This is a genomic window from Peribacillus sp. 05N428, from assembly GCF_056397085.1.
Genome location: NZ_JBFTMS010000020.1, coordinates 1 through 102,352 on the forward strand (window position 1 = coordinate 1; position 102,352 = coordinate 102,352).

The 102,352-nt window shown below is 41.5% G+C and carries 104 protein-coding genes, 2 pseudogenes and 4 other annotated features; of the genes and pseudogenes, 74 read left to right on the forward strand and 32 right to left on the reverse strand.

Translation table 11 applies throughout. From position 1 onward, the window contains the following. The 4 genes from AC1DIV_RS17840 to AC1DIV_RS17855 form a co-directional block, all read left to right on the forward strand. A partial coding sequence (locus AC1DIV_RS17840) for an IS3 family transposase (RefSeq protein WP_477577101.1) occupies positions 1-117 on the forward strand: 117 nt, incomplete at its 5' end. Between the two features lie 575 nt (positions 118-692). Beyond that, positions 693-2,078: a GntP family permease gene (locus AC1DIV_RS17845; protein WP_340877384.1), complete on the forward strand. Its 1,386-nt coding sequence runs from the start codon at positions 693-695 to the stop codon at positions 2,076-2,078. Between the two features lie 32 nt (positions 2,079-2,110). After that, entirely contained in the window at positions 2,111-2,806 is a 696-nt protein-coding gene (locus tag AC1DIV_RS17850; protein WP_340877383.1) for a CoA transferase subunit A, read from the forward strand. A gap of 16 nt (positions 2,807-2,822) precedes the next feature. Beyond that, positions 2,823-3,470: a 3-oxoacid CoA-transferase subunit B gene (locus tag AC1DIV_RS17855; protein ID WP_057276918.1), complete on the forward strand. Its 648-nt coding sequence runs from the start codon at positions 2,823-2,825 to the stop codon at positions 3,468-3,470. A gap of 69 nt (positions 3,471-3,539) precedes the next feature. On the opposite strand, the gene AC1DIV_RS17860 is transcribed toward AC1DIV_RS17855, so the two are convergent. Continuing rightward, positions 3,540-3,782, reverse strand: a complete 243-nt coding sequence (locus AC1DIV_RS17860; protein ID WP_323599386.1) for a hypothetical protein — start codon at positions 3,780-3,782, stop codon at positions 3,540-3,542. A gap of 55 nt (positions 3,783-3,837) precedes the next feature. After that, positions 3,838-4,412 (reverse strand): annotated as a pseudogene (locus AC1DIV_RS17865) (DUF6434 domain-containing protein). 610 nt (positions 4,413-5,022) lie between these two features. Here AC1DIV_RS17865 and AC1DIV_RS17870 point away from each other — a divergent pair. After that, the gene (locus AC1DIV_RS17870) at positions 5,023-5,946 is read left to right on the forward strand and encodes a M15 family metallopeptidase (RefSeq protein ID WP_477577006.1); all 924 of its coding nucleotides are present in this window, start codon (positions 5,023-5,025) and stop codon (positions 5,944-5,946) included. 81 nt (positions 5,947-6,027) lie between these two features. On the opposite strand, the gene AC1DIV_RS17875 is transcribed toward AC1DIV_RS17870, so the two are convergent. Next, a complete protein-coding gene (locus tag AC1DIV_RS17875; RefSeq protein WP_477577008.1) occupies positions 6,028-6,876 on the reverse strand; it encodes an HAD-IIB family hydrolase in 849 nt (282 codons plus the stop codon). A 137-nt stretch (positions 6,877-7,013) separates the two neighbouring features. On the opposite strand from AC1DIV_RS17875, the gene AC1DIV_RS17880 reads away from it, so the two are divergent. Next, the gene (locus AC1DIV_RS17880; RefSeq protein WP_340877377.1) at positions 7,014-8,003 is read left to right on the forward strand and encodes a LacI family DNA-binding transcriptional regulator; all 990 of its coding nucleotides are present in this window, start codon (positions 7,014-7,016) and stop codon (positions 8,001-8,003) included. A 228-nt stretch (positions 8,004-8,231) separates the two neighbouring features. Here AC1DIV_RS17880 and AC1DIV_RS17885 read toward each other — a convergent pair whose 3' ends face one another. After that, the gene (locus AC1DIV_RS17885; protein ID WP_340877376.1) at positions 8,232-8,717 is read right to left on the reverse strand and encodes a GNAT family N-acetyltransferase; all 486 of its coding nucleotides are present in this window, start codon (positions 8,715-8,717) and stop codon (positions 8,232-8,234) included. Between the two features lie 186 nt (positions 8,718-8,903). Here AC1DIV_RS17885 and AC1DIV_RS17890 point away from each other — a divergent pair, with 186 nt between their 5' ends. The 12 genes from AC1DIV_RS17890 to AC1DIV_RS17945 all read left to right on the forward strand — a co-directional run bounded on the left by AC1DIV_RS17890 (position 8,904) and on the right by AC1DIV_RS17945 (position 21,628). Continuing rightward, complete coding sequence (locus AC1DIV_RS17890; protein ID WP_477577010.1) at positions 8,904-10,385, forward strand: sigma-54 interaction domain-containing protein; 1,482 nt, start codon at positions 8,904-8,906, stop codon at positions 10,383-10,385. Between the two features lie 505 nt (positions 10,386-10,890). Continuing rightward, a complete protein-coding gene (gene kamA, locus AC1DIV_RS17895; protein WP_048688615.1) occupies positions 10,891-12,327 on the forward strand; it encodes a lysine 2,3-aminomutase in 1,437 nt (478 codons plus the stop codon). Positions 12,328-12,329: 2 nt separating this feature from the next. After that, complete coding sequence (locus AC1DIV_RS17900) at positions 12,330-12,596, forward strand: YokU family protein (protein ID WP_477577012.1); 267 nt, start codon at positions 12,330-12,332, stop codon at positions 12,594-12,596. A 65-nt stretch (positions 12,597-12,661) separates the two neighbouring features. Next, positions 12,662-13,525, forward strand: a complete 864-nt coding sequence (gene ablB / locus AC1DIV_RS17905; protein ID WP_477577014.1) for a putative beta-lysine N-acetyltransferase — start codon at positions 12,662-12,664, stop codon at positions 13,523-13,525. 12 nt (positions 13,526-13,537) lie between these two features. Next, positions 13,538-13,777, forward strand: coding sequence for a ferredoxin (locus tag AC1DIV_RS17910; RefSeq protein WP_063594590.1), 240 nt, complete (start codon positions 13,538-13,540; stop codon positions 13,775-13,777). Between the two features lie 44 nt (positions 13,778-13,821). After that, complete coding sequence (locus AC1DIV_RS17915; RefSeq protein ID WP_048688598.1) at positions 13,822-15,189, forward strand: aspartate aminotransferase family protein; 1,368 nt, start codon at positions 13,822-13,824, stop codon at positions 15,187-15,189. A 10-nt stretch (positions 15,190-15,199) separates the two neighbouring features. After that, positions 15,200-15,898: a CoA transferase subunit A gene (locus tag AC1DIV_RS17920; protein ID WP_034309697.1), complete on the forward strand. Its 699-nt coding sequence runs from the start codon at positions 15,200-15,202 to the stop codon at positions 15,896-15,898. Further along, complete coding sequence (locus AC1DIV_RS17925; RefSeq protein WP_048688600.1) at positions 15,883-16,545, forward strand: 3-oxoacid CoA-transferase subunit B; 663 nt, start codon at positions 15,883-15,885, stop codon at positions 16,543-16,545. Before AC1DIV_RS17920 ends, AC1DIV_RS17925 begins: the two co-directional genes overlap by 16 nt. Positions 16,546-16,564: 19 nt before the next feature. Further along, complete coding sequence (locus AC1DIV_RS17930) at positions 16,565-17,746, forward strand: thiolase family protein (protein ID WP_328129807.1); 1,182 nt, start codon at positions 16,565-16,567, stop codon at positions 17,744-17,746. Between the two features lie 11 nt (positions 17,747-17,757). Further along, entirely contained in the window at positions 17,758-19,083 is a 1,326-nt protein-coding gene (locus AC1DIV_RS17935; protein ID WP_477577016.1) for a peptidase, read from the forward strand. Positions 19,084-19,204: 121 nt separating this feature from the next. Beyond that, positions 19,205-20,698, forward strand: a complete 1,494-nt coding sequence (locus AC1DIV_RS17940; RefSeq protein WP_082162912.1) for an amino acid permease — start codon at positions 19,205-19,207, stop codon at positions 20,696-20,698. A 294-nt stretch (positions 20,699-20,992) separates the two neighbouring features. Then, on the forward strand, positions 20,993-21,628 hold the full coding sequence (locus tag AC1DIV_RS17945; RefSeq protein ID WP_477577018.1) for a DUF7010 family protein: 636 nt from the start codon (positions 20,993-20,995) through the stop codon (positions 21,626-21,628). A 40-nt stretch (positions 21,629-21,668) separates the two neighbouring features. Here the strand turns inward: AC1DIV_RS17945 and AC1DIV_RS17950 are convergent, their stop codons facing one another. Further along, positions 21,669-21,944: a hypothetical protein gene (locus AC1DIV_RS17950; protein WP_477577020.1), complete on the reverse strand. Its 276-nt coding sequence runs from the start codon at positions 21,942-21,944 to the stop codon at positions 21,669-21,671. 110 nt (positions 21,945-22,054) lie between these two features. Further along, positions 22,055-22,275: a binding site (T-box leader), on the forward strand. 30 nt (positions 22,276-22,305) lie between these two features. Next, positions 22,306-22,527 (forward strand) — a binding site (T-box leader). Positions 22,528-22,558: 31 nt separating this feature from the next. After that, positions 22,559-22,781, forward strand: a binding site (T-box leader). Positions 22,782-22,825: 44 nt separating this feature from the next. Between AC1DIV_RS17950 and thrS the strand changes: the two genes are divergently transcribed. Both thrS and AC1DIV_RS17960 read left to right on the forward strand, forming a co-directional pair. After that, positions 22,826-24,733 (forward strand): threonine--tRNA ligase, encoded by a 1,908-nt coding sequence (gene thrS, locus AC1DIV_RS17955; RefSeq protein WP_445670171.1) that lies wholly within the window; start codon positions 22,826-22,828, stop codon positions 24,731-24,733. Between the two features lie 17 nt (positions 24,734-24,750). After that, positions 24,751-24,990, forward strand: coding sequence for a hypothetical protein (locus AC1DIV_RS17960; RefSeq protein WP_477577022.1), 240 nt, complete (start codon positions 24,751-24,753; stop codon positions 24,988-24,990). 429 nt (positions 24,991-25,419) lie between these two features. Here the strand turns inward: AC1DIV_RS17960 and AC1DIV_RS17965 are convergent, their stop codons facing one another. Further along, a complete protein-coding gene (locus tag AC1DIV_RS17965) occupies positions 25,420-26,046 on the reverse strand; it encodes a LysE family transporter (RefSeq protein ID WP_477577024.1) in 627 nt (208 codons plus the stop codon). A 233-nt stretch (positions 26,047-26,279) separates the two neighbouring features. Here AC1DIV_RS17965 and asnA point away from each other — a divergent pair, with 233 nt between their 5' ends. From asnA to AC1DIV_RS17985, 4 genes are all read left to right on the forward strand, one after another. Then, positions 26,280-27,275, forward strand: coding sequence for an aspartate--ammonia ligase (gene asnA / locus AC1DIV_RS17970; RefSeq protein WP_477577102.1), 996 nt, complete (start codon positions 26,280-26,282; stop codon positions 27,273-27,275). 212 nt (positions 27,276-27,487) lie between these two features. Further along, complete coding sequence (locus AC1DIV_RS17975; RefSeq protein WP_034309678.1) at positions 27,488-28,720, forward strand: MFS transporter; 1,233 nt, start codon at positions 27,488-27,490, stop codon at positions 28,718-28,720. 149 nt (positions 28,721-28,869) lie between these two features. Then, on the forward strand, positions 28,870-29,502 hold the full coding sequence (locus AC1DIV_RS17980; protein ID WP_053536115.1) for a LysE family transporter: 633 nt from the start codon (positions 28,870-28,872) through the stop codon (positions 29,500-29,502). Positions 29,503-29,685: 183 nt separating this feature from the next. Continuing rightward, a complete protein-coding gene (locus AC1DIV_RS17985; protein WP_323599401.1) occupies positions 29,686-31,023 on the forward strand; it encodes an amino acid permease in 1,338 nt (445 codons plus the stop codon). Between the two features lie 46 nt (positions 31,024-31,069). Here the strand turns inward: AC1DIV_RS17985 and AC1DIV_RS17990 are convergent, their stop codons facing one another. Both AC1DIV_RS17990 and AC1DIV_RS17995 read right to left on the reverse strand, forming a co-directional pair. Then, a complete protein-coding gene (locus tag AC1DIV_RS17990) occupies positions 31,070-32,743 on the reverse strand; it encodes a ribonuclease J (RefSeq protein WP_477577025.1) in 1,674 nt (557 codons plus the stop codon). A 142-nt stretch (positions 32,744-32,885) separates the two neighbouring features. Beyond that, a complete protein-coding gene (locus AC1DIV_RS17995) occupies positions 32,886-33,785 on the reverse strand; it encodes a TetR/AcrR family transcriptional regulator (RefSeq protein WP_252267534.1) in 900 nt (299 codons plus the stop codon). A 254-nt stretch (positions 33,786-34,039) separates the two neighbouring features. Here AC1DIV_RS17995 and AC1DIV_RS18000 point away from each other — a divergent pair, with 254 nt between their 5' ends. Beyond that, positions 34,040-35,488, forward strand: coding sequence for a DHA2 family efflux MFS transporter permease subunit (locus AC1DIV_RS18000; RefSeq protein WP_477577104.1), 1,449 nt, complete (start codon positions 34,040-34,042; stop codon positions 35,486-35,488). Between the two features lie 308 nt (positions 35,489-35,796). Further along, positions 35,797-36,498 (forward strand): alpha/beta fold hydrolase, encoded by a 702-nt coding sequence (locus AC1DIV_RS18005; RefSeq protein WP_477577027.1) that lies wholly within the window; start codon positions 35,797-35,799, stop codon positions 36,496-36,498. Positions 36,499-36,528: 30 nt separating this feature from the next. On the opposite strand, the gene AC1DIV_RS18010 is transcribed toward AC1DIV_RS18005, so the two are convergent. Next, positions 36,529-37,143, reverse strand: a complete 615-nt coding sequence (locus AC1DIV_RS18010; protein WP_048683368.1) for a TetR/AcrR family transcriptional regulator — start codon at positions 37,141-37,143, stop codon at positions 36,529-36,531. A 190-nt stretch (positions 37,144-37,333) separates the two neighbouring features. Between AC1DIV_RS18010 and AC1DIV_RS18015 the strand changes: the two genes are divergently transcribed. After that, on the forward strand, positions 37,334-38,092 hold the full coding sequence (locus tag AC1DIV_RS18015) for an SDR family oxidoreductase (RefSeq protein ID WP_477577029.1): 759 nt from the start codon (positions 37,334-37,336) through the stop codon (positions 38,090-38,092). Between the two features lie 381 nt (positions 38,093-38,473). On the opposite strand, the gene AC1DIV_RS18020 is transcribed toward AC1DIV_RS18015, so the two are convergent. From AC1DIV_RS18020 to AC1DIV_RS18030, 3 genes are all read right to left on the reverse strand, one after another. After that, a complete protein-coding gene (locus tag AC1DIV_RS18020; RefSeq protein ID WP_034309657.1) occupies positions 38,474-39,175 on the reverse strand; it encodes a FadR/GntR family transcriptional regulator in 702 nt (233 codons plus the stop codon). 151 nt (positions 39,176-39,326) lie between these two features. Then, positions 39,327-40,685: a glucarate dehydratase gene (gudD, locus tag AC1DIV_RS18025; protein ID WP_477577031.1), complete on the reverse strand. Its 1,359-nt coding sequence runs from the start codon at positions 40,683-40,685 to the stop codon at positions 39,327-39,329. 32 nt (positions 40,686-40,717) lie between these two features. Next, complete coding sequence (locus AC1DIV_RS18030) at positions 40,718-42,079, reverse strand: MFS transporter (RefSeq protein WP_161922241.1); 1,362 nt, start codon at positions 42,077-42,079, stop codon at positions 40,718-40,720. Between the two features lie 320 nt (positions 42,080-42,399). Between AC1DIV_RS18030 and kdgD the strand changes: the two genes are divergently transcribed. The 15 genes from kdgD to AC1DIV_RS18105 all read left to right on the forward strand — a co-directional run bounded on the left by kdgD (position 42,400) and on the right by AC1DIV_RS18105 (position 56,587). Continuing rightward, complete coding sequence (gene kdgD, locus AC1DIV_RS18035; RefSeq protein WP_323599362.1) at positions 42,400-43,332, forward strand: 5-dehydro-4-deoxyglucarate dehydratase; 933 nt, start codon at positions 42,400-42,402, stop codon at positions 43,330-43,332. Positions 43,333-43,350: 18 nt separating this feature from the next. Then, positions 43,351-44,814 (forward strand): alpha-ketoglutaric semialdehyde dehydrogenase GucD, encoded by a 1,464-nt coding sequence (gucD, locus tag AC1DIV_RS18040; protein WP_477577033.1) that lies wholly within the window; start codon positions 43,351-43,353, stop codon positions 44,812-44,814. Positions 44,815-44,903: 89 nt separating this feature from the next. Beyond that, complete coding sequence (gene garD / locus AC1DIV_RS18045; protein ID WP_477577035.1) at positions 44,904-46,439, forward strand: galactarate dehydratase; 1,536 nt, start codon at positions 44,904-44,906, stop codon at positions 46,437-46,439. Positions 46,440-46,614: 175 nt separating this feature from the next. Next, on the forward strand, positions 46,615-47,067 hold the full coding sequence (locus tag AC1DIV_RS18050; protein ID WP_323599359.1) for a GNAT family N-acetyltransferase: 453 nt from the start codon (positions 46,615-46,617) through the stop codon (positions 47,065-47,067). A gap of 122 nt (positions 47,068-47,189) precedes the next feature. Continuing rightward, the gene (locus tag AC1DIV_RS18055) at positions 47,190-47,513 is read left to right on the forward strand and encodes a hypothetical protein (RefSeq protein WP_048683423.1); all 324 of its coding nucleotides are present in this window, start codon (positions 47,190-47,192) and stop codon (positions 47,511-47,513) included. Positions 47,514-47,565: 52 nt separating this feature from the next. After that, complete coding sequence (locus AC1DIV_RS18060; protein WP_477577037.1) at positions 47,566-48,042, forward strand: VOC family protein; 477 nt, start codon at positions 47,566-47,568, stop codon at positions 48,040-48,042. Between the two features lie 74 nt (positions 48,043-48,116). After that, positions 48,117-48,563 (forward strand): ASCH domain-containing protein, encoded by a 447-nt coding sequence (locus tag AC1DIV_RS18065; RefSeq protein WP_477577039.1) that lies wholly within the window; start codon positions 48,117-48,119, stop codon positions 48,561-48,563. Between the two features lie 101 nt (positions 48,564-48,664). After that, positions 48,665-49,363, forward strand: a complete 699-nt coding sequence (locus tag AC1DIV_RS18070) for a polysaccharide deacetylase family protein (protein ID WP_048683395.1) — start codon at positions 48,665-48,667, stop codon at positions 49,361-49,363. A 539-nt stretch (positions 49,364-49,902) separates the two neighbouring features. Further along, entirely contained in the window at positions 49,903-52,938 is a 3,036-nt protein-coding gene (locus AC1DIV_RS18075; RefSeq protein ID WP_477577041.1) for an efflux RND transporter permease subunit, read from the forward strand. A 248-nt stretch (positions 52,939-53,186) separates the two neighbouring features. Then, entirely contained in the window at positions 53,187-53,837 is a 651-nt protein-coding gene (locus AC1DIV_RS18080) for a DsbA family oxidoreductase (protein WP_477577106.1), read from the forward strand. Between the two features lie 51 nt (positions 53,838-53,888). Continuing rightward, on the forward strand, positions 53,889-54,491 hold the full coding sequence (locus AC1DIV_RS18085; RefSeq protein WP_477577043.1) for a nitroreductase family protein: 603 nt from the start codon (positions 53,889-53,891) through the stop codon (positions 54,489-54,491). A 250-nt stretch (positions 54,492-54,741) separates the two neighbouring features. Further along, the gene (locus tag AC1DIV_RS18090; protein WP_477577045.1) at positions 54,742-55,353 is read left to right on the forward strand and encodes a flavodoxin domain-containing protein; all 612 of its coding nucleotides are present in this window, start codon (positions 54,742-54,744) and stop codon (positions 55,351-55,353) included. After that, positions 55,274-55,441, forward strand: a complete 168-nt coding sequence (locus tag AC1DIV_RS18095) for a Fur-regulated basic protein FbpA (RefSeq protein ID WP_340877345.1) — start codon at positions 55,274-55,276, stop codon at positions 55,439-55,441. Before AC1DIV_RS18090 ends, AC1DIV_RS18095 begins: the two co-directional genes overlap by 80 nt. After that, positions 55,434-55,583, forward strand: coding sequence for an FbpB family small basic protein (locus AC1DIV_RS18100; RefSeq protein ID WP_095679135.1), 150 nt, complete (start codon positions 55,434-55,436; stop codon positions 55,581-55,583). Before AC1DIV_RS18095 ends, AC1DIV_RS18100 begins: the two co-directional genes overlap by 8 nt. A 548-nt stretch (positions 55,584-56,131) precedes the next feature. Beyond that, positions 56,132-56,587, forward strand: coding sequence for a DinB family protein (locus AC1DIV_RS18105; RefSeq protein WP_477577047.1), 456 nt, complete (start codon positions 56,132-56,134; stop codon positions 56,585-56,587). A gap of 25 nt (positions 56,588-56,612) precedes the next feature. On the opposite strand, the gene AC1DIV_RS18110 is transcribed toward AC1DIV_RS18105, so the two are convergent. Together AC1DIV_RS18110 and AC1DIV_RS18115 are read right to left on the reverse strand one after the other, a co-directional pair. Then, positions 56,613-57,245 (reverse strand): DUF2238 domain-containing protein, encoded by a 633-nt coding sequence (locus AC1DIV_RS18110; protein ID WP_373567496.1) that lies wholly within the window; start codon positions 57,243-57,245, stop codon positions 56,613-56,615. A gap of 55 nt (positions 57,246-57,300) precedes the next feature. Further along, positions 57,301-58,074, reverse strand: coding sequence for an alpha/beta fold hydrolase (locus AC1DIV_RS18115; protein WP_063594561.1), 774 nt, complete (start codon positions 58,072-58,074; stop codon positions 57,301-57,303). Between the two features lie 180 nt (positions 58,075-58,254). Here AC1DIV_RS18115 and AC1DIV_RS18120 point away from each other — a divergent pair, with 180 nt between their 5' ends. After that, positions 58,255-58,437, forward strand: a complete 183-nt coding sequence (locus tag AC1DIV_RS18120) for a hypothetical protein (RefSeq protein ID WP_034309625.1) — start codon at positions 58,255-58,257, stop codon at positions 58,435-58,437. Positions 58,438-58,629: 192 nt separating this feature from the next. Here the strand turns inward: AC1DIV_RS18120 and AC1DIV_RS18125 are convergent, their stop codons facing one another. Together AC1DIV_RS18125 and AC1DIV_RS18130 are read right to left on the reverse strand one after the other, a co-directional pair. After that, positions 58,630-60,354: a sensor histidine kinase gene (locus AC1DIV_RS18125; protein WP_477577048.1), complete on the reverse strand. Its 1,725-nt coding sequence runs from the start codon at positions 60,352-60,354 to the stop codon at positions 58,630-58,632. Further along, on the reverse strand, positions 60,341-61,057 hold the full coding sequence (locus AC1DIV_RS18130; RefSeq protein WP_477577050.1) for a response regulator transcription factor: 717 nt from the start codon (positions 61,055-61,057) through the stop codon (positions 60,341-60,343). The genes AC1DIV_RS18125 and AC1DIV_RS18130 overlap by 14 nt, the downstream gene beginning before the upstream one ends. 157 nt (positions 61,058-61,214) lie before the next feature. Here AC1DIV_RS18130 and AC1DIV_RS18135 point away from each other — a divergent pair, with 157 nt between their 5' ends. The 5 genes from AC1DIV_RS18135 to AC1DIV_RS18155 all read left to right on the forward strand — a co-directional run bounded on the left by AC1DIV_RS18135 (position 61,215) and on the right by AC1DIV_RS18155 (position 65,697). Beyond that, the gene (locus AC1DIV_RS18135; protein WP_034309620.1) at positions 61,215-61,904 is read left to right on the forward strand and encodes an ABC-2 transporter permease; all 690 of its coding nucleotides are present in this window, start codon (positions 61,215-61,217) and stop codon (positions 61,902-61,904) included. After that, the gene (locus AC1DIV_RS18140; RefSeq protein ID WP_336865526.1) at positions 61,904-62,809 is read left to right on the forward strand and encodes an ABC transporter ATP-binding protein; all 906 of its coding nucleotides are present in this window, start codon (positions 61,904-61,906) and stop codon (positions 62,807-62,809) included. The genes AC1DIV_RS18135 and AC1DIV_RS18140 overlap by 1 nt, the downstream gene beginning before the upstream one ends. Before the next feature lie 117 nt (positions 62,810-62,926). Then, positions 62,927-63,361 (forward strand): PH domain-containing protein, encoded by a 435-nt coding sequence (locus AC1DIV_RS18145; protein WP_419721607.1) that lies wholly within the window; start codon positions 62,927-62,929, stop codon positions 63,359-63,361. Beyond that, positions 63,358-64,869, forward strand: a complete 1,512-nt coding sequence (locus AC1DIV_RS18150) for a PH domain-containing protein (RefSeq protein WP_477577052.1) — start codon at positions 63,358-63,360, stop codon at positions 64,867-64,869. The genes AC1DIV_RS18145 and AC1DIV_RS18150 overlap by 4 nt, the downstream gene beginning before the upstream one ends. A 267-nt stretch (positions 64,870-65,136) precedes the next feature. Next, positions 65,137-65,697 carry a peptidoglycan-binding domain-containing protein gene (locus AC1DIV_RS18155; RefSeq protein ID WP_477577054.1) on the forward strand — a complete coding sequence of 187 codons (561 nt, stop codon included), beginning with the start codon at positions 65,137-65,139 and terminating at the stop codon, positions 65,695-65,697. 492 nt (positions 65,698-66,189) lie between these two features. Here the strand turns inward: AC1DIV_RS18155 and AC1DIV_RS18160 are convergent, their stop codons facing one another. After that, on the reverse strand, positions 66,190-66,636 hold the full coding sequence (locus AC1DIV_RS18160) for a hypothetical protein (RefSeq protein WP_477577056.1): 447 nt from the start codon (positions 66,634-66,636) through the stop codon (positions 66,190-66,192). A 166-nt stretch (positions 66,637-66,802) separates the two neighbouring features. Here AC1DIV_RS18160 and AC1DIV_RS18165 point away from each other — a divergent pair, with 166 nt between their 5' ends. Together AC1DIV_RS18165 and AC1DIV_RS18170 are read left to right on the forward strand one after the other, a co-directional pair. After that, positions 66,803-68,230 (forward strand): phospholipase D-like domain-containing protein, encoded by a 1,428-nt coding sequence (locus tag AC1DIV_RS18165; protein WP_477577058.1) that lies wholly within the window; start codon positions 66,803-66,805, stop codon positions 68,228-68,230. A 133-nt stretch (positions 68,231-68,363) separates the two neighbouring features. Continuing rightward, positions 68,364-69,215 (forward strand): MBL fold metallo-hydrolase, encoded by an 852-nt coding sequence (locus AC1DIV_RS18170; protein WP_477577060.1) that lies wholly within the window; start codon positions 68,364-68,366, stop codon positions 69,213-69,215. Between the two features lie 40 nt (positions 69,216-69,255). Here the strand turns inward: AC1DIV_RS18170 and AC1DIV_RS18175 are convergent, their stop codons facing one another. From AC1DIV_RS18175 to kynU, 6 genes are all read right to left on the reverse strand, one after another. Further along, entirely contained in the window at positions 69,256-69,600 is a 345-nt protein-coding gene (locus AC1DIV_RS18175; protein ID WP_477577062.1) for a hypothetical protein, read from the reverse strand. A gap of 145 nt (positions 69,601-69,745) precedes the next feature. Continuing rightward, positions 69,746-70,378, reverse strand: a complete 633-nt coding sequence (locus tag AC1DIV_RS18180; protein WP_249595478.1) for a LysE family translocator — start codon at positions 70,376-70,378, stop codon at positions 69,746-69,748. A 147-nt stretch (positions 70,379-70,525) separates the two neighbouring features. Next, positions 70,526-71,152, reverse strand: coding sequence for an arylformamidase (gene kynB, locus AC1DIV_RS18185; RefSeq protein ID WP_477577064.1), 627 nt, complete (start codon positions 71,150-71,152; stop codon positions 70,526-70,528). 39 nt (positions 71,153-71,191) lie between these two features. Further along, entirely contained in the window at positions 71,192-72,046 is an 855-nt protein-coding gene (gene kynA, locus AC1DIV_RS18190) for a tryptophan 2,3-dioxygenase (protein WP_048679521.1), read from the reverse strand. A gap of 46 nt (positions 72,047-72,092) precedes the next feature. Continuing rightward, a complete protein-coding gene (locus tag AC1DIV_RS18195; RefSeq protein WP_477577066.1) occupies positions 72,093-73,514 on the reverse strand; it encodes an amino acid permease in 1,422 nt (473 codons plus the stop codon). A gap of 88 nt (positions 73,515-73,602) precedes the next feature. Continuing rightward, the gene (gene kynU, locus AC1DIV_RS18200) at positions 73,603-74,880 is read right to left on the reverse strand and encodes a kynureninase (protein WP_477577068.1); all 1,278 of its coding nucleotides are present in this window, start codon (positions 74,878-74,880) and stop codon (positions 73,603-73,605) included. Positions 74,881-75,051: 171 nt separating this feature from the next. On the opposite strand from kynU, the gene AC1DIV_RS18205 reads away from it, so the two are divergent. From AC1DIV_RS18205 to AC1DIV_RS18230, 6 genes are all read left to right on the forward strand, one after another. Continuing rightward, entirely contained in the window at positions 75,052-75,666 is a 615-nt protein-coding gene (locus AC1DIV_RS18205) for a TetR/AcrR family transcriptional regulator (RefSeq protein WP_063594548.1), read from the forward strand. A gap of 787 nt (positions 75,667-76,453) precedes the next feature. After that, complete coding sequence (locus AC1DIV_RS18210) at positions 76,454-76,801, forward strand: lmo0954 family membrane protein (protein ID WP_034309581.1); 348 nt, start codon at positions 76,454-76,456, stop codon at positions 76,799-76,801. A gap of 19 nt (positions 76,802-76,820) precedes the next feature. Next, entirely contained in the window at positions 76,821-77,456 is a 636-nt protein-coding gene (locus tag AC1DIV_RS18215) for a PspA/IM30 family protein (RefSeq protein ID WP_034309579.1), read from the forward strand. A 156-nt stretch (positions 77,457-77,612) separates the two neighbouring features. Then, a complete protein-coding gene (gene liaF / locus AC1DIV_RS18220; protein ID WP_034309576.1) occupies positions 77,613-78,359 on the forward strand; it encodes a cell wall-active antibiotics response protein LiaF in 747 nt (248 codons plus the stop codon). Next, positions 78,356-79,402 (forward strand): sensor histidine kinase, encoded by a 1,047-nt coding sequence (locus AC1DIV_RS18225; protein ID WP_477577070.1) that lies wholly within the window; start codon positions 78,356-78,358, stop codon positions 79,400-79,402. The genes liaF and AC1DIV_RS18225 overlap by 4 nt, the downstream gene beginning before the upstream one ends. After that, complete coding sequence (locus tag AC1DIV_RS18230; protein ID WP_477577108.1) at positions 79,395-80,036, forward strand: response regulator; 642 nt, start codon at positions 79,395-79,397, stop codon at positions 80,034-80,036. Before AC1DIV_RS18225 ends, AC1DIV_RS18230 begins: the two co-directional genes overlap by 8 nt. A gap of 486 nt (positions 80,037-80,522) precedes the next feature. On the opposite strand, the gene AC1DIV_RS18235 is transcribed toward AC1DIV_RS18230, so the two are convergent. Continuing rightward, positions 80,523-81,686: an MFS transporter gene (locus tag AC1DIV_RS18235; RefSeq protein ID WP_048679493.1), complete on the reverse strand. Its 1,164-nt coding sequence runs from the start codon at positions 81,684-81,686 to the stop codon at positions 80,523-80,525. Positions 81,687-81,874: 188 nt separating this feature from the next. Here AC1DIV_RS18235 and AC1DIV_RS18240 point away from each other — a divergent pair, with 188 nt between their 5' ends. The 4 genes from AC1DIV_RS18240 to AC1DIV_RS18255 all read left to right on the forward strand — a co-directional run bounded on the left by AC1DIV_RS18240 (position 81,875) and on the right by AC1DIV_RS18255 (position 85,629). Continuing rightward, positions 81,875-82,108, forward strand: coding sequence for a hypothetical protein (locus AC1DIV_RS18240; RefSeq protein WP_063594544.1), 234 nt, complete (start codon positions 81,875-81,877; stop codon positions 82,106-82,108). 157 nt (positions 82,109-82,265) lie between these two features. Further along, positions 82,266-82,754 (forward strand): hypothetical protein, encoded by a 489-nt coding sequence (locus AC1DIV_RS18245; RefSeq protein WP_477577071.1) that lies wholly within the window; start codon positions 82,266-82,268, stop codon positions 82,752-82,754. A 347-nt stretch (positions 82,755-83,101) separates the two neighbouring features. Further along, positions 83,102-83,338, forward strand: a binding site (T-box leader). A 59-nt stretch (positions 83,339-83,397) separates the two neighbouring features. Next, complete coding sequence (locus AC1DIV_RS18250; RefSeq protein ID WP_477577073.1) at positions 83,398-84,747, forward strand: amino acid permease; 1,350 nt, start codon at positions 83,398-83,400, stop codon at positions 84,745-84,747. 225 nt (positions 84,748-84,972) lie between these two features. Continuing rightward, positions 84,973-85,629, forward strand: coding sequence for a phosphatase PAP2 family protein (locus AC1DIV_RS18255; protein ID WP_477577075.1), 657 nt, complete (start codon positions 84,973-84,975; stop codon positions 85,627-85,629). A 56-nt stretch (positions 85,630-85,685) separates the two neighbouring features. On the opposite strand, the gene AC1DIV_RS18260 is transcribed toward AC1DIV_RS18255, so the two are convergent. The 3 genes from AC1DIV_RS18260 to AC1DIV_RS18270 form a co-directional block, all read right to left on the reverse strand. Continuing rightward, positions 85,686-87,074, reverse strand: coding sequence for an L-cystine transporter (locus tag AC1DIV_RS18260; protein WP_072273439.1), 1,389 nt, complete (start codon positions 87,072-87,074; stop codon positions 85,686-85,688). Between the two features lie 231 nt (positions 87,075-87,305). Next, positions 87,306-88,442, reverse strand: a complete 1,137-nt coding sequence (locus AC1DIV_RS18265) for a DUF4179 domain-containing protein (protein ID WP_477577077.1) — start codon at positions 88,440-88,442, stop codon at positions 87,306-87,308. After that, on the reverse strand, positions 88,439-89,005 hold the full coding sequence (locus AC1DIV_RS18270; protein WP_477577079.1) for a sigma-70 family RNA polymerase sigma factor: 567 nt from the start codon (positions 89,003-89,005) through the stop codon (positions 88,439-88,441). The genes AC1DIV_RS18265 and AC1DIV_RS18270 overlap by 4 nt, the downstream gene beginning before the upstream one ends. 361 nt (positions 89,006-89,366) lie before the next feature. Here AC1DIV_RS18270 and AC1DIV_RS18275 point away from each other — a divergent pair, with 361 nt between their 5' ends. The 4 genes from AC1DIV_RS18275 (at position 89,367) to AC1DIV_RS18290 (ending at position 92,600) form a co-directional block, all read left to right on the forward strand. Then, the gene (locus tag AC1DIV_RS18275) at positions 89,367-89,876 is read left to right on the forward strand and encodes a GNAT family N-acetyltransferase (protein WP_477577081.1); all 510 of its coding nucleotides are present in this window, start codon (positions 89,367-89,369) and stop codon (positions 89,874-89,876) included. A 201-nt stretch (positions 89,877-90,077) separates the two neighbouring features. Next, positions 90,078-90,539: a VOC family protein gene (locus tag AC1DIV_RS18280; protein WP_477577083.1), complete on the forward strand. Its 462-nt coding sequence runs from the start codon at positions 90,078-90,080 to the stop codon at positions 90,537-90,539. A 75-nt stretch (positions 90,540-90,614) separates the two neighbouring features. After that, on the forward strand, positions 90,615-91,457 hold the full coding sequence (locus AC1DIV_RS18285; RefSeq protein WP_477577085.1) for a pentapeptide repeat-containing protein: 843 nt from the start codon (positions 90,615-90,617) through the stop codon (positions 91,455-91,457). A gap of 405 nt (positions 91,458-91,862) precedes the next feature. Continuing rightward, on the forward strand, positions 91,863-92,600 hold the full coding sequence (locus AC1DIV_RS18290) for a MerR family transcriptional regulator (RefSeq protein ID WP_477577087.1): 738 nt from the start codon (positions 91,863-91,865) through the stop codon (positions 92,598-92,600). Positions 92,601-92,684: 84 nt separating this feature from the next. Here the strand turns inward: AC1DIV_RS18290 and AC1DIV_RS18295 are convergent, their stop codons facing one another. Beyond that, positions 92,685-93,086 carry a hypothetical protein gene (locus AC1DIV_RS18295; RefSeq protein ID WP_477577089.1) on the reverse strand — a complete coding sequence of 134 codons (402 nt, stop codon included), beginning with the start codon at positions 93,084-93,086 and terminating at the stop codon, positions 92,685-92,687. Positions 93,087-93,171: 85 nt separating this feature from the next. On the opposite strand from AC1DIV_RS18295, the gene AC1DIV_RS18300 reads away from it, so the two are divergent. Beyond that, positions 93,172-93,594 carry a UPF0715 family protein gene (locus AC1DIV_RS18300; RefSeq protein WP_477577091.1) on the forward strand — a complete coding sequence of 141 codons (423 nt, stop codon included), beginning with the start codon at positions 93,172-93,174 and terminating at the stop codon, positions 93,592-93,594. Between the two features lie 31 nt (positions 93,595-93,625). Here AC1DIV_RS18300 and AC1DIV_RS18305 read toward each other — a convergent pair whose 3' ends face one another. Further along, positions 93,626-94,306, reverse strand: coding sequence for a copper homeostasis protein CutC (locus AC1DIV_RS18305; protein ID WP_202186343.1), 681 nt, complete (start codon positions 94,304-94,306; stop codon positions 93,626-93,628). 218 nt (positions 94,307-94,524) lie between these two features. On the opposite strand from AC1DIV_RS18305, the gene AC1DIV_RS18310 reads away from it, so the two are divergent. The 4 genes from AC1DIV_RS18310 (at position 94,525) to AC1DIV_RS18325 (ending at position 96,818) form a co-directional block, all read left to right on the forward strand. Beyond that, positions 94,525-94,791, forward strand: coding sequence for a transporter suffix domain-containing protein (locus AC1DIV_RS18310; RefSeq protein ID WP_034309540.1), 267 nt, complete (start codon positions 94,525-94,527; stop codon positions 94,789-94,791). A gap of 39 nt (positions 94,792-94,830) precedes the next feature. Continuing rightward, positions 94,831-95,457 carry an NUDIX hydrolase gene (locus tag AC1DIV_RS18315; protein ID WP_476109479.1) on the forward strand — a complete coding sequence of 209 codons (627 nt, stop codon included), beginning with the start codon at positions 94,831-94,833 and terminating at the stop codon, positions 95,455-95,457. 371 nt (positions 95,458-95,828) lie between these two features. Continuing rightward, positions 95,829-96,290 (forward strand): YjfA family protein, encoded by a 462-nt coding sequence (locus tag AC1DIV_RS18320; protein WP_477577092.1) that lies wholly within the window; start codon positions 95,829-95,831, stop codon positions 96,288-96,290. Between the two features lie 84 nt (positions 96,291-96,374). Next, positions 96,375-96,818 carry a DUF2690 domain-containing protein gene (locus tag AC1DIV_RS18325; RefSeq protein ID WP_170946930.1) on the forward strand — a complete coding sequence of 148 codons (444 nt, stop codon included), beginning with the start codon at positions 96,375-96,377 and terminating at the stop codon, positions 96,816-96,818. 25 nt (positions 96,819-96,843) lie between these two features. Here AC1DIV_RS18325 and AC1DIV_RS18330 read toward each other — a convergent pair whose 3' ends face one another. Both AC1DIV_RS18330 and AC1DIV_RS18335 read right to left on the reverse strand, forming a co-directional pair. Further along, positions 96,844-97,386, reverse strand: a complete 543-nt coding sequence (locus AC1DIV_RS18330) for a methylated-DNA--[protein]-cysteine S-methyltransferase (RefSeq protein ID WP_251541917.1) — start codon at positions 97,384-97,386, stop codon at positions 96,844-96,846. After that, a complete protein-coding gene (locus tag AC1DIV_RS18335; RefSeq protein ID WP_477577094.1) occupies positions 97,376-97,972 on the reverse strand; it encodes a bifunctional transcriptional activator/DNA repair enzyme AdaA in 597 nt (198 codons plus the stop codon). Before AC1DIV_RS18335 ends, AC1DIV_RS18330 begins: the two co-directional genes overlap by 11 nt. Before the next feature lie 181 nt (positions 97,973-98,153). Between AC1DIV_RS18335 and AC1DIV_RS18340 the strand changes: the two genes are divergently transcribed. The 5 genes and pseudogenes from AC1DIV_RS18340 to AC1DIV_RS18360 all read left to right on the forward strand — a co-directional run bounded on the left by AC1DIV_RS18340 (position 98,154) and on the right by AC1DIV_RS18360 (position 102,161). After that, entirely contained in the window at positions 98,154-99,080 is a 927-nt protein-coding gene (locus AC1DIV_RS18340; protein ID WP_477577095.1) for a DNA-3-methyladenine glycosylase family protein, read from the forward strand. A gap of 310 nt (positions 99,081-99,390) precedes the next feature. Then, positions 99,391-99,600: pseudogene (locus tag AC1DIV_RS18345) on the forward strand (collagen-like protein); the annotation flags it as partial. After that, a complete protein-coding gene (locus AC1DIV_RS18350; RefSeq protein ID WP_477577097.1) occupies positions 99,536-99,766 on the forward strand; it encodes a hypothetical protein in 231 nt (76 codons plus the stop codon). The pseudogene AC1DIV_RS18345 and the gene AC1DIV_RS18350, both read left to right, overlap by 65 nt. 116 nt (positions 99,767-99,882) lie before the next feature. After that, positions 99,883-101,460, forward strand: coding sequence for an ATP-binding protein (locus AC1DIV_RS18355; protein WP_072273434.1), 1,578 nt, complete (start codon positions 99,883-99,885; stop codon positions 101,458-101,460). Positions 101,461-101,471: 11 nt separating this feature from the next. Continuing rightward, entirely contained in the window at positions 101,472-102,161 is a 690-nt protein-coding gene (locus tag AC1DIV_RS18360; RefSeq protein ID WP_048683166.1) for a response regulator, read from the forward strand. A 2-nt stretch (positions 102,162-102,163) separates the two neighbouring features. Here the strand turns inward: AC1DIV_RS18360 and AC1DIV_RS18365 are convergent. Further along, positions 102,164-102,352 (reverse strand): hypothetical protein (locus AC1DIV_RS18365; protein WP_477577099.1); only part of this gene is annotated, 189 nt, incomplete at its 5' end.

Here is a 102,352-nt window from a genome sequence, read left to right on the forward strand (position 1 = left end):
CACTTTGAAAAGGAATTAGATGATTATATTCATTACTATAACCACAAACGAATGAAGGTAAAATTAAAAGACCTGAGTCCGATAGAATACCGAACTCAGGTCTTAGAAGCTGCTTAAATTATATGTCTAACTTTATTGGGTCAGATCAAGTTTGCCTGCAGTTTTTTTTTAAAAACGTGCAAGGTGCTTTCAGAAGTCCGCTCCCTTTCCGCCGAATGTAAGCGAATGCCTGAATCCTCTCCCCAAGCTTTTACTAGCAAATATTTGCGTGTGTTAGGAAATCCGTACATAAAACGAAAGGGAATTTAAAAGTTGTAAGAAAAGTCTTACACTTTTTTGGAGTTTATCTTTGTGTGTACTGAAACCTTTACAGTTTTAAGTGAATTTAGAGAAGGAAATGTTTGAAAAAGCTTTAAAAGATGAGATTTTTCCATGTATTTAAGTTGGCACAATAATTGCATAATTACTTAGTGAATGGCCCATCTGTCATTTTATATTAAGTTTCCACGTAAAATGAAAAGGGATTATTGAAAGCGTTATCAACATTTAGGGGGATCATTCAGCTTGACTTGGGGAAGGCAGGCTTGAATGGTAAAAGCGGAAAAATTAAAAATATGGAATTTAGGAGATTACTAGTTCTATTTAACGGCTTCCGAATTATTTGGGGGCAAGGGAGAAAAGGGGGAATTGAATTGGTGATTCAAATTTTAGCCATTGTGGTGGCGCTGGGACTTTTAATCTTTTTAGCCTACCGGGGCTATCCGGTCATTATCATAGCGCCGGTTGTTACTTTACTGGCGGTCATTTTATCCGGCGGACATTTACTGCCGAGTTATACAGAGACATATATGACGTTTGCGGCTAACTATATAAAAGCGTTCTTTCCAATATTTTTATTAGGGGCCGTATTTGGAAAAGTCATGGAGATGAGCGGTGCAGCTGCATCCATCGCCAAGACCATCGTAAAATCACTAGGCTCCAAGCAGGCCATTCTTGCTGTAGTGCTGGCGTGCTCGGCGCTGACATATGGCGGGGTTTCATTGTTTGTAGTGGCATTCGCCGTTTATCCATTTGCAGCGGCAATTTTTAAAGAAGCAGACATTCCAAAAAGATTATTGCCGGGAACGATTGCACTAGGCGCCTTCACATATACGATGGATGCCCTTCCTGGAACACCTCAGATTCAAAATATTATTCCAACGAATTATTTCGGAACAGATACGTATGCAGCTCCCATCATGGGGATCATTGGCGCGATCATGGTATTCACTGGAGGAATGATCTGGTTAGAGCGTCGTCGTAAACAAGCGTTGGCTAATGGTGAAGGATACGGGGAAGGACATATTAATGAGCCAGAAAGTGCAGAGCAGCAAAACCTGCCTAACTTTTGGCTGTCCATCGTACCGCTCATCCTTGTCGTAGCATTTAATTTTGCTTTCAGCCGAAGTGCCATTTCGGTTAAGCACTGGTATGATGCTTCGATGCTGAAGGAAACTTTCAACATTGCCGATGTAAGCACAGTCACTTCATCCTGGTCTTTGATTGTTGCATTGGCCATCGGTATCATTGCAGCGATGCTTCTGAATGTTGGACGCATCAAGGTCAAATTGGCAAGTGGATTAACAGCTGCGGCAATGGGATCATTGCTTGCCATATTCAATACTGCATCTGAAGTTGGTTTTGGGAATGTGGTGAAAACACTTCCTGGATTCTCGGTCATTCAAAACTGGGTGTTCAATGCAAGCGGAAATCCGCTCGTATCCGAAGCTATTGCCGTCAATGTGCTGGCAGGGATTACCGGATCCGCATCAGGTGGACTTTCAATTGCGCTGGAAGTGATGGGAAGTCACTATTTGCAGGTGGCCCAAAGTGTCGGAATCACCCCGGAAATGCTTCATCGAATAGCATCCATGGCATCTGGCGGAATGGATACGCTGCCGCATAATGGTGCCGTCATTACCTTGCTTGCCATTACTGGACTGACACATCGTCAATCTTACAAGGATATTTTTGCGATTACGATTTTAAAAACAGTGACCGTGTTCATCATAGCTTTTGCAACATCACTGTTTATTTAATAGAATAGTATTAAGAATGGAGATGATGGAAAATGAGTAAATTATTAACATCTTTTGATAGCGCTATTCAACAAATCGAGGATGGAGCAACCATTATCGTAGGCGGGTTCGGATTAAGCGGAATACCAGAGAAACTAATCATTGCTTTGCGTAACAAAGGTGTAAAGGATTTGACGATTGTCAGCAACAATTGCGGTGTCGATGACTGGGGTCTGGGTCTATTGCTTGAAAATAAACAAATCAAAAAAATGATCGCTTCTTATGTTGGGGAAAATAAGTTATTTGAACAGCAATTTTTAAGTGGCGAGCTGGAGGTCGAACTAGTTCCCCAAGGAACGCTGGCTGAGCGTTTAAGAGCGGGCGGCGCGGGAATTCCTGCCTTTTATACAGCTACAGGTGTAGGGACGGAAGTCGCAAAAGGTAAAGAACATAAAGAGTTTGATGGCCGCACATTCATTATGGAAAAAGGAATAGTCGGAGATTTTGCCTTTGTAAAAGCCTGGAAAGCAGACCATTTCGGTAATCTTGTATATCGGAAAACGGCAAGGAATTTTAACCCTGTCGTTGCCACCGCAGGGAAAGTCACGCTTGTCGAAGTGGAGGAGCTTGTGGGTACAGGGGAGCTTGATCCAGATGAAATTCATACTTCAGGGGTTTATGTTCAGAAAGTGCTTGTAGGAAATGACTATGAAAAACGAATTGAAAGACTTACAACTGCTAACGCATAAAAAGGAGGAGTATCGAATGACTAGACAACTAATTTTAGAACGCGCCGTTAAAGAAATCAAAGATGGTATGTGTGTGAATTTAGGGATTGGAATGCCGACCTTGATTGCCAACATGATTCCAAATGACTTTAATGTCATGCTTCAATCGGAAAATGGCTTACTCGGAATCGGGCCTTATCCCCAAAAGGATGAAGTTGATCCGGATTTGATCAATGCAGGAAAAGAAACGGTAACGGCAAAAGCGGGGGCATCATTTTTTGATAGCGCTGAATCATTCGCAATGATTCGCGGCGGCCACATCGATCTAGCCATTTTAGGCGGGATGGAAGTTTCCGAGAATGGGGACTTGGCAAACTGGATGATTCCAGGGAAGATGGTAAAAGGGATGGGAGGAGCGATGGACCTCGTTCAAGGCGCAAAACGAATTGTTGTCATCATGGACCATGTGAACAAGCACGGGGAATCCAAAGTGAAAAAAAGCTGTACATTGCCATTGACGGGAGAAAAAGTCGTCCATTGCCTGATTACCGAACTGGCCGTTTTTCAATTTACAGACGCTGGCATGGAATTGATTGAATTGCAAAATGGCGTAACACTTGATGAAGTGAAAAGTAAAACAGAGGCTGACTTTACAATAAGCCCCTCTATTGAAATCAAAGCGTAAGATTAAGAGATTAATAAAATAATACATGATTAGACGGCTTTCATTCGCAAACGGGCGAACGGAAGCCGTCTAATTTTTTTGGGGAAATTCCATTTCTATTAATGAAGGAACGACAGGCCTTTTCACCTCAGTTATCAATACTTGGCAGGCAGTCGGCGGAAAGGGAGCGGATTTCTGAAGGCGGGGATGTGTAAGGATTTCCACTCCAGGCACTCGCTTTCCGCGGGCGGTCTGGGAGCCTCCTCGGCTCTCGCCTGCGGGGTCTCCCTTGGCCACGCTTTTCCCGCAGGAGTCTCGTACCTTCCGTTCCAATCAACTGGAACTTCTAATATTCAAATCACTTTACAGTATAAATGTTAAGGTGACCTTATATTTCATTATTAGGTTCATATTTGTTGCTTCCAGGAAGTTTTTTGATCTTATTCCAGGCTTCAATTGCTTCTGCACGACTTTTACCTTGATTTTCCGGATCAGCAAAGAAGTCACTAGTGAATTGATTGTATTCAAATTGAGGTGCAATCTTTTTCTTGAATGTGGGGTCTTTCTTTCGTTCTTCTTCCTCATACCAAGCATCTACAACATCACGATACGTTTTCCCTGCGTTACTTTTAAAGTAGTTTTGAATATATGTTGAAAAATGAAATTTAGGGATAACAGTCTTGAAAAAGGCTCTCACATCTTGACTACAACGATGGTTTTCTGTAATGACTGTATCAAGGCTTAAATGTACTTGAGGCTCAACCGTCCTATTGATTTTTGTTTTTCTAATAGGATTTTTTATCTCTCCTGACCGAAGAAATGTTTCAATTCTATCGGAAATTTCTATCTTTGAACCAGTAGAACTTATCCCGTTTTCCCTGCAAAACATTTGCAATTCCTCTTTCAACCATAGAAATCTTTGAAACTTTCAATGCTAATATCTTTTGATAGATTAGGTCTCAAACAAAACACTTCCTTAAATTCTATTATATACCATTATAGAACGAATGTTCTTGTTATTCAAAACAACAATTTACGAAAACAGCCTTTAGAAAAAAACACAGTCGGCTCATCTTGAAACATGTTGAAGACTAGATTATTCTTCATGTTTTTATACTGTAACCCTTAATGGATGGAAGAAATATGCGACACTCCTGCCGAGTAACTGGCTAGCCGAGACCCCGGAGACGTTTACGTCGAGGAGGCTTGGCAGACAGTCGGCGGAAAGGGAGCAGATTTCTGGAATCGACTGGAACGTTTATTAAGATAAAACTGTAGGCTACTCTGGACTGCCCGTAAATGTTAGACACAAACTAACATTTACGGGGTGTTTTTTATGGCTAATTTTTCAGCCGAAAAACTGGCTAGCCGAGACCCCACAGACGCTTGCGTCGAGGAGGCTTGGCAGGCAGCCGGCGGAAAGGGAGCGGATTTCTGAAATCAGCAGGAACATTGGTTTAATAAATAAAACATATCACTTCTATTCTCTATTAAATAAGAACAAACTTTTCAACTCTGCTACTTTTCCGTTAAAAAGTCTTATATAAACTTTGATGGGAACTTAAAAGGAGGGATGACAGTGAAAGTAGCATTACGGACATTATTGGAGCGATCAGTGAAAAAGATGGGCAAAGGGATGAATCCTGTTGTGAAGGCATCAGCCTTGGAAATGATTGAACGTGCTTATAATGAAGGAATCACGGTACAGATAAGTGCAGGTTATCGCTCTTTGGAAGAACAAGCCAACCTTTATGGTCAAGGACGAGTTTACAGCTACAAAGGAAAAAACTATAGTAATCTAGCTAAACCGATTGTGACGAACGCTAAGCCAGGGCAATCCTATCATAATTATGGACTGGCTATTGACTTCTTCATTGTGAGTGATGATGGCAGGAGAGCGATATGGACAGTTAATTCAAAATGGCAGCGAGTGGCTGCCATAGGTAAGGGTTTAGGATTTAAATGGGGCGGGGATTGGAGTTCATTCAAGGATTACCCCCACTTGGAGATGACAGGCGGGTTATCTCATACACAGTTACAAGCAGGAAAAGAACCCCGCCTACCCTTCAAATTAGAAAAAAGGGAAATGCAGAAAACCGGCAAAGGAGATAATCCTATCATTTCGATTCAAAAAACGTTAAATGGCCGATATGAAGCGAATATTGAGTGTGATGGGTTTTATGGTCCCAAAACTCGAACGGCCCTTATAATAGGTTTACAAACGGAATTGAATAAGCAATTCAGTAAAAAGCTTGTTGTCGATGGAAAATGGGGGCCTAAAACGAAGAATGCCACCGTCACAATAAAAAAAGGCGCTAGCTGCAATATCACATGGATCCTGCAAGCAGCGTTATATATGGAAGGGTTTAACCCCGGTACTCTTGACGGAGTATTCGGGGAAAAAACTGAGGCGGCATTATTCAAATTCCAGAAAGCAAGTAAGATTTCCGCTGATAAGCTTGCAGGCAAAGTAACATGGAATGAATTGCTTGCCTGATGGAAAATCCATACCGTTAGCAGAAAGTAAAGCTGTGCAAGAGCGCATCAACTACCTTTTCCTCATTACTTATACTTCCACTCAAATAGTAATGATGGATTGCAAAGTTCTTAATATTCCTTTGGAGTACGTACCTGTCGCTATTTTAGTATGAGCTTCCTTTGCTTCTTGAGTTGCATTCCCAACAAGGTAACCATGTTTAACACTTTTTAACATGAGCAGATCATTGCCGCTATCCCCGAAAGCAAAGGCATGCTCCCGACTCAGCCTGAATTTGTCTAGCATAAAACGGACAATCTCTTTTTTTCCAGTGCCTAATGGAATGAAGTCTATATCATAACTATCTTCAGGATCGCCGGCAAGGGGATTGCATCGATTGATATTTACCCCTATCCCGTACTCTTTGGCCACCCTCTGGATGGTAGCTAAATTCTTCTTATCGACGGATTCATGTTGTATTTGATAATAATAATTTCTTTTGTAGCGTGAACTTCCCATTTGAGTCTGAGGAATCAATGGTATATTGCCGTTAAGTAGAACATTATAAATTTCATCGACTTTCCCCTTATTAAATTCTTCGATATTAATCTGCGAATGCCAATCTGGATCACTTTCCAAAAAGTTATTTTCCGAGAAATAGGTGATTTCGGTGCCTAAGTCGCTGGCAATAAAATGCGGGAAAAACCTGAATCCACCTTGTTCCATTTTATGTAATATTGATTCGATACTACTCCCAGTGACCCAGCCAAAGACAAGTTCTTCATCCATGCTTTTTGCTTCTAAGTAATTTTCAAGCTCATATACATCTTCCTGTCTCTCGTGACTCATGGAGTGAGGATAATAGGTCTCATCGAAATCACAGAATACAATGTATTTTGGGTCTTCAACCTTTGGCAATAACTGAAACCCGCCCTTTTTATTCAAAAACATAACAATCCCTCCATTCGCTAAAATATAACTTTTTAAAAATACAACTCAGAGAAATTTTGTTAATATATTAGGAACGGTTTAATCATAACTTCTGAAATCGATAACATGTCAACCACTTATTACAAGGATGGGATTAAATGACGAGAATTAGCGAGATAGCCAAGATATGTAATGTCTCTAAAACAACGGTATCCAGAGTCTTAAATAATCATCCATATGTATCGAAAGAAAAAAGGGAACAAATCTTAAAGGTCATGGAAGAGCTTGATTATGCACCGAGTTCACTAGCCCGGAATTTTAGGACAAATAAAACCCAAACCATTGCAATATCAGTCCCAAGTTTCGATCATCCATTCTTTGCCCAATTGGTTAAAGGAGTATCTCTAGCAGCATTGGAAAATGATTATAAGGTTCTTATTTTTCAAACCTTTTATGATTCGAAAAATGAATTGGATGTTATGGGGAAATTAAAGAATAGAGAAGTAGATGGGGTTATTTTAGGAGCGTTAGAAAATGAATGGAATGTAATCAAGCCTTATTTGAAATACGGCCCAATTTTACTGTGTAATGAATACCATCATTCCGCTTCTATACCGATTATTGGATATGACGAATTCGAAGCGACATACAAAGCTGTTAATCATTTAATAGAAAAAGGCCATAGGAAAATAGGTTTCTGCTACGATACTTCTTATAGTCAGGCCCAGGGTCAAAGAAAAGAGGGGTTTTTAAAAGCGTTAGCGGATCATGATTTACTGCATAATGACGATTGGATATTTGGACATGGATTTAGTATTGAAGATGGATTCCGCATTTGTGATGAAATAGTAAAATTAAAAGAAAAACCTACTGCCTTATTTACTGGAAATGACCAGGTAGCAGCAGGAATTATTAAAAAGGCAACTGCGTTGGGCTACAAAATACCGGAATGCCTAGCCATAGTTGGTTATGATAATCAATCTATTTGCCAAGTCACAACCCCTACCATAACCACAATCGATATACCGATTATGGAACTAGGACAACGCACTGTAATAGAATTGATAAAATATTTAAATGAAGATTTGAAATTAAAGCGCGACATTATTAAATTGCCTACAGAACTTAAAATCAGAGAATCGACCTAACCTTCATAAAGATATAAAAGCTCCATATTCAGTTCATTATCCTTTCAGACAGACACTAAAGAAATTCTAAGGGATGCAATCGGACCTGCCTCGGGAATAATTCTTCCTACCCCGGGAATAATCTGACCAACCCCCAGAATGATTCGACTTTCCCGGGAAATAATTCACCTAAACCCAACATAATTCGACTTACCACGGTATGATCCTTCCTGTACAAAAATCCGCTATTCATTCTAGTTCCAGGCACCAATCATTGCATTTCATAAAGCTCCCTGGCGGGTATTCGAATTCACATTCGGAGATGAGATTGAAGCCGAGCTTGCGGCAAATTGCGTTAGATGCAGGATTAGTGATCGAAGGGAATGCGTGAATGTATTGGTAATTTCGTTCGGCTTTGATTTTCTCTATCAGTGCCTTCACGGCATGAGATGCGATTCCTTTTCCTTGAAAGGAAGGGAGGACGCTCCAACCGATTTCGTACACGAATTCATCGTTCCGCACTTTTTGCCAGTAGCCAACGGAACCGGCTGCCTTTGCCTCTGGAAACGGGATGATGCTAAACATGCATCCCTTATCACCAATCTGTAGATACCGCTGATGACGCTTCAGGATTTGTTCATTACTTTCTGGTCCGCCAAGATGTTCCATCATTTCTGGGGCATTTAGTTGAAATAGTAATGGAAGGTCTTTATCTTCCCACGGTTTAATTTCCAATCTAGTTTCCGAAATCCGACTCACCCCTGAATTTTATATTTTCTCTTATAATCTTCTTGGCTTAATGCGAGATTCCTTTATTTGACCTGATTATTCTATTACCTTTGTACTGAAGTTTGATTTAATTAAGAATAAAGTGATGAATGTTTCCCATTAAATGCTATAATTTACAGGTGATTCTATCAAATGACAGAGAACGGAGATGAAGAAATGAAATCTTCAGTAAATCAGTTTTCCACTCAATTTGAATGGATATTGAATGTGATCAATGTGGGTGTCCATATTGTGAATAAAGATGGGGATACGGTTTTTTACAATGAAATGATGGCGCATATCGACGGGCTGGATCGGGAGCAGGTGCTGGGGGAGAATATTTTTCAGCTTTATCCTTCATTGACTGATGAATCCAGTACGCTGCATGTGGCCTTGGAAAAAGGCAATGAAACGATTGAGTCGATTCAAACATATGTCAATTTAAAGGAGAAAAAAATAACGTCGATCAATAGTACGTATCCTTTGTATGAGGATGGTGAAATTATTGGGGCAGTGGAAATCGCAAAGGATATTACGAAGGTCATGAATATGTATGACCAAATTGTCGATTTGCGTTCCCAGCTGGCCGAGACGTATAGGAAAAATAAGTTCTCTGAAGGGACGGCGACCTATCATTTTAGTGATTTGATCGGCAATAGCCCTGCTTTTAAGCAAGCGATTTCCTTGGCTAAAAAAGCGGCCCGTACACATTCCCCAGTCATGATTTATGGACCAACAGGGACAGGGAAGGAACTGATCGCGCAAAGCATACATAATGTAAGTGCTCAGCGAAATCAGCCTTTCATCGCGCAAAACTGTGCGGCCGTTCCAAAGGAATTGATGGAGGGGCTGCTGTTCGGCACGACGAAAGGGGCTTTTACCGGAGCGATGGATCGCATGGGCATTTTTGAGCAGGCAAATGGCGGTACTCTTTTCCTTGATGAGCTGAATAGCCTCGACCTCGGTCTGCAGGCAAAATTGCTGCGGGTGCTTCAGGAAGGTGAAGTGCGCCGTGTTGGAGGTTCGAAGGAGCAAAAGATTAATGTGAAAATCATTGCTGCGATGAACATTTCTCCGGAAGAGGCGTTGGAGCGGGGAATCATTCGTTCGGATTTATTTTTTCGCCTCAATGTCGTAACGATCCAGATGCCTTCTCTTTCCGAGCGTAAAACGGATATTCCGGAAATCGTCAATCACTTTATTCAAAAATTCAACAAATCATTTTTTACGGAAGTGCGCGGAATCAGTCAAAAGGCGATGCAGCGGCTTCTTCAATATCCATGGCCCGGGAACATTCGTGAACTGGGACATGCCATCGAGTTAACCTTTAACGTCATGGACGCTGGGGAAGATATGATTGATGAACATCATCTTCCTGCTTATCTTTTCCCTTCAGGAAATTATGCTGCAGCAAATGCACAGAGCCAGCCTTCCCCATTGAAAAACAGGATTGATTTACCTGTCGTTCTTGAAGAAATGGAAAGGGAAATGATCATCAATATGTTCGAGAAATATAACGGGAATATCAGCAAAACGGCAGAAGCCCTCAATATTAAAAGGCAGGGACTGCAATATAAGTTAAACAAGTACGGCATTGAAAAAGTATATACGGCAGGGTCGAAGGAAACCAAGTGAATTCAGTTTTTTTTGGAAACGCTGTCATTGTCGTATCATGATGTAATCTAAAGAGACTTTCAGAATGTAGACAAGCTCGATGAAAATCGAGTTCGTCTACATTTTTTTGCTTGTACAAATTTGGACGTTGATTGGAACGTAGGGCACTCGCTTTCCGCGGGCGGTCCGCCATCGGCACACTCACGCCTGTGGGTCTCCCTTGGACTCGCTATTCCCGCAGGAGTCTCGAACACCCGCTCCAATCAACTATGTTTAAAAATTTGGATAGAACTCCTTTTGTCTACAAACTGGAGGGCTCTTGTGTAAAGAGAGCCTTCTTTTTTATTGCTGGCGCAAAGAATCTGGCTGCAAAAAATTATGCATAATGAAAAATATCTTGCGATTTTAAGCTCGGTTTACCCCCAATTGCTTATGATTTCCTTGTTATCAATGTTGGCATCATTCTTGCGAGAGTATATAGATAAGTTCTAATAATAAGGGGGCATTATTAATGAATTTGATGGGAATGGATGTAAAACATAAAGAATACCTAGGTGGACGCAGGCATTATAATGATATCGAATTATGGAAGGATGTAACGGAAGAGCAGTGGAATGATTGGATCTGGCAATTGACCAATACGATTAAATCACTGGATGATCTGAAAAAGGTCGTCAACTTGACACCGGAAGAAGAGGAAGGAGTCCGGATTTCGACTCAAACGATTCCGTTGAACATTACGCCTTATTATGCTTCTTTGATGAATCCCGATGACCCTCGCTGTCCGATTCGTTTACAGTCTGTACCGCTTTCGGCAGAAATGAACAAGACTAGATATGATTTGGAGGATCCGCTGCATGAGGATGAGGATTCCCCTGTTCCAGGATTGACGCATCGTTATCCGGATCGCGTTCTATTCCTTGTAACGAACCAATGCTCCATGTACTGCAGATATTGTACGCGACGCCGTTTTTCGGGTCAGGTTGGCATGGGTGTTCCCAAGAAACAGCTTGACGGGGCGATTGAATATATCCGGAACACTCCGGAAGTGAGGGACGTCCTGATCTCTGGCGGTGACGGCCTGTTGATCAATGATAAGATCCTTGAATACGTATTGAGTAACTTACGCGCCATCCCGCATGTGGAAATCATCCGGATCGGCACACGTGCACCGGTCGTTTTCCCGCAGAGGATTACAGAAAATTTATGTAATATTCTGAAAAAATACCATCCGGTTTGGTTGAATACGCATTTCAATCATTCACTTGAACTGACGGATGAAGCGAAAAAAGCATGTGATATGCTCTCGATGGCAGGTGTGCCGCTTGGTAATCAGGCAGTCATCCTCGCTGGTATCAACGATAGTGTCCATATCATGAAAAAGCTTATGCATGACTGTGTTAAAGCAAGGGTAAGACCTTATTACATTTATCAATGTGATCTATCTGAAGGGATTGGCCATTTCCGGGCGCCGGTTTCAAAAGGACTGGAAATCATTGAAGCACTGCGCGGCCATACATCAGGATATGCAGTGCCAACCTTTGTGGTGGATGCTCCTGGCGGTGGCGGAAAGATTGCCTTGACTCCGAATTACCTCCTTTCGCAAAGTCCGGATAAAGTCGTTTTACGGAACTTTGAAGGAGTAATCACAAGCTATCCGGAGCCGAAGAACTATGTTGCCGGCAGTGCGGATGCTTACTTCGATGAAGTGTATGGTACTGCGGATAGGAAAGAAGCCGTCGGGATCTCCGCGCTCATGACGGATGAGAAATTCAACTTGGTGCCAGAGGGCCTTCGTCGTCTTGACAAGAGAAAAGCGTATGAAAGCACTGATGAACATGCTTCCTTGAAGGATCGCCGTGATAAACGGGATGAAATGAAGGAAAAATTAAGGTTGGCCCAAGAAAAAAAGAATGCCTTGGCCGCTAGTGGCTCGGTGAAATCTGATGGCAAGGAGGAATGAAGATGGACTGCTTATGGTGCAATACCCCAAACGTGGAAGAAAGCGAAAAGAAGGATTGTTACTGGATCATGCCTGACGGGAAACGCTCAATAAAAGTCCTTCAAGTTCCGGCCATAAACTGTCCTGAATGCGGAATCTATGTGTCTGATTCGATGAATCAAAAGGTTGATGAAGCCTTATCCATATATGATGTGAGTGAATATCCTGATGAGTTTACGTATGAACAGCTTCTTCAGGCACCTGTCAAGCAATTATTCAATTGGAAATAGAATGCCGGGAGAAGCGGATGATAGGCATCTCTTCTCCCGAATTCTTTAAATAAGGGGGATACATGATGCCTGTTCAAAAGCTGCCTTTTTTTACCCAAATGGAGACCGGGGGTTGTTATACGATGGAACTCTATCATGATCATGCCAATCAGCGCTTGCGCATGGATGATTATCGGGGAAATATCAAAAAAGCGATCGATCGGGCCCTTGCCATCGCAAAGGAGCAGGGCTTTACAAAAGTGATACTTAAAGCAAGGAATGAAGATTTATCAGCAGCGTTGGGTCAGGGATTCATGCTGGAAGGAATATTGAGCAAGTATTTCAAAGGGAATGATGCCTATTGCATGGCCTTCTATTTAACGGATGAAAGGCGGACTAGCGACTTTTGGGTCAAGGAAGATATGGTCATCCAAGATGTAACCACAGTTCCTAGACCGATTGCATCCCAGCAAATCCCTGACGGTTATATCCTCCGGTCTGCTACGGAGAAAGATGCACAAGAGCTGGCGAAGCTATATGGTGCCATTTTTGAAACCTACCCTACACCGATGAATGATGAACGATATATCAAGAAAGTGATGGAGGAAGGGACGATCTTTAGTGTTATCGAATATGAAGGAACCATCGTGAGTGCTGCATCCGCTGAAGTGAATGAGATGTATCATAATGCTGAAATAACGGACTGTGCAACAATTCCCCAGCATCGAAAGCATGGTTTCATGAAGGTGCTCATCTCCGCATTGGAACAAGAATTGTACAGGAAAAACATTTATTGCTCCTATTCATTGGCCCGTTCATTGTCAATGGGCATGAACGCCGTCTTTCATCAGCTGGGATATGAATATGGCGGCAGATTAACGAAGAACTGTAATATTTGGGATAAGTATGAGGACATGAATATTTGGGGTAAAGATTTATCCCTCAAGTAGGAGGATTTTTCTATGGCTAAATACACATGGGTTGATAAAGAAACGTGCATTGCGTGCGGGGCGTGCGGTTCAACAGGTCCTGAGATTTATGACTATGACGATCAAGGGATCGCTTTCGTCATCCTGGACGATAATCAGGGAATTGCCGAAGTTCCTGAAATCCTGCATGATGACATGCAAGATGCCATGGAAGGCTGCCCTACGGAATCCATCCTGATTCAGGATGAGCCTTTCAGTCTTTTAAGAACGTAATAGATTAATAGATAATGTGTACGAATGTTAAAAGGAGAGATGAAATGGAACGAAATCATTTGATTAAGCCTACTTTAGATCAGGACTATCCCACTATCTCTCATGGGAATGGAATTTATCTTTATGATACAGATGGAAAACAGTATATAGACGGCTCATCAGGAGCGGTCACGGCAAGTATTGGACATGGTGTATTGGATATTGTCGAGGCCATGACGGAGCAGGCCCGCAAGGTTTCTTTTGCATATAGGTCTCATTTTACGAGTGGAGCCGCAGAGGCATTGGCCAAAAAGCTAAGTGAGCTGGCTCCAGGGGATTTGAATTGGTCATTTTTTGTGAACAGTGGATCGGAAGCGACCGAAACGGCAATGAAGATCGCGATTCAACATTGGCAAGAAAAAGGGTTTGAGCGAAAAAATCGCATAATCTCCAGGTGGACCAGTTATCACGGGATCACGATGGGCGCTTTATCGATGTCAGGCCATGTACCAAGAAGGAAACGTTTTGTGCCGCTATTGGAGGATTTTCCTAGCATATCTGCTCCCTACTGCTATCGCTGTCCTCATAATAATGAAACTTCAGGATGCAAGCTTAAGTGTGCAGATGAACTGGAGACAGCCATTCAAAGGGTCGGCTCCGAGAATATCGCAGCCTTCATCGCAGAACCGATAATCGGGGCATCCGCTGGTGCTGTAACACCGCCGGATGGCTACTATCAAAGGATTAAGGAAATCTGCGAAACCTATGACATTCTTTTTATCGCCGATGAGGTAATGACGGGAATCGGCAGGACAGGAAAAATGTTCGCAATGGAACACTGGGGAGTCACCCCGGATATCATCGCATTGGGTAAAGGAATGAGCGCCGGGTATACTCCAATCGCAGCCACGATGATTACTGACCGTGTCATGGAGCCGATTTTAAAAGGCTCGAAATCTATCATGGCTGGACACACATATAGTGCAAACCCTCTATCGGCAGCCATTTCATTGGAAGTGCTTTCCTACATTGAGCGCAATGACCTGGTTCGGGCAGCGGAAGAGAAAGGTCAATATCTGTTTAAGAAGCTGCAAGGCTTGGCTGAGAAATTCGACATCATCGGTGATGTTAGAGGGAAAGGGCTTCTCCTTGGACTTGAGTTTGTCTCAGATCGGGTGTCAAAAACGCCATTCGACTTGCAAATCGGCCTGACTCCAAGGCTTGTCAACAAGGCTTTTGCGAAGGGGTTGATAATCTATCCTGCTGCAGGTGCGATTGAAGGAATCGCTGGTGATGCGGTTATCATATCTCCGCCATTAATCATTACGAATGAAGAAATCGATCGCCTCGTCAAGATACTGGAAGCTTCCCTCGAAGAGTTGCAGCAAGAATTGCACGCGGAAGGTTTGATTGAAGACATGCAGGCTATTTAGGAGGAACAGTATGAAGCAGGTCATTACGAAGAAAAACAAAATTGTGACCATGGAAGAAGCGCTGGAGCATATTTCCGATGGATGCACACTCATGTATGGCGGATTTGGCGGAGTGGGAACTCCTCCGACGCTTGTACAGGGTATCCTTGACAAGGGTGTTAAGGAATTGACCTTGATTGGCAATGATACTGGATTCCCTGATATCGGCATTGGCCGGCTTGTGACTGCTGAAAGGGCAAAGAAAGTGATCGCCTCGCATATCGGATCCAATCCTAATGCCGGCAAGCTCATGACTGAAGGAAAGCTGCAAGTCGAATTTTCACCGCAGGGGACATTAGCCGAACGGATTCGTGCCGGCGGTGTAGGCTTAGGCGGGATTTTTGTCGATGTCGGGATTGGTACGATAGCCGAAGAAGGCAAGGACAAGATTGTGATAGAAGGAAAAGAATATTTGGTGGAAACCGCTTTGACGGCTGAGGTCAGCATCGTCCATGCCAAAAAGGCCGATTCACTTGGGAATTTAGTGTACGACAAGACTGCATGTAATTTCAATCCGCTGGTAGCGATGGCAGGGGCCTTCACGATTGCGGAAGTGGAGGAAATCGTTCCTGCAGGCGAATTGGATCCGGAATGTATTGCCACACCAGGCATTTATGTAGATATGGTGATTCCGACAAAAGGGGTGAATTGGAAATGGGCATGGCAGTAGATGTACGAAATCGCATCGCGAAACGCGCCGCCAAGGAAATCCATGACGGTTTGATCGTCAATTTAGGCATCGGTATCCCTACCTTGGTGGCAGATCATATTCCTCAAGATATCCATGTGCTGTTCCATGCGGAAAATGGAGTTCTCGGTACGGGTCCAAGTCCTGATCCCGGAAAAGAAGATCCTGCCCTCTGTAATGCGGGAGGTTTCCCGATCACCACTGTAATGGGAGCTTCTTACTTTGACAGTGCAACGGCATTTGGGATGATCAGGAAAGGATACATCGACATCACCATCCTTGGGGCCCTGGAAGTCAGTGAAAAAGGGGATTTGGCGAATTGGATCGTCCCAGGAAAGCGGGTGCCGGGTATGGGCGGGGCAATGGAACTTGCCCAGAAAGCCAAAAAGGTGATCGTCCTGATGAATCACGTGAATAAGCAGGGTGAATCTAAGATCTTGAAGACATGTACGCTGCCATTGACGGCAAGAAAGAGTGTGGATTTAATCATTACGGATATGGCTGTAATGGAAGTTACAGAAGAGGGATTGGTGCTTAAGGAAGTCATGGCGCCATATACCGTGGATGATGTGATAAGGAATACAGAGGCATCATTGAAAATCCATGCTGCCGTCAACACCATTGAATAGGTAAGAGGAGGAAAAAAGCTTGAATGAAGTTGTCATCGTTGCTGGGGCGCGAACTGCAGTTGGATCCTTTGGAAAATCACTCAGGAATGTTAAAGCTACCGAATTGGGCCGTCAAGTATTGGAAGGTTTAATGGAGAATTCCGGTTTGGGTAAAGAAAAAGTCAATGAAGTGATTTTCGGACACGGCTATGTCCACGGAGGCGGACTTAACTCGGCACGAATTTCGTCGCAGCTGGCATGTTTCCCGCACAGTGTCCCAGGACACGTTGTAATCAAAGCATGTGGATCAGGTTTAAAGGCCATTACCAACGCCGCTTTAACTATCGCTGCTGGTCAAGAAGACGTCATTATTGCCGGCGGAGTGGAGAGCATGAGCAATGTGCCTTATATCGTGAAAAATAGATGGGGCGGTAAATTTGGAAACGTAACGATGGAGGATGCTCTGCTGGCAGATGGATTAATATGTTCCTTGGAAAATGATCATATGGGAATCACTGCCGAGCGCTTGGCTGAAAAATATGGTATCCGTCGTGAAGAACAGGATCAATTTGCTTATCAAAGCCACAAGAAGGCTTGGAAAGCTATAGAAGAGGGTCGCTTTAATAGAGAAATTATTTCACTTAAAATCAAGGATCGAAAAGGTCTTCAAATCTTCAACCATGACGAAGGGGTACGCGAAGACATTCATCTAGATCAACTAGCCAATCTTCAGGCAGTATTCAAAAATGAAGGAACCATTACGGCAGGAAATGCCTGTCCTATGAATGATGGGGCTGCAGCTGTACTTTTAATGTCCAAGCAACAAGCAGAAGAAAAGGGATTAAAACCGCTCTTGAAAATAAAGGCTTTTGCCAGTGCAGGAGTGGAACCTGGAGTTATGGGGATTGGACCAGTACCCGCTACTCGAAAGGCATTGGAAAAAGCAGGTCTATCTTTACGGGATATCGGACTGATTGAACTTAATGAAGCCTTTGCTGCCCAAGCACTTGCAGTGATCAAGGAGTTAGATTTGAATCCGGATATTGTCAATGTCAATGGGGGGGCAATTGCACTTGGTCACCCTGTAGGAGCAACAGGTGCAAAATTGACAGTCACACTGATGCATGAAATGTTGCGTTCACAAGTTAAGTACGGAATGGTAACGTTGTGTATGGCAGGAGGAATGGGACTTTCAGTAATCTATGAGAATATGTGTAATTAAGGAGGATAATCGTGCCGGATATACAAAAACGGATAAACCAATGGATCAAGGATCATCGGGAAGAAGGAACGAACCTATTGCAAAAAATGGTACAAGCCCCGAGTACACAAGGAAATGAAGCGGGGGCACAGGCCATCGTCGCCCAAAAGCTGCAGGAAATGGGTTTGCAGATCGATAGTTGGGAACCAAACGGCAGCGAGCTGAAAAAGCATTCTTATTTCTATTCTCCGCGCAGTGAATTTTCCAACAGCCCCAATGTGGTGGGTATCATGAAAGGGACTGGGGGCGGACGTTCCATCATCTTGAACGGACACATCGATGTCGTTCCGGACGGTGACCGAGATCAGTGGGACGACGACCCATATAGCGGAGCGATTAAGAATGGAAGAATGTTTGGACGCGGCGTAACCGATATGAAGGGTGGAAATGTATCGCTGATCCTGGCGATGCAGGCTTTGAAGGAAAATGGCATCCAATTAAAAGGAGATGTCATATTTCAAAGTGTAATTGAAGAAGAAAGTGGCGGTGCCGGAACATTAGCGGCTGTCCTTAGAGGGTATAAAGCCGATGCCGCCCTGATCCCTGAACCGACGAATATGAGGATCTTCCCGAAACAGCAGGGTTCGATGTGGTTCCGAATCCATGTTAAAGGCAGGTCAGCCCATGGCGGAACAAGGTATGAAGGCGTTAGTGCGATTGAAAAAAGCATGACCGTCATCAATCATATTCGTGCCTTGGAAGAAAAGCGAAATGCACGTATCAGTGATCCGCTTTATCAGAACACGCCCATTCCGATTCCAATCAATCTAGGCGTCATTAAAGGCGGTAATTGGCCGTCATCCGTTCCCGACCTTGTGAAAGTCGAAGGAAGGATGGGTGTTGCGCCAGAAGAAACGATGGAGCAGGCGAAAGACGAAATGGCTGCCTGGTTATTGCAGCTCGGGGAAGTGGACCAATGGTTCAAGGAAAACCCACCCGTATTGGAATGGTTCGGGGCACGCTGGGTTCCAGGGTCAATTGATGTCGAGCACGAACTGATGAATGCACTTGTTCATCAATATCGGCAAGTTGCCGGACAGGACCCGGTCATTGAAGCCTCCCCATGGGGAACGGATGGGGGATTGCTGACACATGTCGGTGAAACGCCAGCAATCGTTTTCGGACCAGGAGTAACCGAGGTTGCCCACTATCCAAATGAATACATCCTTCTTGACAATGTGTTCTCCACAGCCGAAATCATTGCGCTTACTCTAATTCAATGGTGTGGAATGGAGACTGAGCAGGATGGGGTCACCCAATCCGGGACTAGAGAGACGATACTAGGAAATGGCAATTAAACCGGATGGCATCCCAGCAAGTGAAGCGAACGATAAAGTCTTTCACAAAGCGGTTGTTAAAAAACTCTTTAATTCTTGAACTTTTAACTTTAAAAGAAAATGAGGTAGGAACCTTATGGACATGAATCTCATTGATAATGAAGAACCGACAGTTAAAAGGAATCCCATTGATAATCAAGAACCGACAGTTAAAAGGCAACTAAAAGCAAGACATATGACCATGATTGCCATCGGCGGTTCAATAGGAACCGGATTATTCCTGGCGAGCGGGGCAACCATCCAGAGCGCAGGGCCCGGCGGTGCCCTCGCTGCCTATGCCTGCATTGGGATCATGGTTTATTTCCTGATGACGAGCTTAGGGGAAATGGCGACATATATGCCTGTGTCGGGATCCTTTTCCACCTATGCCACACGCTTTGTTGATCCCGCATTCGGCTTTGCACTTGGCTGGAATTATTGGTTTAACTGGGCAGTCACCCTTGCCGTGGAAATAGCTGCAGCAGCCATCATCATGAAATTCTGGCTACCTGATGTACCCAGCCTGATATGGAGTGCCTTATTTCTTGGAATCGTCTTCACCCTCAACGCCCTATCCATTAAAAGCTATGGTGAATCTGAATATTGGTTTGCACTAATAAAAGTCATTGCCATCATTTGCTTCATCATTATTGGTTTATTGACCATATTGGGGATTTTTGGCGGAAAGGTGATCGGATTTGAAAACTTCACCATGGATGAGGCACCATTCAAGGGAGGATTTTTATCGATCATCTCAATCTTTCTAATCGCGGGATTTTCTTTTCAAGGCACAGAACTGGTTGGTATTGCTGCCGGGGAAAGTGAAGAACCCGAAAAAAACGTTCCGAATGCAATCCGCCAAGTATTTTGGCGCATCCTATTATTTTACATCGGGGCCATCCTGATACTTGGTCTCTTAATACCGTATACGAGTCCAAGCTTGTTGAACGGAAATGTCGAAAACATTTCTGTAAGCCCTTTCACGCTTGTCTTTGAACGGGCAGGGCTGGCATTCGCTGCATCCGTCATGAATGCAGTCGTGTTAACCTCCTTACTGTCCGCCGGAAACTCAGGGCTATATGCATCAACGCGGATGTTATGGTCGATGGCAAAAGATCATCAAGCTCCCAAATTCCTGGCCAAAGTCAACCGCAGGGGGATCCCGATGAATGCCTTGATCATGACATCCTTAATTGGAGGATTCGCCTTCTTGACCTCCATTTTCGGAGACCATGTATTTACATGGCTATTGAACGCATCCGGGCTGACTGGCTTCATCGCCTGGATTGGAATCGCCATAAGCCATTATCGCTTTAGACGTGCCTATGTTGCGCAGGGTGGTGACCTAAACGAACTGAAATATAAAGCAAAATGGTTTCCATTCGGTCCGATTCTTTCATTCACCCTGTGCATGCTCGTCATAGCAGGACAGAACTATGGAGCATTCCTAAGCGGCAGCATCGACTGGTATGGTGTCGCAGTCTCCTATATCGGATTACCGATATTCCTGGCAGTCTGGTTAGGATACAAGATTTATCACAAGACCAAATTAATAGCATTAAAAGATTGTCAATTCGATAAATCAGATGTGGCTTGATACCACTGGAAAAAACCTGAGCTCCCCTTTGGGGACTCAGGTTTTTTTATGAAGATTTGTATCGAAATCGAAATATATCTTCGAAAATCGGAATATATCTGCGAAAAACGGAATATATCTGCGAAAAACGGAATATATCTGCGAAAATAGAAATATATCTGCGGAAAACCAATTATATCTGCGAAAAACGGAATATATCTGCGGAAATCGAATTATATCTGCGAAACGGCATTTATCTCATCTTAAATCATTTTTTAAAGCTGAATAATTCGGGAAGTGGTGCAATATTATGCTATGTACGATTATACTGTGGATGAAAGGAAACTGATGATGAAAGAGGCGTTTCGCGGTTCTGGAATTGGAGTCATTTTCATGGCGGTCTTCGGAACACTGTGGGCGGGTACCGGTGTAATGGGATTGCAGGGGTGGGGGTTTCCCTACGTGGAACTCGCAGTCATATTCGTGGGAATCATCATGGTTATCGTTGGCATTTCATTAATACATGCATCACAAAAAATGTCCAATCAAGTTTCAGATGATGGGGCAAGACGTCTTAAGCGTATCGGATTTTTGTTTAATATGGTCTTCATTGCCGAAGGTTTGCTGATCGGGATTGCCATTGCCATCTGTAACTTGATCAATCAGACCGATCTTATACCGGGAGTCATTGCCATTATTGTAGGGATTCATTTTTTACCATTGGCGTCACTTTTCCAAATCAAGGTTTATTATGCAACAGGTGTGCTTCTCTGTTTATTGGCGCTTATTACATGGCTGATAGTGCCAGACACCGTCATGCTTGGGGAGCATCAAATCCTTGCACCGTTATCATTGCTCGGCTTTGGATGCGCGCTAATACTCTGGACCACTGGACTTACGCTATGGCTTGGAATAAAGAATTCAAGTCGAACGATAGCCGATGAAGAATGAATCAATGAAAAAACCCGTCATGGCGAACGGGTTTTTTCATTTAATTTTTCATCCAGGTCAAGAGCCTGACAATTTGAAATGGTTCATTCCAAACGAGAATGAAACTTAAAAGAAAGAATGCAGCCACAGCCAAAAATTTCGACATTCCTCTTTCATTTTTATACATGGCCCCTAAGCTGCATAACATACCAATTAGCAACGCACCGAATCCTGAAATCATAAGCAGCTCGGAGGATTTTGAAAAAGCGAGGGAACAGCAAAATGATAGGATACCAATCACTGCAAATGCGATTGACCAATTGCTTAAACGTTTCATAGAGACTCCTTTTTTACTAATTATACCAATTTGGTGTTAGTAATGGAATGAAAAAAATTGAGGTTGTCACTTATGGGAATATATTGTAATATATATAACAATATAAAATATTAGAAGCATTGATAAGGACATGAATCATTTTTACGGTCTGCAGAGAGGGAAGGGCAGCTGCGAACTTCCTGGCTTAGGAAACTGATTTACCGCCTTTGAGCCATATCGGTGAACAAGAGTAACTGATATCGTCTAAGCTGCGTTACAGCTCCAGAGCCATGAGTATTTTTTGCTTATGGGAAATTGGGTGGAATCACGGGTAAACGCACTCGTCCCTTACATAGGGATGGGTGCGTTTTTTATTATTATAATTATTGCCATGATAAGGACATGAATCATTTTTACGGTCTGCAGAGAGGGAAGGATAGCTGCGAACTTCCTGGCTTAGGAAATTGATTTACCGCCTTTGAGCTATATCAATGAACAAGAGTAACTGATATCGTCTAAGCTGCGTTACAAGCTCCAGAGCCATGAGTGTTTTTTGCTTATGGGAAATTGGGTGGAACCACGGGTAAGCGCACTCGTCCCTTGCATAGGGATGTGTGCGTTTTTTTCTATATAAAAATATGGCGATGATAAGGACATGAATCATTTTTACGGTCTGCAGAGAGGGAAGGGCAGCTGCGAACTTCCTGGCTTAGGAAACTGATTTACCGCCTTTGAGCTATATCGGTGAACAAAAAGTAACTGATATCGTCTAAGCTGCGTTACAAGCTCCAGAGCCATGAGTGTTTTTTGCTTATGGGAAATTGGGTGGAACCACGGGTAAACGCACTCGTCCCTTGCATAGGGATGTGTGCGTTTTTTTATTATTAAAAAGGGGTGTTAAAATGATTAAAGTACAATTCCCGGATGGGCAGCAAAAGGAGTATCCGCAAGGGATCACAGTGGAAAGTGTGGCAAGCTCAATCAGCTCAAGTTTAAGGAAAAAGGCAGTAGCTGGAAAACTGGATAAGCAACTGGTTGATCTAAGTCACATGCTTAATAAAGATGGCGAACTGTCGATCTTGACTCTCGATTCGGATGAAGGATTACAAGTATTACGGCATACAGCGGCGCATGTTTTGGCACAGGCTGTAAAAAGATTATACAAAAATGTGGAATTAGGGATGGGACCAGTCGTGGAAGACGGTTTTTACTATGACTTTAAGTTAGACCATCCTTTGAGCTCAGAAGATCTGCAAGCCATTGAAAAAGAGATGGAACATATCATAAGTGAAAATCTGGAAATTAAAAGGATCGAAGTGACATATGAAGAAGCTGTGAAGTTATTCGAGGGCAGAGGGGAGTCATTCAAGTTGGATATAGCCAAGAACATCCCCAATGGTGAAAAATTAACGCTCTATCAACAGGGGGAATTCATCGATCTTTGCAGAGGGCCGCACCTTCCATCCACATCATTTGTAAAATCATTCAGATTGACTCGTGTATCTGGTGCCTATTGGCGGGGAGACAATCAAAATGAAGTTCTCCAAAGGGTGTATGGCGTGGCTTTTCGAAAGAATAAGGATTTACAGGATCATTTTAAATTCCTGGAAGAAGCGGCCAAACGCGATCACCGTAAATTAGGGAAGCAGTTGGAGTTATTCATGTTTTCGGAGGAAGCCCCTGGAATGCCATTTTATTTACCGAAAGGACAAATCGTTAGAAATGAATTGGAGAAGTTCTCGCGGGAGCTTCAGACTGAAGCTGATTACGACGAAGTTCGGACTCCTTTCATGATGAACCAGCGGTTATGGGAACAATCGGGCCACTGGGATCATTATCACGAGAATATGTACTTCACTGAGGTGGATCAAACAAAATTCGCGATGAAGCCAATGAACTGTCCGGGTCATATGCTTATATTCAAAAACAGTCTTTATTCTTACAGGGATTTACCCATCCGGATGGCCGAATTCGGTCAAGTCCACCGGCATGAATATAGCGGTGCATTGAACGGGATGCTGCGTGTCCGTACATTTTGTCAGGATGATGCCCACATCTATGTACGGCAGGATCAAATCGAAAGTGAAATTAAACAAGTGTTTCATCTGATCGATAAGGTGTATCGCACTTTTGGATTCGAGTATTCCGTGGAGCTCTCGACTCGTCCGGAGGATTCAATGGGCGATGAATCCCTTTGGGAAGCTTCTGAAACAGCCCTGAAAAATGTTCTGGAAAGCATCGGGATACAATATCAAGTAAATGAAGGGGACGGGGCATTTTATGGACCGAAAATTGATTTTCATATTAAAGATGCATTAAAACGAAGCCACCAATGTGCAACAATCCAACTTGATTTTCAAATGCCCGACAAATTTGATCTGACTTACATCGATGAAAATAATGAAAAAGTCCGTCCGGTCGTCATTCATCGTGCCATCTTTGGATCGATCGATCGATTTTTTGGAATCCTGATAGAACATTTTGCCGGTGCTTTTCCAGTATGGCTCGCCCCGGTGCAAGTACAGATCATCCCTGTCTCACAAGTTCATCTGGATTATTGTTTACAGGTTCAAAAAGCACTGAAGAATCAAGGCATAAGAGTGAAAATCGATGATCGGAATGAAAAGCTGGGGTATAAAGTCAGGGAAGCACAGATGGGGAAAATCCCATATATGCTGGTCCTTGGAGATAAAGAAGAAAAAGAAAATGAAGTAAATGTCCGTAAATACGGGGAACAAGAATTTGAAAATGTCACAATAGAAACGTTCATCAAGAATATGGTCCAGCAAATAAAAGAACGCAGCATCTAACAGGAAAGCAGCTTAAATTGGAATTCACGAGTAAAAGCGAGAAACTCACGAGTAAAAGCGAGAAATTCACGAGTAAAAGCGAGAAACTCACGAGTAAAAGCGAGAAATTCACGAGTAAATGGAATAAGAAAAGACAGCCGAATAAATCGGCTGTTTTTTTATCTACAAATCCATACCCAGCCAACACCAGGAATGAACTGCTGAAAACAGTTACCCCCCGGGCCGCCTTGACCGCCGCCACCGACAGGGCAGGTTAACCTTATTGTAATCCAACTATATCTATATGATGTACCTCATTTGGTATGCCGCCTTCGAGTATCTGTACCATTCCAGTTAGTATTATTTATCCCCATTAAAATAAAGGTGTGCTGGGTGTTACCCCAAAAACCTCTGAAGCAATGACCTTGCCGGCCTGCGTTTAAATGGCTCTAAATAGTGGCTACTGGAACCAGTGTTTGTACTGGCAGTCTGTCATCATAATAAGGCAAATTAGCATAAGAATTATCGTAATAATATGGAGCAGTATAATATGGAACATTATAAGAGTAATAGCCGTAATTATACATTCAAGAAATCCTCCCTTTGTGTTTACCCTTTCAGGACATGAACAATGAGGGATAATAAAATAGGCGGCCTATTTTATATAAAAGAAATTTATTCGAATTCACGAGTTAATGCTCAACTTCTTATGTAAATAAAACCTTGGCTGCCTGGATGGCAAAGTATAGGCCGATTCCTATAAGGGATAGCCCCGAAATGATCGAGATGCCCATTAGAATGGGTTTGGATAAAAAGCGTCTGAAGCTGCTGGCGATGATGGCCATTACGAAATCCCAGGTTAAGAGGCCGACAAGGATTCCTGAGCTGTATAAAAGTAAATCATCCATATCATATTTTGAAGCGGAGTTTGCGAGAATGGAGCCGTAAATCCCCAGCCAAAACAAAATGGATAAAGGATTCGAAAGGGACATGATGAATCCTGTCAGGAATGAAGAAAAAAGGGAATCTTTCGCTTTTCGTGCATTCACTTCAATCTTCCCTGCACTTAGCAGGCTTTCGATTCCGGTATAGGTCAGGACGAAAAATCCAAAAAGCCATAAAAATGTCTTCATGAAGGAGTTGTCCAAAAAGTGGACGACACCGAAAAAGACGAGGGCTATAAAAACAAAATCCGCTAAAATGGCACCCCAGCCAAATACCCAGGCATGCCAAAAACCCTTCTTGATTCCTTTGTCCAATTGAGCAGCGTTTATGGGACCGATAGGAGCCGCCAGTGATAAACCTAATAATACAAAGCTGAAAAAAACACCCAATTCATCACCTCATCGTTTATACATCTTCGCTTATTTGAATGTATTCAAACATTTGGACTTGTACCACCTTTTTAGTCCTATTTTTTAAGTTTAGTCCGCCTTGTCTGACCTGGTGTTTTTGTAACAACATAGAAAACTCCTTCATAATGTAATTTAGTCAAATGGAAAGAAGCCAATTTTAGTGCATGCGCTATTCAAAGCGGAATTGGAGGAGAATTATGCCTGAATTATCAATGCCGAATAAATATAAAACAATTCTTGATATCATGCATACTGATATTGCAATAAATGAAATGAAGGATCATTTTGAAGAAGGACTTTCAAATGCGTTAAACCTTATTAAAGTATCAGCCCCTTTCGTTTTACATGAAGGTAATGGCATCAATGACAATTTAAATGGTGTGGAGCGGATTCTTACCTTTGATGCTCTGGATATTAAGAATAAACATATAGAAGTGGTTCAATCTTTGGCAAAGTGGAAAAGAATCACTCTTTCAAGGTATGGTTTGGCTTGTGATGAAGGCATTTACACAAATATGAATGCAATAAGACGTGATGAAAAACTGGATCATTTACACTCGTTATTTGTGGATCAATGGGACTGGGAGAAAGTCATAACGAAAGAACAGCGTAACGTGGATACATTAATATCCGAAGTGAAAAAAATATATGGTGCCATTAAATCGACCGAACGTTATATGTTTGAATTCCATCATCTGCTTACGCCTGTGTTACCTGAGGACATTCACTTCATTACGACCCAGGAGTTGGAGGATTTATACCCGGATCTTACTCCGAAGGAAAGAGAGAACGTGGCAGCGAAGAAATATGGTGCAATTTTCATTATGAAAATTGGCGGAGCGTTACAATCGGGGGAAAAGCATGATGGACGTTCACCGGATTATGATGATTGGGATCTAAATGGAGATATCGTTTTATGGAACCCACTCTTGGAATGTGCTTTTGAGGTTTCTTCAATGGGCATTCGAGTAGATGAAAAGTCATTGTTAAAACAATTAAGATTATCCAAAAACGAAAATCGTAAGGTGCTGGATTATCATAAGGCCGTATTGGAAGGAAAGCTTCCGTATTCAATAGGCGGGGGAATAGGGCAATCCAGATTATGCATGTTTTTGTTGAAGAAAGCACATATTGGCGAGGTTCAGGTTTCGGTATGGAATGACCAAATAATAGAGGAATGTGAAAAAAGGAATATTATTCTTTTATAAAGACGAAAGAACTCAAACCATTCTTAAACAGAATGGTTTTTTTGTTTTAAAGGGAATAGGGGTAATTTTGGGAGAAGCGCAACTGAATAAATGTTTCTGCACTATAACATAATAATTTAAGACATCTAATATAGGATGCAAAACAAATTGGTTTCACAAATGGTTACCTTTTATGCAATAAGTTGCTTTTATAATGGATGAGGAGTGTAAGTATGGAAGGTCATGAGAAGCAAAATAAAGATGTAAGCGTGTGGTGCTTGATCAGTATGGCATCGATTCCATTGGTGATGACACTTGGAAATTCAATGCTTATCCCGGTTTTGCCCATTTTCGAGGAAAAGGTGGGGATATCTTCATTTCAATCAAGTATGGTGATAACAAGCTATTCCGTTGCATCCATCTTTTTAATTCCCATTGCTGGTTATTTATCAGATCGATTCGGACGGAAAATGGTCATTCTGCCAAGCTTGATCCTAGCCCTTATCGGTGGTTTGATAGCTGGTTATGCGTCATGGAAAATGGAAAATCCCTATACATGGATCATCATTGGAAGGGTATTGCAAGGGATTGGGGCGTCTGGGGCCTCGCCCATCATTTTGCCTTTGGTGGGGGATTTATACAAAGATGATGATGAAAAAACGAGTTCTTGTTTGGGAATCATAGAAACCTCGAATACGTTTGGGAAAGTGCTTAGTCCAATATTAGGTTCCCTGTTTGCTGCATTTATCTGGTTTTTACCATTCTTCTCGATTTCATTCTTCAGTTTAATATCTATTGTTTTGGTCTTTTTCTTTATAAAGGTACCAAAGGAGAAGGATGAGCCGAAGAAATTCAAGGATTTCTGGCATGATACGAAAAAAATATTCAAGAAGGAAGGAAAATGGTTATATACGGTTTTCCTCATTGGTGTCTTTGTCATGTTGGTTTTGTTCGGTGTTCTTTTCTTTTTGTCTGATAATCTGGAAAAAATCCATGATTTGCATGGAATCAAAAAAGGTTTAGTGATAGCGATCCCGCTATTTTTTCTTTGCGTATCTTCTTATGTTGCAGGGAAAAAAATCAAGGGGGAATTACCAATCATGAAAAAGATCATCATGATCAGTTTAGCTGTCCTTTCAATCAGCCTTGTATTTGTCGGTTTTACTAAAAACAGGGTCGTCCTTCTATTGGTAATAACAAGCTTGGTGGGCATAGCAATTGGTGCTTTATTGCCGACACTCGACGCAATCATCACTCAAAATATAGAAAAGGAACAGCGGGGGACGATAACCTCCTTCTACATGTCATCAAGGTTCATCGGCGTTGCGGCAGGCCCTCCGGTCATGTCCCTTGTCATGAAAAATCATATCAATATGACCTATATCATTTCTGGGATCATTGGTATAGGCATCGTATTGATTGTTATGAAATTCATTAGTTCAGACAAAAAAGAAGCTGCTGCCTAATCGGCTTCAATACATCTCAAAAAAGCCGGGCTTTCCTTTCCCACGGCTTTTTTTAGTGAATTGGGAAATTTTTTTGGCATGTGGTTATAGGCAGAGGGTTGTCACATAAAATGTACAAGTCATGAACTAGCTCGAAGGAGTGATGCTTTTTGAGTGTACATTTACTGCTAAGTTACTTTTTCTTAGGACTTACCCTTGCAGCACCGATCGGCCCGGTGAACTCCGCTCGTATCGATAAAGGAATCAAGAACGGGTTTTGGCATGCCTGGATCGTTGGGGCAGGGTCGATGATCGCAGATGCCTTGTTCATGATTTTAGTATATGTAGGAATGGTGCGGTTTTTAGAAATCCCGATCGTCCAGATATTTCTTTGGCTTTTTGGCGGCTTTGTGCTTATTTATTCCGGGGTCGAAAGTATATTACGGGTTAATACGATATTATTAAACGAATACAGGAATAGAGATTCTTTAATTTCCTGTTTTTTGACTGGGTTCATCATGTCCGTGACCAGTCCATTATCCATTTTATTTTGGTTGGGGATATATGGATCTGTTTTAGCTAAAACGGCTTCAAGTTATGGGACATCCCAACTTTTCATTTATAGCGGGATGATCTTTCTTGGTCTTACCTGCTGGGATTTTTTTGTAGCGGCATTAACGAATGGATTTCGCAGGTTCTTAAATGAAAAAAGCTTAATGGCCATTTCGATCATCTCTGGATTATCATTGGTCGGCTTTGGGGTTTATTTTGCTTATCAAGGCATTTCTGCCATCCTATCTTAAAGGGAAAGCTTCAGGTTATTACATAGGGTATTTGAAAACTTCTTCCTTGCATAATTCATTGTGGCATTATCAACACTATGAATGATGGAAGGGGGTAATGTTATGACAACAAAAGCCAATTGCAGTTCAGCGAAAGGAAAGGCTGGTCAGGATTCCAATGCATCCGGTGAACAACAGGGCGACATGAAATGGTGGCAGCTATCATTGGTCGGGGTAGGCTGTACGATCGGGACAGGGTATTTCCTCGGATCGACCATAGGGATTAAAACGACTGGGCCATCCATTGTATTTTCATTTGTATTGGCTGCACTGGGTACCTATATCGTTTATAATCTGCTTGCCAAGATGACGGCTGCCGATCCTCAAGAAGGTTCTTTTTGTTATTATGCCAATAAAGCATTTGGACGATGGGCGGGCTTTAGCTGTGGCTGGAATTATTGGTCCTCCAATATATTGATCATGGGAAGCCAGCTTACTGCGCTTTCGCTATTATCTCAATTTTGGTTCCCGAAAGTGCCGCTTTGGCTATTTGCATCCGGTTTTGCCATTGTTTCAATCGTGGTGGTATTGCTGGGAACAAAAGGGTTCGACAGGGTGGAAAACATCCTTGCTGTAATTAAGACAGCAGCAATCGTAATGTTTATCATCATTGCAATATGTGCCGTTTGCGGCTGGTTCGGTCTTGCTGGAGCGAAACCGCCATCATTTCCGAATACGTACAATGAATTATTCCCAAAAGGGCTAAAGGGGTTTTGGACATCCCTTATCTATGCCTTTTATGCGTTTGGCGGCATTGAGGTCATTGGATTGATGGCGATGCAGCTTAAAAAGAAAGAAGATGCACCAAAGGCAGGGACGATCATGCTCTTGGTCCTTACCATTATATATGTGGTTTCGTTGGGATTAGCCGTAACCATGATTTCGTTAGGGGCATTCAGTGAAAAAGAAAGCCCATTCGTTTCGGCATTGGACAGTTATCACCTGACATTTTTCCCGCACGTTTTTAATGGTGCGATCATCATTGCCGGTTTCTCGACGATGACCGCTTCACTATTCGGTGTAACCAATTTATTGGTAACGCTATCCAATGATGGGAATGCACCCGCATTATTCATGCAAAAGATCAAGAAATTCAAAGATCTTCCGCTGCCGTCACTGGGGCTTGGAGCCTTAGGTCTTTTAGGATCGATCATCACTGCCTTGCTCCTGCCAGGAAAGATTTATGAATACATTACAACATCTGCTGGTATATTGCTTTTGTATAACTGGGCATTCATCATTCTTTCTTCATTCAAAATCTTGGAAAATAAGATGTGGAGTAAGATTACGGCGGTTTTCGGACTGCTTTTAATTTTAGCGGCAGTAAGTGGAACACTTCTTGAAAAAGAGATACGTCCAGGATTTTTCATCAGCCTTTTATTCATCGTGATCATCGGTCTTGCAGCCGTTTTCATGAAGTTCAAGGTATGGAATAAGAACAAGGCAATGGCCGCAAAAGCGAGTAAATCAGGACTCGATTAAAAAAGGAACTCGACTATTTCAAAGTCGAGTTCCTTTCGATTTGGCGCTAAATTTCAATGATTATTGGAAGGATCATTGGTTTTTTCTTCGTTTGATTAAAGAGATATTGCCCCAGTTCCTTCTTAATGGTTTGTTTAATGATGTTCCACCGGTATATTTTTTCACTTTGTAAGTCGTTGACCGTTTTCGTGACAAGACGATTCACATTTTTAAGGAGGTCCTCGGAATTTTGAACATATACAAATCCACGGGAAATGGTATCAGGTCCTGATACTATTTTTCTTTCCGTCTTGCTTAGTGTTATGACGATCACGAGCATTCCATCTTCGGAAAGCTGCTTACGGTCCCGCAGAACGATTTCTCCAACATCCCCAACGCCAACACCGTCGACAAAGGTATTGCCGGCAGCCACCTTTCTTGTTTGACGGGCAACGGAGTTTTCAATATCCACCACATCACCATTATTGATGATGAAAGTGTGGTCCTTCTCCACCCCGACAGACTCAGCTAACAATCGATGCTGGTGCAGCATCCGATACTCACCGTGAATCGGGATGAAATACTTAGGTTTCATCAGGGTTAGCATGAGCTTTAACTCTTCCTGATAAGCATGTCCTGATACATGCATGCCCGTTACAGTCCCAGAACCGTAAATGACCTTGGCACCCAGTTGAAACAGGTTGTCGATGATACGTGAAACATCCCGTTCATTTCCGGGTATTGGTGTGGAGGCAAGAATCACTGTATCATCGGGCAATATGCTCATATCCCGATAATTCGAACTGGAAAGGCGGGAAAGGGCGGCAAACGGCTCTCCTTGACTTCCTGTACATAAAACCGCGACCCTTTCCGGAGCATAACTATCGACTTCTTGTGGTTGGATAAGCATCCCATCAGGAACCTCGAGATAGCCGCGTTCAATAGCAACGGTTACGACGTTCACCATGCTTCGTCCAATCAGGGCTAGTTTCCGGTTTGTCTTCTGTGCAGCGTTCACAACTTGTTGAACACGATTGACATTTGAAGCGAATGTCGAAAGGATGACTTTCTGTTTTGCCTGCATGAAGGCCTCTTCAATATGGCTGCCAACCAGATGCTCCGAGGGACTGGAGCCGGGACGCTCTGCGTTCGTGCTTTCCGATAGTAAAACGAGGACACCTTCACTCCCGATTTTGGCCATTTTATGAATATCGGGATACTGATCATTCATCGGGGTCAAGTCAAACTTGAAGTCCCCTGTATGAACGACCGTGCCTTCCGGCGTATGCATGGTGACTCCGAGGCAATCGGGAATACTATGATTCGTTTTGAAAAAGTCCAGAGCCATTTCCCCGAATTCCAGCTTTGAATCCGAATCGATCTGGATTAATTCCGTATCACCCAAAAGGTTATGTTCTTTTAACTTCAATTCAATCAAACCAAGTGTTAAACGTGTGGCATAAATGGGCACATTCAATTTTTTCAAGAAATAAGGGATACCGCCGATATGATCTTCATGCCCATGAGTCACAATTAAAGCGCGGATCTTCTCCTTATTCTCCTGAAGAAAGGAAATATCAGGAATGATCAAATCGACTCCTAATAAACTTTCATCAGGAAACTTTGCACCACAATCAATAATGACGATATCGTTAGAATATTGAATCACATACATGTTTTTACCGATTTCATTCACTCCGCCCAGAGCCAATATGGACAAAGCATTCTCTTTCACACTCAAGTAGATAGACCTCCCTTTATTATGATAAGGATAGTGTTTCCTTAGGTCGCTTTTATAAAACCAACTCTTTTTTAAAATCAGGGCAATTCAAAAAGCCATAAAAAAAACACCTGCCGCTTTCGGTAGGTGCGTATCTTCAATTTTATCGGCTCAAGCAAGAATGGATGCTTTCTTCAAAAGTCTCCATGTATGCTTGGATCTGTGAAGCATATCCAGTTTTCAATGTGGCCAGAAGACTTTCTATCAAGAATTCTCGCGGTTTGTCTGACTGCATAAGCTCATCTTGGATGAAATCGACCAATTCAATGGCTCTTCTTCGATCTTCATCGCAAGGAATAGCTTTGTTTATCGCTTTTTTCAATTCCGTGGTGGAATGAAGCAAATCATTATGGCAAGCATCAAGCTGGTTTGTGAATTTTGGAAACCACGTATCCATTAATTCCGGATCAATGATCTGTTCCCCGCTTTCAGCCACTTCATTGACTAAATGGACAATGCGATTCATGCAATAGCGGATAATTTGTATGTCCGGTGTACCGGCGGGATTAGCACGGTAACTAAAATGGCTCATGTGGGTCATCATCGAATGAAAGATAATGACGCTATCTAAAAGATAGGGTTTTTTACTTTCACCGAAGATATCGATAAAACGGTTATACATCCAGCGTAAGCTCAACAATAGCGTCTTATTGATGAATTGTTTTAATTCTTCATCATTGGAAACACGGACTTCTTCGATCAGGATAAGCAATTTGCTTTGCTTGTTCACCATCAATTGCAGTTCGAGCTGCCGGATGAAAATTTCAATATCGGCGGAATCTTGACCAATCAACAGTTTTTCCCGTTCATGGCGGATCTTTGTATAAAAGGAGCGGAAAATGGCTATAAATAATTCACCCTTCGAAGGGAAATAATTATAAAATGTACCTTTTGATATACCGCTGCCGTCTAAAATGTCCTGAATGGACGTCGCTTGGTAGCCTTTGTCAATAAACAGCTTATGAGCCGTATCGATGACATTCTGCCTTCGGTTGTTCATCATATCACCTGATTTTCATTATACTGCTTGTATAAATTTAATCGTACTCTATTTTTCATCACAGCACAAACCCTTATTTAAACCAGTAAATTTTTATTGCAAAAAATGAACTAGGGGTATATTATTGATTTTGTGAGATTGAAATATACCGCTCGTATAATTAAATGAACCAATAGTTTGAATGGAGGAATAGATAAAAAGTGAGTACTGCACAAATAAATGAGAAAAAGGGTTCGTATGGCATTTTGGCCATACTGATGGTCGGTGCGTTCATATCGATACTGAATTCAACCCTTTTAAATATTGCACTGCCATCAATCCAAATAGACCTGGGAATCGAGACTGCCACAGTCCAATGGCTGACAACGGGCTACATGCTCGTGAACGGAATCATGATTCCGACAACTGCCTTCTTAATAAGAAAATATTCGGTGCGTAATCTGTTCCTGACAGCCATGCTTCTATTCTCAATCGGGACGATCGTGGCAGGTGTAGCGCATGTATTCCCGCTATTATTGGGCGCACGTATGGTTCAGGCTGCCGGTTCGGCAATCATGATGCCATTATTAATGAACGTACTTTTAACTTCTTTCCCTGTTGAAAAACGGGGCTCGGCAATGGGACTATTCGGTTTGGTCATGATGTTTGCCCCTGCAATCGGGCCGACGCTTTCAGGCTGGATCATCGAACATTATGATTGGAGAATGCTATTCCATTTCATTACTCCGCTAGCTTTACTAGTGCTTATTTTCGGCTTCTTTAAACTTAAAGACCACAAGGAAAAAGTCGATATCTCAATTGATAAAATATCGGTCATCCTTTCAAGCTTAGGCTTCGGCGGTTTGCTTTACGGATTCAGTTCGGCAGGCAGCAAGGGTTGGGATAGCCTAGAGGTATACGGAACACTGATTGTCGGTGCGATCTCCCTGATCCTTTTCATAACACGCCAGCTTAAAATGGAAACACCAATGCTTGAGTTCAAGATCTTCAAGCACCCGATGTTCGCTTTATCCGCAACGATCTCAATCGTACTGAACATGGCGATGTTCTCGGGGATGATCTTAATTCCGATGTACACACAAACAGTACGTGGCATTTCACCATTCGATTCTGGATTACTGATGCTTCCAGGTGCGTTATTAATGGCCCTCATGTCACCGGTTACCGGTAAGCTTTTCGATAAGTTCGGTGCCCGCATCCTTGCTTCAATCGGTTTGCTTATCACCGTGGTAACTACGTATTTGCTAAGTAAATTATCAATGGAAACTACGTATACAGAAATTGTAATCCTGTTTTCCGTTCGTTCCTTCGGGATGTCAATGTCCATGATGCCGATCATGACAAATGGTTTGAACTCGCTGCCAGCCCGCATGAACCCGCACGGTACAGCCATGAATAACACACTGAACCAAATTTCCGGGGCGATCGGTACGGCATTGCTCGTTACGGTCATGTCTAACCGTGCAGCTTCTACTGCCGAAGATTTAATGACGAAAGCGATGAGCAAATTAACAAGCCAGCCCACCGCTGAGATGATGGGCCAAATGAAAGCCCAAATCGGGATGCAGGCAATGCTGGATGGAATTAACTTCTCCTTCTTTGTATCTACCTTCATTGCCGGTGTGGCGCTGATTCTGGCATTATTCATTAAGCGTGCTTGGCCGGCTGAAGAAAAACCAGCTGTGAAAAAAGATCAAACCGCTTAAATGAAACATAAAAGGCCCTATGCCACCTGAATCGTTCAGGCAGCATAGGGCTTTTTCTATTCTGCCTTTTATTTAAGGCCCGTAACGGAATGTAATGCAGGCTGCTGCGGAATGAAGCCAAAGGATGAATAAATGGATGAAGGCAGGAATAAAAGGTGTGAAGGCAGAAATGATCAGATGCAGGATGAAAAAATGGGTGAAGGCATAAAACGTATAATTTACTTATAGTCAACATAGTATTTTAGAGGTTTTTTTTTAAAATAGATCGGGGTTCAAAATGACGAATCCGATCCTGGGAGTGAACGGAGATGGAAATTCGGGTTAATCAAATTGAGTTGAATGGACTCACGTTTCAATATCGGGAGTGCGGGGATGTTTCTGCACCACCGCTTGTTGTTCTTCATGCGCTGGGAAAAAGTTCGGAATCATGGGACCAAGCGGCTGCCGCATTAGGAGAAAGTTATCGTGTTTTAGCTTTAGATCAACGGGGCCACGGTGGGAGTGCGAGAACGAATACATATACTTTTGAATCGATGCGTGATGATTTGCTTCATTTTGCGGATGCGCTTGATTTAGGAAGGTTTTCGCTAATGGGGCATTCCATGGGGGGGACGGTTTCCTATCTTTTCTCGCAAACTTTTCCTTCGAGGATAGAAAGGTTGATTGTCGAAGACACACCGCCTCCTTTCTCGGATAAACAAATGGAGGTTCCTTCCAGGCCTTCTGTTCCACTGCCGTTTGATTGGCAGGTAGTGCCTTCGATTCTACAGCAGCTTAATGAACCCGATCCCGAATGGTGGGCACGCCTCACCGATATTATGATGCCGACGCTTGTTATCGGGGGCGGGGCCAGCCATATTCCCCAAAATAAATTGCAGGAGGTTTCCGAGCTTATCCCCAATTGCGAATTGGTGACGATAGAGGATGCCGGACACTTTGTCCATGAAGATGATTTACCTGCTTTCTTGTCTGTCGTAAAAAGGTTTCTTTCCAAAGGGCAGGCGCTTTAAGGCGATAGGAGGGTTGCCGGTGCAGCCCTCTTATTTCTGCTTAAAATGGTTTATTTTAAAGACAGCATTTACCGATTTATTATTAAGGATTTCCAGCAGCTGTTCAGCCATATAGTCAGCGCTATATTTAAAGCCAGTGTTGACCCATTCGATGATCATGCCCAATATCGCATATGCTTGGTAACTGGAGGCAAGTTCTTTATTGATCTTAGGGTTCGGCCGGTAATCTTCCAGGTCCTCCACTGGAAGTTTCTTCAACTCATTACAAATCCGTTCCAGTAATGTAGGCCATGCATTCGACTTTAGGATGAGGGTATAAATGTTTGCATGGTTAGCAACATGTTCAAATATTTTGATGACCGAAGCCGTTAGTTCATTGATGGTGAAAGTTTCGGCGTTCTTATAAGGTTCCCGGTAAGATATGATCAAATCGGCAATCACATCCTCCATGACCTCTTCAAGCAGTTCCTCTTTGTACTGATAGTGTTTATAAAATGTACCCCGATTAAGGTCGGCGAGTTCTACAATATCAGTAATCGATATCTCCCTGAAATCCTTACTTTGCATTAAAGAAATGAGGGATTCTTTCAAAGCCATTTTGGATTTCCTGATCCTTCTATCAATCCCAGTATTATTATCAGTCATTTTCTTCATCCTTTGTTCGTTATTGTGCTTTTAATAAACATAGTTACTACTTTCTGTTCATTATTCAACATGGAGGACAGCATTTGCTGATTGTATAAGCCTACTGAAACTAATTATACTATAAAGGAAGGTAGATAATGAACATCTGTACAATAAGTAACGCTTCACTAGAATGAATGGGGGAGTTCAAATGAAATTACAAGACAAAGTTGCCGTTGTGACAGGAGCAGCATCAGGCATGGGGAAACAAATTGCCCTAGATTATGCTCGAGAAGGAGCTAAAGTCGTCGTATCGGATTTAAATCTTGATGGTGCGAACGATACGGTGGAAGAAATAAAAGCGAGTGGCGGAATGGCCTTTGCCATCAAAACGAACGTAGCGGTGGAGGAAGATATTCAACATTTGATCGATACCACGGTCAGTACGTATGGAACGGTGGATATTTTGGTGAATAACGCGGGTATCATGGATGGCATGGAACCTGCTGGAGACATTGAAGATTCTAAATGGGATCGGATTTTTGCCATTAACACGACAAGCGTCATGCGTTCGACTAGAAAGGTGATGCCGATCTTTTTAGAAAAACAAAAAGGGGTCATCATCAATATTGCTTCTGCTGGCGGTTTGTACGGTGCCCGGGCTGGTGCGGCTTACACTGCCTCTAAACATGCAGTCGTTGGTTTCACGAAAAACACGGGCTACATGTATGCCAATAACGGGATTCGCTGCAATGCTATAGCACCAGGCGGAGTAGAAACCAATATTGGTTCCAGCATGACGAATATCAATGAGTTTGGCTTCTCTCGCCAACAACTGGGTATGGCGATCAATCCACGAAACGGCAAACCTGAGGAAATCGCTAAAGTGGCATTATTCCTTGCTTCAGACGATTCCAGTTTTGTTAATGGTACTGTCATTACGGCAGATGCTGGTTGGAGTGCATATTAAGCCATGAATTAAAAAGGTAATGGTCAAGTACTTGGTGACTGATGATCCATGCATTCCTGCCAGTAAGCAGGGATGCATGTTTTTTTGAGTGGAGCCTTGGCAGGGTATTTGGAGGGGGATTGTGGTTAGCCAGCAATTTCCATGAGGAAGGTTTTGACTTCATCGGGTGATTTCAATCGAAAGTGGATTAGTGGGGGCTGGATAGTTCCGCTACTATCCAGTTTTTCTCAAAAAGAATTATGCTATCAATTGGATTTAAAAGATAAGTTGAACTCTGAAATCTCGGAAGCAAAATAGGTTCCCTGAAAAAATCCACTTTCCTTATGAAATAGAATCATTGAGTAATCCATTAGTTTGCTGCGGTACCTCGCAAACAATCTATTAATGTTCGTGAGAATATTGAAGGACTTTCTGACGGACGTAATCAAGGTGCTTGTACATTTGGCTGAATGCTTCATGTGGATCATGTGCTGCAAGTGCAGCATAGATAGCTTTATGATACTTCACAGTCAGTTCCCGTTCCCTGAATTGAATCAAGCTATTTATTTTATTATGAGTGATCAATAAGGAATCGATCATGCCTTCAATGATGGGATTGTTCGCACTTAAAGCGATGATCTTATGGAATTCTTTATCGGCCTCTCCATAATCGTTGTCTTCACTATTGGCAATCGTGTCAATCGTAACTTGCAGTTTCTCCAGTTGCTCGTCTGTGATCTTCTCGGCAGCCATTGTTACCAATCCCAACTCCAAAGCCATTCGCGCTTCGATGATCGCTGGTAAATTATCGGTAGCCAACGCAAGCATCACAGAGAATGGATGTGTACCGATTTTATCGTTAAAAAAGGTTCCTTCACGCGTTTTCCGTGTAATGACCCCTAGTGTATCAAGGGCACTGAGCGCCTCACGTAAAACAGGCCGGCTTACTTCAAGTTCTTTCATAAGCTCCATTTCAGGAGGCAGTTTGTCGCCCGCTTTCATTTGGCCAGTAACGAGCAGATGCACGATTTGATCCACGACTTGTTGTGAAAGAGTATTGCGATGTACCGATTGTACGCCTAATTTCTTTGACGATTCTTCCATTATGTAACCCCTTTTCTGTTAAATCCTATATGTATTCCTACTGTAAGACTAATTATATAATATAATACACTTATTTGCATGTAGACCTATGTCCAAAAAAAGTAAAATGCGCCGCTCTAAAGAGAGAGACGCACGCATTGTTGGTAAAAAATCATCTGACAAGGCAAGGTGATTTTGGATTGAACTTCCATCCGGAAACCAAGTATTTCATAGCCATCGAATCATCACGGGCACCAAGTCCTTTTTGTTTATAAAGCTGATGTGCCTTCTCGATTTGTTCCATATCCACTTCAATTCCAAGTCCGGGTTTGGAAGGGACATCGACCATTCCGCCGACAATTTTAAAAGGTTCTTTCGTCAAACGCTGCCCATCCTGCCAAATCCAGTGGGTATCGATCGCAGTGATTTTTCCAGGTGCGGCTGCAGCAACGTGTGTAAACATGGCAAGTGAAATATCAAAGTGATTATTCGAGTGTGATCCCCAAGTCAAGCCCCAGTCGTTACACATTTGAGCGACACGGACTGAGCCTTGCATCGTCCAAAAATGCGGATCGGCAAGAGGAATGTCCACGGATTGAAGTTGAATGGAGTGCCCCATTTGCCTCCAGTCCGTTGCAATCATATTCGTAGCGGTTGGAAGGCCCGTTGCGCGCCTGAATTCCGTCATGATTTCCCGGGCGGAAAAACCATTTTCCGCTCCGCATGGATCTTCCGCATAAGCCAAAACATGATGTTGATCCCGGCAAAGTTTAATCGCATCCTCAAGCAGCCAGCCGCCATTTGGGTCAAGGGTGATCCTGGCTTCAGGGAAGCGTTCCGCAAGTGCCGTCACCGCTTCGATTTCTTCTTCCCCGCGCAAAACCCCGCCTTTCAATTTAAAATCATTGAAACCATAGCGAGAGTGGGCGGCTTCTGCCAAGCGGACAATCGATTCGGGTGTCAGCGCTTCCTCATGACGGAGGCGAAGCCAGTCATCTTCCGCTTCCGGTTCGCTTAAATAACCAAGATCTGTTTTATTGCGGTCACCTACATAAAATAAGTAGCCCAGCATTTCCACTTTATCACGCTGCTGTCCTTCGCCGAGAAGGGCTGCGACTGGAACACCTAAATGTTGGCCAACTAAATCAAGAAGTGCCGCTTCCAATGCTGTTACGGCATGAATGGCAATACGAAGATCGAACGTCTGAAGGCCGCGCCCTCCAGCATCCCGGTCCGCAAACTGCTTGCGGATGGCATTTAGAATGTTGTTGTATGTCCCGATGGACTGGCCGACAACCAATTCTTTAGCATCTTCGAGTGTCTGGCGGATTTTTTCGCCTCCAGGAACTTCACCGACACCCGTATTACCCGCATTGTCTTTTAGAATGACGATGTTCCGGGTGAAATAAGGAGCATGGGCACCACTCAAGTTCAAAAGCATGCCGTCATGGCCCGCAACTGGAATGACGCTCATTTCTGAAATTACCGGTGTGCCGATTTTTACATTATCCTTTAGCAATTGATTGTTCATGATTTTTTCCCCCTGCCAGAATATTTAGTTTACTATGACTTTAACTCTACACGTTTAATTTCACCAACTAGGAATAAATAACTTAAAATCGCGACAAGAGCATTAGCACAAACGAAGACTAGCGCACCATTGAACGACCCTGTCGTGGCAATGATATATCCGATGATAATCGGTGTTGTAATGCCGGCAATGTTACCGAATGTGTTGAAAAGCCCGCCGCTGACACCTGACATTTCCTTTGGAGAGGTATCGGCCACTACCGCCCAGCCGAGTGCCCCGAATCCTTTACCGAAAAACGCAAGGGCCATAACGAAAATGACAACCCATTCCGTATCTACATAATTTGCTGCCACCAAGCTCATCGATAGAATCATCCCAACAACAATTGGCAACTTTCTGGCGACAGTCAATGAGAATCCCTTCCGTAACAAGAAATCCGAGAATGTCCCTCCGAGAATGCCGCCAAAAAACCCACAAATGGCCGGAAGGGAAGCGACGAATCCAACTTCAAGAATGGTCATGCCCCTTTCTTGTACTAGGTACACAGGAAACCATGTCAGGAAAAAGTACGTTAACGTCGTAATGCAATATTGTCCGAGATAAACACCTAACAGCATGCGATTTGATAATAGCTGCTTTATATGATTCCAGTTGACGCCTTTCTTTTCCTCCTTATTTGTACTGGTTTGATCCATATTGATCAAAGCGCCGCCCGCTTCGATATATTCAAGCTCAGCTTGGTTGATGCGTGGATGTTCCTTTGGGCCATAAATCGTTTTCAGCCAGATGAAAGCAACGATGATTCCTAAAGCCCCCATAAAGAAGAAGACGTATTCCCAACCGAATTTATACGTAATGTAACCCATGATCGGTGCAAAGAGAACGGTTGCAAAATACTGGGCCGAATTGAAAGTGGCAGCCGCGGTTCCGCGTTCATGGCTTGGGAACCAGGTGGCAACGATGCGGCTGTTGGCCGGAAAGGAAGGGGCTTCCGCCAATCCAACTAAGAAGCGCAGTCCGAACAATACCATGACAGCCGTTCCCGCAGAACCGAAAAAACCGAGAAACCCTTGTAAAAGCGTAAAGGTAGACCATAACGTGATACTCCAAAAATAAACTTTTTTCGAGCCAAAACGGTCTAAAAGCCATCCGCCTGGAATTTGTCCAGCTACATAAGACCAAGCGAAAGCGGAGAAAACATAGCCCATCATGACTGAATCGAGACCAAGCTGACCAGACATGTCCGTACCCGCAATGGATAGCGTCGCACGATCCGCATAATTCAGGGCTGTAACCAAAAAGAGCATAAAGACAATGAACCATCGTGTGCGTGTTTTTTTCTGGGCACTTGGCAGTTTAGGAGATGGTTGAAAAACTTTTTCTTCAGCGTTCATATACTCACTTCCTTAATCGTATTTTATTATATTTTCTAATTGATACCGCTTACAATGTTAACTGTTTCCTCCTTCGTGAAAATTCTTAATATTTAGTTTTGTCCAATGGTAAGACAAATAAAATTGTTTGTCAATGGCTTTTTTTCTTAAAAGTTTTTTCATTTTAGCTCCTTCATTATCGTGTTTTTTTGTATATATTAGAAGCGAAATTATCGAGGGATGAAGTAGTGCTTCATTTTTCAGAAAATAAAAAAAATACGATTGACCAGATGGTGTATTTGTCTTACAATAAAACAATAATACGCAAGGGGGAATAAAAAATGAATAAGATCCGCAAGGCACCTAAAGGAATTCTCGGATTTCCCGTGGCACCATTCACAACGAGTAATAAGCTTGATGAACAAGCACTCGCCCAAAATATCCAATTTTTATTAGATGAGGGACTAGAAGCTATTTTCGTGGCATGTGCAGCAGCGGAATATCCATCATTAAGTAAAGAGGAATATGAAGCGATGGTCGAGGTAGCCGTATCCGTCACCGCTGGAAAAGTACCTGTATACACAGGGGTAGGCGGGAATATTCAAACTTCCCTCGAACTTGCCAGAATATCTGCGGAAAAAGGGGCAGATGGTTATTTAATATTACCTCCATATCTCGTTACTGGAGAACAGGCTGGTCTGTCGGCTTATTTCAAAGCCATCGCAGAGAGTACAGACTTGAATTCCATCGTATATCAGCGTGATAATGTAGCATTTTCACTTTCAACTTTGGAAGCGCTTGCTGAGGTCCCGCAGGTAGTCGGCGTCAAAGACGGTCTGGGCAATATGGAGTTGAATGGACTCCTTACACAAACCTTCGGAAAACGTTTCGGCTGGCTGAACGGAATGCCGCTTGCGGAAGTTACCATGTCGGCCTACGTTCCACTTGGCTTTGATTCCTATTCATCGGCGATATCCAATTACATCCCGCATATCTCACGAAAGTTCTATAATGGCATTTTGAGCGGAGATCAAGAAACGGTCAATGAAATTTACCAGCAGGTCATCATGCCGATCAACAACATTCGCCGTCAGCGAAAAGGGTATGCCGTTTCTCTCATTAAAGCAGGTATGGAGATTATGGGAATGCCGGTTGGGCAAACAGTCAGATTACCGATTCTTCCGGTGGAAAAAGAACATTATGCAGAAATGCAAACAATATTAGAGAATGCTTTAGATCGTTTTCCAAAAGAAACACCAATTCAATCAATCTAATAAGGGTGGGGATTATATATGATAACTACAGTTCAAACAAAAACGTATCTTAACTATATTAATGGTGAATGGGTTGCTTCCATTTCAAATGAAGTTGAAAAAAGTTTAAACCCGGCAGATAAACAGGCAATTGTCGGTTATGTACAAAAATCCACCAAGGATGACTTGAACCTGGCAGTGGAAGCAGCGAAAAAGGCGAAAGGTAAATGGCGCAAATTAGCTGGTTCAGAGCGCGGGGAGTATCTATATAAAGCAGCGCAAATTCTTGAAAAGCGGATTGATGAAATCGCAGAATGTGCAACACGGGAAATGGGCAAGACATTTGCTGAAACAAAAGGGGAAACGGCACGCGGTATTGCGATCCTGAAATACTATGCAGGAGAAGGAATGCGTAAGGTGGGGGATGTCATTCCATCCACCGACAGTTCAGCGCTTATGTTCACGACGCGCGTTCCGCTTGGTGTAGTCGGTGTCATTACACCTTGGAATTTCCCGATCGCCATCCCAATCTGGAAGATGGCTCCTGCCCTCGTATATGGGAATACGATTGTGGTGAAGCCAGCCACCGAGACGGCCATCACCTGTGCGAAAATCATGGAGTGTTTTGAAGAAGCCGGTTTCCCGGCGGGTGTTGTCAATATGGTTACAGGGCCGGGCAGTGTCATAGGGCAGGGCATCGCCGATCACGAAGATATAAACGGGATTACCTTTACCGGCTCAAACGGAGTCGGAAAAAGGATTGGACAAGCGGCGTTAGCGCGCGGAGCGAAATACCAGCTTGAAATGGGCGGGAAAAACCCGGTAATCGTTGCAGCGGATGCGGATCTTAACTTGGCTGTAGAAGCAGTCATCACAGGTGCGTTCCGTTCAACGGGGCAAAAATGTACCGCGACAAGCCGTGTCATCGTTGCAGCTGAAGTTTATGAAGAGTTCAAGCAGCTGCTGGTGAAAGGAACGAAAGGCATTTCCATCGGGGATGGATTGGACAGCGGGACATGGATGGGACCATGTGCCAGCGAAAGTCAATTGAATACGGTTCTTTCCTATATCGAAAAAGGAGTGGAAGAAGGTGCTGCACTTCTAATTGGCGGGAAGCGTGCTGAAGAAGGCCCTCAGGCGAATGGCTTTTATGTAGAACCTACGATTTTTGATAATTGTACGTCAGATATGACAATTGTACAGGAAGAAATTTTTGGTCCGGTGATTGCCTTATTGAAAGCTGATTCAGTTGAAGAAGCCCTGCACCTTGCGAACAGCGTGGAATATGGCCTTAGTGCTTCAATTTTCACAGCCAATATCAAACATCTGCTTTCATTTGTTAATGATATGGAAGCGGGATTGATCAGGGTCAACGCCGAGAGCGCAGGTGTTGAATTACAGGCGCCATTTGGCGGCATGAAAAACTCCAGCTCCCACTCCAGGGAACAAGGAGAAGCCGCAAAAGAGTTTTTTACTTCCATTAAAACGGTGTTTGTCAAATAAGGGAAAAAAACAGTATTTTAACTGAAAATTACCGGCACGTGTATGTTTAGTGATGTCTGTTTGCTTTTTTAGAATGAAGGAGTGGTGAAGTGGATACGAAAACGCAACTGACGGAGGTACCGCTTTATATTAAGGTGAATGGGATCGACAATGTCGCCATCGTGGTTAATACGGGAGGCCTGGATCAAGGAACCGTATTCCCTTGTGGGCTTGAATTGAAAGAAAGAGTGCCACAAGGCCACAAAGTGGCTTTAATGGACATAGTCGAGAATGAAGCCATCGTACGCTATGGGGAAGTTATCGGTTATGCTGCTAAATCAATCAGTAAGGGCTGTTGGATTGACGAATCACTGGTGATACTTCCGTCTTCTCCGGATTTAAAGGAATTGCCGGTAGCAAATGATATTCCGAAAACTTTACCCCCGCTTGAAGGGTATACATTCCAAGGGTTCCGCAATGAAGATGGCAGTGTTGGAACCAAGAATATATTGGGCATTACAACAAGCGTCCAATGTGTAGTGGGCGTGCTGGATTTCGTCGTGAACCGGATAAAAAAAGAGCTACTCCCGAAGTATCCCAATGTTGATGATGTTTTCGCCATAAATCACAACTATGGGTGCGGAGTCGCTATCAATGCACCGGAAGCGGTCATTCCCATTCGCACGATACAGAACCTTGCGAAACACCCGAATTTCGGCGGGGAAGCCTTGGTAGTTGGACTGGGGTGTGAAAAACTGTCTCCAATGAGAATAAATCCAAGCGGGGACGATTCAGATATCATATCGCTTCAGGACCAGCAGGGATTTGCGGGAATGGTCCAATCCATTATGGAAATGGCCGAGGAACGTTTAATCAAGTTGAACCGCCGGCAGCGGGAGACATTTCCGGTTTCCGAATTAGTCATCGGCACCCAGTGCGGTGGAAGTGATGCATTCTCTGGTGTCACAGCTAACCCTGCCGTAGGATATGCTACAGATCTGTTAGTCAGGGCAGGGGCAACCGTTCTATTTTCTGAAGTCACAGAAGTACGGGATGCGATTCATCTATTAACGCCTCGTGCAGTGAATGAAGAAGTGGGGAGAGCTTTAATAAAGGAAATGGATTGGTATGATAACTATCTTGCATTGGGTAATTCCGATCGAAGTGCCAATCCGTCGCCTGGAAACAAAAAGGGCGGGTTGGCCAATGTAGTGGAAAAATCATTAGGCTCCATTGCCAAATCCGGAGGCAGCCCCATTTCAGGCGTTTTGGCTCCAGGTGAAAAAGCAACGGAAAAAGGGCTGATTTTTGCAGCTACACCAGCTAGTGACTTTGTTTGCGGAACACTGCAGCTTGCTTCCGGCATGCACCTTCAAGTTTTTTCAACTGGAAGAGGCACACCTTATAATCTCGCAATGGCTTCCGTCATCAAAGTATCTACACGAAATACATTAACCGAGCAATGGAAAGATCTGATCGATATAAATGCTGGAACGATCGCTACTGGTGAAGCAACCATAGAGGAAGTCGGGTGGGAAATATTTCACCTTATTCTGGAAGTGGCCAGCGGTAAAAAGAAAACCTGGGCAGAGCATTGGGGCCTGCAAAATGATTTGGCACTGTTCAATCCTGCGCCAATTACCTAATAATGAATGAATTGAAGGACTTCCTTTAGAGGGGGTCCTTTTCTTGTTGGTCCAAATTTTACAGTTGCATTATTTTTCCTCCAGAAAAGAGGACCGCCGGACTATTGGCAGAAGTTATTAATGAAGGAATGATTTACATCAGGTTGATACTGAAGTAAATATGAGGAGGGATCGCATGGTCACATTCAGGAATGCGACGGCAGAAGACTTAAGTGAAATCGTACGGATGCTTGCGGATGATGCATTGGGGAGGGAAAGGGAGCGGTATGAAAACCCGCTTCCTGACAGCTATCTAAAAGCATTTGAATCCATTGATGGAGATGAAAATAATGAATTGATCGTTGCATGTCTTGGTGAGGAAATCATCGGGGTGCAGCAAATCACGTTCACGCCTCATATTACCCATCAAGGCGGCTGGAGAGCTACGATCGAAGGGGTTCGGACGGCATCTGCAGAACGGGGGAAAGGCATTGGCAGCAAGTTGATTCAATATGCGATTGACCGTGCAAAGAAGCGGGGCTGCCATATCATTCAGCTGACGACCGATAAAAAGCGGGAAGAAGCGCTGCGATTTTATGAACGGTTAGGATTCAAAGCCACTCATGAAGGCATGAAAATGAAGCTTTAATTCACGGTCTTTTGTCCCCTTTTTTTGTGCACGATAATTAAACTGGCATTATATGTTAAAATCATTGGTGAGATAGTAATAGGTGTATATAGGAGTTAAAAACTGATGAAAGGGTGAGCTCGATGGAAAACGAAGCATGTATTCAGAAGAGGTACGGTGTAATTAGTTTTACTTCATTCATCATTGGAATCATTTGCTTTTTTACTGTTTTTATTACACCAATCAGAATGGCCAATATCGGGGGCATGACTGGTGGTTATATCACATTTTTCCTTACGATTGCCGGCATCGTCCTTTCTGTCATAGGAATTTTGAAGAAAACGGAGAAAAAAATGATTTCCATCATATCATTGGTTTTCTCTTCATCATTCTTTATATTTTGGGTAATCATCATCACTTTGTTGTTAACTGGTGAAATAGAATGGCCACGCAGAATAATAAGATAAAGGGATTGAATCAGGATGGTGGATATAGTTCTGACTAAAAGGGGATTATTCAATGATAAGAGGTTTATATGAAGCACATTTACCGGTTAGTGATTTGAATCGTTCCATTGAATTCTATGAAGGGCTTGGTTTGCAGTTGGATCATAAGGTTGAAGACAACCTGGCTTTTCTATGGATTGATAAGGATAAAAGCTGGCTGGGGCTTTGGGAAACGGAAAAAGTAGAGGTTGAGTATCATCCCTCCCTACGGCATATCGCTTTTCAAGTATCATTGGCAGATCTAAAGAGCTCAGTCGCATGGCTTGAAGATAGAGGCTATGCGCCAAGAGAGGCTTTTGGATTTTTACCAGTTGAACCTTTCGTGATGCCTCACGGGGAATATGCCCACGCTAAAATTCACTTTAATGATCCTGACGGAAACAGTTTGGAGTTTATTAGTAAACTAGTGAATCCAAAAAAAATCAAGAATCGTATGTATTTAAGTGAATGGGAACAGCTAAATGAATGCAGAAGTGAAAATAGTAAATGACAGATGAACGAAAATTTTAAGAATAATAATCATTCAAATATGCCTTATGTCAGAACAGAATGGAGAATCATAGAATGAATGTCAAAGCGGAATTATATTGGAATGAATATTGGCAAGGGAAAGAAGATAAAGCCCAGTCAGTCAGTGCATGGCAATTCGGGGCCGATCCCGATGATTTGGCTCAGTTAGTGATGGATGGGATAAAAACGGCTACATGCTCTGGGCATGTTTTTTACGGAGTGGAAAATGAACCATTACCATCCGTGGGCGATTACAGCATTATCTTAAGCAGTGAGGATTTGCCCTTAGCCATCATACAAACAGTGAAAGTCGAAGTATTGCCCATGAACGAAGTGAGTGAAGAGTTTGCGATTGCAGAAGGGGAAGGAGATCGAACCTATACTTACTGGTGGGATGCTCATGAGAAATTTTTTAAAGAAGAACTGATCAAAATCGGTCACACCTTTAAAGAAGATATGCTGCTGGTGTGTGAGCGTTTTGAGTTGATACATGTAAAGTGAGTGTAGACGGCTCTGTCTGAGAGAGCAATAAGTGTTTTTGTTCAGTGATTTGCTATAATAGGTCATTGAATTAAAAAACTTATAGAAAGATAGGTATTTGCATGAAAAAGAAACTGATATTCATTGGATTGGGAATCCTGGTTGTTTTCCTGCTGATGCTTGGTACGTATAAATTAATGAATTCGAGAACCTATCAGGTGTTCGGTGGATTAACGGATAATGTCGAGACGAATGAAAAAGTGGTCGCTTTGACTTTTGATGATGGCCCATCGAAGAATGTAAATGAGATCCTGCCGTTGTTGGATAAATACGATGTGAAAGCTACGTTCTTCCTGATCGGAAATGAAATCGAAAAGTACCCGGAGGAAGCTGGGAAAATAGCGGAAGCGGGACATCAGATTGGGAATCATACGTATTCCCACAGGCGGATGGTGTTTAAATCGCCTTCTTATATCAAGGCGGAAATCGAGAAAACGGATAAATTGATTCAGAACGCCGGATATAAGGGTGAAATTGATGTCCGGCCTCCAAACGGGAAAAAAATCATAGGTTTGCCTTATTATTTAAATAAAAATGATAGAGAGACCATTACCTGGGATCTGGAACCAGATAGCTATTACACTACCGCTTCTGACAAAGTGAAGTATGTGAAGGAAAATATAAAACCAGGTTCGATCATTCTGATGCATCCGATGTATGATGATACGGGTAAAGAGCTTCAAGCGATTGAAGGGATCTTACGAGAGTTAACGAACGAAGGGTATACGTTTGTGACGGTCAATGAACTTCAGGAAATGTAGTTTTTGGTCCAGACGATTTTCGAAGAATCGGGTTGCTTGCGCAGCCCTTTTTTATTTGATATAAAGAATAGTACAAAACATGGGCTGCATATTGTTTCTTAACGGAAGGTTGTTGTTAGGGCTAGGATTCGCATGAATTTTTCCTTAGTGGAAATAAAGCTATTAAAATGGGGCTGGTTACTTGTATCGGAATAAAAACACCGCTCTGATCATGATTTTGTGTTTCCTGTTATTCCTATTTCTTGTGGTGCTCATTTTTCGCCACATCACGGTATACTTCGTGTATAGCTCGGGCATCGGCCCGTTATTACTTATTGGGGTAATGGTTTTGGCTATCGTTATGCTTTTTATCAAAGGGTATAAATAATCGAGTCTGTTTCTTTGAGGCTGCTGCGCAGCCTTTTTTTTGTTTCTTTGAATCAAGGGACATAAAAAAATATAAAAATCAATAAAAAATTAACACTCCAACATTAGTAATATATGGTAATATTTGAAATGGAATTATTTTCTTCTAAATTTTATTCAGGGGTGATTAGTGCGTGGAGTTTTTTACTAAGTGGTCGTTCAAGAACAAGGCTGCCGTTTCATTGGTAACCATATTTATTTTGATGATAGGAGTTGTCAGTTATTTTAAACTGCCGATGGAATTTTTACCATCTGCTGATAATCCACAAGTTACGATTATCACAATGGGGCAGGGCACCGATTCGAAAACGATGGAAGCACAAGTTACAGATCCGATTGAAAGGGCAGTTACGGGCGTTAAAGGAAAGAGTTCCATATACTCCACCACTGGAGATGGTTTTTCAAAAGTAGATCTATTCTTTGAAGCCGGATCGGATATGAAACAAGCGAAACTGGATGTTCAGGAAGCATTAGGCAGTGTAGCATTGCCGCAAAGCATGGCAAAGCCTACTGTTACACAGTTAAATACGTCAATGATTCCCATTTCATTTGTATCAGTTACTTTTAAGGATGGGTTAACAGCTGAAAATATAGACTTTGCCAAGAAAGAATTAGAGCCTATGTATAAAGATATTAAAGGCGTTTCGGATGTACAGACATTTGGGGTTTCGCAATCCATTCTTTCAGTCAAAGTGGATAATGAAGAATTGGCTAAAAAGAAAGTCTCCATTCAAGATGTCATGAGCGTCCTTAACGGTCAGAATGCAGCTCTGGCCGTAGGCGAAAAAGTAATTGATGGGAAGGCAAGTAACATCAAGGTCATTGGTGATTTAACAAGTATTGAAAAATTAGAAGCGCTGAAGGTCACTCCGAATGTCGCACTTGGAGAGATAGCAAAAGTTGAAGAAGCGAATGATGGCAACCTCATCAGTCGTTTTAATGGAAAGGAAAGCATTGATTTAAGCATTATCAAGGACAGTCAATCAAATGCTGTCACAATCAGTAAAGAGGTTGAAAAAGTAGCAAAAGAAATTAATGAAAAGTATAGTGACCAGAAATCGACCATTTATTTATCTACAGCTGATATGGTGGAGACTTCCGTTCAGACGATGGTAAAAGAAGTTCTGTTAGGTGCGCTATTCGCTACGATTGTAATCATGGTCTTTTTACGGAATGTACGATCTACATTCATTACAATCGTATCCATACCGCTATCTCTTGGCTTTACGTTATTTTTGCTGTCATTGTCGGGAGTGACGCTGAATATTTTGACGCTGGGCGGTGTCGCTGTAGCGATCGGGCGCTTGGTGGACGATAGTATTGTCGTTATTGAAAACATTTTCCGGAAAATGCAGCAGGAGAAGATTTCAGTCGAATTGGTGATGGATGCAACGAAAGAAGTGGGAGTGGCAATCACAGCTTCAACCCTTACGACTGTGGCCGTTTTCTTGCCGGTTGCTTTATTGAATGGAGGGCTTCAGGAGTTTCTTCTTCCTTTCGCTTTGACTGTCACTTATTCTTTGCTGGCTTCATTAATTGTGGCATTGACGGTTGTTCCGTTAATGAGCGCAGGATTGCTGAAAAGGACGGAGCTGCCAAAACATCGACCGGCCAAGCGTTTTACGAAGCTGGTTACTTGGTCACTAAACCATAAATGGGTTGTCCTGATTGTTGCGATGCTGTTGTTTGTCGGTTCCATTGGTACATATTTTGCCATGCCAAAAGGGGCGATTGATAATTCTTCAGCAGACTATGTCTCTGTGACATTAACTTATCCAAATGATCAGCCCTATGAGAAAGTAAAGGAAAAAGCGATTGAACTCGAAGAAACGATGCAGGGTATGAGTGAAGTGGATAATATTTTCATGCAATTAGGAAACTCGCCCGAGACAGCACAATATGGCGAAGTCGCATCACCTACAGAAGCGATTTTCGGCATCCTGGTAAAGGATAAAGCAAATGTAGATGCAATCCTGAAAAAAATGGAAAAGGAACAAGAAAACTATCCGGATGCGAAGCTTACGGCCCAAGCCTCTTCCTTTATGATGGGAGCATCAAAGACGAACATTACAATAGATGTGATCGGCAGTAATGTTGAAGATTTGGAACGGACGGCCAATAATGTCAAAGAAAGAATTCAGGATATTAAAGGAATCGAAGAAATTACAACGAACCAGGATGAAAAGAAAACCATTTATTCATTCACGGTAGATCCAGCTAAAGGCAATACAGAACAAATAGGTCAACAATTGGGTATCATGCTTAATAAAACGCCTATCGGCCATATAACTTTACAGGATAAGCAAACACCTGTCGTCCTTGAACCAATCTTGGATCCTAAAAAACCAGAGGATTTAAAAAGCATTCCGATCATGACAGACGGGGGTCTAGCCCCAGTTTCAAAAGTTGCTTCTTTAAAGAGCGAAGAGAGCGCAACAACGCAGTTCCATAAAGATGGAGAAACATATCTCCAATTAACGGCAACGGTCGATCCGGCTAAGCTTTCCGATATTGCAAGCAAAATAAATCTTGAGGTATTTGGAGATAAAGAGAACAAAGGCCTTGATATTCCGGATGATGTAGAGATTTTAGTCGGCGGAGCCAGTGCTCAGCAGACAGATGATTTTTCCGATTTATTCCTTACGATGTTAATATCGATCGGCATTGTCTTTTTAATCATGGTTATAACCTTTAAATCGATCAAAGCACCGATTGCCATTCTATTTTCCTTGCCATTCGCTGCCATTGGAGCGGTATTAGGATTGGTTATCAGTCGAATTCCAGTTGATATTACAGCACTGCTTGGTGCTCTCATGTTAATAGGAATTGTTGTGACAAACGCGATTGTGCTTCTGGATCGAGTCAAACAAAACGAAGAAAAAATGATCATCCGTGATGCGATCGTCGAAGCGACAGCCACAAGATTCCGTCCAATCATAATGACGGCTGTAGCAACGATTTGTGCCATGCTGCCGCTTTTATATAAAAAGGCGGAAACAGGAAGCTTGGTTTCACAAAGCTTGGCGATCGTTGTCATTGGAGGGCTAGCTGTTTCCACACTGCTCACACTGATCGTCATTCCATGTATATACGAATTGCTGTATTATAAAAAATCGAAAAAACAGAGAAGGAAAAAGAGAGAACCCGTTAACGAACAAATCGAGATGTAAGGAAGTTTTAATAAAAAAGTTTGTAGAGAAAAGCAACATTTTCTTTACAAACTTTTTTTTATTTAAAATAATGGTTGACTTCCCTCTAACCTGTAACTAAAATGATTACAGTGGGCGATGAACAATCGCAGGGAGCAATCGACTGTACAGGTACTGAATGCCATGTAATTATATTGATTTTTTTTGCTCTATATTGTAACTGGTTTGGTTACAAGTTTAGCTGATATTGAAAAGTGAGGGAATATATGATGACAGTGAAAATTAAAGCGTATTCTGATTTTATTTGTCCATTTTGTTTTTTAGGTAAAGGGCCTTTGGACGAAATCGTGAAGGAAAAGGATGTAGAAGTGGAATGGATGCCATTTGAATTGCGTCCGAGTCCATATACGAAAATTGATCCATGGAAGGAACCCGATAAGCTGAATTCATGGGATTCTTACATTCTTCCTGCTGCGAAAAAGCTAGGGGTTGATATGCGTTTACCCCGTGTCTCCCCGCATCCATATACACATTTGGCATTCGAAGGCTGCCATTTTGCAAAGGAGCACGGAAAAGGGAACGAATTCCACAACAGAGTATTTACAGCATTTTTTCAAGAGGAACAAAATATTGAAGATATAGAAGTGTTGACAAAATTAGCGGGTGAAGTTGAGCTTCCTGTTGATGCCTTTAGAGAAGCGTTAGTGTCACGAAAGTATCGGGAAGTGCACCAGCAAGCACTCAAGCATGCTTATGAAGAAGCAGATATCAGGGCTGTCCCGACGTTTATTATTGGTGATGAAGTCATTCAAGGACTAGCCAGCAAAGAAAGGTTAGCGCAAGTCATTGAGAAGGAAGAAGCAAAAAATAAACAGAATGAATTTGATGGCTTGCAATGTGATGGTAAGGGGAGTTGCTAAAAGCCTTCTATTAAATAAAATGAAATGAAACATAAAATTGGAGGACTCAAAATGTCAGCAACTACAACAAATGTAAAAGAAGCAATCATCAATCGCCGTTCCATCCGTAAGGTGAAAAAGAACGATAATATTACGAAGGAAAGAATGAATGAACTGTTAAAAATCGCTTTACATGCACCAACTTCATTTAATATGCAAAGCGGACGAGTGGTGGTAGTGATGGATGACCAGCATGAAAGGTTCTGGGATATTGTAAAAGAAACACTTCGTTCCCGTGTCCCGGAAGAGAGCTTTGCGGCTACATTGGAACGACTGCAAGGATTTCGTGATGGAGTGGGCACCATTCTATTCTTTGAAAATCAAGAAACGATAGAACAAATGCAAGAAAAAGCCCCCTCCTATAAAGAACAGTTTCCTTATTGGTCCCATCAAGGAAGTGCTATGCTGCAGTATGCAATATGGATGACTTTAACAGCGGAAGGCATAGGGGCATCTTTACAGCATTATAATCCGATCATTGATGAAGAAGTGATGAAGACTTGGGATCTTCCAGGGAAATGGTCTTTGATAGCTCAAATGCCATTTGGTGAGCCGAATGAACAACCAGGAGAAAAAACGTTCCTGCCTTTCGAAGATATTGTAAAATTTTATTAATTATAAAATTTAATGTTTAGGATAATAGATTAATCAAAAGCCCTTTACTCTATGAGTAAAAGGGCTTTTTTTGAGGAATGAGTTTGAACGTCCAAGCAGCATTACTGATACAGGGAAAGTGAAGCTAAAATATCGGTTCCTGATATTCATCAGCATATAATAGCGGAGGTAAATAATTGACAATGAGAATCATTTTCATTTATAGTGAGATGTGTAATGAAATTAATTCTCAATTAGGAAGGTGATATAGATGAAGGTATTCATTGGTTATGTCAGTTTATCCGGTAATACCGAGAAAATGGCTATAAACATAAAGAATAGAATGAAGGCTGTCGGCTGTGAAGTATATATGGAAAGATTGGACACTGTTGAAGTTGATGCTTTAAAGGATTTTGATTTGGCCTTTATTGGTTTATATACATGGAATCTTGAAGATGTACCGTATGAAGCAAACGAGTTTTATGAAGAAATTGACCAAGTGGACTTTGCTGGAGTGAAAGTTGCACTCTTTGGTGCCGGCGACCTGACCCATTCGAAACCCTGCGCCGCGTTAGATATCCTTTCCGATAAAATGAAGCGATTTGGATTTGATGTATATGATCGAGTATTGAAAATACACCATGAAAGCAGTACATACGAACAACTGAGGAAATGCGAAGACTTTGCAGAGCATGCCCTTATATGGGGAAGCAATAGGAAAAAGTGGAGATTCTTCATGTGGGATCGGTTGCTAGGCAGCCCCAAATACCAAAAGTCTGTATTTTTGTTAAGGAGGGTCCTTGATGATTACCCAATTAAGTGCAAAGGGAGAAGCAAAAAAAGAAGAACTTATACAAGAACTTCTGAAATTCGGGATTTTTAAAAAATATAATAAACAACTATACGAGCTTCCGATCGTAGTTTTACAGAAGGAATTCAATCACTTGAGAGGTGAATCAAAAAATGTCTAGGAGAAGGAAATCTTATACTCAACTGCTAAAAGAAAACCGCGAGCTTCTGTTGCATGACAAAATCGAAGTGGAGCGCATCTATACAAAAATCGATCAAAAAGCCATCAATGAAAAAAAGGGCAGTAAGCAAGTACAATCATGATTGGTCAAATTGTACGTTGCCTCCAGTCACTAGCTTTCCAAGGGTGATCCGCCCTCGGAGCTCTTTGCGCCTGTGGGATCTCCCCACCAGCTCCAATCAAATTTGGTTAAAAAATCCAGGTACCCTTTTGTCGTAAAAATGGAGTTCGGAATGGCCTACTCCCAAACATGTTTTTAAAAGGAAAACTTGATTATCCTTCATGTTTTTTTACTGAAATCCTTAATGGATGGAAGAAATATGCGACACTCCTGCCGAAAAACTGGCTAGCCGAGACCCCGGAGACGCTTGCGTCGAGGAGGCTTGGCAGACAGTCGGCGGAAAGGGAGCGGATTTCTGAAATCAACTGGAACTTATTTAAACTTCAGGCAAACTGATTTTTCTTCAAGTTTGCCTGAAGTCTGAACCGAAATCCATTTTTGATTTCGGTTTTTTCTTTTGGGCTGTTATTTGCCATATTCAACAAACCGTGCAGTTAGTTGAAGAAGGAGGTATTTTCAGGTTGGTTGCCGAATAAAAATCCTTTAGGTAAAACTTAGGGGGAGTGCAAATTGAAAAATGTAATAGATGGAATCAATCATTGGATAGGTTTTATACCTGAAGAGTTCAACCGGATGACAGAAAAAGAATTAAATCATCGACCAATGCCACACAAATGGTCCAAAAAAGAGATTTTAGGACATTTATGCGATTCTGCATTGAACAATATGAATAGGTTTATCAAGATTCAGTACGAAGAACACCCATATGTTATACAATCATATAATCAAGACCAATGGGTATTAGTCCAGAATTACCAAGAGCGACCATTGGATGAGATCGTTAACCTTTTTTGTGCTTTAAATAAGCAAATCATTCATATAATAACGAATACACCAAATGATAGATTATCTAATCTTTGTGATATAGGAAATAATCAACTAAAATCATTGGAGTGGCTAATAAAAGATTATCTAGAACATATGGAACATCATATTAACAATCAAATCCTGATTAAAAAAGAGTGATCTATATAGGTAACTCTTTTTTAATTCAATTTTTCAATTTTCGCAACAGCTTGTCATGAAGTTTGGACAAGGTGAACAATACGATGATAGAGCCGATCAAGGTTAACGCCATATCCCATTGGGCGTCCCAAATATCACCTTGTGTTCCTAAAAAGTCCTTTGAAGCTTTTCTGCCTTTTGAAATGATGGCAGCTATCCATTCGATGATTTCATAGAGTGCTCCAATGGCAAGCGCAAAACTTACTGTGACAGCAAATAACCACGGTCCTTTTGTTAGGGGGGTTTTACGTATTACTATTTCCCTAATCACAATTGCAAGTAAACCTTTTAGAAAATGACCGAACCGATCATAATGGTTCCGGTTTAGATCGTAATGATCTTTTATCCAATTAAATAGAGGCACTTTTGTGTACGTATAATGGGCACCGATGAACATGGTAATTGAAAGAACGGCAATAACGAAATAGGATAATGTAGTAAGGCGGAATTTATTATATGTGGCCATTACATAAATCAGAAACACAACTGCAGGAAGGACTTCCATTGTCCATATCAAGTATCCTTCAGGCTTAATCACTGACCAAATAAACACTGCAGTGACTAGCAATAGAAATAATAAATGAATCAGTCTACTTTTATCTCTTCCCAATTTTTTCACTCCATAAATTTATGATATGTACATAGCAAAAGATTGAAATTCACAATCGGAAAAATCAATCGGATTGTGAATGGATAAAATGCTTAATACTTTCATTTAAATGATTAGCCGCTTTTGTAGGGATTTGATGCTTTACATGATCAATGAATCTTAATTCCGTATAGGGCAATTTTTCATGCAATAAATGGGCATAGCGATACATTGGTTTATCTTGTTTGCCATAGATCAGTAAAGTGGGAAGATTGATTTTCTCAAGCTGATGGGTACAGTTATAATGCAAACTATAATGGTAATACTGCTCGATATTTCGGGCATCTCCTTTTAGGGCTTCATTAAACATTTTGTTGAACAGCTTAATGGTATTTGAATTGCTCCATGAGATGGAAAGCGCAAGAATGGGAACTGCGTCTTTCTGGGCAAGTGATATGCCTAAAGAAATCTTTTGCTTTAAAGATGTATCCCTCACTTCAGACATTCCGCCAATTACAATGCCACCCAGAGCCCTATCGGCACAACTCAGCAAAAATTCCAATACGATGGAGCCGCCGGTCGAGTATCCGCATATCATTGCTTTTTTAATTTTCAAATGATCCAACAGATGTTTGATATCTTCTATAATCAGGGGATAAGTTACTGGCTGTCTTGAATACTGACTTCTTCCATGACCCCTAATATCAAAAGTGATAACTTTGAATTCTTCGGATAATTTCTCCAATTGGTATTCGAAATTCACACTGGTCAGTACAGGAGGATGGATAAAAACAATAGGAACCCCTTTTCCCCTAACAGAATAATGCAAGCTGATACCGTCCATATCTAACATTGGCATGAATATTCACCTCATTCGAAGAGTACTTGCATAATATCCCTCCTGAAAGAATTTTCCCTATTTAACATGTTTTTATTACTAATTGTTTTGGTAACAAACATCTTGAATTTTTTGGTTTTTTTTGAACAAGATATTATAGTTCAGGCAATGAACAAAAATATATAAAATAAGGTGATGTAAATGAGAGCAAACATGGATAAAATTTTACCAGTTGTCGCTTCGGTAGGAGTAGGTATAGCCACTTATCAAATGTTGAGTGGAAATGGCGGGAAAATGAAAAATATGGTTCCGCTTGCCACGAACTTGATGGGAATGGGGACTGGGATGCCAGGGCAGAATCAACAACAGCCAGAAAATCAATAAAAACAAAATCATCTCCTATAGGGGATGATTTTGTTTTTATTCAAGTGTCACTTCCTGCCTGTGAACAACATATGTAATTCTATTTGGGGTACGCCAACATTTCGAAATCATGACATTATCCAATCTGATTGAACTTTAACTCTGATTCAAATGTACACTTGTGAATTTCTGCTAGCCTATTTTTCATCTAGTTTAGGCAGGGAGAATGATTCGAACGGTTGTGCCTCTTTGCGGAGAACTTTTTACATTAATCGAGCCTCCATGAAGGTGAACCAATTGTTTCGTTATGGCCATCCCAAGACCCGTTCCACGCCCGGAATCACTTGTATTGGTACCTCGGTAATAGCGCTGGAAGAGCCTATCTAGAGTTTCATTGTCCATACCTATGCCGTCATCTTCAATCGTAATAATGAGAAGGTGCTGCTCAATAGGCGAAATAGATACTGTGATCGTAGTACTAGCAGGATTATAATGGATTGCATTCGCAATTAGGTTATCAATAATCCGTTGAAACCATTTGGTATCGATGGATGCTATAGCTGTTTCGTTTTTCGGCTGGAAGACGAATTTCATATCGTTGTTAGCCGGATCATTTATGAAATGGATCATGGTTCTGCGTATGAATTCAATGATATCCACTTCTTCTTTCACAATGGGCAGAGCTTGATTTCTTAAACGGTATGTTAATGTTAGGTCTTCAAGTAATTCCATCATATATCCTGACTTTTCGGCAATGATTAAGGCGAATTCTCTTGTCTCTCTTTCTGTCCACGAGTAATCTTCAGATTCTAGCATTTGAGCATAACCTGATATGGAAGCAAGAGGCGTTTTTAAATCATGAGAAAGACCGCTTATCCATTCATCCCTGGTTTGAGTCATTTTTCTTCGTTGGGTTTCATTTTGATGCAGGGTCTCGGTTAACTGTAAAAGTGTTGTAATCAGATCCTTATATAACCGATATTTCCTTTTTAACTTTCCTTTTTTATTTAACAAGATAGGGCGTTGATGAAGATCGAGCGGCTGTTCATATAAACCACTTCCAAGATTTTGAATCCATTTCATCATCGTAATCAAAGGAACCCCAAATTTACGTGCATACCAGAAAGTACCCGTTAACAATAGAAGAAATAACGCTATAAAAATGATTAAAATACTTTTACTGATCCTTTTGAACAAGTTTTCTTCTAGAGAGGTCGAACCTGAATGGTTTATACCCACAATTATTGTCTGTTCTGTCTCTGCATCAAAGAAAGCATCAACTGAATCTTGTTCACTCCCTGATAAGGTTTGAAGGTCCTGATTCGTGTATGAGGTCCCTTCCTTTTCGCTGCCATAACCATCTAATACCTTACCGGTCGAATTGATTAATTGAACCCAGCCCCCCTCCTCATCCATTTGCTTAAGAGTGGCAGCGGAAAGATTAAGCTGATGATTTTTCCAATCGACACTTGTCTTAACCTCGTTTAACAGACTAGTCTCAGAACTTTTTCTACCGAATATAAGTAACTGGGGCTGCGGATACGCTTCATCTAATTTCCAATGGAAGTATTCCACAGGGTCAGAGCTATTTTGTAGCATTAAACCAGCAAGTTCGCCCTCATTAAAATGTGAAGGTACATTTTCTGAAGTATTGTAAGCTCCAATAACATCGCCTTTTGTTGTCAGGACTAGGAGCCAGCCATTCTGATTCTTTGCCAGCTGTTTTAATTCGTCATCGAATGTCACTTTTTTACCTTGTATCGTAATCCTATCAGAAAAGAAAGTGCTATCTGCCTTTGATAAGTCTTGTGTAACCTCGTCATTCATGATGGAAAAGCCAATGATCGCCCAAATGGACAATAGAATAAAGAAAAATATGATGAAAACAAGAATTAATTGGATAAAAAACTGTACAATAAAGCGTTTATGAATGTTCATGTTTACTACCATCAGAAATAAATTTATAGCCAAGTCCTCTTACTGTAATAAGATGACGTGGTTTACTTGGGTTGTCCTCAATCTTTTCCCGAAGTTTACTAATATGGACCATAACGGTATTATCCTCACCTAAAAATTCTTCGCCCCATACTTTTTCATAAAGCTGGCTTTTACTAAAAAGCTGATTTGGATATTTACAGAAGAATAGCAGTAGCAGGTAAACCTGTGCAGGCAATTCTACTGTCCTGCCATTCACGGTTACTTCTCCAGATAGAGTGTTTACTTGGATTTGTCCGTATTGGTAAAACGTTTGGGAAGTATGTGAAACCTTTCCTGAATGACGCCGTAAATGTGCTTTTACCCTTGCGACAACCTCAAGTGGATTAAAGGGTTTTGTAATATAATCGTCTGCGCCTAATGCAAATCCAGAAAGTTTATCCAAATCTGTTGAACGTGCCGTAAGAAAGAAAATGGGGGCATCGGTGGTTTCTCTAATGAGCGGACAAATTTCAAAACCGCTACGATCTGGGAGCATAACATCCAAAAGGATTAAGTCATATCTTTTTGTTTGACATAAGGTCAAAGCGTCCGCAGCAGTAGATGCTGTATCTATATTTTTGAATTCTTCTCTTTTTAGAATCGTTGTTAACATATGTAGTATTGCTTTTTCATCATCTACAATTAATATTTGTGTCTCTTGCATATGGATACTCCCATTCTATTATGATATATAAATTATCATATCATTCGTTTACCAATTATTTAATAATTAAGGAAAAATTAAGGTGGAGTTTCTGATAGCTTAAGAAAGAACATCTATAATAGTCCTTAAGTGATGAACAGGAAGGAAGAGACTTAGTATGTATATTATTGGAAAAAGAGAATTTATCAGCTTATTTAAAGGAATTAAATCAGTCATTATTGTAATGATGTTATTAGCTACCTCCTATTATTCGGCCAAGTTTTCCGATTTATTAACGTCTGGGATTGAACTTACAGCGAGGGAAGCTGAAAATATACACACAGTTGGTCTTTTGATCCTTATATTATTTTTTGGTCAATTATTTGTTATGGGCCTTTCACACGATAGCCTGAACAGAGAAACACACGAACGCACTATACGATTTTTAGTGACAAGAACGTCAAGAACCTCCATTATACTGGGGAAGTTTTTAGGTATTTGGCTATTTTGGCTTATTTGCCTAACGACCTCCTTCTTGCTTACCAGCATCTTTTCCCAGAAGATTGATGTTTTTATCTTTACTCAGACAATGAGTTTATTAACCTACCAAATAGGCTTAACAATCTTACTTTCCGTTCTCATTCCTAAGCCTGGATTTACCATGTTCCTTGGAATCATGGTTGGGGTAGCTTTTCCTATCATTGGATTATGGGTTTCCTTTACGTCGAATGTTTGGGTGAGTTGGATAAAATTCATAACCCCCTATTATTATCTGATTAGGGAAGACTATACCTTTTTGGTGATTATTATATTAGCAGGTATCATGCTCGTTATCGCCAATCTGATTTTCAAAAGGAGGGAATGCTGATGAACGCCATAGAAACAACGCAGTTAAAGAAATCGTATGGAGCGGTACCAATCGTAAAAGGAATTGATCTTATCGTGGAAAAAGGAGAAATCTTTGGTTTTCTAGGTCGTAACGGAGCTGGTAAATCAACCTTCATCAATATGTTAACCGGCATTATTCAACCCAACTCTGGAACTTACTCGCTTCTAGGTGTAAAAGGTTCAAATGATCAGGTAAAGAAGAGGATTGGGGTAATGCCTGATTACTCGACATTATATGGCTCGTTAACGGCGGTGGAGCATTTGAAGTTTTTATCAGCTCTTTCAGGAAATCCTGCAGGAAAAGATAGGTGTATTGAAGTCTTGCAGTTAGTTGGTCTTGAATCTCATGCTCATAAAAAAGCCGCTAAATTTTCATTCGGTATGAAAAAGAAGCTTGGAATTGCACAAGCCATCATCCATGAACCTGAGCTAATCTTTCTAGATGAACCAACTTCAGGTTTGGATGCGGAATCCGCAATCCATATTCAAAAGCTGATCAAGGATCTGCAAAAAAAAGGTGCGACCATTTTCATGACATCCCACAATCTTTATGAAGTAGAGAAAATATGCACTCGAATAGCGATTATGAAAGAAGGTCAGATTGTTAATATTGGCACAATGGAAGAACTCAGGAACTTATATAGGTCGACGATAAGGGTCAAGCTTAAGCATTCTTCGGTACCGAAATCGGAACAAGTAAAATTACATCAGTGGCTGGAGTCAGTAGGTACAGAACTGGAAATGAAAGATCCTTACATGACTATCAATATTGATGATGAGAAAAAGATTGCTGATATGATCCGAGCTTTCAATCAGTGTAAGGTTGATGTCTTACGTGTAAAAGTAAAAGAACCATCACTAGAAGAAATCTTTTTGGCCGAATAGGTTAAATGAATATAAGTTTATAAAGCACATTGATTTAAAAATTCAGGCGGTGATTTTATTTATTCTATAATGAGCTTACCTCAAAAAAGATTATCCAAGGATGCGATAAAAGTGTGGATGTTAAGTGAAACGATTACGAATCTAATCGCATTCATCATACTTGGAGTCTTACTTTACTTAGATTATCGTTTTTCTTGGAAAGAGTGGATCGGTTGGATTCTGATTGGGATTACAGTTATCTCTGTGCTAGGTGCAGCCTGGTCATTGATCAGCCCTTTTCTTCTTTATAAAAACTGGCGCTTTGATGTAGATGAAGAGTTTTTACAATTGAAATCTGGTGTACTAAATGAAGTGCATGAACTTGTTCCAATGACAAAAATTCAATCGGTTGCAACCAAACAAGGACCGTTACTTAGAAAATACGGACTCTGTTCAGTTTCAATTGAAACGATGGGTTCCTCTCACTCGATACCAGCTCTACCAAAAGAGGTTGCTATCAAGTTAAGGAATCAGATTGCTCAATATGCAAAAATTAAGGAAGTGGAGCAATGAAGACAGCAAAACGATACAATCCACTTCTTATGCTTTTTAACTTCTGTAAATTAGTCAGGAATTCCATTTTCTTTGTCATTTATTTCTTTGTGATCAAAGCTGGTTCTGAATCCACCTTCATCACATATGGCAGGGTTGTTTTTTTTATCGTTTTCGGATTAACACTTATTTCAATAATTTTAAAATGGTTCACCCATAAATACGAACTTGATTATCGTTCCTTTCATCTATACAAAGGAATTTTCAATAAATCTGAACGAACCATTCCTTTTTCTAAAATTCAAAACGTCAACCGTCATACGTCTTTATTCCATCGAATTTTTAAAGTGACTTCCGTTAATTTTGAAACAGGTATAACAGGTGAGGATGCTGCTGTTAGATTCGAAGTCATTTCTCAAAAGGAAGCAAATCGAATGGAAATGCATATGAATAGTACTGTTAACGAAGAATTGGCGACCATTCATGCTAGCGAATATAAAGATATTCTTTCTGTTGAAGCGGAAGTTAAAAAAGAGATTTCAAATCGGACCAATCATTATAAGCCGACAAAAAAGGATATTATAAAAGCTTCCTTTACATCTCTTAGTTTTCTGGTCCTTATTCCTTTTATTAGTTCTTTATATTTTAAAATCAATGAAATCTTTCATGTGGAAAATAAAGCAGTGGGAATTTTTGAAAAGCTAATAGGCTCTTGGTGGATGATGACGATCATCATCATTGTTTTCGTCATTGCTTCTATCACTTTCGGAATAGTGAGGACATTTTTAAAATATGGGAATTATCAAATTTCCTCAGACCATGATCGAATTTACATTACGAAAGGTCTAATCGATGAAACTGCCTTTTCTATAGCCAAAGAAAAAGTGCAGGCAATTGAAATTAAACAGTCCTTCATGAAACGGTTGCTCGGACTTGCCGAAGTGAAACTGACAAGTCCAGGTGGTTTAAGTTTGGACGAAGATACGCTTGAAACCAACTCACTCTATCCCTATCTACCTGTTAAACGGGCATATGAAATAGTCTCGGAAATTTTGCCATTCTATGAAATATCACCTAAGATGATTCCCCTCCCGATCAATTCCTTTTGGCTGCGCATACTGTGGCCAAGCTGGCTTTGGGTCGTAGCAACAATTTTCTTATTTTATTTCAAGCCAACTGTTCTGGAAGTGGAAGAAGCTTGGTGGATGCTATCTGCTATCCTGTTAATAATTATTGTTGTTTCAAGGTTATTAGATTTCTTCAATACCTTCTACATTTTGAACAATGACTTCATTCAATTCAAAACCGGGAGTTTCACCACGTCTTTATTCGTGTCAAAACGAGATAAGATCATTGAAGTGAACGTAACCCGAAATATCATTCAAAAAATGCTTGGCCTTGCCTCCATTGGGACAATCAACCGGGCTAAACCGGTGCATCATGCTGGTATTGACCATGTTTCTTTTGAGGTGGCTGATTCATTTTACAAATGGTATATGGAACGTAGAAATGAAATCAAAGTTGAATGAAAGGGTATAACATAAAGATAGGGCCAACATCAGGATAAGTGTTCGATCAGATCATGATTACTAATATATATAAATAAAGCCTATGAATGAGGATGGTGCATTGTCAATAATGGGATTCCTTTTCGGCACTTCCTGTGGATAATATTTACCATTTTTTATAATTAAAGTAATAAAACACCAATAAAATAACTCCTTGCGTTATAATGAATGGGCTCCAAGGGAAGTGTCAGAAACCTGCAGGAGTGATCATTTGAATGGAGGTTATATGTGTTGAAGAAACAATTATGGGTCATGATTCCAACAGTTGCCTTGATGTTGGCCCCTTTAGGAACGGGTACTTCAATTACCCACGCGGCATCAAAGGGAAGTCAAATCCAGAAAATCGAAACGAAGGCGGAAACACGCCCGACCCTCAAGAAAGGCTCACGTTCGAGTTATGTAAGAGACTTACAGCAAAGCCTTAAAGATGTTAAATATCATGTAGGTGTTGATGGGATTTTCGGTACCCAAACACAAAATGTGGTAAGGGAGTTCCAAGTGGATCATAACTTAGCTTCAGATGGTATCGTCGGACCGAAGACATGGGCTGCTTTAGATGAAAATAAGGTGGAAAGAAGACAGTTCACGGAGAAAGACGCGATCGCGTTAGGGAAGAAGAATCTGGGTAACAACATCGTATTCAGCGGTGATGGCAGATTGCTGAAAGATGGCAAGGGAAAATCATATTACAACTTTAAAGCAGCTAATAAAGATTGGATAGATCAAGGCGGCACAGGAACGATTGGGTGGTTCCACATTTATAAAGATGGCCGTGTAGTGGAACAATAAAGGATATACATGCAAAAATGGTTCTCACTTTACGTGGGATTTTTTTTATGTGAAGAATCAAGAAGACTAAATACATCTATTTTTGGCTATAAATAACAAGTAAATACAGATATAATAGTAAATGGACAGCATTTTGGTATAGTGGGCAGCGGTCACTCCTTTTTAGAAAGGGGGTGTCGCTGGTGATTTCTATTATGGACGGACTGATGCTAATGATTTCATTCGCCTCTTTAATCGTCGCAGTAATCGCGGTTACATTAAAAAAGTAACCCCCTCCATACCATCCGGCCAGATGTATGTAGGAAAAGGGTTACTTTCATGAACGAGTAGCAACTGACTTACCACAGAAAGCCGCTGCTCTTTATGCAGTTTGCTGTTCATTGAGACGCTGGTTTAACCAGTGTCTTTTTTTATATTTATTATTATATCCTCATTTTCCCTATACATTCAACTAAAAAACCTGGATGAAATCTTGAATAAAAGTAAAATCAATTAGATTTTCGTTAAATTCCTGCCGTTTTCCAGTTTGAATGATTTCATCCCTTTATAAGAAACAATCGCAGGAATCATACAAAGCAAGGCCATCGGTAAACAATAAAGCAGATAGAAATGCCCTCCGTTATCAAGCGAGGGAATGAAGGCTAAAGCAACAAAAAGTAAAGTGAAAAAAATGATCGTGAAAATCCCGAAAGATTGATGATAGAATGCATGAATTTCCCTTCTTCGTTCATCTTGGTTGGGTAAGGTCTTTACTGCATTGTGCGTTCGAAGGAATAGGTACAAGGAGAACATTAGAAATAACGCGGAAAATGGCAAAGCGATCGCAAATAATGAAACGTCAAGAATGGAAAGATAAAAGCTGGATAAAAAGAAAACCTCTGATACCCCTAATGCAAAACAATAATTGAAGATACTTATTCTATCAGGTTGTTTAAGCATGGAATCCCTCCTTCTTTATCATATTATGCAACTGCTTTCATGTTCACCACTTTGTCACATTTAAAAGGTAAAAAATCCTCCCGGTTGTATCAAGCCTGCAGATGTTGAATAGAGTCTTTGCATATTACGAATAGTAATAAAATATCGCTTAAGGGGGGAGTGCTCAATGACTGTAAAAACGGCAATCAAAGGATTTTTGCTTGTTCTTCTATTATATTTCCTTTATGTAGTTGTGACGGCTGTTGTTCTTTTCCCCAAAGCAGAAAAAGAAGAAAACAGGCCGATAAAACAGGTAAGTGAATATATGGGAGAGAAGGAAGCCACCGTGGATCGTGTCCTGCTTTTCGAAGACGGTTATGAGTCGGGACTCGCCAGAATGCGAATGATCCAGGAAGCCCAGCATTCAATCGATATTGCCTACTATGCTTTTGGAAAAGGCGAATCAACCGAGCTTTTTCTTGGAGCCTTGATCGATGCGGCTGACCGAGGTGTCAAAGTCCGAATCCTTCTGGATGGAATATCTCATGGACTCAGAGGTCAATTAAGCAGTGCCCGTTATGCATTGGCTTCACATGAAAACATTGAATTAAGATATTACGAAACCTTTAAGCCATTTAAGCCGTGGACCTGGCATAATCGCCTACATGACAAGATCATCACGGTAGATGGAAAGTTAGGCATCATCGGAGGGAGGAATATTGCCGATAAGTACTTAGCAAGCAAGCCGCCGAGGAATTTTGTCTATGACAGGGATGTACTCATTTTCAATGCTAAAGAGGAGAAAGATAGTGTAATTGTTGAAATGAAGGGCTATTTGAATGAATTATGGACCCATCCTTATACGAGCGATGTTTTTTCGGACCTGTCGAAAAGGCAAACGGAAAAAGGAAAACGCGAAAGAGATGCATTAGCGAATAAATACAGCAAAGCTTTGCGCACTGAAACCGATTTCGTGAACCCAGTCGTCGATTGGGGCAAGGCTACTACACCTACTAAAAAAGTGTCCTTCATTCATAATCCGATCGAACGTTTCAACAAATACCCTATTGTGTGGAGATCTTTATTGGATATTGCTGCGAACGCCAATCAATCGGTATACATCCAAAGTCCCTATATTGTCCCAGCGGATGCCTTGAAGGAATATGTACCGAAGCAATTGGATTCAAAGGCTGATTGGACCATACTTACCAACTCGGCTGCATCAACCCCGAATATGATCGCTTTTTCCGGTTACTTGGCTTTTAGGGATAGCGTCGTTGAGACGGGGGCAAGGCTTTATGAATATTCAAAGCCTTATTCTTTGCATGGTAAATCGGTTGTCTATGATCAACGATTAAGTGCAGTGGGTTCCTACAATTTGGATTCTCGATCTGCCTTTTTAAATACGGAATCGATGGTGGTCATCGATAGTGAAAGATTTGCAACGCAGTTGATAGGAGCGATGGATTCAAAAATCAAAAATAGTACACTCATTGCGGACAATAAAAAATATATACAACCGCCTGAAGATCAGAAAAAGGAAGAGTCCTTTTTTAAGGCCACCTTTTTAAATGCCCTCTCGAAAATTACGGTATATTTGAATAGGTTCATTTGAAACATGACTAAAAAGACAGCAATCTCAGTGATTGTTGTCTTTTTAGCCTTTTGCGGAGATTATCTTATGAATACATATGTAATTTGCTATACTTGAGCAAGCTAATCACAACAATCCTAAGGAGAACAGAAACATGCAAACATTACAGCACCTATCGAAACATATTGTCTACCTGCCGCCAGTTCAGGAAACGGATCGCCCGGTTCTTGCCGCCGTGACGGGAAACAAGAAAACGCTCATCATCGATGCCGGTAACTCTGTCAGGCATGCACAGCTCTTTGAGGACGAATTGCTTCGGAATGATATAAGCGGGAATTTCCTCGTTCTTACCCATTCACACTGGGACCATGTATTCGGACTGGAGAATATCGGGATTCCGGTGATTTGTCAGGAAAAAACATACACGAACATTAAAGATATGCAGCAGCTTTCATGGGAAGATCGGGCCCTTGATCAACGTGTCGAAGAAGGGACGGAGATTGCCTTTTGTGCCGATGCAATCAAATTGGAACATGGGACGAATAGAGAGATTTCCCTCCCCCTGCCCGATATCATCTTTGAAAAAACGATGACGATCGATCTCGGCAAGATAACCTGTGTCATCGAACATGTTGGCGGCGACCATGCCAAAGATTCCTGCATCATTTATATACAGGAGGAAAAGACCTTATTTCTGGGAGACTGCCTGTATGCCAATCTTTATGCGGAAAAATGGAATTATACGGCTGAACAGGCTTTGCTGCTTCTTAAGAAAATTGAAGCCTATGATGCCGAAACATATATACTTTCCCATCATGATCAGCCCCGCACGAGACTGGAGATGGAGGCGGAGCTTAAGCTAATGAAAGAATGTGCCAGAGCGGTGGTCGCACATCGGGGAAACCGGGCTTTAATGGAGCAGGAATTGGCTAAAGAATTAAAGCGGGATTTAACTGAAGACGAGCTCGAAACGATTGGATTTTTCGTGAATGGGTATGTTGAGTGACTGAACTCTAAAGTGGGGTATGAGCTCAGCATTATTGGGCTCATACCCAGGCCTCAAAAGAGATAATAAACGTTATTAGTGCTGAAAGGATAAGAACTGATAGGATGCCTGATATGATTTTCCCTGCTTTTGCTCCTCTATTATCAGGATATATATGACCAATAATAAAGGAGGGGATGAAAAATATAGCCGAATAGAACACGGTATAATGAATACCTGAATCTCCATTTGACCAGCCGCTAATTCCGATAGTATGTAAAATATGATCTCCCATGCAAGATTTATCGCCAAATTCAAACGTAAACAATATTCCCAATAAACATAGCACGAAAGAAAGTGAACCTAATCCGATATCTTTTGTTTTCTTAACTTCAATGGTTGTCATGTTCTTTTTTCTCCTTGCATTAAAAACCAAATTATGGTTTTTTGTAACGTAAATCAGGCAAGTACTTAAATCCCTACACCTATACCAGAACCCCGATATATTAAAACTGCACCTCCAATGTCTAACAATTAGGGTGCAGTTCAAATTAATTATGAGCTTTTTCTAGAGCAAGCTTTATCCCGAAACCAATCAAGACCGTCCCGGTTATCCCCTCGAATATCGTTTGGGTTCTAGGCTTTTTCATAAAAGCACTGATTTGGTTCAGCAGATAGATATAAAATACAAACCACAACGCAGTTAAAACGGTATACGTCATGCCCATGATCAGGAATGGTAAAAACGTATCATTCCCCGGATTCACGAACTGAGGCAGAAACGTTAAAAAGAAGACGGCCACTTTAGGGTTCAGCAGATTGGTAAGGAACCCTTGCTTAAAGCATGACTGGTTTTCGTACTTACTTTTGACCGTCGTTTCCGCCGCTGCGGCCACTTGCTTATTCCTTAATCCCCATAGTGTCTTGAAGCCTAGATATACCAAGTAAACGGCACCGACATATTTGAAGATGGAAAATAATAAAGCGGATTTCACAATGATTGCTGAAAGCCCGAACACGGCAGCAGAAGTATGAATGAGCAGGGCACAGCATGTGCCGAACATCGTTTTAAAACCTCCCGACGTCCCCACGGTAACGGTGTTCCTTGTGGCTATTGCTGTATCTGGACCAGGTAAGATGATGAGAAGGATGCACATGATGATGAACAGATAAAAGTTTTCCATATTCGGACCTCCACTCTTAGCGATGAATTCTGAAAATTATAACATAGATGCACGTGGTTTAGGGAGATAATTTTGATAGTTAATGATTACAACAAAAAACAAGCCAAATCAGTTTTTGATCTGGCTCGTTTTTTTAAAAACATTTTGTCAGGGCGACTTTTTCAACACAGCACGTACCGGACTTCCATCTGCTTCAACTAAAGGAAGAGGGAGGGCTGCCAACTCATAATTACCCGGTTCGATACCGTCCAATACAAGTCCTTCCAAAATGTGAATGCCATGATCGGCAAGTTCATGGTGGGCAGACAGCTCTTTACTATCCAGTGGATCTACTGATGGTAAATCAAGTCCAATTAGACGGACGCCGTGTTCTGAAAGATATGCCGCTAATTCTGGCTGGATATGTGGAATGGTTTGTGGAAACACACTTCGATCCTTCCATGCATCCGTGCGTATTAACAGACGGGTAACGCCTTGTAGATCTATATGGGCTAATTCATCGACTCCGATGCTTGTCTTGTTTGGTAAATGGATAACTCGGGCATTTCCCATATATAAGTCGAGATCCAAATCAATCACTCTTTTTCCATCGTCATCGAAATGAAAAGGTGCATCAATATGGGTACCGGTATGGATACTCATTTTGATTTGACCTACATTGACAGATCCGCTCTGTTCTTTACTCCAATTGACTTTATAAGAGAAAGGTGTATCTCCAGGCCAGACTGCAACGTTATCATCCAGACGTTGTGAAATATCAATCCATGTCCCCATGCATTTACCTCCGTCTCTACTGGCTGTTTCTTGAATATCTTATAGCTTCGTTCTTAGACTCCATAGCTCTGGGAAAAAGTGTTGATCCAGTGCTCTTTTTAAATACGTTACACCTGATGATCCGCCAGTACCTTGCTTATTACCAATGATTCTTTCCACTGTAGTCATATGATTAAAACGCCATAATTGCTGTTGGTGGCCAATGTCCACTAACTTTTCGCCCAGCTCATATAAGTCCCAATATTGCTCAACATCGCGGTAAACTGTCAGCCATGCCTCTTCTACGCTGGCATTTGGTTCATACCTTTGTGACCAATCCCTGCTGATGGCTTCTTGATCAATAGGTAATCCGCGCGCCACAAGAGCATTGATCGCCGCGTCATAAATACTTGGCTCATGAAGGGCCTGCTGCATTTGCTCGTATAAATCCGTTTGGTGCTGATAGACGGATAGCGTATGGACATTTTTGTTTCCTAATGCAAATTCAATCAAGCGATTCTGATAAGATTGGAATCCGGAAGATTGTCCCAGTTTATCCCTGAATTCCATGTATTCAGCCGGCGTTAAAGTTGAAAGGACATTCCATGACTGGATCAATTGCTGCTGGATCCTCGAAACGCGGGACAGCATTTTAAACGAAGGTTCCAACCTGTTTTGGCGGATGGACTCAGTTGCTGCTGTCAATTCATGCAAAATGAGCTTCATCCATAGCTCACTCGCTTGATGGATAACGATAAATAGCATTTCATCATGATGATCGGAACATCTATGCTGACTGGTTAAAATCTTATCAAGGTGGAGGTAATCTCCATAGGACATCGATTTTTGAAAGTCGGTTTGAATTTCTTTCTCTAAACCCGTTATTGTTTGTTCATTTTTATCTGTATTCTTCATTCCGCAATCTCCTCACTTTTCGCAAAAAACTATTTATTCCGTCATTCTATTCTATCTTCTTTTCCAGAGGTTCTTCCATTACATTATGGTTAATATTTCTTCTTTTTGAAACAAAATAAGCAACAGCTAAAAATAGTAACCAAGGAATCCCGAATTGAAGCATGATTTTGAAATCCGTAAACCATGACGTAATCATCAAGCTGAATAGAAGAACGGCTCCTAGTATCGTTAAATAGGGGAAACCGATCATCCTAACAGGTAATTTGCGTCCGCCGGTTTTCTCCCATTTCACCCTGAAAAACAAATGGGAAATGAAGATCATGAGCCATGTGAACATGGCACCGAACATGGAAATCCCCATCATGAAAGCATAGGATGAACCAGGAAGTAACGCATGAACGCCTGCAGCGATGAAAATCCCCATTGAAGAGACAGCAAGGGCTTTCGTAGGAACACCGCTTTTGTTTAACTTTCCTAAAAAGGTAGGTGCATGTTTTCCGCGTGCCAATGAAAACATCATCCGTGTTGAAGCATAGAGCTGAGCGTTCATGGCAGATATGGCAGCCGTTAGAATAATAAAGTTCATGATCCCGGATGCACCTGGAATGTTCAGGATTTCCATCACTTTTACGAATGGGCTTACCTCGATCCCGGCCGTTTTCCAAGGAACGATCATCAGCATGATGCCGATTGTCAGCACATAGAAAGTGGATAAACGGAACACAGTCGCTTTTAATGCTTTTGGGACGGCTGCATCCGGATCTTTTGCCTCCCCTGATGTAACCGCTATCAATTCAGTTCCAAGAAAGCTGAATAAAGAAATAAATACGGCTATCCACATCCCCTTCAAACCAAATGGGAAAAAACCGCCTTCATTCACGAAGTTTTCCGGTCCTATATGCGGCTGTTCGGATGAACCGAACAGTACATAGGCTCCAAGTAGGATAAAACCAACAATGGCACTTATTTTAATAAAGGAGAACCAATACTCAAATGTCGCGAATGTATTCACGCTGGTAGCATTTACATAAATCAGGACACCTGCAAACAACAAAATCCATACGATTCCCGGCACGGTCGGAAACCAATAATTCATATATACGCTGACTGCACTTACTTCAACCCCAACGGCCAAAACATTGCCAATCCAATAGGAATAGCGGACAAGATAGCCTGCCATTGGACTCATGTACTTTTCCGCAATGGCCCCAAAAGATCCGGAAGTAGGGTGGGCAACCGTCATTTCGGCTAAACAGCCCATCAATAGTAAGACAATGAACGCCCCAAGAGCATAACTGAGCAATACACTTGGCCCTGCCGCTTGAATCGCAAGTCCGCTGCCAAGAAATAGCCCCGTCCCGATGGCACAGCCCATCGCGATCATGGAAAGCTGACTTGTTTTCAGCTCTCGCTTTAATCCTTTTTCTGGCTCATCTTTAAAGTTCAATTGAGTATTGTTTTTCTCCATAGTTCATCTCCTTTTTATCAAAAAGATTTTATCCTGCCCTAATTAATTAACCATTTGAGGGATGAGCCCCATCTGGCGGAACTCCGGGTTATGCGACCACTTCACGCTCATTCTTGTATTTTTCATATTGTTTTTCTGACATGATTTTCTTGAGAATTTGTACAACTTCCCAAACTTCCGCATAAGAAGTATAGAGTGCAACCGGGGCGAGGCGAATGATGTTAGGTGCACGGAAATCTGGAATGACACCGTTCTCTTTCAATGCCTTGCATATCCGTGCAGCTTCTTTATGCTCGAGGCTTACATGACCACCGCGGCGGATGTCTTCTCTGGGAGTTCCAATGAAAAAGCCCATGTCTTCCAATTCGAATTCGACTAAATCCATTAAATATTGATTGACTTTCAGGGATTTTTCACGAATATTTTCAATTCCAGCTTCTATAAAAATGTCCAAAGACCCAATCAAAGGTGCACAACTTAACACATGCGGCGTGCCAATTTGATACGCTCCTGCTGATTCAGCTGGTGTTAAGGTATGTTCCATATCGAATTGTTTATCTTTTTTGGAGCCGAACCATCCAGCCAATCCAGGCATCGTCCCAAAATGTTTTCGATTTACATATAAACCTCCAACACCGCCAGGGCCGCCATTTAAATGTTTATAATTGCACCAATACGCAAAATCCACATCCCATTCGCTGAATGAATGCGGGATGGCACCGATGGAATGACATCCGTCAAATCCGATTACAATTCCTCTTTTATGAGCTTCATCAGTCAATCGTTTCATATCCAGTATTTGACCGCTGCGATACAGGACCGTTGGCAAGATGATCAAAGCGATGTCATCGGTCATTGCTTCGATAATGTCATCTTCTTCAAGAAATCGGCCATCACGGCTTTTCACGCGGATGAGATCGGTTTCCGGATCGTATCCATGTGTACGCAGCTGACTTTGAAGAGCATAAATATCAGTCGGGAAGGTTAATTCATCAGCCAAAATCTTTCTGCGCATTCCTTCAGGCTTATAAAAAGTAGCTACAAGCTGATGCAGATTTACTGTTGTGGAGCCGGTTACAATAACTTCCTCGGGAGAAGCTCCGACCAATTGGGACATCTTCGCGCCCAATTTCTCAGCCATGAAAAACCATGGGTGATTCCCTTGCGTCCATCCATCAATCCCATGCTCTTTCCAATCTTCCAAAGACTCCAGAAGAGTTCGTTCAGCCCTTTTCGAAAGAAGCCCCAATGAGTTTCCATCCATATAGATGGAATCCGGCTTTAAATAAAACTCTTCCCGAAAATCTTTAAGCGTATCATTCTCATCCATTTGTTTAGCGTGATCCAATGTATATTCAGAAACCATAATCATCCTCCTATATTAGTTTTTTTAAATTCTAGGAGAATCGTACCAAAGAATATGACACGGTGTCAATAAGTTAATTCAGAAAATTATAAACATTAAAACTGACATTCCAACAAATGTTTTTTATTTTATGGAAATCCTTTATGCTAGAAGATAAAGGGAGGAATAAGCATGGAGAATGGCAAAGTAGGAGATAAACGGCATTTACGCTCGATCATGACACGACAAAAGCTATTGGAAGCTGCAAAGGAAATATTTCTTGAAGAAGGTTATCAAGCTGCGCTTATTTCCCAAATGATCAAAAGAGCAAACATCGGATACGGGACGGCCTATGTTCATTTTAAAGGGAAAGAGGATCTGTTAATTGTATTAATGGAGAATGTAATGGAGCAATTCTATGAAATTGCCGAGACCTCTTTCTTCCCAAAATCAAAAGACGAAGCAAAACATATCATCAACAGACAAGCTAATGCATTTTTGAAAATGGCAGAAGCTGAACGCAATATGATGCAAGTTTTCGAACAGGCCATTGGCATATCAACCATTATTTCAGATAAATGGAAAGCGATCCGCATGAAGTTCATTCAGCGAATTTCACAGGACGTCGCCTATGCACAGCAAAATGGGCTGGCAAGAACGGAACTAAACCATGAGCTTGTCGCAAGAGGATGGTTTTTCACAAATGAAATGTATCTGTGGGAAATCGTCCGAAACGAACATCAAAGTTCAGTAGAAGAAATCGCTCAAACCATCACCTCAGTTTACGTCGAAGGCTTATATGTATAATGATAATGGCAGCTCACCAATCTTCCGGTTATATACAATCGGAAGATTTTTTTATTTTCAAAACTCACGAGTAAAGCCGCGGAATTCACGAGTAAACTGCCCAAACTCACGAGTAAATAGCGCAAATTCACGAGTAAAGTGCCCAAACTCACGAGTAAATAGCGCAAAGTCACGAGTAAAGTGCCCAAACTCACAAGTAAAGCAGCAGAACTCACGAGTAAAGTGCAAATTCACGAGTAAAGTGCCCAAACTCACGAGTAAATAGCGCAAATTCACGAGTAAAGCGCCCAAACTCACGAGTAAAGTGCAAATTCACGAGTAAACTGCTCAAACTCACGAGTAAATAGCGCAAATTCACGAGTAAAGCGCCCAAACTCACGAGTAAAGTGCAAATTCACGAGTAAAGTGCTCAAACTCACGAGTAAAGCCGCAGAATTCACGAGTAAAGTGCAAATTCACGAGTAAACTGCTCAAACTCACGAGTAAAGCCGTAGAATTCACGAGTAAACTGCTCAAACTCACGAGTAAATAGTGCTAACTCACGAGTAAATAGCGCAAATTTACGAGTAAAACAGCAAAATTCATGAGCATATCACTCAAACCCACGAATATATCACTCAATCTTACAAGTAAGGTGCAAATTCCCGAGTAAACCGCCAAAACACTCTCATTAGCACCGGACTTACAGCGTCTACGCCTTAAGTCTTACTAGAAAATATAGCTAAGGCTCATTATACGAACTTGTAAAAGTAGATAAGATATAAACATAGAAAGGAGGACGAAAACAATGAAGAAATTTGGTTTATTTATTGTAGGACTGATCGCACTTTTCCTGTTGCTGGCGAACGTTGGTCCACTGATCAGCCTGGCGATTTGCTTGGCGATCCTATACTTTGGGTTCAAGCAGTTCATGAAGTCCGAATCGACAGGGGCGAAGATTGCGTGGGGGTCAGTCTCCATTATCGTGCTGATCGTTTCTATTTCCCATATCCCGGCAATATTGGGACTGGTGGCAGCTTATGTTCTTTACCTGGTTTATAAAAAATGGAATGAAAATGATGAAAGTGCATCATCGAAAGAAAGTGACCCATTCTCAAATTTTGAAAGAGAGTGGAAAGAGTTGAATAAGAACTAATAGAAGGGATGTAATGGGAATGGGTAATTTATTTTCAAGAATGAAACAAACGATTTCGGCTGATTTTCACGATCTATTGGATAAAAAGGAGCAAAAAAATCCAATAGGGATGTTAAATCAATATTTGCGTCAATGTGAGCAGGAGACGGAAAAGGTCGGTAAGTTGCTTGAACGTCAATATCTTTTGAAAGAAGAGTTTACACGTGAGTATAATCAAGCGCAAAATCTAGCTGAAAAACGTAAGCATCAGGCTGAGATTGCCAAGCAGTCGGGAGAAACCGATTTGATGGAATTTGCTGTCAAGGAAAGCCTGCACTATGAAGAGCGGGCGCAAAGTTTGAAAGAGGCGCATAAAAGTGCTGAGGTACAGTTGGCTGAGCTGGAACGGAAATATGAAGAAATGAAACATAAGCTGAAGGATATGCATCTAAAGCGGTTGGAACTGATGGGCAGGGAAAATATTGCCCGGGCAAACAACCGGATCAATCGGGTTTTGGACGGAGGCAGTTCCGAAGCCAAACCGGTAGCGATGTTTGAAGAAATGGAGCATTATATCGATCGCATCGAGCACCAGGTCCATACAGATTATAATCGGCATACGATCGATGCCAGGATTGTTCAGCTTGAAAAAGAATTGGAACAGAAAGAAGCGTAAAGTTTTTTTAGGCATCGCTGTCATCCCCTGGCCTTTTGGAAAGGAGGGCGGGGGAAAACAGGCTGTCAGAACGTGATAATTTCATGGTATTCTTAAAAGGCACGGGTTTCTGTGCCTTTTAAGAATATCATGATCATATAAAGGGGAGGCGAACCGATGTTGAACAAGATGAAGACGGACTATATGGGATGGATACTTCTCATCGGAGTCGTCCTGCTTTTTTTAGAGATTTCATTTACGGGTGGGGGTCTCCTTTTTTCCATCGCTTTTTCAATAGGATGTATCTATTTAGGCAGGAAATTCACAAAACGGACAATCGGGAAAATCCTATTTTTTATAGGGCTGATTTCCCTTATCATTACAGTCTTGAATATGTTCGTCTTTAGATTTTTCCTAATGGCGATCCTCATTTATCTTTTGCTTTTATATTATCAGTCCAAAAAAAATCCTGATTGGGTCAGTCCCATTTTAACCAATGATGATTCGGACGAAGAAAAGATCAATAAGGAACGACTGCTGAAAACCGATTATCTATTTAAAAATAAGTTGTTTGGTCATCAACAAACGACCGAACATGTATATGAATGGAATTCCGTGAATGTTCAGGGCGGGGTCGGTGATACGGTTATCGATTTAAGCAAAACGATTTTACCGAAAGGCGATGCTGTCATTTCGATCAGGAATATCATTGGCAATATCACCGTCCTTGTACCGTATGGCATCGAAATCAGGGTCCATCATTCTGTCATTGCGGGCCGGGCGCGGATTTTTGAAAATAAACCTGAGTCCAGGGTCTTTAATCAAATTTATTCCTACCAAACGGAAGGGTTCAATGAAACGGATCACAAGGTTCATATCATCACTTCAATCTTAGTTGGCGATTTAGAGGTGAAGCGGATATGAGCATAATGACACGGCAGATATTGACTGCCCTTGGTGTTGCTTTCGTTCTTTCCCTTGCTTTGCCGGCGATGGTTTTCTTCATCTTTCCTTTATCCGATTGGAGTGTATTGTGGGAGAAAGTGGTCATGGGATTACCCTTCGTCATATTTTTGCCAAGCCTGGTCATGACGGTAGGGCTGATTTATGGAGTCGTTTCGGGGATGTTTTGGAAGAGACAGCTTGAAAGGGTGGATGAAGGTCTGCATTTCCTTGAACAGGGCCGCTTACCCTCGCAACAGGAAACGTATCCAATTCAAGAGATGGCTAAAATGGCGGAACGGATGCACCTGATCCATAAGCAAATCAATGAGCAGACTAAATTATCGCAAAAAATGGCGAATGAAAAGGCCATTGATCAGGAGAAACAGATCCAGGAAATCGTTTCCCAGGAACGAAACCGTTTAGCGCGGGAGCTGCATGATTCGGTGAGCCAGCAATTGTTTGCGGCTTCGATGTTCATGTCGGCCATCACCGAATCACAATCCGATATGGAAAAAACGGAAATGAAACAATTCAAGGTAGTGGAAGAAATGATCCATCAATCCCAGCTTGAGATGAGGGCGCTATTGCTTCACTTGAGGCCTGTTGCATTAAAGGGAAAATCTCTACATGAAGGAATGAAGGAGCTTCTTTTGGAATTGGCCCAAAAAGTGACGATGGATATAAATTGGAAGATGGAGCCTGTCACTCTGGATAAGGGGATTGAGGACCATCTGTTTCGGATTTTACAAGAATCGATTTCCAATACGCTGAGACATGCAAAAGCGAATTCGCTTGAAGTGCTATTGATCGTTCGTGATGGATTGATCATTTTACGAATAACGGATGACGGCATCGGTTTTAACGTCGAGGAGTCGAAAACGGGATCATATGGTCTCCAAAACATGCATGAACGGGCTGTTGAATTAGGCGGGACGATGCAAATTGTAAGTGTTCCGAATAAAGGAACGAAACTTGAAGTGAAAATCCCATTATTAAATGCTGGAGGTGATCATGATGATTAAAGTATTATTTGTCGATGACCATGAAATGGTAAGGATAGGGGTATCGGCTTATTTATCCGCACAGTCGGATATCGAAGTGATCGGGGAAGCGGATAATGGTTTGAAAGCTGTCGAACTGGCAGTGGAATTGCGTCCGGATATCATTTTGATGGATTTGGTGATGCCGGAAATGGACGGCATAGAAGCGACGAAACGAATTATTGAAAAATGGCCAGAAGCAAAGATCATCATTGTGACAAGCTTCCTGGATGATGAAAAAGTGTACCCGGCATTGGAAGCCGGAGCGACGAGCTATATGCTGAAAACATCAAAGGCCAGCGAGATTGCGAAAGCCGTCCGTTCCACTTTCCAGGGTCAAAGCGTACTTGAACCTGAAGTGACGGGAAAAATGATGGAAAAGCTGCGTCGCCCAAAAATCACCCAGCTTCATGATCAATTGACAAACCGTGAAATGGAAATTTTACTGCTGATGACACAAGGGAAAACGAATCAGGAAATTGCCGATGAACTATACATAGCCCTGAAAACCGCCAAAGTGCATGTCAGCAATATATTAAGCAAGCTTGCCGTGCAGGACCGCACGCAAGCAGTGATTTACGCATTTAAGCATTCGCTCGTTCAAGAAGAAGAGTAAAGAGCGTCTATTTACCAATAGAGGAAAGTTTGTTATATTTAGGGAAATATCCCATCCTGTAAAGTTCATTCAAGGTTGCTGATTGCAGCCTTTTTTACGGATTACAGGAAAAAAGTAGGTGAAATGATGTTAAGAGTGATTTTAGAATTATTTCGTATAATCACTATTATTTTCGTTATTGGAATGATAATGGGGCTCATCATTAATTCAATCTATGCGATTTTTGGAATAACCGTAGAGAATACCACGGGCGGATGGATCGTTGGTATGGCAATTTTTCCATTACTTTATGTACTCTATAAAAACCGGCTTCAATTTTCAGGTTTCTATAAAAATGGCAAACAAGTAAAACTCTCAAACAGGACAACTACTATACTGCTTTGCATCTCTGTGTTAATGTTGACGGTTGCCCCCTTATTTCGCTAACGGAATGTAAAAAGAGCATGTTTTAATCAAAACATGCTCTTTTTTATACAGTTTTTTAGATTATACAGCTTCCTCTGCGGTATCGAGCCTCGTTCCGTATATCCGATAAAGAACCAAAGCGAATACCATTCCTATAAAGGAGATGGAGGAAATGAACAAGTAAAGGGTCTTCCCGCCATATGCTCCATATATGGCTCCGCCTATATAAGAAGCAATGATTCCCGAAACCCCGAAGAATAGCAGCGCCAGTACGGTCTGGCCTGTGGCACGCCATTCCACCGGAACGATCCGGTATAGATATTGGATAGCCGCCGAGTAGAAAATCGGGAAAGTCAATAGCTGCATGACCTGCAAATAAGCTAATAGCTGTGGATCGGTAATCCACGCAGAGACGAAATAACGGATAAAGAAAAACGCTGCTGCAAACGAAATGATGATGATTTCCTTACCTTTACGCAGCCACCAAAAGCTTAGGGCGAATACAACGATTTCACTTCCCGCCGCCAAGAACCAGGTCAAGCCTACAAGCTTGGCACTTCCTCCAAGTTCCCGGATATATACTCCAAGGAAGGTATCGTTCATCCTTGCTGGAACAGCACAGATAAAGACCAATAACAGAAAGAGAAGCGTCTCTTTATTACTGAAAAAATGCTTAAGGCTGCTTAAGGTGACAGGTTTCCCTGAAACGGGAGCATCAGGCATCATCCAGCTGACAATGAAGCTGATCAAACCTATTCCTGCAAAAAGGAACGCAAGGCTGTTCGCTCCGAAATATGACATAACATAGCCGGTGATCAGCGATATGACCGCATAACCCAATGCACCATATGTCCGAATGGAGCCGTAGCTGATCCCGGATTTCTCTGCCATCGTAAAATTGAGGCTTTCCGTCAGGGGATCGATCGGCATCAGAAAGAAATATAGCAGCATGGCAAACAGGATGAGCTGAAGATAACTGCTTGAATCATAGAGGAAATAACCGATTACGCTCGAGAAAAAGATGAGTAACAACAGGACTTTTCGTATAGTCCTTGTTTTGTCGCTGATCATTCCCCATAAAGGCTGGGTAATGAGGGTGACAAAACCTCCTGTACCGATGATGAATCCGATTTGGGCTGGACGCAAACCTTGATCAGCCAGATAGACTGGGAGAAACGGTATGAAAATGGCAAGCAGTCCAAAATATAAAAAGTTAAAACTCTTTAATAATCGTATTGCTTTCATAAAAAATATAATACCTCACGTGTTCTATAGAGTGGATTGATTTCAGACCATGTTATTGTATCATTGATGACAGAATTTGAAAAAATAGTTTTAAAATAGATTCGGTTTCGAGGTTAAATCTCACTTTTAAAAAATGGATGTAAATGATAGAATTAACACTTATTGTTAATTAAAGAGGGTGGTAATCCATGGACCAGGACACAAAAGTGATTCAAGAGTTGCAGCAATTGAAGCAAAAAGTCGGTCATCTTGAAGACTTATTGACGCAGCAACAGAATAAAAAGGAAAAAGCAGGACCATTTCGAATCTTCCTGGACGCAGTAGGCTCACTGCTATTTGGATTAATTGTTGTAGGACCGGTTATAGTGATTGTCGTTGGGGTTCTGATGGTGGCTGCATCATGGTTAGGGATGGAATTTTAAACGTTTAGGAGAGTCTGGGCTTTTATGAATATATTGATTTGATTAGGTGACCAGTGGGAATGGATAGGGAAATGCTTTTTTCTATATATTGTAATTTTATTTGCATCGAATGCACGATTTAAGTATTGCATCTTTTCTTAAAAGGGGGATTTTTAAAGTGAAAGTATTGCTACCTTTTGCAATAGCCATGATTGCACTTACAGGGTGTTCTGCAATAGCCGATAACGGAACGAGTGAATTGAAATGGTATAAAACCAAAGAAGAAACGATTAATCATGGCATTAAAGAAGAAAAGATAAAAAAAGAAGACATCATTGGAGAAGTTAGTGAAAACGGAGAAACATTTGTTATTTATAAGAAACAATTTGAAGAAGGCTTGGGAGTAGGGGTATCAAGCATTAGTGAGCAAGAAGGAAAGTTTGCTTGGTATGACCCTGATCAAGATGTTCTTGTTAAAAACGATAAAGTCAAAAAGTATTCTTCCCAGATCAGTTGGGGAACAACAACACAATCAGGAAAGGATTTTACAATTTACACTGGATTAAGTGATGATCAAAGTCCTATCGTTAAAACACAAACTAGTGAAGTAAGCCCTGCGATAGACAAGGAAAGTGGGGTTTATTTCTATATAGCCCCTGCTAAATAAGTCATAAGAACATTGTTGAATTTACGAAACTACTGGTAAATTGAGGGTTTCCATAAAGGGCACTCTTTGTCTTTTGGAAACCTTGCAAATATGCTTCAACCATCATGGGTTCTTCATTTTCATCTTTTAAGACTATCTAACACCTGATTCTGCAGCCGCAGGATGTTCCTTAAGTGCTATTGAATTTGTATATTATTTGTCCGCCAGTATTCTATAATTAGGTCAAGGGCTTTCACGATTTCCCCTATTTTGTTTCTTTGAAAATATTATCCTAAGAAAGTTATTGACAAATTTAACTTGAGTCCGTATAGTATGGGATATTATTAAAAATATTCAGATATAATTTTTGAAACGCAATGAACAGGAGTAGTAAAAGCTCATTATTCGGTGAAGAGAGCTGCGGGTTGGTGCAACGCAGTCCAATGATACTTTGAACTTGCCTGGGAGTGGTAAAGCGAAAGATAGGAATGATTCCATTCTTTTGTTTTAACGAGTAACCTTCGTTACAAGGTTTTTAAAGCAGGGTTCTTTAAAGAGCCAATAAGAGTGGTACCGCGGTAAGCTTAAGGCATATCGTCTCTTTCTTCATTTGATTATGAAGGAAGAGACGATATGCTTTTTTTGATTTTTGGGAGGTAAGGATATGGAAACGGACAAACGGAATTTACAGAGGACAATGACTTCAAGGCATATTACGATGATGGCATTAGGCGGTGCCATCGGGGCAGGTTTATTTAAAGGAAGCAGTTCAGCCATTGATATGGCAGGCCCTTCCGTAATCATTGCGTACTTGATAGGAGGAATCATCCTATTATTCATCATGCAAGGTTTAGCTGAAATGGCGGTCCGCAATAGCGGTGCACGAACATTCAGGGATTTGGTCGAATCGATCTTAGGAAAGTATCCTGCCTATTTCCTCGATTGGATCTATTGGAAAATGTGGGTATTGAATATCGCGGCCGAATCAGTGGTTGCGGCGATTTTCCTTCAATATTGGCTGCCCGGATATCCAATCTGGATACTGGCATTAGCTGTTTCGGTTTTAGTTACTGCGGTTAACTTGCTGTCGGTAAAGGTTTTTGCTGAAACGGAGTACTGGCTTGCTTTAATCAAGATTACGGTCATCATTGTGTTCATCATGGCTGGATTATTGTTGCTGCTCGTTACTTTTGGTGATCATACCGCGGTCGGTTTTTCTAACTTGACCGAACATGGCGGTTTCTTTCCGAATGGATCGACGGGTTTGATCACGGCGATGCTGGTGGTAATCTATTCATATGGCGGTACGGAAATCATCGGGGTCACATTAGCTGAAACGAAAAATCCTGAAAAGGTGGTTCCCAAGGCCGTTCGCAGTACATTGGTCAGGATCATTTCTTTCTATATCATTCCTTTTTTCATCATTGTTAGCTTAATTCCTTGGAACGAAGTAAACGGGGTGAAGGAAAGTCCGTTTGTGATGGTCTTTCAAATGATCGGGATTCCAGGTGCCGACCATATCATGAATGCCGTCGTTCTATTAGCGATCATATCATCGATGAACTCCGGGTTGTATGGTTCATCCCGCGTTCTGTATACACAAGCCGTGGATGGTCGCGTTCCGAAAATCTTTTCCCGTTTATCCAAGAAGAAAGTACCTGTTCCCGCAATATTAATATGTACTTCCGCTTTATATGGCGGTGTATTGATTTCTTTATTTGCTGGAAGCAAGACCTTCGACTTCCTAATGGGTTCGCTTGGATATACCGTATTATTCATCTGGTTGATCATTGCTTTCGCCCATTTGAAATCACGTAAACAACAGTCCGGAAAAACAAGTGCCTATTCGGTAAAATGGTTCCCGTATACGACTTGGGCTGCAATCATCGCTTTAATAACGATCCTGATCGGAATCATTTTCACGACATCCATAGTCGTTACGATCATTACACTTTGCATCTACATCTTCATTTCCTTAACGTATATATGGAAAAAACGCCATAACAAAATCTAGAGATGGCGGAGTGATCACTTTTGCCTTCCCGCATATAAGTTTCATATCGAGCCGTGGTATATGCCATGGCTTTCGTTATGTATTCTTAGTCGGATGAAAAGTAAGAGATATCCATTTTACTAGTTCATGGGAATCATTAACTTTAGCGATTAAGGAGTTAATCCAGTGAAAAATGTAGTATAATAATCTTGAAAAAAACCAATATATTGAAAGCCGGAGCGAGCTATGAAAAACAATTCCATACTATCCTTTCACCCGTTATATTATTTATTACTTTTGATGATTACTAGTTCCATCTATTCAATCATCAATCAATCTTCAGGTCATGCTGTCGATGTTACGACTATAATAGATGGGGAGATTCCCTTTATTAAAGAATTTGCCGTTCCTTATTTACTTTGGTATCCGTATATTTATGGATTGCTGATTTACTATTGCTTCGTTGACCGAAAGCACTATTTCGTCGGATTAGGCAGTTTGATATCGGGGAAACTTCTCTGTTTTCTTGTATATTGCCTTTGGCAAACGACAGTTCCGCGTCCAGAAGTCGTGGGCAACGATATCTTTGCCCAGTTAATGCGGTTCATCTATAGTCACGATCAACCTGTCAACTGCCTTCCCAGCATACATGTACTGACCACATTCATCATGATGATCGTCGCCCATAAGCGGAAAGAAGAGCACAAATGGGAGTATGCCAGTGTCACTGCATTCGGAACACTGATCATCCTCTCCACGCTATTTACGAAACAGCATGCTGTATTGGATGTACTCGCAGGAATCCTCCTTGCATGCGGGGTATATGCAGCTGTCCAGTATATGTTCCATGCGCTACCTAGTTTTCAGACCAAGCATTACGCAGCGAGGCAAATTAAAAAGTGACTATATGTAAAAAAGCATCGAACCTCCCATGACAGGAAGTCCGATGCTTTTTTCTTTTACATTTCAGCTTCAATTTTCAAAGATGATTCTTCGCTGAACTGTTCTTTATCCAGGTCACCCGTTATTTTACTAGTCAGAATACCGGAAGTCATGCTTCCGCTGACATTCACGGCCGTTCTACCCATATCGATCAATGGCTCGACGGAAATCAACAGGCCGGCCAAGGCGATTGGCAGGTTCATTGCAGATAATACAAGGATGGCAGCGAATGTTGCTCCTCCGCCTACACCTGCAACCCCGAAAGAACTAATGGCCACGATGGCAATCAACATGGCGATAAAGGAAGGATCTAGCGGGTTGATCCCAACCGTTGGAGCGATCATGACCGCTAACATGGCCGGATAGATTCCGGCACAGCCGTTCTGACCGATCGACAAGCCGAAGGATCCGGCAAAGTTGGCAATACCTTCGGACACCCCTAGTTGTTTCTGTGTTTGGATGTTCAATGGCAGAGCGCCAGCACTTGTTCTTGAAGTGAAGGCAAACGATAATACTGGGAAAGCTTTTCTCAAATATACGATTGGATTCAATCCTGCAAGCATCAGCAATAGCAAATGGATAAGGAACATGACAATCAGGGCCACATATGAGGCACCTACGAATTTCCCCAATTTCAGGATGGCATCCAAATCACTCGTAGCTACCGTCTTCGTCATGATCGCCAAGATCCCGTAAGGTGTTAAACGCAGGATCAATGTTACTACGCGCATGATGATGCTGTGCAATGTATCTACTATTTTAGCAAAAAATTCAGCATGTTCAGGCTGTTTCCTTTTGACTCCTAAATAGGCAATCCCAAGAAATGCAGCAAAAATTACAACGGAAATGGTTGATGTCGGACGTGCACCCGTTAAATCAAGGAACGGATTGGACGGAATCAATTCAAGAATTTGCTGCGGCATCGTTTTATCCTGAATCGTACCGTATGTTTCCGATATTTGATCCCCGCGGCTTAACTCCGCTTCCCCTTGCTCAATTTGAACGGCTTCCAAATTGAATACAGTTGCCGAGGTGATCCCGACAGCTGCTGCAATCGCAGTCGTTCCAAGCAGGATTCCGATGATCAGGACACTGATCTTTCCAATATTGCTAGTCAGTTTCAATCTTGTGAATGCGGATAAGATGGAAATGAAGACAAGCGGCATGACGATCATTTGCAGGAACTTGACATAGCCGGAACCTACAATGTTAAACCAATCGACCGATTTAACGATCGCCTCTGACTGAGGTTCATAGAAATACTGCAAAAGAAGTCCGAATACAATTCCTAAACCAAGTCCAGTAAAGACCCTTTTTGTAAAGGAAATATGCTTCTTATTCATGTAAAATAAAACGCCTAAAAGAACGAGCATTATGGCAAGATTTAAAAACACATAACCAATCATATATATTCCTCCTAATTCCGATTAACCAAATGAGAATAATAAACATCTGAAGCCTATGATACATCATCCGCTGATTTTTTACCAGAAGAAAATAATTTATTTTTGACTTTTCAAGTAATTCATGTATTTATCTATTCATGGACTGAATAAGAAGTCACAAAAAAGAGATATACATGAACCTTTCTCCACTCTGGGATCTAGGGTTCAGTATACCTCTTGTAGGTAAAATTGTTATTTCTTCAAATCAATCACGATTTCATCCAATACCAACTCTTTTGGAGCACTACTTGGTTTGGTTGGGAAGGATGACACCTTTTCTTCACCATCTTCCGTTATGGTTGCTTCTCCGTGGTTCTCTGAAGTGAAATTACGTAATGTTACATGTGGTGTTGCAATCAGTTTCGTAGCGTTTGGATCGATTTTTTGAAATGTTTTGCTGAAGTTCAAATTATAAGAATCGATACCGCTTCCTCCGTTACCTTGACCAGCATACACATTTCCTAAGTCATCTCTAATGGACAACTCCACATAGGCTTCATCCCATTTGTTTTTGACTGAGTCGGACACTTCTTGATGATAATCAACCACAAAGGACATTGGCGAGATCGATAGTTTTTTGACGGATACTTTTACACCGTGTTGATTCACACTTTTATTGATGACCTTCTCGTTGCTTTCAGTTGCCTTTAGAGAGAAGGAAAAGTCCCAATTTCCTTTTATCTCTTTATCCATGTCGGTAATACCAATGCTGTTTATATCCCAGTCTATATTTACCTTATCTACTTTAAGATCTTCTAAGTTACTAACCGTTAATAAGCCTACATATTTTTTATCAGCTACTTTTGAAATTCCATCCGATCCTCCTTGGGCTTTCATTTCTTTTATATTCGGGCTGGGAATAAAGAATGATCCGTCACCCAAATCTTCTTCGCTTTCTATAATATAAGTGATGGTTACCGTTTTTCCGTCATAAATGGCGTCATTTATCGTGAAAGTAAGGCCATTGCTTTCTTTAGTAAGGCCAATTTCGTTAGAGTAGGCCTTATAATCACTATAAAGACCCTTTCCATTCTTGATATCATCGGAGAGACCTGAGTTTTCATTACTAAAATAGCTGAAAATATCTCCTATCAGAGGAATGCTTTTAGCAGAAGCGGTAAACGAGAGTCCAATCGTTGCGGTGGATAACCCGAATATAATAGAAGCAGCCAGAACATTCTTTTGCCAGCGTTTCATTTTTTTCTTCTTGCTTATTGATTTTTTTAGGGTTCTTTTGACTTTAGCTTTTTCTAGGTCGCTGACTTCCATTTCCTTAAATTCAGTTTCGTCTATGTCTATATCATTTAATAATTCATAAATATCCTTCATACGACACTGCCTCCTAACTTAAGATTCGTAGCTTTTTGACTTAGCTTCTTTTTTCCCCTATAAATTCGATTATCTATTGATGCTTTGGTCAACCCGAGTTTTATCGAGATATCCTCATTTTTTAAACCAAGAAAGTACTTCATGATAAAAATATCCCGATCTACAGGTTCTAAAAGGTCAATTAACTGAAGCAGTTCTTTTCTGTCTTCCAGTATAATCAGTTCGTCTTCTGCAGATTTTTCTGGATCTACTTCTGTGTAACCTGATGTAAGCTCCATTTTCTTCATGGCTTTTCGGTAATAATCAATCGCTTTAAACTTAGCGATCGCACAAATCCATTTTCTGAAATCAGTAGTATCCCCATGGAACTTTATTGAATTGTTCCAGATTGAAAGAAAAATATCATTGATGCATTCTTCCATGACACCGTCGTTCCTAAGAGGAGAGAGAACCTTATATGTGACCCCCTTGATTAGTGGCAAATAGGTATCCACTATGAACTCCAATGCGTCTTCTTCTTGGCGTTGCAACCGCTCGATAAAATTTTTATCAGTAGACTTCATGACATGATTCCCCTTGTTTTTTTGTAAAAGCTTTTACACTTAATACAACGTGTGTAAAAAGATTTATTCTCAATAATTTTGGATTTTTATCAAAAGTAGTAGGTATGATTGGTCCATTCACACTTGGAATTATATGGTATTGAGGGTATCAAATTTTGTCAATATGCGACAGTGTTATCGATATAAACGGTTTGTTTGTACCATCGAATGATTAAAAATAGAAGGTACTGGATGCTGCCTAAAAACTGTTGAATGAAAGAATATTCTATATTTATTTATCAGGAAGGATTAGCCCTTTGTTTTCTTGAATGATAGATTAGGCCGCATATGCTTAGCGTTTTTTTGAAAGGGTGGAAGAATGATGGATATATACATTGACAGGCTTAATGAACGGGATGCACAAGCGTTATTTACATTTGAATGCAATAATAGAAAGTTTTTCGAGCAAACGGTCCCAGGCCGTGGTGATGATTATTATAGCTTTGGAACGTTTGGGATCAGGCATAAGGAATTATTAAAAGAACAAGAAGAGGCCATCTCCTCTTTTTATTTGATTAAGGATGGTTCAGGCATAATCGTCGGCAGGATTAATCTTGTGGATATCGACCCCATCAAGGGTACGGCTCATATCGGTTATAGAATCGGTGAAGCGTTTACGCAAAAAGGGATTGCAAATGAAGCTTTAAAGCTTTTGATGAAGCTGGCGCCGGATTTGAATGTGACGCAAATACATGCCAAAACGACAAGTGACAGTATCGCCTCCCAAAAGGTTTTGGTGAAAAACGGTTTTGAACGGATTTCGATTAATGAGGAAATTAGTGCGGATTCGGGTCAAAAGCTAACATTCTTCCATTATAGTAGGAACCTTTAAATCCATTTTCTTCTATATAATAGAACGCATTCAATTTTTTTAATTGTGAAAAGAGGGGAGGTAGCGGCTGTCACAGAAAGGACCTTCCCTGTAAACTAACCGAGGATATTGATGGTCGCAAAGGACTTAAGAGTAAATAATTGCGAGATATTTTCCCGGCAAAAGAGTTCCTTTACTTAAAAGAAGAAAGGAGAATCCAATATGATAGAAGGTTTATATGAAGCCCATTTACCAGTCAAGAACCTGGACATCTCTATGGATTTTTATAAGAAAATAGGCTTGAAACTAGCATGGAGGGATGAAGATACTGCCTTCTTTTGGATTGAGGAAAACAAAAGCTGGGTCGGCTTATGGGAAGGGAAGGAATATAAAACTCCATACCACCCTTCACTAAGGCATATCGCCTTTCGGGTATCCTATGAAAATATGAAAAATGCATTAAATTGGCTCCAATCTCTAAAAATAGAAGTCGTCCCTTTTGGAAAAAGGACATCGATTGAACCTTTTGTGCGTCCGAACCAAGGAAACGCTTCCGTCTACTTCAATGATCCTGATGGAAATAGTCTGGAACTTATGTGTTCGATAAAAGTCCCTGATGCATATAAGCATATGACCGAAAAACTTTCACTTGAAGAATGGGAAGAACTAAAGTCCATCTTATAGTAGAAAACAAAAAAATCTACTAGTATGAAAAGATTGGTTTTATAGAACCAATTTTTAATAGAAGGAAGTGTAAGAATGCGATTAACGAATAACGATAGTATCCATAATCAATTACGTGCAGACTGTGAGAATTGTTTTGGTTTGTGCTGTGTAGCCCTGCCATATGCAAAGTCTGCTGATTTTGCATTTGATAAAGATGGAGGTACACCATGTTCAAACCTTCAATCCGATTATCGTTGCGGCATCCATGAAAACCTCAGAGCAAAAGGGTATAAAGGCTGCACGGTATATGAATGCTTCGGTGCCGGTCAAAAGGTATCCCAGCTCACCTATGATGGAAACGATTGGAGGGACAACCCAGCATCAGCAAAGGAAATGTTCGAAGTTTTTCCAATTATGCAACAACTCCATGAAATGCTTTGCTACTTAAATGAAGCACTGAATTTAGAAGATGCGCAACCTCTTCACCGAGAACTGCATGGCGCTTTTGAAGACACGGAATATCTCACTAAACAAAGTCCAAAGTCTATCATGGACCTGAATGTACCAGCTCATAGAACGGTCGTTAACGATTTACTCCTGCGCACAAGTGAAATGGTACGTGCAAAGGTTTCATTTAAGAAAAATAAGAAAAAGCCGAACAAAATAGGCAGGGGAAGTGACCTGATCGGTGCAAAATTGAGAGGTGCTGACCTTAGGGGAGCGAACTTAAGAGGGGCTTTGCTTATTGCATCCGACCTCAGGGAAGCCGACATGAGAGTGACGGACCTGATCGGTGCAGACTTTAGGGACGCCGATTTAAGCGGTGCCGATCTCACTGGTAGTTTCTTCATCACACAAGCACAGATTAACTCGGCTAAAGGCGACACGAAGACAAAATTACCGCACTCATTAAGCATTCCCGATCATTGGAGGTAGAAGGATGTTTAATTCATGAGTAAAGCCCAAACTCACGAGTAAAAGCGCGAAACTCACGAGTAAAGCCGAAACTCACGAGTAAAAGTGCCAAACTTACGAGTAAAAGCGTGAAACTCATGAGTAAAAGCGTAAAACTCACGAGTAAAAGCGCCAAACTCGCGAGTAAAAGCGTAAAACTCACGAGTAATGGGAAATTTACTACATAGTGCATGAACATCAATAGCGGACAAGTAAATTGGATTTGACTTTAATCCGAAGCTTTTACAAAGAGAGAACTCTACCAACAGCGATTCTTCATTAGGAAGGATCGTCTTTTATATTTGGGCGGGAAATGTTCATTTTTCCTTTGACTCTGACGTTGCGTGATACCTTAATGTAAATGATATCGAAAGGAGGTAAGAAGCAGTGGCAATGAAAGTGAAGGAGCTAGCCGATTTGGTTGGCATTAGTGTGCGGACACTGCATTATTATGATGAAATCGGGTTATTATCGCCGGAGGAAATAACCGATGCAGGTTATCGGCTTTATTCGAATGATAATCTTGAGATGTTGCAGCAAATCCTGTTTTTCAGGGAACTTGGCATGCCATTAAAGGAAATAAAACAAATGGTAAACAGCTCTTCGTTTGATAAACAAGATGCGTTAAAGCAACATCAAAAAATGTTACTGGAGAAACGCAGTCAGCTCGATAAATTAATTAAGACGGTCGAAAAATCGATCAAGCATATGAAAGGGGAAATTCAGATGACGAATAAAGAGAAATTTGAAGGATTTGACTTCAGTCAGAATCCATATGAAGAAGAGGCTCGCAAGCTTTGGGGGTATAAAGCTGTCGATGAGTCGAAGGCTAAAGTGGCGGGCATGTCCAAAGATGCACAGAAAGTTGTATCGGAGATCTATTTAAAACTTGCGGCAATCCGAGATGCTTCGCCTAAGTCGGAGGAGGCACAAGAGGCCATTAAAGAATGGTATGATTGTTTGAACAATAACTTCGGCACATACTCGCTGGATGCTTTCAAAGGGTTGGGTCAAATGTACGTGGACGATCAACGCTTCACCAAAAATATCGATCAATACGGTGAAGGATTGGCAAAATTCATGTGTGATGCGATGGGGCATTTTGCTGATGCTAACAAAAATTAAATCTCAAGATTAAGAAATTTCAAAATAAGAAGGTTGCTCCGGCAACCTTCTTATTGGAGCTGGATATCAGGTAATAGCCAACCCCTATGGTCTATACCCGTATGAAAAATTGAATATGAATATGAAAAGTAAAAAAACGGCCAAAGATGGAATGAAACTAATTAGTACCCATCCCTTCGCTTCCTTACTTTTCACACTTGTGAACCATTTAAAATAAATGAACAGGAGAATGATTAAAAAGGACCATGAATAATAACCAGTCATCATGTCAACCCAGGCTGAATTTTTATCCCAGTAGGCGTCAGGCACAGGAGTGATATTTTCATACCGTTCATCAATTTTATTTTTTGTGGTAATGAAGATATAGGAAATGACAGAGTAATAAACGACAATGGCGGCTTTCACCAACCAGGGTATGAAACTATTGGAAAGGACGATTAAAAAGATGATGGCCAGAAACACGAATAACTCGATATATAGCTCCAAAAATAAAAACACCTCCATTTTATATAGTATAATGATTATGTAAAAATTCCCATTATATTATGGTAGACTGCGAGGTACTGGTTAAATGGAACTTTGGAAAATCAGTCAAAAGGTTTCGGAGCTAAGCGATGTGATTCCTTATTATTTTTTTAGTCTAGCTTCTTCCTGTCTGTCGCTTTCCACGGTGTTGGTTGTATTCAGCCTGGGTACCTGGGGAGTGATTGGCATTATCGTGATTTCTTCTTATGTCGTTATCCCTTATTTATTATTTGCTGTTCCGGTACAGGTCCTTTTCAATAAACATCCTAAAAAATTCAGTTTAAACTATTTTTGCCTTTATATTTTTTTCTCTTTGCCGGCCGTATTCATTTATAGTTCGGTGCTTAATTTTGACTTCAGCATGGATATTTTAACTACAAAGAATTTCTATGCAATCAGCCTTTTAGCGGCACTGTTTTTTTGGTTTTGGGATTCGGTCTTTTTACAAAAAAAAAGCTCTGCATCATAAAAAGGGACCGGTTAAATGGTCCCTTTCAACATTACTTCTTTAGCAAGTTTACGATTTCTTTAGCTTTTTCTAATGTAACTCCTTCGATGATACTGTTGTTTTTTCGAACAGCCGTACCGAAATGATAGTGACCGGTATGCAGTTCGGAATGGATAGAAAGGATATTATCCTTATTCAATCCGCTTCCAACCAGTATGGCTATGTCGCCGCAGACTCTTTTCATTTGTTGAATCGTTTTCATGCGGCTAGGGAAATCCCCATGCCCGCCTGAGGTCAATATCGTTGTGATTTCTGGATATTGTGCTAGCATTTCAGCTGAAATGACAGGGTCGTGTGTATCATCGATGGCTCGGTGGAATGTAATCTCCAAACCTTCACATACGGTCAATAGTTCTTCGAGGTATGGCCGATTGATTTCATTTTTTTCATTTAATGCACCTAATACGACCCCGTTCGCTCCCAGTGATCGAATGATTTGGATATCTTTTTTCATGATTTCCAAATCCTTTTGCGTATAGCAAAAAGACTGGCTGTGAGGCCTTACCATCACGTTGACTGGTATCTTCACTGAATTGACGACAGCTTCTATCAAGGCGTGGCTTGGAGTTAATCCACCCTCGGCTAAAGAACTGACAAGCTCGATTCGGTCTGCGCCCGATTCTTCGATTATTAGGGCATCTTCTATCGTTGTGGCAATGAATTCAATGTACATTGGATTTTCCTTTCCTGCATGCAAGTGTTATATGAATATTAAATCCATTAAAAATCGTAAAGTCAATTCATTAATAGTTTTCCTCAAATGGAATATCTTTATTTCTCAAATTTATGAAACGAAATGAACATTCAAACGTATAAAAAAAGAATACATTCAATGGTATATTTGTTCGGCGGGGTAATTAAATGAAAATCATCATGACGGAGGTTATTTAATTGGATAAAGAAAGTAAGGAAATAAAGAAATCGAGATTTTACAAAGTAGGGATGGGGTTCCTTATCATTTCCCTTCTCACTTGGATCATTCCTGTCGCAGCTCCTTTTACGCCATTTTCGACTGCGGTTAAGGCTGGGGTCATAACAGGTGCTATTGTCTTTGCGGAAGTGATGTTTTGGGCAGGCGCACTTTTGGTCGGGAAAGAAGTGGCCGCTAAATATAAAGGCTATTTAAACCCGAAAAATTGGAGAAAAGAAAAAGGCTGAAGCTGTTTTTTATAAAAAAGGGCTGGGAGTGAAGCTCCAATGGAAACTGAGTTGTTGAAAGTTTTCGATTCCAATCGCATTCAAACCGGCGTGGCTTCGCGAGAGGAAGTACATAGATTGGGACATTGGCATGAGGTTTTCCATTGCTGGTTCGCAAGTTCGGAAGCGGGCGTGGATTACCTATATCTTCAGCATCGTTGTGCGATGAAAAAAGATTATCCGAATCTATGGGATATTACGGCTGCCGGCCATTTATTGGCTCATGAAACGGTATACGACGGAGTAAGGGAGATTAAAGAAGAGCTAGGCATTGACGTTTCCTTTGACGAGTTGGTTCCATTAGGGATTATTGAATACCATCAAACGAAAGAAGGTTTCATCGATAAAGAACTGGCAAACGTCTTTCTATATGAACGTACACATGGCTTCGATGATTTCACCCTGCAGCCAGAAGAGGTTTCCGGGATGGTGAAGGTAGTGCTGACTGACTTCGAAGAGCTTTGGACAGAAGCGAAGGACAAAGTGAATATTAAGGGATTTGAAATGAATCACGAAGGCCGCAGGATGATGATCGATCGATTTGTAGGACGGAGTGAGTTCGTTCCGCATGATCGTTCCTATTATAATAGCATCATTAAATTAATCAGAGAAAACCTCGCTAAATGAAAATAAAGCCCTGACAAAACGATTCGTGTTTTGTCGGGGCTTTTCTTTTTTCTTGAAAAAACATTAAGTATATCGACCTGTATCTTTCCTGATCAACGTCAGTCTATTGGCTCGTTTTGTTCCAGCTTGATACGCATAAGTTCTTAGTTGTTACCTTATTTGTCCTGAATGGCTCATAGGGATAATGACTTTGTCTCTGTGATGATTCAGCTGATAAAGCGAGACACACCAGATTGTAATGATGATGCCAGGCTGCAACGTAAGGGCGGGGATGTAGTATTACATGAACTAGGGAATTTATCACTTGTAAGAATATTACAAAATTGTAAGATGAACAGTGTATAAATTTTGTTAAGGGGATGAGTGAAATAATGAAAAAAATGGTTTTATGCATTTCATTTTTTGTAGCTTCTTTAGTCCTTTTTGGCTCCCTTGATTCTTTTGCGAGCAAAGCTTCAGCAGAAACACACACCTATGATGGAAAAAGTCCTTACTATAATGGTTGTGCGAATAGCGCTGTCACGAAGAAGTCGGTGAAAATTTATGCCAATGGCGGTTCTGCCAATTTGGAGTTGAAATTCAGTACTGTCTGTAAAACCGCCTGGGCGAAGATCACTCTAAGCAGACCGGCTAAAGAAGATGGTGAGGCAACGGCATTGGTTGTCCGCAATACTGATAATAAACAATTCAGCTGTGCATCTCCTGGAGGAAATGGTGAAATAAATAAAGGTCAAACGTCATGCTATACACCGATGGTATATGATTTAGATCCGCGAAAAGCAAAAGCGGTAGCCTTTTGGCCATATACCGCAGGTGAAACCGACTGGTATTAATGAAAAAAGAAAAACCTTCATCTATATATTTGCAAAGAAAGGATGAATGAATTGAATAAAAAGCTTAAAATGATAGGTTTATCCATGGTGATGACACTGTCGATGTTTATTGTCGACTTTGGATTTGGAAAAAATCAAGCACTGGCAGAAACACACACCTATGATGGAAAAAGTCCATACTATAATAGTTGTGCAAATTCGGCGGTAACGAAGGATAAAAAATGGATCGATTCCAATTCGTACGTAGAATTGAAATACAGCACTGTGTGTAAAACCGCCTGGGCAAAAGTGACCGTAACACGCCCCGCCGTATACAATCATGAAGCGGATGCGAGAATCGTCCGAAGTACTGATGGTAAGGCCTATACATGCTCAAGTTCCGGGGGCAATGGTGTTGTGAATATCGGGCAGACCTCATGCTATACACCAATGGTATATGATTATGACCCGCGCAAAGCACAGGCCCAAGGGATCCATGCGATTCCAAATAGTGATGCCTATAATAAAGCGGTGACTATTTGGTACTAAAAAACAAAAACGCAAAAAAGCATCCTTATAGCCGGATGCTTTTTTTGCGGTCAGATTGTGCTTCCAATTGAAGTAGATATCGTTTCATCTCCGTACCTCCACGGTAGCCGGTAATGGCCCCGTTTTTTCCGATAACCCGGTGACATGGCACCGTGATCAGAATTGGGTTGGCGCCAATGGCCGTACCAACCGCCCGAACAGCTGCAGGTCTTTGGATGATTTGGGCAATATCGGAATAGGAACAGGTTTGTCCATAGGGTATTTGATTCAGCGCTGCCCAAATTTCTTGTTGAAAGGGGGTGCCTTTTATATCTGCGGGAAGAGAGAAAGTCTGCCTGGTTCCTTCGAAATATTCTTGTAGTTCTTTTAGATAGGGATTTAATGCTTTTTTATTTTCAACAAGGTTCGCATTTGGAAAGCGTTTTTGCATCAAGGACTTCAGTTCTTCATACGTTTGACCGGGAGAGCCTACATAGCAAAGCCCTTTTTCCGTCCTGGCCACATATAATTGCCACTTATCATAATGCAATATGGCCCAGTCAATGGTTTGTTTTTTATCATTCTTCATTTGCTTCACGCTCCAAAGCTTGAGTTTTGAGATAAGCATTCCTATATCCTGAAGGGGTATTCCCCATTTTCCTTTTGAATAACGTCATGAAATAGGGCGTACTGGAGAACCCGGTAGCGAAGCCTATTTCAGTTATCGGCAGTTCGGAGGTTTCCAGCAGCCACACCGCTTTTTCAAGGCGAAGCCGCTGAATGTATTCAGTGGGCGATATTCCCTTCACTCGCTTGAATGATCGTTGTAAATGATACGGGCTGCCGTGGGAAATATCCGCCAATTTGTTCAAAGTGAGGGGTTCGCTGTAATGGGTGTCGATCCATTCGGCTATTTGTTCAACCCATTCTTCTGTCGGCACATTCAGTCCTTCCGGTTTACATCGTTTACAAGGCCGGAACTCCTCTTCCAAAGCCATCATGGCATTTTTGAAGATCTTCACGTTTTCCTTTTTAGGCACCCTTGATTTACAGGAGGGCCTGCAAAAGATGCCTGTCGTAATTACCCCGTATAAAAAATGATCATCATATGCTGCATCACAATCTATAATAGCTTTCCAATACTCATTCGGGAAATCTGCTTTTTTCGGATTCACTACATTCACCTCTCCATTTAGTATACAAGAAAGGGTTGATATACAAACATTTTGATAATATAAAAGCAAGATAACGTAATTGTTCAATGAATTTTGTTAAAATTAGGGAGTTGAATGAAAGAGCAAGATAACGTACTTATTTTTGATTAGAATAAAAGGAACGGGACATAGGAGGAGCAGAATGAAAGAGACATTATCAAATGATGAAGGCATGAATGAATTGAGAATTCGTGCACCAAAAGAGTTTAGTTTTTCGGAAAATCTTAAATATTTATCAAGATCCTCCAATGAATGTCTGTTCGATATTGTTGATCAAAAGATTTATCGAGCACTTGTTGTCGAAAACGAGACACTTTTAGTAGAAATCAGTGCTTTGAATGAAACGGAGCTGAACGTTCGTTTTCCAGGACGAACTGCCCCGATGGAAAATCAGGTAAAGGATGCTGTTTCCCAATACGTTCGTCACTGGTTCGATCTTGAGACAAATCTGCTTCCTTTTTATGAATTGGCCCAAAAGGACCCTTTATTGCAAAAGCCGGTAAGCCAATTCTTCGGCTTGAGAAATATGGGCATCCCTGATTTATTTGAAGCGATTGCCTGGGGAATACTTGGTCAGCAGATTAACTTGACTTATGCCTATACCTTGAAACGGAGGCTTGTGGAGGGATTTGGTGAATATGTTGAATTCGAAGGAAAGCAATATTGGCTGTTTCCGACACCTGATGCGATCGCGAAATTGACCGTAGAAGATTTTTCCGATTTGAGGATGACCGTAAAGAAGTGTGAATATTTAATAGGTGTTGCTCAACTGATTGCAGAAGGGGAACTTACTAAAGAAAAGCTATTGAATGCAAAGGATGTAAAAGAGGCTGAAAAAATGCTGACCAACATACGGGGAATCGGTCCGTGGACAGCGAACTATGTCTTGATGCGCTGTTTGCGTTTTCCAGCAGCCTTTCCCATCGATGACGTCGGGCTGCATAATTCCATGAAACTGCTCATGCAAACAGAAGCAAAACCAACGAAAGCGGAAATCCTGAAACTATCGGAAGCGTGGGCTGATTGGGAATCCTATGCAACCTTCTATTTATGGAGATTGCTATATTGAATCCCGGAGATAAAACAGCAAGTAACGTCGATAAACTCCATATTCCGAGATAAAACTATAGAATTCGTCGATATATCTCCATATTCGGAGATAAAACTGCAAGTAACGTCGATATATCTCCATATTAGGAGATAAACCTATAAATTGCGTCGATATATCTCCATATTCGGAGATAAAACTATAGAAATCGTCGATTTATCCCTATATTCGGAGATAAAACAGAAGATTACGTCGATATAACTCCATATTCGGAGATAAAACAATAAATTTCGTCGATATATCCCCATTTCCGGAGATAAAACTGCAAATAACGTCGGCTTCAACATTTGCCGTAGATCCGGGTGCGATTTCGTTTTGTCTGTTCAGGAATACTTTTATATGGCTAAACAATGGTGCACGTTTCTGGTATTATCCCATTTTCGTCGGTCCGCGTTCTGTTGCCGGCTTCAGGTGGAATGGCAGGTTCTGGACGATTTTTGGCATCGATACAAGACAAATCAATTCATTTAGCTGTTTTTGAAAAAATGCTCAAAGGAGATGTTTCCTTTGAGCATTTTATATTTCAGATGGTTTGCTTTCAAGACAGAACCAGCATTGTCCAAAGAAAAACATTATTAAGATTACAAGGTGGAAAACAACTGCTCCTTGAACTTCGCACCGTCATCGGCGTGTCCATGTTTTCTTAAATAGGACACTGAGAAATAAACGGCCAACAATGTTCAATATTTAATAGAAATGGTAAAATCATTATGCTCCTATAAAATTTAGTGAATGAAAATGAAAATAGAGGATGCTGTTGAATATGAGGAAAGTATCGCTGGAAACCAAGATTCTCGGGTTAGTCTTATCGTTGAGCCTGTTTTTGATCCTGTTATTGACGACTACTTTTTCCTATATGGAAGGAAGGCAAATAGCGAAGGATAAAGGTCAATTGGCGTTGGAGCTTTCAAAGACGATTAGCTTCATGCCTACCGTTACAGAGGCCTTTGAGACGGATGATCCCGCTGGCATCATCCAGCCGATTGCCGAAAAGATCCGCAGGGAAACAGGTGCTGAGTTCATCGTTGTAGGGAATGCAGAGGGAATTCGCTATTCCCATCCGCTGGCTTCCGAAATTGGGAAGCGGATGGAAGGCGGGGATAATAGCAGGGCCATTCGGGAAGGCGAATATTATGTCTCCGAAGCGGCAGGATCACTCGGTCTTTCCATTCGGGGGAAGTCACCGGTATTCAATGAGGATGGAAAAATAATTGGAATCGTCTCCGTCGGTTTTTTGGTGGACGATGTCCGCGCCCAAATTTTCAAGGATTTGTCCAAGGAGATGATTGTATCTTTAGTGGCCATCATGATCTCGATCATTGGCAGTTATATGCTGGCAAGGAGCATACGTAAAGATACACTGGGGCTGGAACCATTTGAAATCGCCAATTTATATAAAGAAAAAAATGCAGTGCTTCAATCGGTGAAAGAAGGGATTCTGGCCATTGACCAAAATGGGCTGATTACCTCGATGAATCAGCCGGCAAAAAAATTGCTGGATATTAAAGAGTCCGTTCGCCATTTGAACGTCGATGGCCTATTTCCTTCGAAATATTTATTCGAGGTGCTGAAGTCCGGTGAACCGCAAGTGGATAAGGAGATTTCATGGGAAGACAAATCCGTTATCGTCAATTGTACGCCGATTTTCGATAGTGAAGGGGTAAGCGGTGTTGTCGCTTCGTTCCGTGATCGAACGGAAATTGAGGAAATGGTCAACACATTATCGGAAGTGAAGATGCATTCAGAGGATTTAAGGGCACAAACCCATGAATTTACCAATAAACTATACGTCCTATCAGGATTGATACAATTAGGGGAATATGATGAAGCAATCGATATGATTCAAAGCGAAACATCCGAATTGCATTCCCTGAACCGTGTCGTGTTCGAACAGATAAAGGATACAAAGGTACAAGCCCTGTTACTTGGCAAGATCGGGAAAGCATCGGAAAAGAAGATCATCTTTGAAATAGACGCACAAAGCTACCTAGAGAAACTGCCGGATCATATAAAATTGTCACAACTAACATTGATTCTAGGCAACATTATCGATAATGCACTTGAAGCGGTTTCAAGCATGGAAGAGCCGCTCGTGAAATTTTTCGCCACAGATATCGGAAATGATATGGTATTTGAAGTGAGTGATAACGGAAAAGGAATACCTGAGGATGCCATCGCCCATATTTTCGATCGGGGTTTCACTTCGAAAAACAGCGGAAGTCCAAGTGGTTATGGACTTTCGAATGCTGATCATGTCGTAAAAGAGCTGGGCGGCATCATCGAAGTTCAAAGCGAGGATGGAAACACCATATTCACCGTTTATCTTCCTAAAGAACAGTGAGGAGGGAAAGAATGCAGAAGATAAGAGCAGTCATCGCAGAAGATGATTTTCGTGTAGCGGATATCCATGAAAAATTCTTGAAAAACTTTGATGAAATAGAAGTGGTCGGAAAAGCTGTCAATGCCAAAAAAACGCTTCGGATCTTGGAACAAAAAAGCCCGGATCTGCTTTTGCTTGATGTTTATATGCCGGATCAGCTTGGTACAGACCTCCTTCCGGACATACGGAAAAAATTCCCGAATGTGGATATCATCATGATTACCGCGGCAACGGATAAAGAACAACTGGAAAAGGCGCTTCACTATGGTGTAGAGAATTATTTAATTAAACCAGTGGAGATGAAGCGCTTCAACCAAGTTATCGAAGAGTATCTGAAGAAAGTCCATCTGATGAAATCCAAACAAGAGATAGATCAGGATTTTGTGGATCTCATTTTGAAAAAGGGTTCATCCGTTTTGGAATCGAACGATGGGCAGGACCTGCCGAAAGGGGTCGACGAAATCACTTTGGCGAAGGTGATAGAGGTACTCGAAGCAAGCGATATCGGTTTGTCGGCTGAACAAGTGAGCGGACAGATCGGTGCTTCCAGGACAACTGCGAGACGCTATCTGGAATACTTGATTTCCGTTAAGAAATGTAAAGCGGAAGTCGTATATGGGGTAGTGGGGAGACCTGAGCGAAGATATTATAAAATTCAATAGAATTAAGTGAGAGACACCTTCAAGATTGAAGGTGTTTTTTTTAGGCTGTTTTCACATACTTTGTTGCTATTTACCAGGTAGTGAGTTGTGGTTGATTTCCCCTCCAGATGCTCGCTTTCCGCGGGGCGGGCGGTGAGCCTCCTCGGCGTAAACGCCTGTGGGGTCTCACCTGTCCCGCTGCTCCCGCAGGA

Bases quoted from the DNA above. Each gene is read 5' to 3' on its own strand.
- AC1DIV_RS17850 (WP_340877383.1), top strand. From the start codon at position 2,111: ATGAGTAAATTATTAACATCTTTTGATAGCGCTATTCAACAAATCGAG.
- AC1DIV_RS17855 (WP_057276918.1), top strand. From the start codon at position 2,823: ATGACTAGACAACTAATTTTAGAACGCGCCGTTAAAGAAATCAAAGAT.
- AC1DIV_RS17870 (WP_477577006.1), top strand. From the start codon at position 5,023: ATGACAGTGAAAGTAGCATTACGGACATTATTGGAGCGATCAGTGAAA.
- AC1DIV_RS17875 (WP_477577008.1), bottom strand. From the start codon at position 6,876: ATGTTTTTGAATAAAAAGGGCGGGTTTCAGTTATTGCCAAAGGTTGAA.
- AC1DIV_RS17880 (WP_340877377.1), top strand. From the start codon at position 7,014: ATGACGAGAATTAGCGAGATAGCCAAGATATGTAATGTCTCTAAAACA.
- AC1DIV_RS17890 (WP_477577010.1), top strand. From the start codon at position 8,904: ATGACAGAGAACGGAGATGAAGAAATGAAATCTTCAGTAAATCAGTTT.
- kamA (WP_048688615.1), top strand. From the start codon at position 10,891: ATGGATGTAAAACATAAAGAATACCTAGGTGGACGCAGGCATTATAAT.
- AC1DIV_RS17900 (WP_477577012.1), top strand. From the start codon at position 12,330: ATGGACTGCTTATGGTGCAATACCCCAAACGTGGAAGAAAGCGAAAAG.
- ablB (WP_477577014.1), top strand. From the start codon at position 12,662: ATGCCTGTTCAAAAGCTGCCTTTTTTTACCCAAATGGAGACCGGGGGT.
- AC1DIV_RS17910 (WP_063594590.1), top strand. From the start codon at position 13,538: ATGGCTAAATACACATGGGTTGATAAAGAAACGTGCATTGCGTGCGGG.
- AC1DIV_RS17915 (WP_048688598.1), top strand. From the start codon at position 13,822: ATGGAACGAAATCATTTGATTAAGCCTACTTTAGATCAGGACTATCCC.
- AC1DIV_RS17920 (WP_034309697.1), top strand. From the start codon at position 15,200: ATGAAGCAGGTCATTACGAAGAAAAACAAAATTGTGACCATGGAAGAA.
- AC1DIV_RS17925 (WP_048688600.1), top strand. From the start codon at position 15,883: ATGGGCATGGCAGTAGATGTACGAAATCGCATCGCGAAACGCGCCGCC.
- AC1DIV_RS17940 (WP_082162912.1), top strand. From the start codon at position 19,205: ATGAATCTCATTGATAATGAAGAACCGACAGTTAAAAGGAATCCCATT.
- AC1DIV_RS17945 (WP_477577018.1), top strand. From the start codon at position 20,993: ATGTACGATTATACTGTGGATGAAAGGAAACTGATGATGAAAGAGGCG.
- AC1DIV_RS17950 (WP_477577020.1), bottom strand. From the start codon at position 21,944: ATGAAACGTTTAAGCAATTGGTCAATCGCATTTGCAGTGATTGGTATC.
- thrS (WP_445670171.1), top strand. From the start codon at position 22,826: ATGATTAAAGTACAATTCCCGGATGGGCAGCAAAAGGAGTATCCGCAA.
- asnA (WP_477577102.1), top strand. From the start codon at position 26,280: ATGCCGAATAAATATAAAACAATTCTTGATATCATGCATACTGATATT.
- AC1DIV_RS17975 (WP_034309678.1), top strand. From the start codon at position 27,488: ATGGAAGGTCATGAGAAGCAAAATAAAGATGTAAGCGTGTGGTGCTTG.
- AC1DIV_RS17985 (WP_323599401.1), top strand. From the start codon at position 29,686: ATGAAATGGTGGCAGCTATCATTGGTCGGGGTAGGCTGTACGATCGGG.
- AC1DIV_RS17995 (WP_252267534.1), bottom strand. From the start codon at position 33,785: ATGATGAACAACCGAAGGCAGAATGTCATCGATACGGCTCATAAGCTG.
- AC1DIV_RS18000 (WP_477577104.1), top strand. From the start codon at position 34,040: ATGGTCGGTGCGTTCATATCGATACTGAATTCAACCCTTTTAAATATT.
- AC1DIV_RS18005 (WP_477577027.1), top strand. From the start codon at position 35,797: ATGGAAATTCGGGTTAATCAAATTGAGTTGAATGGACTCACGTTTCAA.
- AC1DIV_RS18010 (WP_048683368.1), bottom strand. From the start codon at position 37,143: ATGACTGATAATAATACTGGGATTGATAGAAGGATCAGGAAATCCAAA.
- AC1DIV_RS18015 (WP_477577029.1), top strand. From the start codon at position 37,334: ATGAAATTACAAGACAAAGTTGCCGTTGTGACAGGAGCAGCATCAGGC.
- AC1DIV_RS18020 (WP_034309657.1), bottom strand. From the start codon at position 39,175: ATGGAAGAATCGTCAAAGAAATTAGGCGTACAATCGGTACATCGCAAT.
- gudD (WP_477577031.1), bottom strand. From the start codon at position 40,685: ATGAACAATCAATTGCTAAAGGATAATGTAAAAATCGGCACACCGGTA.
- AC1DIV_RS18030 (WP_161922241.1), bottom strand. From the start codon at position 42,079: ATGAACGCTGAAGAAAAAGTTTTTCAACCATCTCCTAAACTGCCAAGT.
- kdgD (WP_323599362.1), top strand. From the start codon at position 42,400: ATGAATAAGATCCGCAAGGCACCTAAAGGAATTCTCGGATTTCCCGTG.
- gucD (WP_477577033.1), top strand. From the start codon at position 43,351: ATGATAACTACAGTTCAAACAAAAACGTATCTTAACTATATTAATGGT.
- AC1DIV_RS18050 (WP_323599359.1), top strand. From the start codon at position 46,615: ATGGTCACATTCAGGAATGCGACGGCAGAAGACTTAAGTGAAATCGTA.
- AC1DIV_RS18055 (WP_048683423.1), top strand. From the start codon at position 47,190: ATGGAAAACGAAGCATGTATTCAGAAGAGGTACGGTGTAATTAGTTTT.
- AC1DIV_RS18060 (WP_477577037.1), top strand. From the start codon at position 47,566: ATGATAAGAGGTTTATATGAAGCACATTTACCGGTTAGTGATTTGAAT.
- AC1DIV_RS18065 (WP_477577039.1), top strand. From the start codon at position 48,117: ATGAATGTCAAAGCGGAATTATATTGGAATGAATATTGGCAAGGGAAA.
- AC1DIV_RS18070 (WP_048683395.1), top strand. From the start codon at position 48,665: ATGAAAAAGAAACTGATATTCATTGGATTGGGAATCCTGGTTGTTTTC.
- AC1DIV_RS18080 (WP_477577106.1), top strand. From the start codon at position 53,187: ATGACAGTGAAAATTAAAGCGTATTCTGATTTTATTTGTCCATTTTGT.
- AC1DIV_RS18085 (WP_477577043.1), top strand. From the start codon at position 53,889: ATGTCAGCAACTACAACAAATGTAAAAGAAGCAATCATCAATCGCCGT.
- AC1DIV_RS18090 (WP_477577045.1), top strand. From the start codon at position 54,742: ATGAAGGTATTCATTGGTTATGTCAGTTTATCCGGTAATACCGAGAAA.
- AC1DIV_RS18095 (WP_340877345.1), top strand. From the start codon at position 55,274: ATGATTACCCAATTAAGTGCAAAGGGAGAAGCAAAAAAAGAAGAACTT.
- AC1DIV_RS18100 (WP_095679135.1), top strand. From the start codon at position 55,434: ATGTCTAGGAGAAGGAAATCTTATACTCAACTGCTAAAAGAAAACCGC.
- AC1DIV_RS18115 (WP_063594561.1), bottom strand. From the start codon at position 58,074: ATGCCAATGTTAGATATGGACGGTATCAGCTTGCATTATTCTGTTAGG.
- AC1DIV_RS18120 (WP_034309625.1), top strand. From the start codon at position 58,255: ATGAGAGCAAACATGGATAAAATTTTACCAGTTGTCGCTTCGGTAGGA.
- AC1DIV_RS18125 (WP_477577048.1), bottom strand. From the start codon at position 60,354: ATGAACATTCATAAACGCTTTATTGTACAGTTTTTTATCCAATTAATT.
- AC1DIV_RS18130 (WP_477577050.1), bottom strand. From the start codon at position 61,057: ATGCAAGAGACACAAATATTAATTGTAGATGATGAAAAAGCAATACTA.
- AC1DIV_RS18135 (WP_034309620.1), top strand. From the start codon at position 61,215: ATGTATATTATTGGAAAAAGAGAATTTATCAGCTTATTTAAAGGAATT.
- AC1DIV_RS18140 (WP_336865526.1), top strand. From the start codon at position 61,904: ATGAACGCCATAGAAACAACGCAGTTAAAGAAATCGTATGGAGCGGTA.
- AC1DIV_RS18145 (WP_419721607.1), top strand. From the start codon at position 62,927: ATGTTAAGTGAAACGATTACGAATCTAATCGCATTCATCATACTTGGA.
- AC1DIV_RS18150 (WP_477577052.1), top strand. From the start codon at position 63,358: ATGAAGACAGCAAAACGATACAATCCACTTCTTATGCTTTTTAACTTC.
- AC1DIV_RS18160 (WP_477577056.1), bottom strand. From the start codon at position 66,636: ATGCTTAAACAACCTGATAGAATAAGTATCTTCAATTATTGTTTTGCA.
- AC1DIV_RS18165 (WP_477577058.1), top strand. From the start codon at position 66,803: ATGACTGTAAAAACGGCAATCAAAGGATTTTTGCTTGTTCTTCTATTA.
- AC1DIV_RS18170 (WP_477577060.1), top strand. From the start codon at position 68,364: ATGCAAACATTACAGCACCTATCGAAACATATTGTCTACCTGCCGCCA.
- AC1DIV_RS18175 (WP_477577062.1), bottom strand. From the start codon at position 69,600: ATGACAACCATTGAAGTTAAGAAAACAAAAGATATCGGATTAGGTTCA.
- AC1DIV_RS18180 (WP_249595478.1), bottom strand. From the start codon at position 70,378: ATGGAAAACTTTTATCTGTTCATCATCATGTGCATCCTTCTCATCATC.
- kynB (WP_477577064.1), bottom strand. From the start codon at position 71,152: ATGGGGACATGGATTGATATTTCACAACGTCTGGATGATAACGTTGCA.
- kynA (WP_048679521.1), bottom strand. From the start codon at position 72,046: ATGAAGAATACAGATAAAAATGAACAAACAATAACGGGTTTAGAGAAA.
- AC1DIV_RS18195 (WP_477577066.1), bottom strand. From the start codon at position 73,514: ATGGAGAAAAACAATACTCAATTGAACTTTAAAGATGAGCCAGAAAAA.
- kynU (WP_477577068.1), bottom strand. From the start codon at position 74,880: ATGGTTTCTGAATATACATTGGATCACGCTAAACAAATGGATGAGAAT.
- AC1DIV_RS18205 (WP_063594548.1), top strand. From the start codon at position 75,052: ATGGAGAATGGCAAAGTAGGAGATAAACGGCATTTACGCTCGATCATG.
- AC1DIV_RS18210 (WP_034309581.1), top strand. From the start codon at position 76,454: ATGAAGAAATTTGGTTTATTTATTGTAGGACTGATCGCACTTTTCCTG.
- AC1DIV_RS18215 (WP_034309579.1), top strand. From the start codon at position 76,821: ATGGGTAATTTATTTTCAAGAATGAAACAAACGATTTCGGCTGATTTT.
- liaF (WP_034309576.1), top strand. From the start codon at position 77,613: ATGTTGAACAAGATGAAGACGGACTATATGGGATGGATACTTCTCATC.
- AC1DIV_RS18225 (WP_477577070.1), top strand. From the start codon at position 78,356: ATGAGCATAATGACACGGCAGATATTGACTGCCCTTGGTGTTGCTTTC.
- AC1DIV_RS18230 (WP_477577108.1), top strand. From the start codon at position 79,395: ATGATTAAAGTATTATTTGTCGATGACCATGAAATGGTAAGGATAGGG.
- AC1DIV_RS18235 (WP_048679493.1), bottom strand. From the start codon at position 81,686: ATGAAAGCAATACGATTATTAAAGAGTTTTAACTTTTTATATTTTGGA.
- AC1DIV_RS18240 (WP_063594544.1), top strand. From the start codon at position 81,875: ATGGACCAGGACACAAAAGTGATTCAAGAGTTGCAGCAATTGAAGCAA.
- AC1DIV_RS18250 (WP_477577073.1), top strand. From the start codon at position 83,398: ATGGAAACGGACAAACGGAATTTACAGAGGACAATGACTTCAAGGCAT.
- AC1DIV_RS18255 (WP_477577075.1), top strand. From the start codon at position 84,973: ATGAAAAACAATTCCATACTATCCTTTCACCCGTTATATTATTTATTA.
- AC1DIV_RS18260 (WP_072273439.1), bottom strand. From the start codon at position 87,074: ATGATTGGTTATGTGTTTTTAAATCTTGCCATAATGCTCGTTCTTTTA.
- AC1DIV_RS18265 (WP_477577077.1), bottom strand. From the start codon at position 88,442: ATGAAGGATATTTATGAATTATTAAATGATATAGACATAGACGAAACT.
- AC1DIV_RS18270 (WP_477577079.1), bottom strand. From the start codon at position 89,005: ATGAAGTCTACTGATAAAAATTTTATCGAGCGGTTGCAACGCCAAGAA.
- AC1DIV_RS18275 (WP_477577081.1), top strand. From the start codon at position 89,367: ATGGATATATACATTGACAGGCTTAATGAACGGGATGCACAAGCGTTA.
- AC1DIV_RS18280 (WP_477577083.1), top strand. From the start codon at position 90,078: ATGATAGAAGGTTTATATGAAGCCCATTTACCAGTCAAGAACCTGGAC.
- AC1DIV_RS18285 (WP_477577085.1), top strand. From the start codon at position 90,615: ATGCGATTAACGAATAACGATAGTATCCATAATCAATTACGTGCAGAC.
- AC1DIV_RS18300 (WP_477577091.1), top strand. From the start codon at position 93,172: ATGGAACTTTGGAAAATCAGTCAAAAGGTTTCGGAGCTAAGCGATGTG.
- AC1DIV_RS18305 (WP_202186343.1), bottom strand. From the start codon at position 94,306: ATGTACATTGAATTCATTGCCACAACGATAGAAGATGCCCTAATAATC.
- AC1DIV_RS18315 (WP_476109479.1), top strand. From the start codon at position 94,831: ATGGAAACTGAGTTGTTGAAAGTTTTCGATTCCAATCGCATTCAAACC.
- AC1DIV_RS18320 (WP_477577092.1), top strand. From the start codon at position 95,829: ATGAAAAAAATGGTTTTATGCATTTCATTTTTTGTAGCTTCTTTAGTC.
- AC1DIV_RS18325 (WP_170946930.1), top strand. From the start codon at position 96,375: ATGGTGATGACACTGTCGATGTTTATTGTCGACTTTGGATTTGGAAAA.
- AC1DIV_RS18330 (WP_251541917.1), bottom strand. From the start codon at position 97,386: ATGAAGAATGATAAAAAACAAACCATTGACTGGGCCATATTGCATTAT.
- AC1DIV_RS18340 (WP_477577095.1), top strand. From the start codon at position 98,154: ATGAAAGAGACATTATCAAATGATGAAGGCATGAATGAATTGAGAATT.
- AC1DIV_RS18350 (WP_477577097.1), top strand. From the start codon at position 99,536: ATGGCAGGTTCTGGACGATTTTTGGCATCGATACAAGACAAATCAATT.
- AC1DIV_RS18355 (WP_072273434.1), top strand. From the start codon at position 99,883: ATGAGGAAAGTATCGCTGGAAACCAAGATTCTCGGGTTAGTCTTATCG.
- AC1DIV_RS18360 (WP_048683166.1), top strand. From the start codon at position 101,472: ATGCAGAAGATAAGAGCAGTCATCGCAGAAGATGATTTTCGTGTAGCG.